This is a genomic window from Amycolatopsis sp. cmx-11-12 (assembly GCF_046269425.1).
In the GTDB taxonomy this organism is placed as follows: Bacteria; Actinomycetota; Actinomycetes; order Mycobacteriales; family Pseudonocardiaceae; genus Amycolatopsis.
This window is the reverse complement of the sequence record NZ_JADNQM010000008.1, coordinates 56,896-170,308: the sequence shown is the minus strand read 5'-3', so window position 1 is coordinate 170,308 and position 113,413 is coordinate 56,896. Positions and strand designations below refer to the sequence as shown.

Annotated in this window: 108 protein-coding genes, 1 tRNA gene and 2 pseudogenes (2 of these 111 running past the window's edge); 44 read left to right on the top strand and 67 right to left on the bottom strand. The window is 69.5% G+C overall.

The features are described 5' to 3' along the window. Both ACLARN_RS13740 and ACLARN_RS13735 read right to left on the bottom strand, forming a co-directional pair. Positions 1 to 351: the beginning of an ATP-binding protein gene (locus ACLARN_RS13740; protein WP_409491751.1), read on the bottom strand. It extends 1,059 nt beyond the left edge of the window; 351 of the gene's 1,410 nt are visible here — the first part of the coding sequence; the start codon lies at positions 349 to 351; its stop codon lies beyond the left edge, outside the window. A gap of 4 nt (positions 352 to 355) precedes the next feature. Next, positions 356 to 1,045: a response regulator transcription factor gene (locus ACLARN_RS13735; protein WP_409491891.1), complete on the bottom strand. Its 690-nt coding sequence runs from the start codon at positions 1,043 to 1,045 to the stop codon at positions 356 to 358. A gap of 383 nt (positions 1,046 to 1,428) precedes the next feature. Between ACLARN_RS13735 and ACLARN_RS13730 the strand changes: the two genes are divergently transcribed. The 5 genes from ACLARN_RS13730 to ACLARN_RS13710 all read left to right on the top strand — a co-directional run bounded on the left by ACLARN_RS13730 (position 1,429) and on the right by ACLARN_RS13710 (position 5,321). Further along, on the top strand, positions 1,429 to 2,157 hold the full coding sequence (locus ACLARN_RS13730; protein WP_409491890.1) for an amino acid ABC transporter ATP-binding protein: 729 nt from the start codon (positions 1,429 to 1,431) through the stop codon (positions 2,155 to 2,157). Positions 2,158 to 2,213: 56 nt separating this feature from the next. Continuing rightward, positions 2,214 to 3,071 carry a glutamate ABC transporter substrate-binding protein gene (locus ACLARN_RS13725; protein ID WP_409491750.1) on the top strand — a complete coding sequence of 286 codons (858 nt, stop codon included), beginning with the start codon at positions 2,214 to 2,216 and terminating at the stop codon, positions 3,069 to 3,071. Between the two features lie 84 nt (positions 3,072 to 3,155). Next, positions 3,156 to 3,851, top strand: coding sequence for an amino acid ABC transporter permease (locus tag ACLARN_RS13720; RefSeq protein WP_409491749.1), 696 nt, complete (start codon positions 3,156 to 3,158; stop codon positions 3,849 to 3,851). Continuing rightward, complete coding sequence (locus ACLARN_RS13715; protein WP_409491748.1) at positions 3,848 to 4,753, top strand: amino acid ABC transporter permease; 906 nt, start codon at positions 3,848 to 3,850, stop codon at positions 4,751 to 4,753. Before ACLARN_RS13720 ends, ACLARN_RS13715 begins: the two co-directional genes overlap by 4 nt. A 124-nt stretch (positions 4,754 to 4,877) precedes the next feature. After that, complete coding sequence (locus ACLARN_RS13710; RefSeq protein WP_409491747.1) at positions 4,878 to 5,321, top strand: class I SAM-dependent methyltransferase; 444 nt, start codon at positions 4,878 to 4,880, stop codon at positions 5,319 to 5,321. A gap of 203 nt (positions 5,322 to 5,524) precedes the next feature. On the opposite strand, the gene ACLARN_RS13705 is transcribed toward ACLARN_RS13710, so the two are convergent. From ACLARN_RS13705 to ACLARN_RS13685, 5 genes are all read right to left on the bottom strand, one after another. Further along, positions 5,525 to 5,596, bottom strand: a tRNA-Arg gene (locus ACLARN_RS13705). A 253-nt stretch (positions 5,597 to 5,849) separates the two neighbouring features. Then, positions 5,850 to 6,602 carry a succinate dehydrogenase/fumarate reductase iron-sulfur subunit gene (locus ACLARN_RS13700; RefSeq protein WP_409491746.1) on the bottom strand — a complete coding sequence of 251 codons (753 nt, stop codon included), beginning with the start codon at positions 6,600 to 6,602 and terminating at the stop codon, positions 5,850 to 5,852. Further along, on the bottom strand, positions 6,599 to 8,515 hold the full coding sequence (locus tag ACLARN_RS13695; RefSeq protein WP_409491745.1) for a fumarate reductase/succinate dehydrogenase flavoprotein subunit: 1,917 nt from the start codon (positions 8,513 to 8,515) through the stop codon (positions 6,599 to 6,601). The genes ACLARN_RS13700 and ACLARN_RS13695 overlap by 4 nt, the downstream gene beginning before the upstream one ends. Before the next feature lie 51 nt (positions 8,516 to 8,566). Next, positions 8,567 to 9,397: a hypothetical protein gene (locus ACLARN_RS13690; RefSeq protein WP_409491744.1), complete on the bottom strand. Its 831-nt coding sequence runs from the start codon at positions 9,395 to 9,397 to the stop codon at positions 8,567 to 8,569. After that, positions 9,394 to 9,681 carry a hypothetical protein gene (locus tag ACLARN_RS13685; protein WP_005164726.1) on the bottom strand — a complete coding sequence of 96 codons (288 nt, stop codon included), beginning with the start codon at positions 9,679 to 9,681 and terminating at the stop codon, positions 9,394 to 9,396. Before ACLARN_RS13685 ends, ACLARN_RS13690 begins: the two co-directional genes overlap by 4 nt. A gap of 263 nt (positions 9,682 to 9,944) precedes the next feature. Here ACLARN_RS13685 and edd point away from each other — a divergent pair, with 263 nt between their 5' ends. Next, entirely contained in the window at positions 9,945 to 11,834 is a 1,890-nt protein-coding gene (gene edd, locus ACLARN_RS13680; protein WP_409491743.1) for a phosphogluconate dehydratase, read from the top strand. Beyond that, on the top strand, positions 11,831 to 12,451 hold the full coding sequence (gene eda, locus ACLARN_RS13675; RefSeq protein WP_005164729.1) for a bifunctional 4-hydroxy-2-oxoglutarate aldolase/2-dehydro-3-deoxy-phosphogluconate aldolase: 621 nt from the start codon (positions 11,831 to 11,833) through the stop codon (positions 12,449 to 12,451). Before edd ends, eda begins: the two co-directional genes overlap by 4 nt. Before the next feature lie 45 nt (positions 12,452 to 12,496). Here eda and ACLARN_RS13670 read toward each other — a convergent pair whose 3' ends face one another. The 7 genes from ACLARN_RS13670 to ACLARN_RS13640 all read right to left on the bottom strand — a co-directional run bounded on the left by ACLARN_RS13670 (position 12,497) and on the right by ACLARN_RS13640 (position 18,609). Beyond that, positions 12,497 to 12,934, bottom strand: a complete 438-nt coding sequence (locus ACLARN_RS13670; RefSeq protein WP_409491742.1) for an N-acetyltransferase family protein — start codon at positions 12,932 to 12,934, stop codon at positions 12,497 to 12,499. Positions 12,935 to 13,150: 216 nt separating this feature from the next. Beyond that, positions 13,151 to 13,591 carry an iron chaperone gene (locus tag ACLARN_RS13665; RefSeq protein ID WP_409491741.1) on the bottom strand — a complete coding sequence of 147 codons (441 nt, stop codon included), beginning with the start codon at positions 13,589 to 13,591 and terminating at the stop codon, positions 13,151 to 13,153. Between the two features lie 50 nt (positions 13,592 to 13,641). After that, positions 13,642 to 14,265 carry a glyoxalase gene (locus ACLARN_RS13660; RefSeq protein WP_409491740.1) on the bottom strand — a complete coding sequence of 208 codons (624 nt, stop codon included), beginning with the start codon at positions 14,263 to 14,265 and terminating at the stop codon, positions 13,642 to 13,644. Between the two features lie 166 nt (positions 14,266 to 14,431). Next, entirely contained in the window at positions 14,432 to 14,959 is a 528-nt protein-coding gene (locus tag ACLARN_RS13655) for a regulatory protein RecX (protein ID WP_143252807.1), read from the bottom strand. A gap of 202 nt (positions 14,960 to 15,161) precedes the next feature. Further along, positions 15,162 to 16,202 (bottom strand): recombinase RecA, encoded by a 1,041-nt coding sequence (recA, locus tag ACLARN_RS13650; RefSeq protein ID WP_409491739.1) that lies wholly within the window; start codon positions 16,200 to 16,202, stop codon positions 15,162 to 15,164. Positions 16,203 to 16,408: 206 nt separating this feature from the next. Then, positions 16,409 to 16,603: a DUF3046 domain-containing protein gene (locus ACLARN_RS13645; protein ID WP_076154793.1), complete on the bottom strand. Its 195-nt coding sequence runs from the start codon at positions 16,601 to 16,603 to the stop codon at positions 16,409 to 16,411. Between the two features lie 98 nt (positions 16,604 to 16,701). Then, entirely contained in the window at positions 16,702 to 18,609 is a 1,908-nt protein-coding gene (locus tag ACLARN_RS13640; protein WP_409491738.1) for an Hsp70 family protein, read from the bottom strand. Between the two features lie 171 nt (positions 18,610 to 18,780). On the opposite strand from ACLARN_RS13640, the gene ACLARN_RS13635 reads away from it, so the two are divergent. Next, complete coding sequence (locus tag ACLARN_RS13635) at positions 18,781 to 23,442, top strand: ATP-dependent helicase (RefSeq protein WP_409491737.1); 4,662 nt, start codon at positions 18,781 to 18,783, stop codon at positions 23,440 to 23,442. Positions 23,443 to 23,479: 37 nt separating this feature from the next. Continuing rightward, a complete protein-coding gene (gene def / locus ACLARN_RS13630) occupies positions 23,480 to 23,983 on the top strand; it encodes a peptide deformylase (RefSeq protein ID WP_409491736.1) in 504 nt (167 codons plus the stop codon). 133 nt (positions 23,984 to 24,116) lie between these two features. Here def and ACLARN_RS13625 read toward each other — a convergent pair whose 3' ends face one another. The 4 genes from ACLARN_RS13625 to ACLARN_RS13610 form a co-directional block, all read right to left on the bottom strand. Continuing rightward, a complete protein-coding gene (locus ACLARN_RS13625; RefSeq protein ID WP_409491735.1) occupies positions 24,117 to 25,202 on the bottom strand; it encodes a GNAT family N-acetyltransferase in 1,086 nt (361 codons plus the stop codon). A gap of 95 nt (positions 25,203 to 25,297) precedes the next feature. Then, positions 25,298 to 25,981, bottom strand: a complete 684-nt coding sequence (locus ACLARN_RS13620; RefSeq protein WP_409491734.1) for a VOC family protein — start codon at positions 25,979 to 25,981, stop codon at positions 25,298 to 25,300. A 103-nt stretch (positions 25,982 to 26,084) separates the two neighbouring features. Then, on the bottom strand, positions 26,085 to 26,849 hold the full coding sequence (locus ACLARN_RS13615) for a maleylpyruvate isomerase family mycothiol-dependent enzyme (RefSeq protein ID WP_409491733.1): 765 nt from the start codon (positions 26,847 to 26,849) through the stop codon (positions 26,085 to 26,087). Between the two features lie 199 nt (positions 26,850 to 27,048). Then, the gene (locus ACLARN_RS13610) at positions 27,049 to 27,531 is read right to left on the bottom strand and encodes an SAV_6107 family HEPN domain-containing protein (protein ID WP_409491732.1); all 483 of its coding nucleotides are present in this window, start codon (positions 27,529 to 27,531) and stop codon (positions 27,049 to 27,051) included. Between the two features lie 236 nt (positions 27,532 to 27,767). On the opposite strand from ACLARN_RS13610, the gene ACLARN_RS13605 reads away from it, so the two are divergent. After that, the gene (locus tag ACLARN_RS13605; RefSeq protein WP_409491731.1) at positions 27,768 to 28,298 is read left to right on the top strand and encodes a YbaK/EbsC family protein; all 531 of its coding nucleotides are present in this window, start codon (positions 27,768 to 27,770) and stop codon (positions 28,296 to 28,298) included. After that, positions 28,295 to 28,858: a GNAT family N-acetyltransferase gene (locus ACLARN_RS13600; RefSeq protein ID WP_409491730.1), complete on the top strand. Its 564-nt coding sequence runs from the start codon at positions 28,295 to 28,297 to the stop codon at positions 28,856 to 28,858. The genes ACLARN_RS13605 and ACLARN_RS13600 overlap by 4 nt, the downstream gene beginning before the upstream one ends. Here ACLARN_RS13600 and ACLARN_RS13595 read toward each other — a convergent pair. From ACLARN_RS13595 to metF, 3 genes are all read right to left on the bottom strand, one after another. Continuing rightward, positions 28,855 to 29,736, bottom strand: coding sequence for a DMT family transporter (locus ACLARN_RS13595; protein ID WP_409491729.1), 882 nt, complete (start codon positions 29,734 to 29,736; stop codon positions 28,855 to 28,857). The genes ACLARN_RS13600 and ACLARN_RS13595 overlap by 4 nt on opposite strands. 482 nt (positions 29,737 to 30,218) lie before the next feature. Beyond that, positions 30,219 to 31,904, bottom strand: coding sequence for a DUF885 domain-containing protein (locus ACLARN_RS13590; protein WP_409491728.1), 1,686 nt, complete (start codon positions 31,902 to 31,904; stop codon positions 30,219 to 30,221). A 42-nt stretch (positions 31,905 to 31,946) separates the two neighbouring features. Beyond that, complete coding sequence (gene metF / locus ACLARN_RS13585) at positions 31,947 to 32,831, bottom strand: methylenetetrahydrofolate reductase [NAD(P)H] (protein WP_409491727.1); 885 nt, start codon at positions 32,829 to 32,831, stop codon at positions 31,947 to 31,949. A gap of 120 nt (positions 32,832 to 32,951) precedes the next feature. On the opposite strand from metF, the gene merB reads away from it, so the two are divergent. Beyond that, positions 32,952 to 33,629 carry an organomercurial lyase gene (gene merB, locus ACLARN_RS13580; RefSeq protein ID WP_409491726.1) on the top strand — a complete coding sequence of 226 codons (678 nt, stop codon included), beginning with the start codon at positions 32,952 to 32,954 and terminating at the stop codon, positions 33,627 to 33,629. On the opposite strand, the gene ACLARN_RS13575 is transcribed toward merB, so the two are convergent. After that, positions 33,626 to 33,931: an AzlD domain-containing protein gene (locus tag ACLARN_RS13575; RefSeq protein ID WP_409491725.1), complete on the bottom strand. Its 306-nt coding sequence runs from the start codon at positions 33,929 to 33,931 to the stop codon at positions 33,626 to 33,628. The two genes, merB and ACLARN_RS13575, sit on opposite strands and share 4 nt — an antisense overlap. Beyond that, positions 33,928 to 34,596 (bottom strand): AzlC family ABC transporter permease, encoded by a 669-nt coding sequence (locus tag ACLARN_RS13570; RefSeq protein WP_409491724.1) that lies wholly within the window; start codon positions 34,594 to 34,596, stop codon positions 33,928 to 33,930. The genes ACLARN_RS13575 and ACLARN_RS13570 overlap by 4 nt, the downstream gene beginning before the upstream one ends. Positions 34,597 to 34,645: 49 nt before the next feature. Between ACLARN_RS13570 and ACLARN_RS13565 the strand changes: the two genes are divergently transcribed. The 5 genes from ACLARN_RS13565 to ACLARN_RS13545 all read left to right on the top strand — a co-directional run bounded on the left by ACLARN_RS13565 (position 34,646) and on the right by ACLARN_RS13545 (position 39,552). Further along, complete coding sequence (locus tag ACLARN_RS13565; protein ID WP_409491723.1) at positions 34,646 to 35,209, top strand: CGNR zinc finger domain-containing protein; 564 nt, start codon at positions 34,646 to 34,648, stop codon at positions 35,207 to 35,209. 68 nt (positions 35,210 to 35,277) lie between these two features. After that, positions 35,278 to 36,369: a polyprenyl synthetase family protein gene (locus ACLARN_RS13560; protein WP_409491722.1), complete on the top strand. Its 1,092-nt coding sequence runs from the start codon at positions 35,278 to 35,280 to the stop codon at positions 36,367 to 36,369. Further along, a complete protein-coding gene (gene crtI / locus ACLARN_RS13555; RefSeq protein WP_409491721.1) occupies positions 36,369 to 37,844 on the top strand; it encodes a phytoene desaturase family protein in 1,476 nt (491 codons plus the stop codon). Before ACLARN_RS13560 ends, crtI begins: the two co-directional genes overlap by 1 nt. After that, complete coding sequence (locus tag ACLARN_RS13550) at positions 37,841 to 38,770, top strand: phytoene/squalene synthase family protein (RefSeq protein WP_409491720.1); 930 nt, start codon at positions 37,841 to 37,843, stop codon at positions 38,768 to 38,770. The genes crtI and ACLARN_RS13550 overlap by 4 nt, the downstream gene beginning before the upstream one ends. Next, the gene (locus ACLARN_RS13545) at positions 38,767 to 39,552 is read left to right on the top strand and encodes an LLM class F420-dependent oxidoreductase (protein WP_409491719.1); all 786 of its coding nucleotides are present in this window, start codon (positions 38,767 to 38,769) and stop codon (positions 39,550 to 39,552) included. Before ACLARN_RS13550 ends, ACLARN_RS13545 begins: the two co-directional genes overlap by 4 nt. Positions 39,553 to 39,777: 225 nt before the next feature. Here the strand turns inward: ACLARN_RS13545 and ACLARN_RS13540 are convergent, their stop codons facing one another. Continuing rightward, positions 39,778 to 40,146 carry an Rv2175c family DNA-binding protein gene (locus ACLARN_RS13540; RefSeq protein WP_409491718.1) on the bottom strand — a complete coding sequence of 123 codons (369 nt, stop codon included), beginning with the start codon at positions 40,144 to 40,146 and terminating at the stop codon, positions 39,778 to 39,780. A gap of 184 nt (positions 40,147 to 40,330) precedes the next feature. On the opposite strand from ACLARN_RS13540, the gene pknB reads away from it, so the two are divergent. Together pknB and ACLARN_RS13530 are read left to right on the top strand one after the other, a co-directional pair. Then, a complete protein-coding gene (gene pknB, locus ACLARN_RS13535; protein ID WP_409491717.1) occupies positions 40,331 to 42,385 on the top strand; it encodes a Stk1 family PASTA domain-containing Ser/Thr kinase in 2,055 nt (684 codons plus the stop codon). 118 nt (positions 42,386 to 42,503) lie between these two features. Beyond that, entirely contained in the window at positions 42,504 to 43,295 is a 792-nt protein-coding gene (locus tag ACLARN_RS13530; protein ID WP_409491716.1) for a hypothetical protein, read from the top strand. 40 nt (positions 43,296 to 43,335) lie between these two features. Here ACLARN_RS13530 and ACLARN_RS13525 read toward each other — a convergent pair whose 3' ends face one another. After that, the gene (locus ACLARN_RS13525) at positions 43,336 to 44,169 is read right to left on the bottom strand and encodes an NAD(P)H-binding protein (protein WP_409491715.1); all 834 of its coding nucleotides are present in this window, start codon (positions 44,167 to 44,169) and stop codon (positions 43,336 to 43,338) included. Between the two features lie 93 nt (positions 44,170 to 44,262). Here ACLARN_RS13525 and ACLARN_RS13520 point away from each other — a divergent pair, with 93 nt between their 5' ends. Then, positions 44,263 to 45,012 carry a TetR/AcrR family transcriptional regulator C-terminal domain-containing protein gene (locus tag ACLARN_RS13520; protein ID WP_409491714.1) on the top strand — a complete coding sequence of 250 codons (750 nt, stop codon included), beginning with the start codon at positions 44,263 to 44,265 and terminating at the stop codon, positions 45,010 to 45,012. Positions 45,013 to 45,273: 261 nt separating this feature from the next. On the opposite strand, the gene ACLARN_RS13515 is transcribed toward ACLARN_RS13520, so the two are convergent. From ACLARN_RS13515 to ACLARN_RS13440, 16 genes are all read right to left on the bottom strand, one after another. Next, a complete protein-coding gene (locus ACLARN_RS13515; protein WP_409491713.1) occupies positions 45,274 to 46,092 on the bottom strand; it encodes an FtsQ-type POTRA domain-containing protein in 819 nt (272 codons plus the stop codon). A gap of 25 nt (positions 46,093 to 46,117) precedes the next feature. Continuing rightward, positions 46,118 to 47,527: a UDP-N-acetylmuramate--L-alanine ligase gene (gene murC, locus ACLARN_RS13510; RefSeq protein WP_409491712.1), complete on the bottom strand. Its 1,410-nt coding sequence runs from the start codon at positions 47,525 to 47,527 to the stop codon at positions 46,118 to 46,120. Next, positions 47,520 to 48,644 (bottom strand): undecaprenyldiphospho-muramoylpentapeptide beta-N-acetylglucosaminyltransferase, encoded by a 1,125-nt coding sequence (gene murG, locus ACLARN_RS13505; RefSeq protein ID WP_409491711.1) that lies wholly within the window; start codon positions 48,642 to 48,644, stop codon positions 47,520 to 47,522. Before murG ends, murC begins: the two co-directional genes overlap by 8 nt. Beyond that, positions 48,641 to 50,134: a putative lipid II flippase FtsW gene (gene ftsW, locus ACLARN_RS13500; protein WP_409491710.1), complete on the bottom strand. Its 1,494-nt coding sequence runs from the start codon at positions 50,132 to 50,134 to the stop codon at positions 48,641 to 48,643. Before ftsW ends, murG begins: the two co-directional genes overlap by 4 nt. Beyond that, positions 50,121 to 51,524, bottom strand: coding sequence for a UDP-N-acetylmuramoyl-L-alanine--D-glutamate ligase (gene murD / locus ACLARN_RS13495; protein WP_409491709.1), 1,404 nt, complete (start codon positions 51,522 to 51,524; stop codon positions 50,121 to 50,123). Before murD ends, ftsW begins: the two co-directional genes overlap by 14 nt. Before the next feature lie 3 nt (positions 51,525 to 51,527). Next, positions 51,528 to 52,613, bottom strand: a complete 1,086-nt coding sequence (gene mraY / locus ACLARN_RS13490; RefSeq protein WP_409491708.1) for a phospho-N-acetylmuramoyl-pentapeptide-transferase — start codon at positions 52,611 to 52,613, stop codon at positions 51,528 to 51,530. Next, entirely contained in the window at positions 52,610 to 54,142 is a 1,533-nt protein-coding gene (murF, locus tag ACLARN_RS13485) for a UDP-N-acetylmuramoyl-tripeptide--D-alanyl-D-alanine ligase (RefSeq protein ID WP_409491707.1), read from the bottom strand. Before murF ends, mraY begins: the two co-directional genes overlap by 4 nt. Then, positions 54,139 to 55,644: a UDP-N-acetylmuramoyl-L-alanyl-D-glutamate--2,6-diaminopimelate ligase gene (locus ACLARN_RS13480; RefSeq protein ID WP_409491889.1), complete on the bottom strand. Its 1,506-nt coding sequence runs from the start codon at positions 55,642 to 55,644 to the stop codon at positions 54,139 to 54,141. The genes murF and ACLARN_RS13480 overlap by 4 nt, the downstream gene beginning before the upstream one ends. A gap of 566 nt (positions 55,645 to 56,210) precedes the next feature. Further along, entirely contained in the window at positions 56,211 to 58,127 is a 1,917-nt protein-coding gene (locus tag ACLARN_RS13475) for a peptidoglycan D,D-transpeptidase FtsI family protein (protein WP_409491706.1), read from the bottom strand. Continuing rightward, entirely contained in the window at positions 58,127 to 58,834 is a 708-nt protein-coding gene (locus ACLARN_RS13470) for a hypothetical protein (protein ID WP_409491705.1), read from the bottom strand. Before ACLARN_RS13470 ends, ACLARN_RS13475 begins: the two co-directional genes overlap by 1 nt. Then, a complete protein-coding gene (gene rsmH, locus ACLARN_RS13465; RefSeq protein WP_409491704.1) occupies positions 58,831 to 59,790 on the bottom strand; it encodes a 16S rRNA (cytosine(1402)-N(4))-methyltransferase RsmH in 960 nt (319 codons plus the stop codon). Before rsmH ends, ACLARN_RS13470 begins: the two co-directional genes overlap by 4 nt. Before the next feature lie 204 nt (positions 59,791 to 59,994). After that, on the bottom strand, positions 59,995 to 60,426 hold the full coding sequence (mraZ, locus tag ACLARN_RS13460) for a division/cell wall cluster transcriptional repressor MraZ (protein ID WP_076155107.1): 432 nt from the start codon (positions 60,424 to 60,426) through the stop codon (positions 59,995 to 59,997). Between the two features lie 676 nt (positions 60,427 to 61,102). Then, positions 61,103 to 61,852: an ESX secretion-associated protein EspG gene (locus ACLARN_RS13455; protein ID WP_409491703.1), complete on the bottom strand. Its 750-nt coding sequence runs from the start codon at positions 61,850 to 61,852 to the stop codon at positions 61,103 to 61,105. Continuing rightward, entirely contained in the window at positions 61,849 to 62,427 is a 579-nt protein-coding gene (locus ACLARN_RS13450) for a PPE domain-containing protein (protein WP_409491702.1), read from the bottom strand. Before ACLARN_RS13450 ends, ACLARN_RS13455 begins: the two co-directional genes overlap by 4 nt. Positions 62,428 to 62,438: 11 nt before the next feature. Then, complete coding sequence (locus tag ACLARN_RS13445) at positions 62,439 to 62,972, bottom strand: DUF3558 domain-containing protein (RefSeq protein WP_409491701.1); 534 nt, start codon at positions 62,970 to 62,972, stop codon at positions 62,439 to 62,441. Positions 62,973 to 62,976: 4 nt separating this feature from the next. Further along, positions 62,977 to 63,330, bottom strand: coding sequence for a hypothetical protein (locus tag ACLARN_RS13440; protein WP_409491700.1), 354 nt, complete (start codon positions 63,328 to 63,330; stop codon positions 62,977 to 62,979). 285 nt (positions 63,331 to 63,615) lie between these two features. On the opposite strand from ACLARN_RS13440, the gene ACLARN_RS13435 reads away from it, so the two are divergent. Genes ACLARN_RS13435 through ACLARN_RS13425 form a run of 3 tightly spaced genes read left to right on the top strand, consistent with a single transcriptional unit; the run spans position 63,616 to position 68,521 of the window. Then, positions 63,616 to 64,704, top strand: coding sequence for an AAA family ATPase (locus ACLARN_RS13435; protein WP_409491699.1), 1,089 nt, complete (start codon positions 63,616 to 63,618; stop codon positions 64,702 to 64,704). Between the two features lie 17 nt (positions 64,705 to 64,721). Further along, complete coding sequence (locus tag ACLARN_RS13430) at positions 64,722 to 65,996, top strand: DUF58 domain-containing protein (RefSeq protein WP_409491698.1); 1,275 nt, start codon at positions 64,722 to 64,724, stop codon at positions 65,994 to 65,996. Further along, entirely contained in the window at positions 65,993 to 68,521 is a 2,529-nt protein-coding gene (locus tag ACLARN_RS13425) for a transglutaminaseTgpA domain-containing protein (protein ID WP_409491697.1), read from the top strand. Before ACLARN_RS13430 ends, ACLARN_RS13425 begins: the two co-directional genes overlap by 4 nt. A 288-nt stretch (positions 68,522 to 68,809) precedes the next feature. On the opposite strand, the gene ACLARN_RS13420 is transcribed toward ACLARN_RS13425, so the two are convergent. The 3 genes from ACLARN_RS13420 to ACLARN_RS13410 form a co-directional block, all read right to left on the bottom strand. Continuing rightward, positions 68,810 to 69,226: a DUF3040 domain-containing protein gene (locus tag ACLARN_RS13420; RefSeq protein ID WP_409491696.1), complete on the bottom strand. Its 417-nt coding sequence runs from the start codon at positions 69,224 to 69,226 to the stop codon at positions 68,810 to 68,812. Between the two features lie 197 nt (positions 69,227 to 69,423). Continuing rightward, complete coding sequence (dinB, locus tag ACLARN_RS13415) at positions 69,424 to 70,641, bottom strand: DNA polymerase IV (RefSeq protein ID WP_409491888.1); 1,218 nt, start codon at positions 70,639 to 70,641, stop codon at positions 69,424 to 69,426. A 260-nt stretch (positions 70,642 to 70,901) separates the two neighbouring features. Then, entirely contained in the window at positions 70,902 to 71,636 is a 735-nt protein-coding gene (locus ACLARN_RS13410; protein WP_409491695.1) for a methyltransferase domain-containing protein, read from the bottom strand. Positions 71,637 to 71,745: 109 nt separating this feature from the next. On the opposite strand from ACLARN_RS13410, the gene ACLARN_RS13405 reads away from it, so the two are divergent. From ACLARN_RS13405 to ACLARN_RS13385, 5 genes are all read left to right on the top strand, one after another. Beyond that, on the top strand, positions 71,746 to 72,621 hold the full coding sequence (locus ACLARN_RS13405) for a ParA family protein (protein WP_409491694.1): 876 nt from the start codon (positions 71,746 to 71,748) through the stop codon (positions 72,619 to 72,621). Between the two features lie 5 nt (positions 72,622 to 72,626). After that, the gene (locus ACLARN_RS13400) at positions 72,627 to 73,430 is read left to right on the top strand and encodes a DNA-formamidopyrimidine glycosylase family protein (protein WP_409491693.1); all 804 of its coding nucleotides are present in this window, start codon (positions 72,627 to 72,629) and stop codon (positions 73,428 to 73,430) included. A gap of 125 nt (positions 73,431 to 73,555) precedes the next feature. Then, entirely contained in the window at positions 73,556 to 74,605 is a 1,050-nt protein-coding gene (add, locus tag ACLARN_RS13395) for an adenosine deaminase (protein WP_409491692.1), read from the top strand. 377 nt (positions 74,606 to 74,982) lie between these two features. Beyond that, positions 74,983 to 75,546 (top strand): GNAT family N-acetyltransferase, encoded by a 564-nt coding sequence (locus ACLARN_RS13390; protein WP_409491691.1) that lies wholly within the window; start codon positions 74,983 to 74,985, stop codon positions 75,544 to 75,546. 186 nt (positions 75,547 to 75,732) lie between these two features. Further along, entirely contained in the window at positions 75,733 to 76,782 is a 1,050-nt protein-coding gene (locus ACLARN_RS13385) for a quinone-dependent dihydroorotate dehydrogenase (protein ID WP_409491690.1), read from the top strand. On the opposite strand, the gene ACLARN_RS13380 is transcribed toward ACLARN_RS13385, so the two are convergent. The 4 genes from ACLARN_RS13380 to ACLARN_RS13365 all read right to left on the bottom strand — a co-directional run bounded on the left by ACLARN_RS13380 (position 76,742) and on the right by ACLARN_RS13365 (position 81,680). Further along, the gene (locus tag ACLARN_RS13380; RefSeq protein WP_409491689.1) at positions 76,742 to 78,376 is read right to left on the bottom strand and encodes an amidase family protein; all 1,635 of its coding nucleotides are present in this window, start codon (positions 78,374 to 78,376) and stop codon (positions 76,742 to 76,744) included. The two genes, ACLARN_RS13385 and ACLARN_RS13380, sit on opposite strands and share 41 nt — an antisense overlap. 274 nt (positions 78,377 to 78,650) lie before the next feature. Beyond that, positions 78,651 to 79,640 carry a phage shock envelope stress response protein PspM gene (gene pspM / locus ACLARN_RS13375; protein ID WP_409491688.1) on the bottom strand — a complete coding sequence of 330 codons (990 nt, stop codon included), beginning with the start codon at positions 79,638 to 79,640 and terminating at the stop codon, positions 78,651 to 78,653. Between the two features lie 72 nt (positions 79,641 to 79,712). Then, a complete protein-coding gene (locus ACLARN_RS13370) occupies positions 79,713 to 80,558 on the bottom strand; it encodes a PspA/IM30 family protein (protein WP_076154857.1) in 846 nt (281 codons plus the stop codon). 234 nt (positions 80,559 to 80,792) lie between these two features. Continuing rightward, complete coding sequence (locus ACLARN_RS13365) at positions 80,793 to 81,680, bottom strand: RNA polymerase sigma-70 factor (RefSeq protein WP_409491687.1); 888 nt, start codon at positions 81,678 to 81,680, stop codon at positions 80,793 to 80,795. A 173-nt stretch (positions 81,681 to 81,853) separates the two neighbouring features. On the opposite strand from ACLARN_RS13365, the gene ACLARN_RS13360 reads away from it, so the two are divergent. Next, on the top strand, positions 81,854 to 82,339 hold the full coding sequence (locus ACLARN_RS13360) for a carboxymuconolactone decarboxylase family protein (protein WP_409491686.1): 486 nt from the start codon (positions 81,854 to 81,856) through the stop codon (positions 82,337 to 82,339). A 60-nt stretch (positions 82,340 to 82,399) separates the two neighbouring features. Here the strand turns inward: ACLARN_RS13360 and ACLARN_RS13355 are convergent, their stop codons facing one another. From ACLARN_RS13355 to rimO, 4 genes are all read right to left on the bottom strand, one after another. Beyond that, the gene (locus ACLARN_RS13355; RefSeq protein ID WP_409491685.1) at positions 82,400 to 82,846 is read right to left on the bottom strand and encodes a helix-turn-helix domain-containing protein; all 447 of its coding nucleotides are present in this window, start codon (positions 82,844 to 82,846) and stop codon (positions 82,400 to 82,402) included. Positions 82,847 to 82,947: 101 nt separating this feature from the next. Then, positions 82,948 to 83,418, bottom strand: coding sequence for a CinA family protein (locus ACLARN_RS13350; protein ID WP_409491684.1), 471 nt, complete (start codon positions 83,416 to 83,418; stop codon positions 82,948 to 82,950). Beyond that, a complete protein-coding gene (pgsA, locus tag ACLARN_RS13345) occupies positions 83,415 to 84,056 on the bottom strand; it encodes a CDP-diacylglycerol--glycerol-3-phosphate 3-phosphatidyltransferase (protein ID WP_409491683.1) in 642 nt (213 codons plus the stop codon). Before pgsA ends, ACLARN_RS13350 begins: the two co-directional genes overlap by 4 nt. After that, entirely contained in the window at positions 84,053 to 85,501 is a 1,449-nt protein-coding gene (gene rimO, locus ACLARN_RS13340; RefSeq protein ID WP_409491682.1) for a 30S ribosomal protein S12 methylthiotransferase RimO, read from the bottom strand. Before rimO ends, pgsA begins: the two co-directional genes overlap by 4 nt. Positions 85,502 to 85,589: 88 nt before the next feature. On the opposite strand from rimO, the gene ACLARN_RS13335 reads away from it, so the two are divergent. Further along, positions 85,590 to 86,117 carry an amino-acid N-acetyltransferase gene (locus tag ACLARN_RS13335; RefSeq protein WP_409491681.1) on the top strand — a complete coding sequence of 176 codons (528 nt, stop codon included), beginning with the start codon at positions 85,590 to 85,592 and terminating at the stop codon, positions 86,115 to 86,117. 22 nt (positions 86,118 to 86,139) lie between these two features. On the opposite strand, the gene ACLARN_RS13330 is transcribed toward ACLARN_RS13335, so the two are convergent. After that, on the bottom strand, positions 86,140 to 86,673 hold the full coding sequence (locus tag ACLARN_RS13330; RefSeq protein ID WP_409491680.1) for a CGNR zinc finger domain-containing protein: 534 nt from the start codon (positions 86,671 to 86,673) through the stop codon (positions 86,140 to 86,142). Between the two features lie 58 nt (positions 86,674 to 86,731). Here ACLARN_RS13330 and ACLARN_RS13325 point away from each other — a divergent pair, with 58 nt between their 5' ends. The 4 genes and pseudogenes from ACLARN_RS13325 to ACLARN_RS13310 all read left to right on the top strand — a co-directional run bounded on the left by ACLARN_RS13325 (position 86,732) and on the right by ACLARN_RS13310 (position 89,008). Then, a complete protein-coding gene (locus ACLARN_RS13325) occupies positions 86,732 to 87,577 on the top strand; it encodes an alpha/beta fold hydrolase (protein ID WP_409491679.1) in 846 nt (281 codons plus the stop codon). A gap of 77 nt (positions 87,578 to 87,654) precedes the next feature. Continuing rightward, a complete protein-coding gene (locus ACLARN_RS13320; protein WP_409491678.1) occupies positions 87,655 to 87,900 on the top strand; it encodes a hypothetical protein in 246 nt (81 codons plus the stop codon). 160 nt (positions 87,901 to 88,060) lie between these two features. Next, a pseudogene (locus tag ACLARN_RS13315) lies at positions 88,061 to 88,258 on the top strand (cold-shock protein); the annotation flags it as partial. Between the two features lie 30 nt (positions 88,259 to 88,288). Next, complete coding sequence (locus ACLARN_RS13310; RefSeq protein ID WP_409491887.1) at positions 88,289 to 89,008, top strand: cold-shock protein; 720 nt, start codon at positions 88,289 to 88,291, stop codon at positions 89,006 to 89,008. Between the two features lie 235 nt (positions 89,009 to 89,243). Here the strand turns inward: ACLARN_RS13310 and ACLARN_RS13305 are convergent, their stop codons facing one another. The 4 genes and pseudogenes from ACLARN_RS13305 to ACLARN_RS13290 all read right to left on the bottom strand — a co-directional run bounded on the left by ACLARN_RS13305 (position 89,244) and on the right by ACLARN_RS13290 (position 93,983). Beyond that, a complete protein-coding gene (locus tag ACLARN_RS13305; RefSeq protein WP_409491677.1) occupies positions 89,244 to 89,732 on the bottom strand; it encodes a hypothetical protein in 489 nt (162 codons plus the stop codon). Positions 89,733 to 89,773: 41 nt separating this feature from the next. Then, a pseudogene (locus ACLARN_RS13300) lies at positions 89,774 to 90,348 on the bottom strand (RloB family protein). After that, positions 90,345 to 91,568, bottom strand: a complete 1,224-nt coding sequence (locus ACLARN_RS13295) for an AAA family ATPase (RefSeq protein ID WP_409491676.1) — start codon at positions 91,566 to 91,568, stop codon at positions 90,345 to 90,347. Before ACLARN_RS13295 ends, ACLARN_RS13300 begins: the two are co-directional and overlap by 4 nt. 84 nt (positions 91,569 to 91,652) lie before the next feature. Continuing rightward, a complete protein-coding gene (locus tag ACLARN_RS13290) occupies positions 91,653 to 93,983 on the bottom strand; it encodes a DNA translocase FtsK (RefSeq protein WP_409491675.1) in 2,331 nt (776 codons plus the stop codon). Between ACLARN_RS13290 and ACLARN_RS13285 the strand changes: the two genes are divergently transcribed. The 7 genes from ACLARN_RS13285 (at position 93,973) to ACLARN_RS13255 (ending at position 99,606) form a co-directional block, all read left to right on the top strand. Then, complete coding sequence (locus ACLARN_RS13285; protein WP_409491674.1) at positions 93,973 to 94,167, top strand: hypothetical protein; 195 nt, start codon at positions 93,973 to 93,975, stop codon at positions 94,165 to 94,167. The two genes, ACLARN_RS13290 and ACLARN_RS13285, sit on opposite strands and share 11 nt — an antisense overlap. A 112-nt stretch (positions 94,168 to 94,279) precedes the next feature. Next, on the top strand, positions 94,280 to 95,089 hold the full coding sequence (locus tag ACLARN_RS13280; RefSeq protein WP_409491673.1) for a lysophospholipid acyltransferase family protein: 810 nt from the start codon (positions 94,280 to 94,282) through the stop codon (positions 95,087 to 95,089). A gap of 48 nt (positions 95,090 to 95,137) precedes the next feature. Next, complete coding sequence (wrbA, locus tag ACLARN_RS13275; protein ID WP_409491672.1) at positions 95,138 to 95,752, top strand: NAD(P)H:quinone oxidoreductase; 615 nt, start codon at positions 95,138 to 95,140, stop codon at positions 95,750 to 95,752. 70 nt (positions 95,753 to 95,822) lie between these two features. Continuing rightward, positions 95,823 to 96,113, top strand: coding sequence for a hypothetical protein (locus tag ACLARN_RS13270; protein ID WP_409491671.1), 291 nt, complete (start codon positions 95,823 to 95,825; stop codon positions 96,111 to 96,113). Further along, entirely contained in the window at positions 96,113 to 97,642 is a 1,530-nt protein-coding gene (locus tag ACLARN_RS13265) for an alpha/beta hydrolase (RefSeq protein ID WP_409491670.1), read from the top strand. Before ACLARN_RS13270 ends, ACLARN_RS13265 begins: the two co-directional genes overlap by 1 nt. Positions 97,643 to 97,701: 59 nt before the next feature. After that, positions 97,702 to 98,238 carry a hypothetical protein gene (locus ACLARN_RS13260; protein ID WP_409491669.1) on the top strand — a complete coding sequence of 179 codons (537 nt, stop codon included), beginning with the start codon at positions 97,702 to 97,704 and terminating at the stop codon, positions 98,236 to 98,238. A 399-nt stretch (positions 98,239 to 98,637) separates the two neighbouring features. Further along, positions 98,638 to 99,606, top strand: coding sequence for an EamA family transporter (locus ACLARN_RS13255; protein ID WP_409491668.1), 969 nt, complete (start codon positions 98,638 to 98,640; stop codon positions 99,604 to 99,606). On the opposite strand, the gene ACLARN_RS13250 is transcribed toward ACLARN_RS13255, so the two are convergent. After that, positions 99,583 to 100,170 (bottom strand): DUF305 domain-containing protein, encoded by a 588-nt coding sequence (locus ACLARN_RS13250; RefSeq protein WP_409491667.1) that lies wholly within the window; start codon positions 100,168 to 100,170, stop codon positions 99,583 to 99,585. The two genes, ACLARN_RS13255 and ACLARN_RS13250, sit on opposite strands and share 24 nt — an antisense overlap. Before the next feature lie 152 nt (positions 100,171 to 100,322). Here ACLARN_RS13250 and ACLARN_RS13245 point away from each other — a divergent pair, with 152 nt between their 5' ends. Further along, positions 100,323 to 101,744 (top strand): amino acid permease, encoded by a 1,422-nt coding sequence (locus tag ACLARN_RS13245; protein WP_409491666.1) that lies wholly within the window; start codon positions 100,323 to 100,325, stop codon positions 101,742 to 101,744. Here the strand turns inward: ACLARN_RS13245 and ACLARN_RS13240 are convergent. The 7 genes from ACLARN_RS13240 to thyX form a co-directional block, all read right to left on the bottom strand. Next, positions 101,674 to 103,248, bottom strand: coding sequence for a substrate-binding domain-containing protein (locus tag ACLARN_RS13240; protein WP_409491665.1), 1,575 nt, complete (start codon positions 103,246 to 103,248; stop codon positions 101,674 to 101,676). The genes ACLARN_RS13245 and ACLARN_RS13240 overlap by 71 nt on opposite strands. Positions 103,249 to 103,521: 273 nt before the next feature. Further along, on the bottom strand, positions 103,522 to 104,313 hold the full coding sequence (locus tag ACLARN_RS13235; protein WP_409491664.1) for a pentapeptide repeat-containing protein: 792 nt from the start codon (positions 104,311 to 104,313) through the stop codon (positions 103,522 to 103,524). 96 nt (positions 104,314 to 104,409) lie between these two features. Continuing rightward, complete coding sequence (locus tag ACLARN_RS13230; protein WP_409491663.1) at positions 104,410 to 106,107, bottom strand: ribonuclease J; 1,698 nt, start codon at positions 106,105 to 106,107, stop codon at positions 104,410 to 104,412. Then, positions 106,104 to 107,117, bottom strand: coding sequence for a 4-hydroxy-tetrahydrodipicolinate synthase (gene dapA / locus ACLARN_RS13225; protein WP_409491662.1), 1,014 nt, complete (start codon positions 107,115 to 107,117; stop codon positions 106,104 to 106,106). Before dapA ends, ACLARN_RS13230 begins: the two co-directional genes overlap by 4 nt. Positions 107,118 to 107,227: 110 nt before the next feature. Further along, positions 107,228 to 108,733 (bottom strand): serine/threonine-protein kinase, encoded by a 1,506-nt coding sequence (locus ACLARN_RS13220; protein WP_409491661.1) that lies wholly within the window; start codon positions 108,731 to 108,733, stop codon positions 107,228 to 107,230. Between the two features lie 85 nt (positions 108,734 to 108,818). Beyond that, entirely contained in the window at positions 108,819 to 109,211 is a 393-nt protein-coding gene (locus tag ACLARN_RS13215) for an ACT domain-containing protein (protein ID WP_409491660.1), read from the bottom strand. Then, a complete protein-coding gene (gene thyX / locus ACLARN_RS13210; protein ID WP_005156312.1) occupies positions 109,211 to 109,963 on the bottom strand; it encodes an FAD-dependent thymidylate synthase in 753 nt (250 codons plus the stop codon). The genes ACLARN_RS13215 and thyX overlap by 1 nt, the downstream gene beginning before the upstream one ends. A gap of 133 nt (positions 109,964 to 110,096) precedes the next feature. Between thyX and ACLARN_RS13205 the strand changes: the two genes are divergently transcribed. Both ACLARN_RS13205 and ACLARN_RS13200 read left to right on the top strand, forming a co-directional pair. Beyond that, positions 110,097 to 110,621 (top strand): toxin-antitoxin system HicB family antitoxin, encoded by a 525-nt coding sequence (locus ACLARN_RS13205; RefSeq protein WP_409491659.1) that lies wholly within the window; start codon positions 110,097 to 110,099, stop codon positions 110,619 to 110,621. Between the two features lie 10 nt (positions 110,622 to 110,631). Then, entirely contained in the window at positions 110,632 to 111,540 is a 909-nt protein-coding gene (locus ACLARN_RS13200; RefSeq protein WP_409491658.1) for a DUF4097 family beta strand repeat-containing protein, read from the top strand. 75 nt (positions 111,541 to 111,615) lie between these two features. Here the strand turns inward: ACLARN_RS13200 and ACLARN_RS13195 are convergent, their stop codons facing one another. Together ACLARN_RS13195 and ACLARN_RS13190 are read right to left on the bottom strand one after the other, a co-directional pair. Continuing rightward, positions 111,616 to 112,104, bottom strand: coding sequence for an HAD domain-containing protein (locus ACLARN_RS13195; protein ID WP_409491657.1), 489 nt, complete (start codon positions 112,102 to 112,104; stop codon positions 111,616 to 111,618). A gap of 436 nt (positions 112,105 to 112,540) precedes the next feature. Beyond that, a protein-coding gene (locus ACLARN_RS13190) for a winged helix-turn-helix domain-containing protein (RefSeq protein ID WP_409491656.1) crosses the window boundary here: on the bottom strand, positions 112,541 to 113,413 show its 3' portion. Its footprint extends 348 nt past the window's final position; 873 of the gene's 1,221 nt are visible here — the last part of the coding sequence; its start codon lies beyond the right edge, outside the window; its stop codon occupies positions 112,541 to 112,543.

The following is a 113,413-nucleotide window of genomic DNA, read 5'->3' as shown; positions in this document are numbered from 1 at the left end:
CGCCAGCGCCTGCTGGAGATGCGAGGTGATGACGGCGTCCTTGAGGTCGATCCGGGCGGCTTGGCCCGGCCCGCCGAGCGCGCTGACCACGGCCCCACCGTCCTGGTCGGCGATCACCACCGGGACCTCGTAGACCTCGGTGTAGCGGCGGAGTTCGTCCTCGATCAGGTCCGGCCGGTTCTCCACCAGCGGACGCTGGGCCAGCGACGCGAACCGGGAGGTGTCGGTGAGGCGGTCGAGGAAGAGGTCGAGCTGCACACTGGCCGCCACGCTGAGCGCGAGCGGGATGCCGAGGCCGAAGACGAGCGCCGCGACCAGCGTCAGCACGATCGCCTGTAGCCGGACGCGCACCGGTTCAGCCCTCTTCGGCCGGGCCGTAGGCGCCGCCGAGGCGATACCCGACGCCGCGGACGGTCTCGATCAGCGCGGGCCTGCCCAGTTTGGTCCGCAGGGTGGCGACGTGGACGTCGAGCGAACGGCTCTCCGCCGGGCCGCGGTGCCCCCAGACCTCGCTCAGCACGTGGTCGCGGGCGCAGACCGCGCCGCGGGCGGTGACCACCAGCGCGAGTACCTGGAACTCCTTGCGGGACAACGAAACCGGCTGTCCGTCGACCTGCACCTCATGCCGCCCGATATCGACCGACACATCACCCGCCCGAATGACGCCCGCCGGTTCGGGCGCGGCCGGGCGTTCACCGCGGCGGCGGCGCACGGCCTCGACGCGGGCGACGAGTTCGTCGACGTCGTAGGGCTTCACCAGATAGTCGTCGGCGCCGGATCGCAGGCCCTGGATCCGGTCGTCGACCTCTCCCCGCGCCGAAACGACGATCACCGCGACGTCGCTGACCGCGCGGATCCGGCGGCACAGCACCATCCCGTCGATGTCGGGCAGTCCGAGGTCGAGCAGCACGACGTCGACCTCGTGCACCAGGTCGAGCACCCCGGCGCCGGAGGCCAGGCGTTTGATCGTCAGGCCACGCCGGGTCAGCGCGGGCGTCAAGGCGCCCGCGACCCGGTCGTCGTCCTCCACCAGCAGTACCCGCACCCGTGTTTTCCCTTTCACGCCGTCCCCGCACCGCGACGACTGAAGAACGACTCTATGGGGTGAGTCACCTCTCGCGCTGCCCGTACCGCTCGGCCATCCGGCCTAGTGAGCGTCCTGTCTGGTCACGATGCGTCACAGATGTCGTGTGACCCCGGTTACGGGGCACCCCTGTCTTGTCTAGGCTGATCAGCGCCGGACGGGCGTGGACCGGGCCGTCCGGCGGCTTGAGAACGATACGGACTTGAAACCCTAAGTATTGGTCAAGCCGCCTTTACAAGCGGTCCGACGGGAGTAGGTTTCCGCCATCGCGTGGTGCCTGACCCCGCAGTCCCCTGCAAACGAACGCTCCTGGAGGCCAGATGACCGCGGAGGTGGCGGCGCCGATGATCAAGGCGGCCGCCGTGAACAAGTACTTCGGCGACCTGCACGTGCTCAAGGAGATCAACCTCGAGGTGCCGCGTGGGCAGGTCGTGGTCGTGCTCGGGCCGTCCGGATCTGGCAAGTCGACGCTGTGCCGGGCGATCAACCGGCTGGAGCCCATCAACTCCGGTGAGATCGCGGTGGACGGCGTTCCGCTGCCCGCCGAAGGAAAGGCGCTGGCCGCGCTGCGCGCCGACGTCGGCATGGTGTTCCAGTCGTTCAACCTGTTCGCGCACAAGACGATCGTGGAGAACGTCATGCTCGCGCCGATGAAGGTCCGCAAGGTCAACTCGGGCGAGGCCCGCAAGACCGCGATGGAACTGCTCGAGCGCGTCGGCATCGCCAACCAGGCGGACAAGTACCCGGCGCAGCTGTCCGGTGGGCAGCAGCAGCGGGTGGCGATCGCCCGCGCGCTCGCCATGCGCCCCAAGGTGATGCTGTTCGACGAGCCGACCTCGGCACTGGACCCGGAGATGGTCCAGGAGGTCCTCGACGTGATGACCACGCTCGCGAAGGACGGGATGACGATGCTCGTCGTCACCCACGAGATGGGCTTCGCGCGACGTGCGGCGAACCGGGTGGTGTTCATGTCCGACGGCGAGATCGTCGAGGACTCCACGCCGGACGAGTTCTTCACCAAGCCGAAGACGGACCGCGCCAAGGACTTCCTCGGCAAGATCCTGACCCACTAAGGACTTCCCCGCCGGCCGGTAAGGCTGGAACAAGATTCGGAAGGAAACTGAGAAGAATGCGGTTGAACCGAGTTCTGCGAATGAGCGCGGCCGTCGTGGCGGCCGGTCTCGCCCTCTCCGCCTGTGGTGGCGGCGGGTCGGACGCCGGCAGTGGCTCCAGCGGCGCCAAGAACCTGGTGGCGAAGGCCAAGAACGACAAGAAGCTGACCGTCGGCATCAAGTTCGACCAGCCCGGCCTCGGCCAGAAGCAGGCCGACGGCACCTACGCCGGTTTCGACGTCGACGTGGCGAAGTACATCGCCAAGGAGCTCGGCGTCGAAGAGTCGGCGATCACCTGGAAGGAAGCGCAGTCCGCGCAGCGCGAGGACCTGATCAAGAAGGGTGAGGTCGACTTCATCGTCGCCACCTACTCGATCACCGACAAGCGCAAGAACGAGGTCGCCTTCGCGGGCCCGTACTTCATCGCCCACCAGGACCTGCTGGTCCAGGCGGACAACACCGACATCACCGGCCCGGAGTCGCTGACCGGCAACAAGAAGCTCTGCTCGGTCAAGGGTTCCACCCCGGCGCAGAACGTCAAGGAAAAGTACGCCAAGGAAGTTCAGCTGCAGGAAGTCGGCAAGTACACCGACTGCGTCACCGCGCTGCTCAACAAGACCGTCGACGCGATGACCACCGATGACGTGATCCTCGGCGGTTACGCCGCGCAGCAGCCCGGCAAGCTGAAGCTGGTCGGCAAGGGCTTCACAGACGAGAAGTACGGCGTCGGCCTGAAGAAGGATGACGCCGAGAGCGTCACCGCGATCAACAACGCCATCAAGAAGATGCAGCAGGACGGCGCGTGGAAGGCCGCTCTGGAGAAGAATGTCGGCCCGTCGGGCTACAAGATCCCCGAGCCCCCGGCCATCTCCTGACACCCGGCTCACTGAGCCGCTGAATCAAAGGAATCGAACGGTGCGCCGTGTACCGCGGCGCACCGTTCCCATACCGAGGCTGGGTTGAGCACCTTGTTCGATTTCCTCGACAATCCCAATTACGACTTGCTCGGCGCCTTCTGGATGACGATCAAGCTCACGTTCTTCTCCGCCATCGGCTCCCTGATCTGGGGGACGATCCTGGTGGGGATGCGGGTGAGCCCCGTTCCGATCATGAGGGCGTTCGGCACCGCCTACGTCAACATCTTCCGGAACACCCCGCTGACGGTGATCATCGTCTTCACGTCGCTGGGCTTGTCCTCCACTCTGGGGCTCAACCTGGCTTCGAAGGATTCGGCGACGTCGCTGGACGACAACTTCTTCCGGCTCGCGATCCTCGGCTTCATCGCCTACACGGCGACGTTCGTCTGTGAGTCGCTGAGGTCCGGTATCAACACCGTCCCGGTCGGGCAGGCCGAAGCCGCTCGCGCACTGGGCCTCGGCTTCATCCAGGTGCTGACGCTGATCGTGCTGCCGCAGGCGTTCCGGTCGGTGATCGCGCCGCTGACCAACGTCATGATCGCCCTGCTGAAGAACACCACGGTCGCCTCGATCATCGGTGTGGCCGAGGCATCGCTGCTGATGTCGGAGATGGTGGAGAACGAGTCCGACTCGCTGCTCCTGGTCTTCTTCCTCTTCGCCGCCGGGTTCGTCGTCCTGGTCCTCCCCCTCGGCCTCCTGCTGGGCTGGGTCGCCAAGAAGGTCGAGGTCAAGCGATGAGCACACAGACCGTTCTCTACGACATCCCCGGCCCCAAGGCGCGGGCGCGAAACTGGCTCTACAGCGTTCTTTTCGTGCTCGTCCTGGCGCTGGTCGTCTACTACGTCTACGTGGGCTTCGACGAGAAGGGCCAGTGGGCCGCCGCGCTCTGGAAGCCCTTCATCGACGGTTCGACGTGGACCCAGTTCCTGCTTCCCGGTCTGCTCAACACGCTGAAGGCGGCGGCGCTGTCGATCGTGATCGCGTTGCCGATCGGGGCGCTGCTGGGCATCGGCCGGATGTCGGAGCACAAGTGGATCCGGGTCCCGGTCGCCGCCATCGTCGAGTTCTTCCGGGCCATCCCGGTCCTGCTGCTGATGGTCTTCGCCGCGGCGTTCTTCGCGTTCTACACCGACATCGACTCGGAGATCCGCCCGCTGTTCGCGGCGGTTACCGGGCTGGTGCTCTACAACGGTTCGGTCATGGCCGAGGTGTTCCGCGCGGGCATCCTGTCGCTGCCTAAGGGCCAAGGCGAGGCCGCGTCCGCGCTGGGTCTGCGCAAGACCCAGATCATGATGACCGTCCTGCTGCCGCAGGCGGTCACCCTGATGCTGCCCGCGCTGGTCAGCCAGCTGGTGGTCATTCTCAAGGACACCGCGCTGGCCGGTCAGCTGACCATCGGTTTCGACGAGCTGATCCGCGCTTCCGGACCGCTCAACGGTCTCTACGGCAACACGATCCCGACGCTGATCGTCGTCGCGATCATCTTCATCGTGCTGAACCTGCTCCTGAGCTGGTTCGCGTCGTGGCTGGAGAACAAGCTGGCGCGGCGGAAGAAGGCGCCTCGCGGCGCCAAGCCGGTTCACTCGGCGCCGTCGAGCGTGGTCATGCAGCGCGACGACGCGAGCGGTGGCGCGCTCTAAGCTCCGTCAAGTACATGAAGGCCCCCTTCCTTGCGCTAGACGCAAGGAAGGGGGCCTTCATGTACTTCGGGATACGCCTCTTGGTCCTGTCGGGACGGTGACCTCGTCGGCTAGCGTCGGCGCTATGGCGGACCAGGCCACGACGCTGCTCGAAGCGCTGCCGGACCTGGCGGGCAGGTCGGTCCTGGTCGTCGGATGCGGCGATGGCCGCTATCCCAGGCTGTTCCGCGGCAAGGGTGCGCGCCGCGTTGTCGGGGTCGACGCGGACCAGGTTTTGATCGCGGCCGCGCAGCGCGAAGAGGAACGCGATCCGATCGGGATCTCCTACGAGGTCCATCAGGTCGCCCGTCTGCCGGTGATGGGCACCTTCGACATCGTCATCGCGTTCGTGGACTCCCCCGAGCCGCTCGGCCGGATCGCCGCGAGTCTCGTGCCAGGAGGACTGCTCGTGGTCGTCGCCACGAACGGCCTCACGATGGAAGAGGGCTTGCGGGACAACGGCTTCCAGGACCTCGTGCTGCATCGCCACGAACGCGGCGACGTGCACAGCGCCCGCAAGGCGTCCTGAGTCGCGCACCCTGGTGTCGAGCCAGGCTGGCCGGGGCTATGAATCCCGGCCGGTCACCGGACCGTGCGCGTTCTGGCGGTGCGGGGCACACGGACCCCACACCGCCGCACCGGACGACGGAACAGGTTTCCCCGCCGTGCCGGGGGTTTGGCCTGGAACGCGGGCCGGCGCACACTGCGCACCGGACCGCTTCGTTCCAGAAGTACCCCTGCCAGGAATCGAACCTGGACCCCGGCGTTCGTAGCGCCGTACTCTTTCCGTTGAGCTACAAGGGTTCATCATGAAAGAGCCGCCCAATTCGGTTTCCCGAAGGGCGGCTCCGTATATGCGACGTCGTGCTACGACGTCGGCGGGGAGCCGTGTTTCTCTTCCATACCAAGGAGAGGGCGAGCCATGCGGTACAGCGGCATGTGTCCTCCTCGGTCGGTGTGCGGTAAGTGTGCAACGGGCAGTCGAGTGGGGGCAAACGATTAAAGCTCGCGAGTGGTAATGACGGTTCTGACCGTCATTACCACTCGCGAGCCGGTGTTACTTGTCCCGCCGGAACAGTTTGTTCCCCAGCCACACGATGGGGTCGTACTTCCGGTCCGCGACGCGTTCCTTCATCGGGATCAGCGCGTTGTCGGTGATGTGGATGCCCTCCGGGCACACGTCCGAGCAGCACTTGGTGATGTTGCAGTAGCCGAGCCCGTGTTCCTCCTGCGCCTCGTCACGCCGGTCGGCGACGTCGAGGGGGTGCATTTCGAGTTCGGCGATCCGCATCAGGTATCGAGGCCCGGCGAAGGCCTCCTTGTTCTCCTCGTGGTCGCGCACGACGTGGCAGGTGTTCTGGCACAGGAAGCACTCGATGCACTTCCGGAACTCCTGCGAGCGCTCCACGTCGATCTGCTGCATCCGGTACTCCCCCGGCTTCAGCTCCGGGGGCGGTGTGAACGACGGGATCTCACGGGCCTTGGTGTAGTTGAACGACACGTCGGTCACCAGGTCGCGGATCACCGGGAACGTCCGCATCGGCGTCACGGTGATGACCTCGTCCTCGGTGAACGTCGACATCCGCGTCATGCACAGCAGTCGCGGCTTGCCGTTGATCTCCGCCGAGCACGAACCGCATTTGCCCGCCTTGCAGTTCCACCGCACCGCCAGATCCGAGGCCTGGGTGGCCTGCAACCGGTGGATGATGTCGAGGACGACCTCGCCCTCGTTGACCTCGACGGTGTAGTCCTTCAGTTCACCGGAGTCCGCGTCGCCGCGCCAGACCCGGAAACTCGCCTTGTAGCTCATACCTGGCTCCCGGGGTGCGACGTCAGTTCTTCGTCGGTGTAGTACTTCCCCAGCTCGGACAGTTCGAACAGCTCCAGCAGGTCCTGCCGCAGCGGGGTCTGCGCCTTGACCTCGATGCCGATCTCCGGCACCACCGGGTTGCCGCCCGGACTCGCCGAACAGACCAGGAGCTTGTTGCGCCACTGGGCGTCCATGCCCGGATGGTCGTCGCGCGTGTGCCCGCCCCGGCTTTCGGTCCGCAGCAACGCGGCCCGCGCCACGCATTCGCTGACCATCAGCATGTTCCGCAGGTCGACCGCGAGGTGCCAGCCCGGGTTGAACTGCCGGTGCCCTTCGACGGTCACCCGCAGGATCCGCTCCCGGAGTTCACCGAGCTTCACCAGCGCCCGCTCGATCTCCTCCGACTTGCGGATGATGCCGACCAGGTCGTTCATCGACTGCTGGAGTTCGGTGTGCAGGCTGTACGGATTCTCCTCGACGCCGTTCTCCGGCGGGTCGAACGGCGCGAGCGCCATTTTCGCGGCGTCGTCCACATCGGACTGACTGACCGACGGGCGGTCCTTCAATTCCGCGACGTAGGACGCGGCGCCGAGTCCCGCCCGGCGGCCGAAGACGAGCAGGTCCGACAGCGAGTTGCCGCCGAGCCGGTTCGATCCGTGCATCCCGCCCGAGCACTCACCGGCGGCGAACAGCCCCGGCACGCTCGACGACGCGGTGTCCGGGTCGACCTCGATGCCGCCCATCACGTAGTGACAGGTCGGGCCGACCTCCATCGGCTCCTTGGTGATGTCGACGTCGGCGAGTTCCTTGAACTGGTGGTACATCGACGGCAGCCGTTTGCGGATCTCCTCCGCGGGCAGCCTGCTGGCGATGTCGAGGAAGACCCCGCCGTGCGGCGATCCCCGGCCTGCCTTGACCTCGGAGTTGATCGCGCGCGCGACCTCGTCCCGCGGCAGCAGGTCCGGGGTGCGCCGGTTCTTCTCCTGGTCGGTGTACCAGCGGTCGGCCTCTTCCTCGCTGTCCGCGTACTGCCCCTTGAAGACCTCGGGGATGTACTCGAACATGAACCGCTTGTCCTCGGTGTTCTTGAGGACACCGCCGTCACCGCGGACGCCTTCGGTGACCAGGATCCCCTTCACACTCGGCGGCCAGACCATGCCCGTCGGGTGGAACTGGACGAACTCCATGTTGATGAGCTTCGCCCCGGCCCGCAGTGCCAGCGCGTGCCCGTCACCGGTGTACTCCCACGAGTTCGAGGTGACCTTGAACGACTTCCCGATACCGCCGGTGGCCAGCACCACCGCCGGCGTCTCGAACAGGATGAACCGGCCGCTCTCACGCCAGTACCCGAAGGCGCCCGAGATCCGGCCGTCTTCGGTCAGCAACTCGGTGATCGTGCATTCGGCGAAGACCTTGATCCGCGCCTCGTAGTCACCGATCTCCTTGAAGTCCTCTTGTTGCAGCGAAACGATTTTCTGCTGCATCGTGCGGATCAGTTCGAGCCCGGTGCGGTCGCCGACGTGCGCCAGCCGCGGGTACGTGTGCCCGCCGAAGTTGCGCTGGCTGATCCGGCCGTCGGCGGTGCGGTCGAACAACGCGCCGTAGGTCTCCAGTTCCCAGACCCGGTCCGGCGCCTCCCTGGCGTGGAGTTCGGCCATCCGCCAGTTGTTGAGGAACTTCCCGCCACGCATGGTGTCGCGGAAGTGCACCTGCCAGTTGTCGTTCGAGTTCGCGTTGCCCATCGACGCCGCGCAGCCGCCTTCGGCCATCACGGTGTGCGCCTTGCCGAACAGCGATTTGCACACCACCGCGACGCTGAAGCCGCGTTCACGGGCTTCGATGACCGCGCGGAGACCGGCGCCACCGGCACCGATCACCACCACGTCGTAGTTGAGCCGTTCGACCTCGGTCATAGAAAGAGCCACCTCAAAGCTTGTCGCCGGGGACGGGAGATTCCCTCGCCGCTAGTTGATGAACCGCAGATCCGAAATCGCACCGCTGGCCACGAGCATCACGTAGAGGTCGGTCAGCACGAGCGTGCCGAGCGTCGTCCACGCCAGCGCCATGTGCCGGGTGTTGAGCTTCGTGATCTGCGTCCAGATCCAGTAGCGGACCGGATGTTTCGAGAAGTGCTTGAGCCTGCCGCCGGTCACGTGACGGCACGAGTGGCACGACAACGTGTACGCCCACAACAGGACCACGTTGCCGGTCAGCACGATGTTGCCGAGCCCGAAACCGAACCCGCCGGTCTTGCCGTGGAACGCGGTGATCGCGTCGTAGGTGTTGATCAACGAGACGACCACAGCCACGTAGAAGAAGTAGCGGTGGACGTTCTGGATGATCAACGGCAACCGGGTCTCACCGGTGTACTTCGCGTGCGGTTCGGCGACCGCGCAGGCGGGCGGCGAGAACCAGACGGCCCGGTAATAGGCCTTGCGGTAGTAGTAGCAGGTCAGCCGGAAGCCCAGCAGGAACGGCAGGACCAGGAAGCCGAGCGGGATGAAGCCCGGCAGTTCGCCGAACCAGGCCCCGAAGTGCCGGGAGCCTTCGACGCAGGATTCCGAGACGCAGGGCGAATAGAACGGCGTCAGGTAGTGGTATTCGGGCACCCAGTAGGCGGTGCGGACGAAGGCCCTGATCGTCGCGTAGATGATGAAAGTGGAGAGGCCGAGGACGGTCAGCAGCGGGGAGAGCCACCACCGGTCGGTGCGCAGCGTTCGTTCGGCGATCCGGGCCCGCGACGGTGCGCGGACCCCCGTACCCCGTCCGGCCTCTTCGCCGGCGGGGGCGCTCACCGCTGGTCGCGCTTGTAGCCGCCGACGCCTTCGTCATCGGCGCCGTGCCAGAGCGCCGGGTCGTAGGGCGTATCGGGTACTTGGACACGGTCGGCTGCCTTCGCCTGCGCGGGCACCGCGTTCGGGGTCGTGTCGAGATCCGTCGCGTCGATGTCGAGTCGCTCCACGTCGTTCGCCAGGCGTCGTACCGCCGAAGCGTCGCCGTATCGGGACCGCAGCGCGCCGACGCACTGCCTCAGCTGACCGATGGCTCGCCGAAGCTCGGCGATCTCTGTGGTGGACATCGGTACCTCCCGATGGTCGGTTCGGTTGGCCGCTTGAGCCTGAGAGGGCAAGCGATCCTCGCCGTCTCGACTCTGCCGCGCGTTGTGCAATGTGACAAGTAGCACAGTAGAACCTAGGGGCGTGACGGAGGTCACGCGAGTCGATCTTCTGTATCGATTTTGATCCGCGCTTTCCGCCGAGGTACTGTGGCCACTGTCACGACCCAGCGGCGTCAGCGTTGCCGTCCCGCGGACCACCACGACCAGTGATCCGGAGCCGGACAATGAGCACCGCCCCGAACGTCCACCCCATCATCGCCGAAGTCACCGAACGCGTCATCGCCCGCAGCGCCGAGACCCGCGCCGCGCACCTCCAGCGTGCTGCGGCCGCCCACGAAGAGGGTCCGATGCGGCGCGGACTCGATTGCAGCAACCTCGCCCACGGATTCGCCGCGATGGAGGGTGTCGACAAAGCGGCACTGCGCGCCGTCCGGGCGCCGGGCGTCGCGATCGTCTCGTCCTACAACGACATGCTTTCGGCGCACCAGCCGATGCAGGAGTACCCCGCGATGCTGAAGGGGTCGGTCCGCCAGGCGGGCGGGGTGGCCCAGTTCGCCGGTGGCGTGCCCGCGATGTGCGACGGCGTCACCCAGGGCCGCCCGGGGATGGAGCTGTCGCTGTTCAGCCGCGAGGTGATCGCGATGTCGACCGCGATCGCGCTGTCCCACGACATGTTCGACGCGGCGCTGCTGCTCGGCGTCTGCGACAAGATCGTGCCGGGCCTGCTGATCGGCGCGCTGTCCTTCGGGCACCTCCCGGCGATCCTGGTACCGGCCGGGCCGATGAACTCGGGCCTGCCGAACAAGGAGAAGGCGCGTGTGCGCCAGCTCTACGCCGAGGGCAAGGCGACCCGCGAAGACCTCCTGGACGCCGAAGCGGCTTCGTACCACTCGGCGGGAACGTGCACCTTCTACGGCACCGCCAACTCGAACCAGATGGTCGTCGAGGTGATGGGCCTGCACCTGCCGGGCGCCAGCTTCGTGCAGCCGAACTCGCCGCTGAGGAAGGCGCTCACCGAAGAGGCCGGGCGTCGCGTGGTGAAGCTGTCCCGCGGCGAGGAGTACACGCCGGTCTCGCGCGTGATCGACGAGAAGGCCGTCGTCAACGGTGTCATCGCCCTGCTCGCCACGGGTGGTTCGACCAACCACACGATGCACCTCGTCGCCATCGCCGCGGCCGCGGGCATCCAGCTGACCTGGGACGACTTCTCCGACCTGTCGCCGGTGATCCCGCTGCTGGCGCGGGTGTACCCGAACGGCAGCGCGGACATCAACCACTTCCACGCCGCCGGGGGCATCCAGTTCCTGGTCGGCACGCTGCTCGACGCGGGCCTGCTGCACGAGGACGTCCAGACCGTCGCCGGACCGGGCCTGCACCGCTATCGGCAGGAGCCGATCCTGTCCGAGGGCGAACTGGTCTGGCGTGAGGTCCCGACGCGCAGCCTCGACGAGGACGTCCTGCGTCCCGTGTGGCGGCCGTTCGCCGCCGACGGCGGGCTGCGGATGGTCGCGGGCAACCTCGGCCGCGCGGTGATCAAGGTGTCCGCGGTGGCTCCGGAACACCGGGTCGTCCAGGCCCCGGCGCGGGTGTTCACCGACCAGAAGTCCTTCAAGGACGCTTTCGAGGCGGGCGAGCTGGACCGCGACGTCGTCGTGGTCATCCGGCAGCAGGGCCCGCAGGCCAACGGGATGCCGGAACTGCACGGCCTCACCCCTGCGCTGGGGGTGCTGATGGACCGCGGGCACCAGGTGGCGTTGCTCACCGACGGCCGGATGTCCGGTGCCTCCGGCAAGATCCCGGCGGCGATCCAGGTGACCCCGGAAGCCGCTGTGGGCGGCCCGATCGCGCGCATCGAAGACGGCGACACCATCCGCCTCGACGCCAAGGCCGGGACGCTGGACGTCTTCGTGGGTGACGAAGAACTCGCCCGTCGTGAACTGGTGGACTCCCCGCCTTCGGAGGCATCCTGGACCGGCACCGGCCGGGAGCTGTTCGCGGCGCTGCGCCGCGCGGTCGGCCCCGCCGATCAGGGCGCGAGCGTGTTCGGACCGCTCACGCCGGAACACTTCGGCGCTCCGGCGCACATGTTGACCCCTGTGGAGGTAACCCAGTGACCACCGGCGCCGACCTGCTCGGCCTGTCCCCCGTGATGCCCGTCGTCGTCCTCGACGACGCCGCCGACGCCGTGCCCACCGCGCGGGCGCTGCTCGCGGGCGGGATCGGCGTGATCGAGCTGACCCTGCGCACCCCGGCGGCACTCGCCTCCATCGAACGGATCGCCGCGGAGGTCCCGGAGATCGTGATCGGCGCCGGGACGGTCACCGCGCCGGAGCACGCCAAGCAGGCCGCCGACGCCGGCGCGAAGTTCCTGGTGACCCCGGGCTGCACGGACTCGGTCCTGGACGCCGCGTTCGACACCGGACTGCCGTTCCTGCCGGGCGCGAGCACGGTTTCGGAAGCGATGCGGCTGGCCGAACGCGGGCTGACCGCGCTGAAGTTCTTCCCCGCCGAGGCCAGCGGCGGCGTGGCGTACCTGAAATCGATCGGCGGGCCGCTGCCAGGACTGCGTTTCTGCCCGACCGGCGGGATCACCGTGAAGACCGCGCCGGACTACCTCGCACTGTCCAATGTGGGCTGCATCGGCGGTTCGTGGCTGACCCCGAAGGATGCCTTGGCGGCCAAGGACTTCGGGAAGATCGAGGCTTTCGCCGCGGAGGCGTCGAAGCTCTGACTCGTCCGGTGAAGGCCACCGTTTCGGCGGTGGCCTTCACCGCGTTCAGAGCGGTAGTTGGTACTGGATGAAGCCCCGGTTGACCGCGACCTGGTCGTACAGGCGGCGCGCGGTCGCGTTGGATTCCTTGGTGTGCCAGTAAACGCGCTCGCAACCCTGGCCACGCGCCCAGTCCGCGACCGCGTCGACCAGTGCCCGCGCGACGCCTTTGCCCCGGGCTTCCGGCGCGGTGAACAGGTCTTGCAGGTAACAGACGTCGGTGAGCGCGGAAGTGCTGGGGTGCACCAGGAAGTGCGTGATTCCGACGAGCTTTCCGTCGAGGCGGGCGACGAGCGCGTGCATCCGGCGCCCTTCGCGGAACTCTCGCCAAGCGCGGTCGTAGACCTCTTGGGGCGCAACACGTTCGTAGAAGGCGATGTAGGCGCGGAACAGGTCTTCCCAAGCTTCGCGGTCTTCGGGCGTCAGTGGAGCGATGGTGATCATGTGGTCCTCCCGGTGATCACCCGAGCCTAGGGATTCCTTGCCGCGCTGAGAGTGGCCAATCGCGCGGTAAAGCGACCTGCCACTCGCACTCGGCCTTCCCGGCACCGGCACCCTTGTCGCCTGAAGTACATGAAGGCCCCCTTGCTTGCGCCTAGGTACAGGAAGGGGTCCTTCATGTACTTGGGCAAGTCCCGACCCCGGTGCCTCACCTGCGGCTCAGCTCACGGCCTGCTTCACCAGGGCGGCGACGCGCTTCTCCACCGCGGCCGTCATCTTGACCAAGGCGAAACTGGTCGCCCACATCGCGCCGTCGTCCAGCTGGGCCTCTTCGTTGAAGCCGAGAGTCGCGTAGCGCGTCTTGAACTTGGCCGCCGCCTGGAAGAAGCAGACGATCTTGCCGTCCAGCGCGTAGGCGGGTTGGCCGTACCAGAGCTTCGGCGCGAGCATCGGGGCGTTGGCCTTCACGATGGCGTGGACCCGCTCGGCCAATGCCCGGTCCTCGTCGGGCATCTCGGCGATCTTCGCGACCACGTCCTGCTCCGCCGCCGCCGCTTTGTCGGCGGCGGAACCGCGACGCGCGGCCTTCTTCATGTCCTGGGCGTGTTCCTTCATCGCGGCCTTCTCTTCGGCCGTGAATCCTTCGTACGTGGTGCTCATGGCGTTTTCTCCCTGGTAGGCGGCGAGCGGAGGCATCCGGTAGTGGCACATCAGGACTGGGCGGCGAGAGCGGAGGTCTCCCAGGCGAACCCGTCCAGGTCGGTGAACGGGGCGGCGCCGCAGATCGCGATGCGGTGCGAGCCGGTGCCTTCCGGGGCGACGCCGGCGTCCTTGGCCAGTGCCTTGCGCCGGTACAGCGCCAGCTTGACCGGGCTCGAACCGGATTCGAACTCGACGTACACGCGGCCGAAGCTCTTCCCCACGGTGAGGCCGTGCTCGACGTAGAACTTCTTGCTCGCGGCCACGTCGGCGACGCCCAGCAGGAGCACGATGTCGTCGATCTCGCGAGTGGCCGGGCCGGTGTTCTTCTTCGCCGAGGTGGCGATCTTCCAGAGGGCGCCGTCCGGGGCCTGGACGACACCGCCGTAACCCCACATCGATTTCGCGGCGGGCTTGATCGCCGTCGCACCGGCGGCGAGCGCGGCTTCGATCAGGGCGTCGACGTTGGCGGGCTGGGACACCGTGAGGGAAAGGGTGTAGCCGCGGAAGCCGGTGGTCGGCTCTTGCGCTGTCCGCAGGCGAAGCTGGGTGTCGAGCCCGAAGGCGGTGGCGTAGAAGCGTTCGGCGGCCGCGGTGTCGGCAACTTCGAGGGTGATGGCGTCGATGAGGTTCATGCCGGTAACGCTATTTCCGAGCGGGCGTCCGGTGCTTCTTGATTCCTGATCGGTCGCATCGATGCTGGTCAGAGCCTTACCCGGACAGCAGAACACCGGCAGGCGGGCAAGTGGCCCGCTCAGCCGGTGAGCAGCTCAGGTATTGAGTGATCAGGTATTGAGTGAATCAGTCGAGGGCAGCGTCGTCCAAGAGAGCCGCTTCGGCGCCGAACTCGCGGAGTTCGTCGCGGATCACGGTGTAGGCCAGCCCCTGGGGATAGCCCTTGCGGGCGAGGAAGCCCAGCAGGCGACGGATCGCCGTCTGCTCGTCGACGTTGCCCAAGGAGCGCATGCGCTTCCGTACCAGCTCTCGGGCGCGCTGCTCCTCTGCCTCTCGGTCCACCTCGTCGGCGGCCTGGACGGCGATATCCCCATCGATTCCTTTGCGTTTGAGTTCGGCCACGAGTGCGTTCCGCGCCAAGCCAGTGTTGGCATGACGGGAACGAACCCACATCTCCGCGAACTCGGCGTCGTTGATGAGCCCTGCCTGGTCCAGCTTACCGAGCAGGGTCTCCGTCGTCTCCTCGTCGAAGCCCTTGCGTTTGAGAGCCTGACGCAGTTCCTCCGTGGAGCGCGGGCGCGCGGCCAGGAGATCGAAGCAGATCTCCTTGGCCTTCTTCCTCCGCTCGTCCGGCGGCAACTCCGCCGGATCCACCTTGGGCGCTCGCAAGCCTGATCTCCTAGTGTCTGTTGGTGAACCCGCGTCCGCGATCGCGTCGCCACGGCGCGACCTGGTCAGACCTCTCACGATGACGAACAAGGGCGCCCTGCCACCACGATAGCGGGGCCTTCGGCCGGGGCGGGTTCACGCGCGATGTCCCTTTCGCGAAGTACACCGCAGCTCCGCCAACAGGCTCTTAGAAGTCGACCGGCGCCGGGGTGGCTTCGGCGTCGACGACGGCGCCGATACCGAGCTTCTCCTTGATGCGCTTCTCGATCTCGTTGGCGATGTCCGGGTTCTCGAGCAGGAACTTGCGCGCGTTCTCCTTGCCCTGGCCCAGCTGGTCGCCCTCGTAGGTGTACCAGGCGCCGGACTTGCGCAGGATGCCCTGGTCGACACCCATGTCGATCAGCGAACCCTCGCGGGAGATGCCCTTCCCGTACAGGATGTCGAACTCGGCCTGCTTGAAGGGCGGCGCGACCTTGTTCTTCACGACCTTGACCCGGGTGCGGTTACCGACGGGCTCGCCGCCGTCCTTCAGCGTCTCGATCCGCCGGACGTCCAGGCGGACCGACGCGTAGAACTTCAGCGCCTTACCACCGGTCGTGGTCTCCGGGGAGCCGAACATGACGCCGATCTTCTCGCGCAGCTGGTTGATGAAGATCGCGGTGGTGCCGGAGTTGCTCATCGCACCGGTCATCTTCCGCAGCGCCTGGCTCATCAGCCGGGCCTGGAGACCGACGTGACTGTCACCCATCTCACCCTCGATCTCGGCGCGCGGCACGAGCGCGGCGACCGAGTCGATGACCAGGATGTCGAGCGCGCCGGAGCGGATCAGCATGTCCGCGATCTCGAGCGCCTGCTCACCGGTGTCCGGCTGGGAGACCAGCAGCGCGTCGGTGTCGACGCCGAGCTTCTGGGCGTAATCCGGGTCCAGCGCGTGCTCCGCGTCGATGAACGCGGCGATGCCGCCGTTCCGCTGCGCGTTGGCGACCGCGTGCAGCGCGACGGTGGTCTTACCGGAGGACTCCGGACCGTAGACCTCGATGACCCGACCACGGGGCAGGCCACCGATCCCGAGCGCGACGTCGAGCGCGATGGCACCGGTCGGGATGACCTCGATCGGCACACGGCCCTCTTCGCCGAGGCGCATGACCGAGCCCTTGCCGTACTGCTTGTCGATCTGGGCCAGGGCCAGTTCGAGCGCCTTGTCCTTGTCGGGTGCTGCTGGTGCCATGGAGTCCACCTCGTTGGTTGAGCCGGTAAGGCTTGTTTCAGTTCTGAGCTGTCGGGTCCGACGCTACGGGTGACCACCGACAATTCCAGGCCTCGCGCCCAAGCTGTGGATCGCTGACCCCGTTGTGGACAACACCCTAGACGAACGTGTGTTCGAGGCCGTGACCGACACGCCGTTGCGCTAGGATTCTTGCCCTTTCGTCGAGGTCAACGCCGCTCCGGCGGCACCTCGAAGGCGTCGCAGACCGCCCGCCAGACGTCCTTGGCCGAGGTTCCCGAGCCAAGGGCCTGCTCTACGGTCTGTCCCCCGAGTTCACCGAAGACGTGATCCCTGGAGAGGGTTTCCGCACGTCCGGGACCGAATTCGTCGGCCATGAGCCGCCGGAAGACCGTGATACGCATCGGGCGAAGTCTAGCCCGGCGGAGAGCCTGAGCCGCGTGAAGGCCCCCTTCCCTCGGCTGAGCCGAGGGAAGGGGGCCTTCACGCGCGAATCAGGGACTTACTCGCCCGGCTGGACGCTCTTTTCGAAGTAATCGGCCAGTTCGCCCGGTGTCGGGTTCTGTCCTTCGGCCGGGACTTGGTAGATGAAGCCGACCAGCGGCCGGTCGGTGACGGTGAACACGAGGACGGCCGCGTTCCGCCCGGCGGCCGAGGAGTACTGGCCTTCCAGGGCGTTGCCCGCCCACTTGGCCTCGGTGCGGTCCCCGCCCGCCGACTTGAGCAGTCCGTCGGTGTAGGCCTTGAGCTTCTCCGCGGAGTCGCTCTGCAAATAGGTCACCTGGGTCCCGGCGCGGCCCGGCGCGGAGCAGGTCGACGTCACGCCGAGCTCCTCGGCCGGTTTCGCCGGCCCGTTGCCCATCCCGGGTTTGCAGTCGCCGGTGTCGGCGATCTTCCCGGCGAGCTGGCGCAGGCAGCCGGTGAGGCCCTTGTCGTCGGCCGCACTGGGCGTCTTGCAGTCGCTCGCCGTGTAGGTGGTCACCGAAGAGGACGTCAGGAAGTACACGAGCCCGGCGGCGATCAGCACGACGACGGCCGCGATGGCGCCGATGACGAGCGGTTTCTTCTTGCTCGCGGGGGCCTTGTCACCGGCGGTCTGCCCGGCCAAGGAGTACGTCGGGAAGTTCGTCGGCGCGGGCTGCTGCTGCACCTGCTGCGGGCCGCTGTTCGGGTAGCCCGACTGCGGGAAGCCGCCGGACTGGCCGGGTCCGCCGGACTGGTAGCCGGGGATCGACGCCACCTGCTGCTGCGGCGGCGCGTACGGACCCGAAACGCCGGGGTGCGCGCCGGATCCGGCCGCGACCTGCCCTTCGACGCCCTGCGTACGACCGCTGATGCCGTCGGAGGCGACGTGCTGCGCGCCGAGCGCGACCGCGGTCTCCGGCTGGTCGAGGCTGCCGGGGACGACGCCGAGCTTCTCCGCGATCAGGCTGCCGACCAGCGGAAGCCTGCTCGAACCGCCGACGAGGTAGATACCGGCGAGCCGGTCAGGGGTCATCCCCGCCGAGCGGACCACCCGCGACATCAGCTCGACACTGCGCAGCATCGACGGCCGCACCAGCGCCTCGAGTTCGCCGCGGGTGACGAGCACGTCCTCGAACGGCTCCGGCATCGGAACCTCGGTCTGCGGGTGCCGCGAAAGGGCCTCCTTCGCCGCCTTCACGTCCTCCTGCAACGCGCGCCGCGTACGACGGTCCGGAGTGGACTCCGGCCGCAGAACCCGCTGCCAGCGCTGGGGATCCTTGTGCGAGACCTCACGGCCGACGTGCACCAGCAGCGCCTGGTCGACGTCGAGGCCGCCGAGGTCGGGAAGGCCGTCTTCGGCGACGACGGTGAAGCCGCCGTTCGGGGTCGCGCCGACGATGGCGACGTCGAAGGTGCCGGCGCCGAGGTCGTACACGGCGAGCGCCTGCCCCGGCGCGAGCGTCTTGCCGGGGAACGACGCGAAGTGCGCGGCCGCGGCGACGGGCTCGGGGACGAGCACCAGGTTGCCGCCCATCCCGGCGAGCCGGGCCGCGGACAGGAGCACGTTGCGGCGGGTCTGGCCCCACTGCGCGGGGTGGGTGAGCCGGACCTCGTCGGGTAGTTCGCCGCCGAGCTGGCGGGTGGTCTCGTCGAGGACGCGGCGCAGGATCGCGGCCAGCACCTCGGTGACCGGGATGACGTCGGTGCCCAGCAGGAGCGTCTGCTCGTCGATGCGGCGCTTGGGGTTGGGCTCGAAGCGGGTCGGGTCGAGGCGGGCACGGCGTTCGGCGTCGCGGCCGACCATGATCGTGCCGTCCTCGGTGGCGAACACCGCGGAAGGCATGTTGGCCGAACCGTCGACCTCGACCACCCGTGGCGGCCTTCCGTGCGCCGAAAGCACGGCCACGGTGTTGGACGTACCGAGGTCCACCGACAGGATCCGCACAGCTCTTTCCCCTTCACAGACGAACGGCGGCCGCCCCAGTACCGATCCGGCCGCGATGGCCGTGATGCTCCCACGAGCGAGGTCACCGTACGTGCGGAACCCGCCGAACTCGTCCCCGACGGGTGCCGTGTCACAGCCCTCGGAGCGAAACTGTCGGTGGTCCGGCGCACTATGGAGGGCGTGGCAGACGTACTCGACCTCTTCTCCCCCGCGACCAGGGACTGGTTCACCGGGGCCTTCGCCGCGCCCACCCGCGCACAGGAGGGGGCGTGGCGTGCCGCGCACGCGAGGGAACACGCGCTGGTCGTGGCCCCCACAGGGTCCGGTAAGACACTGTCGGCGTTCCTCTGGGCGCTGGACAGGCTGTCCGTGGAACCGCCGCCTGCCGAGCCGCGGAAACGCTGCCGCGTCCTCTACGTCTCACCGCTGAAGGCGCTGGCGGTCGACGTCCAGCGCAACCTGCGGGCCCCGCTGGCGGGCATCTCGCAGGCTTCGCGGCGGCTGGGGCTGCCGGTGCCGGACATCGGCGTCGGCATGCGCACCGGCGACACCACGGCCGCCGAGCGGCGGTCCTTCGGCAAAACGCCGCCGGACGTGCTGGTCACGACACCGGAGTCGCTGTTCCTCATCCTCACCTCCTCCGCGCGCGATTCGCTTCGCGGCGTCGAGACAGTGATCATCGACGAGGTGCACGCGGTCGCGGGCGGTAAACGCGGCGCGCATCTGGCCTTGTCGCTGGAGCGGCTCGACGCGCTCTTGGAGAAACCCGCCCAGCGGATCGGGCTGTCGGCGACGGTCCGGCCGATCGACGAGGTCGCCTCGTTCCTCGCCGGTGGCAGGCCGGTCACCATCGTCCAGCCGAAGCTCGCGAAGACGATCGAGGTCCGCGTCGAGGTCCCGGTCGAGGACATGTCCAATCTCGACAGTCCACAGGGGCCGAAGCAGAACGAAGACCTCGACGCGGGCCTCGCCCGGCTGCCCGGCTCACTGGACGAGGTCGACGGCACGCCGCGAAGGCCGTCCATCTGGCCCGCCGTGGAGGAGCGGGTCCTCGAACTGATCCAGGCGCATCGGTCGACGATCGTGTTCGCCAACTCGCGGCGGCTCACCGAGCGGATGACGGCGCGGCTCAACGAACTCGTCGCGGAACAATCCGAGCTGGAGCCGGACCAGCGGTACCCGGCCGAGGCGATCGGCCAGTCCGGGCTCACCACGGGCGCGGCGCCGGTGATCGCGCGGGCGCACCACGGGTCGATGTCGCGTGAGCAGCGCACTCACGTCGAAGAGGAACTCAAGACCGGTCGCCTCGCCTGCGTGGTGGCGACGTCCTCGCTGGAACTGGGCATCGACATGGGCGCGGTCGATCTCGTCGTGCAGATCGAGGCGCCGCCGACGGTCGCTTCGGGACTGCAACGGGTCGGCCGGGCCGGGCACCAGGTCGGCGCCGTGTCGAGCGGGGTGATGTTCCCGAAGTTCCGGGGCGACCTCGTCTCGTGCGCGGTGGTCGCGGAACGGATGGCGTCCGGGGCGATCGAAGCGGTGCGGTACCCGCGAAATCCGCTGGACGTGCTCGCGCAGCAGATCGTGGCCATGGTGGCGCTCGAATCGTGGACGGTCGACGAACTGGCCACCCTCACCCGCCGCGCGGCGCCGTTCGCCTCCCTGCCGGACGACGCGCTCCTCGCGGTGCTCGACATGCTCTCCGGCCGGTATCCGAGCGAGGAGTTCGGCGAACTGCGCGCCCGGATCACCTGGGACAGGGTCAGCGGCGAACTGCACGGCCGTCCCGGTTCGCAGCGGCTGGCGGTGACCTCCGGCGGCACGATCCCCGACCGCGGCCTGTTCACCGTGATGACGCCGGGCGCCGACGACAAACCCGACTCTGCTGATGGCCCCTCAGCGGGAAAGCGTACTTCGGGGAGCCGCGTGGGCGAACTCGACGAGGAGATGGTCTACGAATCCCGCGTCGGGGACACGATCCTGCTCGGTACCTCCTCCTGGCGGGTCACCGACATCACCCACGACCGCGTGATCGTGGTCCCCGCGCCGGGTGAGCCCGCGCGGATGCCGTTCTGGAAGGGCGACGCTCCCGGCCGTCCGCTGGAACTGGGGCGGGCGCTGGGCGCGTTCGTCCGCGAACTGTCCACTTCGGACCCGGTCGCGGCCAGGGAACGCGCGGCCGTCGCCGGGCTGGACGAGTACGCGTGCGACAACCTGCTGGGGTATCTGGAAGAGCAGAAGTCGGCCACGCGGCACGTCCCGAACGACAAGACCGTGCTGCTGGAACGGTTCCGCGACGAACTGGGCGACTGGCGGATCATCCTGCACTCCCCGTTCGGCGCACAGGTGAACGCGCCGTGGGCGCTCGCGATCGCGGCCCGGCTGCGGGAGAACCGCGGGGTCGACGCGCAGGTGGCGCATTCCGACGACGGCATCGTGCTGCGGCTGCCGGAAGCCTTGGACTCGGAAGGCTCGGAAATCACCATCGGCGTCGACGACGTGTTGCTCGATCCGGAAGAGGTCGAGCAGCTGATCGTCGCCGAGGTCGGCGGCTCGGCGTTGTTCGCCGCGCGATTCCGGGAATGCGCGGCGCGGTCGCTGCTGCTCCCCCGCCGGGATCCGCGCCGCCGCACCCCGCTGTGGCAGCAACGGCAGCGCGCGTCGCAACTGCTGTCGGTGGCGGCCAAGTACGAGCGGTTCCCCGTGGTGCTGGAAGCGATGCGGGAAGTCTTGCAGGACGTGTACGACGTCGGCGGGCTGCGCGAACTGATGGCCGACGTCCGGTCGCGGAAGGTCAAGCTGGTCGAGGTCGAGACGCCGTCGGCGTCGCCGTTCGCGCGCAGCCTGCTCTTCGGCTACGTCGGGATGTTCCTGTACGAGACGGACGCCCCGCTCGCGGAACGGCGCGCGGCGGCGCTGGCGCTCGATTCGACGCTGCTGGCCGAACTGCTCGGCACCGAGGCGATCCGGGAACTGCTGGACGCCGAGGTCGTCGCCGAAGTCGAGCGCTCGTTGCAGCGGCTCGATCCCGACAGGCACGCCCGCAACGCCGAGGAGGCCGCGGATCTGTTGCGGTTCCTCGGAGATCTCTCGATCGAGGAGGCCGCCGCGCGTGGCATCCAACGGGAATGGCTGGAGGAACTGGAGTCGGCGCGACGGGTGATCCGGGTCCGCATCGGCGGCGGCGAACGGTTCATCGCCATCGAGGACGCGGGCCGGGTGCGGGACGCACTGGGCACCGCGTTGCCGGTCGGCGTGCCGGAGGCGTTCACCGAACCCGTCGAGGATCCTGTCGGCGACCTGCTCTCCCGCTACTCCCGCAGCCGTGGGCCGTTCAGTGCCCGTCAGGCCGCCGAACGCTTCGGGCTGGGGACGGCCGTGGTCACTGGCGTGCTGGACAGGCTGACCGCGCAGGGCAGGCTGGTCCGGGGTGAATTGAGCCCGGTCGGACATCCGGAGACCCATGGTGTCGGCATGGAGTTTTGCGACGCGTCGGTGCTGCGCAGGCTCCGGCGGGCGTCGCTTGCCCGGCTGCGGGCCGAGGTCGAGCCGGTCGAACCGGCTGCGCTGGGCCGGTTCCTGCCGTCGTGGCACGGCATCGGCGCGCGAGTGCGGTCCGCGCCGACGGCCGACGACGTGCTGTCCGTGGTCGAGCAACTGGCGGGCGCCCCGCTCCCGGCGAGCGCGGTCGAGTCGTTGATCCTGCCGAGCAGGCTGCCCGGCTACACGCCGTCGCTGCTCGACGAACTGACCACGGCGGGCGAGGTCACCTGGTGCGGTTGCGGTTCCCTGTCCGGCGGCGACGGCTGGCTGGCGCTCGCGCCCACGGACGTCGCCGATCTGCTGCTGCCGGACCTCGACGACGATCTGCCCTCCGGCCCGCTCCACGAAGCCATCCTGTCCACTTTGGAGGGTGGTGCGCAGTTCTTCCGCCAGCTCGTGGACCGGGCGTCACCGTTGGTCGAAACCCCGCCCAACGACGGTGAAGTCGTTGCCGCGCTATGGGATCTGGTGTGGGCCGGACTGGTCACCGGCGACACGCTCGGCCCGCTGCGGGCACAGGTCTCCGGTTCTGGCGCGGCGCACAAACCCCGTCGGCAAGCTCCCCGAGGCCGGTACGCGCGGCTCCGGGCCGGACGACCGGCGATGCCGTCGCGCACCGGGCCGCCGACAGTGGCCGGCCGCTGGGCGCTGACCCCGGGACGTGAAGCGGATCCGACCAGGCGCGCGCTCGCGCGGACCGAGGCGTTCCTGGAACGGCACGGCGTCCTCACCAGGGGTGCGCTCGACACCGAGCGGGTGACGGGCGGGTTTTCCGGGATCTACAAGGTTTTGCGCGGCATGGAGGACTCCGGTCAGGTCGTCCGGGGTTACGTGGTCGAGGGGCTCGGCGCCGCGCAGTTCGCGGCGAAGGGCGCCGTCGACAGGCTGCGCGCGCAGTCCGGGAACCAGCGCACCACCCGGGAAGGAGCGGTCGTGCTCGCCGCCGCCGACCCGGCGCAGCCCTACGGTGCCGCGTTGCCGTGGCCTGCCGCGACGGGTGACACGAAGCACCGTCCGGCGAGGAAAGCGGGCGCGCTGGCAGTGCTCGTGGACGGTGTCCCGGCGATGTACGTCGAACGCGGTGGCCGGTCGCTGCTGAGTTTCACCGAGGACCAGGAGACCTTGCGTTCGGCCGCGCGGGCGCTGTCCACAGCGGTGCGGGAAGGCTGGCTGGGGCAGCTGGCGGTGCAGAAGGCCGACGGTGAGGTGGCGCTCACCTCGGAGCTTTCGTCGGTGCTCCAGGAGGCGGGATTCCGGGCGACCCCGAAGGGCCTGCGCCTGCGGGCCTAGAATTGCCGCTCAAGCCTGCGGAGAAGGACGTTCGAACATGGTGATGCGCGACCTGCGCTACTTCGGGGATCCCGTGCTCAAGACCGTATGCGACCCGGTCACGACCTTCGACAAGAAGATCGAGTCGCTGGTCACCGACCTGATAGACGGGGTGAAACCGGCTGGGCGCGCGGGTCTCGCGGCGCCGCAGATCGGGGTCGGCCTGCGGGTGTTCAGTTACGACGTCGGCGGGCTGACCGGATACGTGATCAACCCGGAGATCGTCGAGCTGTCCGAGGAGACACACGAGATCGGCGAGGGCTGCCTTTCCGTGCCGGAACTCTGGTTCCCGGTCGTTCGCGCGAAGCATGCCGTGGTGCGCGGTGTCAACCTGCGCAACGAACCGATCGAGGTCGAAGGCGTCGACGTGCTCGCGCAATGCTTGCAGCACGAGACCGACCACCTCGACGGCAGGCTCTACCTGGACAGGCTCACCGCCGAGCGCAAGAAGCGCGCACTGGGCGAGGCGCGCGGCAAAGACTGGTTCTGGAACCGCAAGTAGTCACCTAGTTGCGGCACTTGCCGTTCCGAACGACCGCAAGTAGCCCTCTAGTTGCGGTCGTTGGCGTTGCGAACGACCGCAAGTAGTCACCTAGTTGCGGTCGTTCGGGGAGCGAACTACCGCAAGTAGAGGACTAAACGCGGGGGGTGGCGAGGGCGAGGCGGAGGGTGCCGGAGTCGCCGGGGACGCGTTCGGGGCGGAGCCCCACGCGGGCGGCGGTGCGATAGAGGGAGTCGTCGCCGGGCAGACAGACGGCGGCGAGTTCGCGCTCCCCCTTGGCCGTGGCGAGAACGGCGAGCCGGGCCAGCAAGGCCGTGCCGATGCCCTGGCGCTGCCAGGAATCCTCGACCAGGAGCGAGACTTCGGCCGCGCCGCCGTTGGCCGACGGGATCAGCTGGCCGAGCCCGATCACGTCACGGCCGCAGACCGCGAGCAGGCTCACGCCGCGCGGCGGCATCAGCAGCCGGTGCAGCCAGCGACGCGGTACGGCACGCATCCCGGTGTGGTAGCGGTGGAAGAGCGTCGTCATCGAGCATCTCTGGTGCAGCGCGGACACCGCCTCCGCGTCACCGGGGAGGCCCTTCCGCAGGACGATCGCGACACCGTCGGGCCGGTCGAGCACGATCGGCCCGGTCACGTTGTCCTGGACGGCGGTCATCAGGCCGATCAGCGCGACGGCCCGGCTCAGTTCCAGTTCGACGAACGGCGACCACCGGCGACGCGCGACGAACGCGGTGCCGTCGCCTGCTGGGAACACCGCCCGGTGCCCGCCCTCGGTGCGGGCCGGGTTCGCCTCGATCGACGGGACCCTCGTGACGACGTCGGCCGCGAGAACCCCGCGGAGCACCTCCGCGAGGCCACCCGGCTCCTCGACGGCTCTTTTGGCCGAGGTGAGCGTCGCGGTGGCCGGATCGACCAGTTCGGCCAGATCCGCGTCGATGACGGCGGAGCATTCGCACCCTTCGTCGCGGAGGGTGTCGATGAGCAGTTGCCGCGGCAGGCCGGTGGCCGGGCGCAGGACGATCTCGTCGAGCACGCCGCCGGGGACCGGGAGCACCGACAGCCCCAGGATGTTGCACTCGAGGTCGGCCAGCCGGATCGCGATCCTGGCCAGGGTGCCCGGCCGGTCGTCCACGCGGACCCGGACCCGCCAGGCGGACGCGACCGCCGTCTCTTCACCGGGATGAACCTGGATGGGCCGGACTCGATAGGTCTCCATGACCTCAACGGTCCCGGCCGGTTGTTGCCTGCCCACGGCGCCGATGTTTCGCTCAGGTCAGCGTTCGGCGCCCCAGGCAACTCAGACGAAACAACTCAGCGAGGCGTGAGCACGCTGAATTCGTTGCCCTCCGGGTCCACCATCGCCTCACCGCCCTGCCCTGTCGAACCCAGCCCTGTCGCGCCGAGTTCCCGCAGGCGCCGGACTTCGGCCACCCGGCTGCCGCCTCGCCGTGGCGCGATCTCGAACCGCAGCCGGTTCTTCTGCCGTTTCTCGTCTTCGGATGCCAGGAACTCGACCCACGGGCCACGGCCGTCCGGCGGCCGCAGGCCCACGATCGCCTTCTCCCGGACACCGATCTCCCAGCCCAGCGCGGCCGACCAGAATCGCGCGAGCCGCTCCGGGTCCAGGGCGTCGGTGACGACCGAGGCGATCGCGCCGGTGCCCGCGTACTGCTCGCGGGGCTCGAGGACGCAGAACTCGTTTCCCTCGGGATCCGCCAGCACCACCCACGGCACCCGTTTCTCCTCCGGCGGGCCTTGGCCGATGTCGACGTGCCGTGCGCCGAGGGACAGCGCACGGTCCACCAGTTCGGTCTGGTGTTCCGGCGAACGGCTCGCCAGATCCAGGTGCAGCCGGTTCTTTCCCTGTTTGGGCCCCGCCTCGGAGCGAAAGGCGGGTTCGAACGGGGCATCCCAGCTGAACAGCCCTTCCCAGAAACCCGCCAGATCTCTGGGAAGGGCCGAGTCGAAGACCAGGTTCACCAGGCGCGCTGTCACACCGGTGAATCTAGACGGAACCACCGACACTTTCTGTGTCGTAGGTGAACCCGCTTCAGCTCCGCCGACTGGCTCTGACCGGTTTGGCTTCCCCACCGACCGGTCATCGGGTCGCGAGCCGCAAGAGGGCCCAGAGTTGTCCCGCCATGTCCTGGTCTCCGCTGACCGTCACCGCCGTCGGACCCGCCCGGCCCCAGAGCCAGCGGTAGATCTTGTCCGGACTGCCGGTGACCAGATCGTCCGCGCGCTGGGCGTCCTCTGCCGAGCATCGCCAGGCGACCGTTTCCGCGGGCCCGGCTCTGGCGATCCAGTTGTGGCCGGCGGTGCGGACGCCGACCGAGCCGGTTTTGGTGCCGGACAGTCCCAGCAGCGGCAGCCGCTGGCCGAACCAGAGCGCCAGCGCCTCGTCGATCCCGTCGACTGCCACGTCTTCGGGGATCTCCGACACGTCCCGTCCGGCCGCGCTCTCCGCGTCGATCCGGTGGATCGTCGCCTCGTGCGCCATACGCCGCCGCCAGAACCCGTAACTGCGGTCCGCCGGCCACCAGGTCGGGGCCAGTTCGTCCGCGTCGTGCGCGGACAGTTCGGCGACGAGTTCGTCCCGGCCCTCACGGAAGTACTCCTCCAGCGTCTGTCCCGGCCCCGGCTTGCGCTGCCAGTGCTCGGGACGCCGTCCGTCGATGAGCCACCGCCGGGAGACCCGGTAGACACTGCCCACGTGCCTGAGCACCTCGCCGAGGGTCCAGCCGGGGCAGGTCGGGACCGGCGCGTCGGCGGACGCGGTGTGCGCCACCTGAGCCATCAGCTCGGTCTCGGCGCCGATCACCTCCAGGAACCTGCCCTGGTCGATCATGGCCTGCCCGGCCATCGGGCACCCCCTCTCTGTGGCTGGAACGTGTCTCTCAAAACCGAAGTCGGCTGGTCAGGCGAGGACACGCGCGCGGTTGTTTTCGGCCGGAGGCCTCGGTTTTGCGGAGGCGGGCCGCTGACACGGCTGAGTGAGTGACCAGCCGATGCCGCGGCCCGGCTGCGGAAATCCGAAAACGCGCTTTGAAAGAGGCTGTGAGTCAGGCCACATAAGCTCCGTCACCCATCGACAGCCCGTGCACCACCCGGCGCACCAGTTCCAGGAACACCGAGGCCGCCTGCGCCAGCTCGTCCGCCATTTCGACGGTGACCTTGCCGGTGATCCCGGCCTGCGCGGCCGCCCGCGTCGCGGAGTTGGCCGCGAAGAACACCGCCCAGTCCTTCAGCTCGGGTGCGACCGATTCGAGCAGCACCCAGCCGCTCGCCGGCCGGGCACGGCCCCGGTGCGGACGCCCGCGGGCCTCCAGCACCGCCGCGGCGCCCCGCAGCGCGGCGAGATACGCCCCGATGAACCGCTCCGCGGGATCGGTCTCCCGCTCTGCTTCGCCAAGGCCACGCCTTGCCTGTGCGTACAAGGAGACCGCCGCGGGTGGTGCCGGCGGGCGCAACGACATCGGCAGGGCGGGCTGCGCGGCGCCCCCCGGCCTCTTGGCTTCGTCGGGGGACACGACCGAAACGGACATGACGACCCTCCTCCTGTACGTGAGCGCCGGCCGGTGCCCGGTGCCGAGGCGCTTCCCCCGCCCCCGCTCCGGGCACCTACCGGTGCGCGCTCACCGAATGTCGAACGTCTGTTCGAACAAGACCAATGTAACCCTGAAGTGCCCCTTTCTTCAACCCCGGCAGCCTCGACCCCGTAGCCGGGTGATCGCCGCATGTGGTGCGGGACACCGGATCGGCCACGTGATCTCATAGGCTCATGAGCACCATCGACCAGTCCGGCCATCCCTCGGTGGCCAAGGTCGCGGCCGCACTCGCGGAAGCGGGTCAGCAGGCCGCCGCCGACGGCATCCGGATCCTCCCCGCCGAAGTCCGCACGGCCGCGCAAGCAGCCGAAGCGCTCGGTGTCGAGGTCGGCGCGATCGCGAACAGCCTCGTGTTCCGCAGCCGTACCGGCGGATCCGAGACCGCTCTACTCGCCTTGACCTCCGGCGCGCATCGCGCCGACACCGCGTTCCTCGCCTCGCTGACCGGCGCCGACGAGGTCGGCAAGGCCGACGCGGATTTCGTCCGCGAGCACACCGGGCAGCCGATCGGCGGGGTCGCGCCGGTCGGGCACCCGGCGGCGCTGACCACCGTCGTCGACACCGCGCTGCGCGCCTACGACGTCGTCTGGGCCGCCGCCGGGCACCCGAAGTCGGTGTATCCCACGACGTTCGACGGGCTCGTCGCACTGACCGGGGGCACCCCCGCGGCCGTCGCGGGCGGCGGGCAGGATGGGCGCCCGTGACCGCGATGTCCTCGGAATGCACCCGTTACGTCCAGCTGTCCGCGGACGAGTTCCGCGCCCGGCTCCCCGAGGCGCTGACCATCTACGTCAACGCCATGCGCTACCCCGAAGGCACGGCGGAACAACGCGCACCGATGTGGCTCACCCACGCGCTCCGCGAAGGCTGGCGCTGTATGGCCGCGCTCGACGCGGACGGCGTCCTGCTCGGGCTCGCCTACGGCTACAAGGGCCGCGGCGGCCAGTGGTGGCATGAGCAGGTCCGCCACGGCCTGACCCGCCGCGAGGGCCAGGCCGCCGCCGAGCACTGGATGTCCGACTACTTCGAACTCACCGAGATCCACGTCAGCCCCGCGAGCCAGGGGAAGCGGATCGGTGAGGACCTCCTGCGACGACTACTCGACGGCGTGCCCAGCGCCCACGTCCTCCTTTCCACGCCGGAAGGCACCAGCCGGGCCTGGAACCTGTACCGGCGCGTCGGCTTCGTCGATGTGCTGCGGGACTACCACTTCGCCGGGGATCCGCGGGCGTTCGCGATCCTCGGCCGGACGCTGCCCCTCTAAGGCTTCGTATAGGCGACGGCGAGCGCGGCGATCAGCACCGCCGCACCGCACCAGCCGACGGCGCCGAGCCGTTCCCCGAGCACGGCCATGGACAGCAGCGCGGCGGTCAGCGGTTCGAGCAAAGCGGACAACGCGGCCAGTACGGGATGCGCGCCTTCGAGACCGCGGAAGTACGCGGCGTACGCCAGCGCCGTGGGCACGATGCCGAAGTAGAGGACGAGCGCGAACACGTCGGCTTGCGGCGGCACGGCCATCCCGAACCACAGCGCGGCCGGCATGAGCGCCGCGCCGCCGATCAGGCAACCGAAAGCGGTGGTGGGCAAGGGATCCAGGCCCTCGACGCGGGTCGCGGTGACCAGCGTCAGCGCGGCGAACCCGGCCGCGGCGAGAAGCGTGAAGAGCACTCCGGCGACGTTGGCCTTCTCGCCTGGCGTCCACTGCAACAGCGCGAGTCCCACGAGGGAACCGGCCAGGGACACCAGCGTCCACGTTCCGGGCAGGCGCCGGGTTCTGACGACCGTCGCGACGGTGAGCAGCACGGGGGCGCTGCCGATGGTGGTCATGGTCGCGACGCTCACGGAACTCAGCGAGACCGCGGCGAAGTAGCTGGTCTGGAAGAGGGCCAACAGGCCACCGACCGTCAGAAGGCGACGGCGCGCCTGGGGTGTGCGGGGAAGGCCGCGGAGTCCTCCAGTGAGCCAGAGGTAGCCGGTGGCGATCAGGCCGCCGATGAGCAGCCGGTACGCGGCGACGCTCAGCGGATGGAGTCCCGCACGGGAGGCGAGCAGGGAACCGGCGAGACCGCCGGTCCCCCAGAGGACGCCGGCGAGGACCAGCGCGGCCGACGATCGGGCGCGCGTGGGTACGGCAAGGGACATGGGAAAACGCTCCTGCGTCTGTGTCTGTCGGAAGGGACGTCGACGACGCGGGGTGCTTTCAGCGCATCACGGATCGGCCGGGCGGCTGGAACGCCGCGCGGCCGCGCACACCCCGCTCAGGAGGCGGGGGGTGGGGTGACGAGAAAGATCCGGTGCACGGAGGGAACGTAGCAAGGGAATGGCGACGTGCGCACGTGAATTGCGGTCCGTGGGTGCGTCGCGGGCTGAAGGGGACTTTCGCCGCGTGCGATGCGGGGAAAGTCCCCTTCAGCCCGTCGGGCCGCGGTCCGGCGCCCGTGAGGGGAACTTTGAGGGACTCTGGGTCCCTCAAGGGGTCCTTCACGGCCCAGCGGGCGCTGACCGCCCTGCCGACATCCGAAGGTGCAATGAAGGACGCTTTCATAGCAAATTTTGCTATGAAAGCGTCCTTCATTGCGGCTTTCGCCGCGGCGTGATCACCCGCACGGGGAACGAGAGCGGGCTCAGTCCAGCGCGGCCAGCATCTCCCGCAGCGTGTCCAGCCCCATCCCGCCCAGCGCGAGCGCCCGCGTGTGGAACTGCTTGATGTCGAAGGCGTCGCCCTGCCGGGCACGGGCCTCGTCGCGCGCGGTGAGCCAGAGGCGTTCGCCGAGTTTGTACGACGGCGCCTGTCCCGGCCAGCCCAGGTAGCGGTCGATCTCGTCGTGCACGTGGGCCGCGTCGGTGACGGTCCGGGTGAGCATGAACTCCAGGCCGAGGTCGGGCGTCCACCGCTCGCCCTCGTGGAAGCCGGTGCCCGCCGGGATCTCCGGTTCCAGGTGCATGCCGATGTCGACGATCACGCGCGCGGCGCGGAACAGCTGCTCGGACAGCATGCCGAACAGTTCGCCGTCGTCGGCGAGGAACCCGAGGTCCTCCATCAGCCGCTCGGAGTACAGCGCCCAGCCCTCGGCGTGCCCGGACGTGAACGCCAGCAACCGCTGGTACTTGTTCAGCGAGGCGGACTGGTCGACCGCGGTCGCGATCTGCAGGTGGTGACCCGGCGCGCCCTCGTGATAGACGGTGCTGACCTCACGCCAGGTGGTGAACTCGTCCTTGCCCTGCGGCAGCGACCACCACATCCGGCCCGGGCGGGAGAAGTCCTCGCTGGGAGCGGTGTAGTACGCGCCGACCGTGCCGCCGGGCGGGGCGATCTTGCACTCCAGCTCCATGACCTGGTCGGAGATGTCGAAGTGCTTGCCACGCAACGACTTCAGCGCGTTGTCGGACAGGTTCTGCATCCAGGCCTGGAACTCCGCCCGGCCGCGCACGACGTACTTCGGGTCGGCGTCGAGGACGGCGGCCGCCTCGGCGAGGGTGGCGCCGGGCTTGATCCGGCCCGCGACCTCGCGCATTTCCGTTTCGATGCGGGTGAACTCGACCCAGCCCCAGGCGTAGGCCTCGTCCAGGTCGAGGGTGGCTCCGGTGAACACCCGGGACCACAGTTGGTAGACCTCGGCGCCGACGGCGTCCTTGACCGGCGCCAGCGGGGCGAGCTCGGCGCGGAGGAAACCGGCGAACTCCGCGTACGCCTCCTGCGCGGCGTGGGCGGAGCGCTCGAGTTCAGCGCGCAGCTTGTCGGACACGCCCTTCGCACCCGAGATCAGCGTGCTGAAGAACCCGGGCTCGTCCTTGAGACCCGCCCAGGTCTCCGCCTGCTCGGCGACCTTGCCGACCTGGCGGAGCGCGGCGACGTGGCCCGCGTCGGCACCGGCGAGCAGCGACGCGCGATACTGGCCGAGCGCCTCGGAAACCTTGGCCATGCGGGCGGCGATGTTCGCCCAGTCCGCCTCGGTCTCGGTGGGCATGAGGTCGAAGACCATCCGCAGGTTCTGCGCGGGGCTCTCGATCACGTTCAGCTCGGCGATGTCGAGACCCGCCTCGTGGATCTCCAGGATCAGCCCGATCCGCTCGGTGAAGACCGCTTTGGCCGCGCGTTCGCCGTCGTCGCGTGGCTCGGCCGCTTCGACGTCGGCCAGTGCGCGGGAGGCGATCGTCGCCCGCGCCGCGTACCCGGCGGGCGAGTAGTCGGTCAGCTGGTCGTCGTATCCGGAGATGCCGTACGTCGTCGCGGTGACCGGATCGGCCGCCGCGTACTCGTCGACGTACCGGTCACAGATCTGGTGCACACTTTGCGCGGTCGAAGCCATGACCAGCACGCTACCGGGATGACGGGCGACTTCGGTACGGAGTTACGCGCGGGCCGGGACCAGGCCGAGCCTGCTGACCACCTCGCGCGTGGCCTTGGACCGGTTGAACGTGTAGAAGTGCAGGTCGGGGACGCCTTCGGCGATGAGCCGCTCGCACAGTTCGGTCACCGCGTCGATCCCCTCCGAGCGGAAGGCCTTCGGGTCGTCGGCCAGCGGTTCGAGCCGGTCCAGCAGCCGCCGCGGCGCGGGCGCGCCGGAGAGCTTGATCGACGTGTGCAGCGTCCGCAGCGTGGTCAGCGGCATGATGCCGGGGATGACCAGCGCCTCGCAGCCGGTGGCCGCCACCCGGTCCCGCAGGCGGAGGAAGTCCTCGGGTTCGAAGAACAGCTGCGCGATCGCGAAATCCGCGCCCGCGCGGAGCTTGCGCACGAGGTACTCGGTGTCGGCTTCGAGGTTCGCCGACCTCGGGTGGCCGTACGGGAACGCCGAGACGCCGACGCAGAAGTCGCCGAGGGACCGCACCAGTTCGACGAGTTCCTCGGCGTAGTTGAGCCCGTCCGGATGCGGGACCCAGTCGCCGTAGACGTCGCCCGGCGGGTCGCCCCGCAGCGCGAGGATGTTCCGCACGCCGACCGCGGCGTACCAGCCGATGACGTTGCGCAGTTCCGCGACCGAGTGGTTCACGGCGGTGAGGTGCGCCATCGGCACCAGCGTGGTCTCGGTGGCGACGCGGGCGATGCTGCGGATCGTGCCGTCGCGGCTGGAGCCGCCGGCGCCGTAGGTGATCGACATGTACGCCGGGTCCAGCGGCTCGAGTTCCCGGATCGACTTCCACAGCACGGCCTCGTCCGCCGTGTCCCTTGGCGGGAAGAACTCGATGGAGAACACGGGTCCATCACCCTGCAACCGCTCGACCACCGACGTCATACCGCCATGTTAAGGGGGAAAGTCCGCTGGCTGGGAGCCCCCTCTCAGGCAATGGACATGCGACTTCAGCCACTCGCGAGCGGTTGCCGAGCAGCGTCCACCTGGGGAGACTCTGAAACCATGAGCGCCGAAGCCGACACCAGCTGGGACGAAGACGTCCGCGTCGCGGTCTACCGCGCGTTCGCCGAGCACGGGAGGCGGCCGACGGCGCCGGAACTGGCCGACGCCGCCCACGGGTCGCTCGCGGTGGCGAAACAGGCGCTGCACCGGCTCGCGGAGCAGCGGCATCTGGTGCTCGACGACCGCGAGCACGTCGTGATGGCGCATCCGTTCGCGGCGATCCCGCTCGGGTTCTCCGTGATGGGTGAACGGACGCTCTGGTGGGGCGGCTGCGCGTGGGACGCGTTCGCGATCCCGCATCTGGTCAAGACCGAACCCGAGGTGCTGGTGTCCACGCGCTGCCGTGGTTGCGGCGAGCCGCAGGCACTGATGGTGAACGACCAGACCCCACCGACGGGTGACCTGGTCGCGCACTTCCTGGTCCCGGCGGCGCGGATGTGGGACGACGTCGTGCACACCTGCGGCAACCAGCGGCTGTTCTGTGGTGAGTCCTGTGTGGACGGATGGCTGACGGAAACGGGACAGGATAAGGGATATGTCCTGGATCTCGCGACGTTGTGGCGGCTCGCGGCCGGCTGGTACGAGGGCAGGCTCGAGCACGGTTACCAGCGTCGCGATCCTGCCGCGGCGGCCGCGTACTTCAAGCAGGCCGGGTTGAGCGGCCCGTTCTGGAGCTAGATCAGGAAGCGCAGTGCGGCGGTGACGACTACCCCGCAGAGGATCGCGGCGAGCACCGGTACGCGCAGCACGTAGGTCACCGCGATCGCGGCCAGCCCGGCGCAGAGCGTCCAGTCGACCCCGGTCCAGGCCGGGCCGCTGATGTCGGTGAGCACCAGACCGGCCAGCAGGGCGGGCGCGAGCAGCACGATCACCCCGGCCAGCCGGGGCGGCAGTTCCCGGTCGCCGAGCAGGGCCGGGCCCGCCGCCTTGAACCCGATGCTGATCAGCGCGACGACGACGATGGCGATCCAGAGTGTCATCGCCGGGCCCCCAATCCGACGAGGGCGGCGGCCGAAGCGCCGATCAGCGCGAGCCCGACCGGGACGAACAGCACCAGGATCCCGGCGAGGCAGGCGGCGAGCGCCGCCGTCCAGACCGCCTCGCGGGAACGGCGCAGTTCGCCGATGAGCAGGATCAGGAAGAAGCCGGGGAACACGACGTCGAGCCCGAAGCGCGCGACGATGTCGGGTGACGGGGCGGCGAGGACACCGAGCACCGTGCCCAGCACCCATGCGGGTAACTGGACGAGCGTGCAGCCGATGAGCTTCTCGCGGTCGAAGCGTCCTCCGCCGAGATGGGCGGCCACCCAGGAACCGTCGACGACGGCCTGCCCCTCCCACGCACGGCGCAGTCGCCCGCCGCGCAGGTCCTTGGCGACGGCGACACCCATCGGCAGGAACCGGGCGTTGATCAGGGCGGCGGCGCCGACCGCGACGGCGAGGTTGCCGCCGCCCGCGAGCGCGGTGGCCATCGCGAACTGGGCCGAGCCGGAGAACACGATGATCGACGCGACGATCGGGGCCGCGATCCCCCAGTTCAGGGTCTGGCTGTAGGCGCCGAAGGTGACACCGAGAACGAAGGACGCGACACCCAACCCGAGGCCGACGCGAGCGCCGGCCAGATAGGACCCCCGGAGCGTTGTCATAGCTCAGACCCTAACAAGCTAAACTGAGTTTGACCATTAGGAGGATTCGGTGGACGGCCACTGGGACGGGTACGACAGCATCGGCGGAAGCGTGCCGCTGGACCTGGTCAACACCGTGTCCTGGCGGCGTGATCCGGCCAGGCGGGACGACCGGCTTTCCGCTCCGACGCGACTGTCCGAATGGGTCGTCCTGGTCGGCGCGGGTGACAAGCGACTGGAGATCTCCGAGGCCGTCCTGGAGACGGTGAAGGCGTTCCGCGAAACGCTCTATCAGGTGCTCGTGTCGGACCCGCCGGACGTCGGGCCACTGCGGAAGTCGCTGGTCTCCGCGTATCGGCACGCCGAACTCGCGCCGTCCTTGCCGCTGCGCTGGACGGTTCCGCTGGTGAACGACACCGCGCTGCCGCACTTTCTCGCGCTGGCGACCGAGGACCTACTGCGGTCCGGGGACCTCGATCGGATCCGGGAATGCGAGGGGCCGGGATGCGGCTGGATCTTCACCGACCACACGCGCAACCGGTCGCGGCGCTGGTGCAGTTCGTCGGACTGCGGGAACCGGGCGCGGGCGAAGCGGCACTACGACAAGGGGGCGCGCGACAAGGGCCGCGGCTGACGTCTGTTTCGCCACATTCCACGCCACCCGACTGGGTCACGACGGCGCCCTTCCCGGAGGATGTGCTCATGGACACGTCCGCCTACGACGCCGATCTGCCCGCCAACGTCGAGCGGGCGCTGGCCGGGTTCCTCGAGCGCGCCGGTGCCGAGATCCGCCGCACCGAACCGAGCGTGGGAGCCGGGATCGACGCCCTGGCCGGGTTCGTACTGGGCGGCGGCAAACGCCTGCGTCCCACTTTCGCGTGGTGGGGCTGGCGCGGCGCGGGCGGCGATCCGGCGGGGCCGGACGTCGAAGGCGTGCTGCAGGCGGTGGCCAGCCTGGAGCTGATCCAGGCGTGCGCGCTGATCCACGACGACCTCATCGACTCCTCCGATTCGCGCCGCGGTTCGCCGACGGTGCACATCGCGGGCGCCAAGCTCCACGCCGACAGCGGCTGGCTGGGTTCGCCGAGCACGTTCGGGCTCGCGACCGCCGTCCTGGTCGGCGACCTCGCGCTGGCCTGGGCCGACGACATGTTCGGCGAGGCCCCGCTCCCGCCCGCGGCCCTCGCGGCGGCGCGGCCCGCGTGGCGCGCGATGCGCACCGAGGTGCTCGCCGGGCAGTACCTCGACGTCCGCACCCAGGCCACCGGCGACGCCTCCCCCGAGGCGGCGCTGCACATCTGCAAGCTCAAGACGGCCGCGTACACCGTCATGCGCCCGCTTCACCTCGGTGCCGCGCTCGGTGGCGCCGACGACGCCCTGATCGCGACGCTGCGCGAGTTCGGCGACGAGGTCGGCGTGGCGTTCCAGCTGCGGGACGACCTGCTCGGCGTGTTCGGCGACCCGTCGGTCACCGGGAAACCCGCCGGCGACGACCTGCGCGAAGGCAAGCGGACACTGCTGGTCGCACTGGGTCTCCAGCGAGCGGCCGAGCAGGGCAAGGACGCCGCGGCGCGGGTCATCTCCGACGCCATCGGCGACGCGCACCTCTCCGAAGACGCCGTCGAGACCGTGCGCGAAGCACTACAGGACGTCGGCGCTGTCGACGCCGTGGAACGCCGCATCGACGAGCTCACCGAGTCCGCGATGGCGGCGCTGGACCGCGCCCACCTGGCCGAGCCCGCTCCCGCCGCGCTGACCGGACTGGTCGTCAAGGCGACCCAGCGGACGTACTGATGCGCACCGTCACCGGTCCGAGTGACCACGTGGTGGTGATCGGTGGCGGGCTCGCCGGGCTGTCGGCGACGCTGCACCTGCTCGGCGCCGGACGCCGGGTGACCTTGCTGGAGCAGGACAAGACCCCCGGCGGCCGGGCCGGTCAGTCGGATTTCGGCGGCAACACCGTCGACACCGGTGCCAGCGTGCTGACCATGCCGGAACTGCTCGACGAGGCCTTCGCGGCGGTCGGCGAATCCCTGGCGGACAACCTGACCCTGACCCGGCTCGACCCGGCCTATCGCGCGCGGTTCGCCGACGGCAGCACGATCGCCGTGCACACCGAGGCGGCGGCGATGGAGGCCGAGATCCGCGCGGCCGCCGGCCCGGCCGAGGCCGAGGGCTACCGTCGTCTGCGGCGCTGGCTCACCGAGTTGTACGCGGTGCAGAAGGACCACTTCATCGGCGCGAACTTCGACTCCCCGTTCGACCTCGTTCGCCCGGAACTGGCGAAACTGGTCGCACTGGGCGGTTTCGGACGGCTCGGCCCGAAGATCGGCGGCTTCCTGCGCGACGACCGGGTGCGCCGCCTGTTCTCCTTCCAGGCGCTCTACGCGGGACTCGACCCGGCGCGCGCGATCGGCGCGTACGGCGTCATCTCCTTCATGGACACCGTCGGCGGGGTCTACTACCCGGCGGGCGGGATGGGCGCGATCGCGCGGGCGATGACGAGCGCGGCCGAACGCGCCGGTGCGGAACTGCGGTTCGGCACCGAAGCCGCTTGGCTGGAAAGGGTTTCCTCGCGGGTGCGTGCGGTGCGGACCCGCTCGGGTGAGCGGATCCCTTGCGACACCGTGGTTCTCGCGACCGAACTCGGCACCGCGTACCGGCTGCTCGGCGCCCGCCCCCGGCGTCCGCTGCCGCTGCGGTACTCGCCGTCGGCCGTCGTGCTGCACGGGCACGCGCCGAAATCATGGCCGGAACTGAGCCACCACACCATCTTCTTCGGCCACGCCTGGGAAAAGACGTTCTCGGAGATCATCCGCGAGGGCAGGCTGATGAGCGATCCGTCGCTGCTGGTGACCCGGCCGACCGCGACCGAACCGGGGCTCGCCCCCGGCGGCGACCAGGTGATCTCGGTGCTGGCCCCGGCGCCGAACCTGCGCCGTGGCAAGATCGACTGGGGCCGGGTCGGGCCCGCCTATCGCGAAGAACTCCTGCGGACACTGGAAAAGCGCGGCCTCACCGGGTTCGCGGACGATTTCGCCGTCGACGAGACGATCACCCCGGCGGGCTGGGCGGAGCGCGGCCTCACCGCGGGCACCCCGTTCTCGCTCGCGCACACCTTCGCCCAGACCGGCCCGTTCCGGCCGGGAAACCTGGTGCGGGCGGCGGAAAACGTCGTGCTGGCGGGCTGCGGGACCACGCCGGGCGTCGGTATCCCGCCGGTGGTGATCTCCGGCAGGCTCGCGGCGGGAAGGGTCACCGGCCGATGAACGAACTCGACGCCGCGGGCATCACCGAACCGGCGTTGCGGGCGGCGTACACCGAATGCCGCCGCATCAACGCCCACTACGGCCGCACCTTCTTCCTCGCGACCCGGCTGCTGCCGTCGCGAACGCGCCCGTTCGCGCACGCGCTATACGGCTTCGCGCGGATGGCGGACGAACTGGTCGACAATCCCGCGCCCGGCACCGATCCTGCGTTCGCGCTCGACGAGGTCGCCGGACGGGTCGGGCAGGTCTTCGACGGCGGCACACCGTCCGATCCGGTGCTGGCCGCGCTCGCCGACACCGTGCGGCGCCACGACCTGGACCGCGACCTGTTCGACGCGTTCCTGCGGTCCATGGCGATGGACCTCAAGATCACCGAGTACGCGACCTACGCCGACCTCAAGGACTACATCCACGGTTCGGCCGAGGTGATCGGCCTCCAGATGCTGCCGGTCTTCGGCACCGTCGTCCCGACCCCCGACGCCGAACCCGGTGCCGCCGCGCTGGGCGAGGCGTTCCAGCTGACCAACTTCCTGCGCGACATCGGCGAGGACCTCGACCGGGGGCGGCTGTACCTGCCCACCGAGGAACTCGCGGCGTTCGGCGTCGACCGCGAACTGCTCGAATGGTCGCGCGCCCGCGGTCTGCCGGACCGGCGGGTGCGGCGCGCGCTCGCCGTGGCGGTGGCGCGCAACCGGGCGGTGTACCGCCGGGCCGAAGCGGGAATCCCGTTGCTGCGCGAGGAATCCCGGGACTGCGTGCGGACCGCGCTCGTACTCTACGAAGGCATTCTCGACGAGATCGTCGCCCTCGGTTATGACGTGCTGAACACCCGCGCCGTCGTCCCCCGCCGTCGTCGCGCGGCCGTCGCCCTGCCGAAATTACTGACGAGCGCGTGGAGCAACTCCAGGCTTAGGCTTCCAATATGACCACTGCTTCGAACAGGAAGATCCGGATCGGCGTCCAGTTGCAGCCGCAGCACGCCGAATACAAGACCATCCGCCGGGCGGCTTCGGAGGCCGAAGACCTCGGTGTGGACATCGTGTTCAACTGGGACCACTTCTACCCGCTCTTCGGCGAGCCCGAGGGCCTGCACTACGAGTGCTGGACCATGCTGGGCGCCTGGGCGGAGTCCACGTCACGGGTCGAGATCGGCGCGCTGGTGACGTGCAACAGCTACCGCAATCCCGAACTGCTGGCCGACATGGCCCGCACCGTCGACAACATCTCCGACGGACGGCTGATCCTCGGCATCGGCTCCGGCTGGTTCGAGAAGGACTACGTCGAGTACGGCTACGAGTTCGGCACCGCGGGCGGGCGGCTCGACAACCTCGCCGAGGCGCTCCCCCGGATCGAGAGCAGGCTCGGGAAGCTGAACCCGCAGCCGGTCCGGGACATCCCGGTGCTGATCGGTGGCGGCGGCGAGAAGAAGACACTGCGCCTGGTCGCGAAGCACGCCGACATCTGGCACGGCTTCGGCGACCCGGAGGTCGTCGAGCGCAAGGTCAAGATCCTCGACCAGCACTGCGCCGACGTCGGCCGGGACCCGAAGGAGATCGAGCGTTCGGTCGCCGTCGAGGGCGAGCCCGAGGAGCTGGGTCCGAAGCTGCTGGAGCAGGGCGTCTCGCTGTTCACCGTGGCGACCGGCGGGCCGGACTACAACCTCGACAAACTGCGCTCGTGGATCCAGTGGCGGGACAAACAGGGCTGAGTCCCGCTTCCCGCGTGCTATGAACGGGCCGTTCCTTGCAAATTTTGCAAGGAACGGCCCGTTCATAGCGTTCAGGACCGGCCTGCTGTGCCGCGAGCTTCCTGCTCGCGGCCGCCGGACACGCGGCGGGTGCCGCGGCCGCGGGACCGTTGAGCGCACTCTCCGTAACCGTCGCGGCGGGCTGCCAGCTGCTCGCGGCCGCGACGTATGCCCTGGTCAGGACGGCTAGAACGCCATCGCCTGCGCGCGCCGCTTGACCTCGGTGCCGTGGCTGGTGCGGAGCGCGTTGACCGGGGTGGCCCCCGGCAGGGTGTCGTCCTCGGCGAAGAGCCAGCGCAGCATCTCCGTCCGGCTGAAGCCGGAGTCCGCGAGCACGGTGATGGTGCCCGCCAGGCCCTTGACCACGCCGTCCTTCACCAGGAACGCGGCCGGGACGTACAGCTCGCCCTTGCGCCGGACGGCGATCAGGTGACCGTCACGCAGCATCTGGCGGACCTTGTTGGCCGAAATGTTCAGCGCGGTCGCGACCTCCGGAAGCGGGAGAACAGCCACATCTGCACCGAGAACGTCGTCGGCGACGGGAATACCACTCACAGGTGACACTGTGCCACATTCCGTCTCCCGCTCCGCTAGTACGCACGGGTGACGACTTGGGCATGACGGAGAGTGCCTACACGGTCACCCATACCGCCGATTCGAGGAGATGACGGAAATCGTGATCCTCGGCGAGCCAGGTCACGTGCATCAGAACATGGGCACTTCCGTACGATCCATAGCCGTGACACGCACGGACCCCACTCTGGTGGGCACTCTGCTCGAGGGCCGCTACCGGGTGGACAAGCTGCTCGCGCGCGGCGGGATGTCGTCGGTGTACCGCGGCGTCGACACCCGCCTGGACCGCCAGGTCGCCATCAAGATCATGGACCCGCGCTTCGCCGACGACAGGTCGTTCGTCGAGCGCTTCGAACGGGAGGCCCGCTCGGCGGCCCGGCTGCACCATCCGCACGTGGTGGCGGTGCACGACCAGGGCTTCGACACCCCAGGCGGCGAGGAGTCCGGCCGCGCGTTCCTGGTCATGGAACTCGTCGACGGCGGCACCCTGCGCGAACTGCTCTCCGAACGCGGCCCGCTGGACGTCGCACTCGCGCTGAGCATCACCGAGCCGGTGCTGTCCGCGCTGGCCGCGGCGCACGCCGCCGGACTGGTGCACCGCGACGTCAAACCGGAGAACGTGCTCATCGGCCGCGGCGGCACCGCGCTTTCGGGTGGCGTGGTCAAGGTGGGCGACTTCGGCCTGGTCCGCGCGATCGCGAGCGCGGGCACCACGAGTTCGAGCGTCATCCTCGGCACGGTCGCCTACGTCTCGCCCGAACAGGTCGCCACCGGCGCGACCACCTCGAGGGGCGACGTCTACTCGACCGGGATCCTGCTCTACGAAATGCTCACCGGGCGAGCGCCTTACACCGGCGACACCGCCATCTCGGTGGCGTACCGGCACGTCAACGACGACGTCCCGCGCCCGAGCGAACTGCGGCAGGGGATCCCGCCGCTACTGGACGAGCTGATCCTGCGCGCCACCCGCCGCGACCCCGGGCAGCGCCCGGCCGACGCCGCGGTGTTCCTCGCCGAGCTGAACCATCTGCGCACCGTCCTCGGCATCCCGGCGGTCCCGGTACCCGTGCCGCTGCCGCCGGACGCCGACCGGGAGACCGACGCGGAGCGCACCACCCCCGGCATCCCCGCCGTCCCGGCGGTGAACCCCGCCATGGCGACCACGGTGCTGACCCCGGTCGCCGAAGCGACCATGCCGGTCACCGGACCGCGCGGAACGCAGGCGCTGCACCGGGAGCCGCAGCCGCCCGCCGCCCAGCCGCCCCGGACGCCGCCCCCGCGGCCCAAACCGCTCGCGGACGACGACCAGCCCCAGTCGCGCAAACGCCTCTACCTGATGATCGCGGCCGCCGTGGTGATCCTCGGCGGCCTGATCGGCGCGTTCGCGTTCATCCTCAACGACACCGGCCCGAACTCGTCCTCCGTGCCGAAACTGGCCGGGATGAACCAGGCCGCCGCCGGGGACGCGCTCCGGTCGGCGAAGCTGACCCCCGCCTACACCGAGGAGTACAGCGACACCGCCGCGCAGCACACGGTGATCCGGTCCGACCCGGCGGCGGGCACCTCGCTCGCGCCGGGCGCCACGGTCAACGTCGTGCTGTCCAAGGGCCGTCCGATCGTGCCGGACATCCAGGCCGGGACGAGCCAGCAGGACGCCGAGACGGCGATCAAGGCCGCGCAGCTGACCCCGGTCCAGGGTGAGCAGGAGTTCAGCGACGTCGCCAAGAACAAGGTGATCCGCGTCGACCCGAGCCCCGGTTCGCAGCTGAACATCGGCGGACAGGTGACGATCGTCCTGTCCAAGGGCCCCGAACCGCTGCCGCCGGTCCCGGACGTCACGGGCCAGGCCAAGGACGCCGCGTTCGCGATCCTGCAGCAGGCGGGCTTCCAGCCGTTCCAGGCGGGCGAGGAGTTCTCCGACCAGTTCGCCGCCGGCCAGGTGGTCCGCACCGACCCGAAGGGCGGCGGCAAGGCGAGCAATCGCCGGATCGGGGTGTTCGTTTCGAACGCCGTCGAAGTACCGAACGTGACGTTCAAGCGGATGGAAGAGGCGATCCAGATCCTGAAACAGGCGGGTCTGGAACCCGACCGTGAGGGTCGCGGAAACGGCAATGGCCACGGCGGTGGAAACGGTGGTTTCGACTTCGTCCTGCAACAGGATCCGCAGCCGGGCACCAAGGTGCCGAAGGGCTCGAAAGTGAAGCTCAGGGGCTTCGGGTGACGCGAAAGGTGCGCTGAAACCGTTCAGTACCGGCCCGGTCATCGGATACCGTGAACCGCATGGTGGTCTTCGACGGCGTGAGCGGCGTGTCGGCCAGGTTCGCCCCACCCGGTCCGCGATGAGCTTCTTCACGGACGGTCCGCGCGGTCGCCCCCTGTTCCCGGTGCCGGAACAGGAACTGTTCGGCTACAACGGCCGCCCTTGGGTGGACTCGCCGCACGAGTACATCGTCCCGGCGATCCTGCCCTGGTCGATGCCGCTCGGCCGCGCCGAACGGACCATCGTGGCGCTGCGCGGCATCGAGGTGTGGCCGGAGGCGGTGTCCTTCCAGCTGTCGGTGTACTCGCGGGATCTCCTGCTGGACGAGCCCGGCGAAGGCCTGATCGACCACCGCCGGGTCCCGGACTACAACGCGCTGCTCGTCGGGGTGCTCTTCCCTGACGGCAGCCGGGCCAGTTCGGAGACCATCTCCGTGCCGTCCGCGTCGAAACCGGATCAGCCGGTGCTGCGCGCGCGGGGGCTGGGCGGCACGTCGTTCCACGTCGACCACGAGATCTTCCTGTGGCCGCTGCCGCCAGCCGGACCGCTGGAGTTCGTCGTCCAGTGGCTCGACCGGGACATCGAAGAGACGCACACCTCGCTCGACGGCACCGCGATCCGCGACGCCGCGAAGGAGGCGGGCGAGATCTGGCCCGGCCTGCCCGCACGTGAGGCGCACGGGCTGCCGGTCCGCCGGGTCGGGGCGCAGGCGATGATCACCCCCGCGTGGCCCCGTGAGTCGCAGGCGCCGCCTCCACTGCCCCAGCCCCAGCGGTCGTCCCCGCCACCCCAGCCGCCCGCTCCGGCGACGGCGGACCGGCCGCCGCGTGGTGCGCCGCTGCCGACCCGCCTCCCCCGCCGGGCGCGCTAACTCGTATCTCGCGTGCTCCTAGCCGGAACTCGCGTGCGGCTCAGCGGAACGCTTCGACGTTCGCCGCCGCCCACTCCGCGTAGGTGACACCGGGCCGTCCGGTGAGTTCCTGGACGACGCCCGTCGGCGTGTCCGGGTTCTCGGTGAAGTACGCGAAGCCGTTGAGCAGCCACTCGGCGATCTCCGTCGGGATCCCGGCGTCGGTCCACTGCTTGTTCGCCTCTTCCCGGGTGAGTTCCTGGAAGACGACCTCTTCGCCGAGCGCGGCCGAGATGGCGGCGACCTGTTCGCGCTGGCTGATCGCCGCCGGCCCGCTCAGGACGTGCTTCTTGCCGACGTGCCCCTCGGTCAGGATGACGTGCGCCGCGACGGCGGCGATGTCCCCGAGGTCGATCGGCGTCATCCGCGCTTCGGCGTAGGCCTCGCGGACCACGCGCTCGGCCTTGATCGTCTCCGCCCAGCCGAGGGTGTTCATCATGAACGCACCCGGCCGCAGGAACGTCCAGTCGAAGCCTGCCTCCTGGACCGCCTTCTCGATGATCGCGAACTCCACGCCGCTCGAGTTCTCCTCCGGGTCATCGGCGTTGCTGCCCGACAGCGCCACCACCCGGCGCACTCCGGCCTCCTTCGCCAGCTTCACGAAGTCGTCCACCGTGTCCGCCCGCGGCGCCAGGTACACGGTGTCGATGCCCTTCAGGGCTTCCGGCAGCGTCTCCGGCTTGCCCAGGAAACCCTTGGCGACCTCCACCTGCTCCGGCAGGGCCGCCTTCACCGGGTTGACGGTCAGAGCCCGCACCGGCGCTCCGGCCTTCACCAGTTCGTCGACCAGCAGCCTGCCGACGTTTCCGGTCGCACCGGTCACCAGGATCGTCACGATTCCCCACTCCTTTTCGTACGTCCTACGGGAATGGTTAACCGTACCCCATACGAGAATGTAGAATCCAGTTCTCGGCCGAGTGGAGTGTGGATGGACCTCGAGCGCAGCCTCGATCTGTTGTGGCGTGACCGCGGCGAAGCCCGGCAGCCGTCCAGGGGGCGGAAGCCGAAACTGACCCTCGACCAGGTGATCTCCACCGCCGTCGCGCTCGCCGACAGCGCGGGCGAGGCGACCGTGTCGATGAGCCAGATCGCCAAGGAACTCGACGTCGGCACGATGACGCTCTACACCTACGTCCCCGGCAAGACGGAACTGCTGGACCTCATGGTGGACTCGGTACTCGCCGCGCGTGACCTCCCCGGCCCCGGCGATCCCCGGCCGGACGGCTGGCGCGAGCAGGTGCGGCTCTACGCCGAGCGCACCCTGGCCGTGTTCCGGGCGCATCCGTGGCTGCGCTCGACGTCGATGGTGCGGCCGGTGCTCGGACCAGGGCTGATGGCGGGCCAGGAGTACCTGATCGCGGCGGTGTCGGACATCGGGCTGGCGCCGCGCGAGGCGGCCGCGGCCGCGAACAGCATCGAGATCTACGTCCAGGCGAACGCGGCGCTTTCGGCCGAGACGACCCAGGTCGAGCAGCAGACCGGGCAGTCGACCGACGCCTGGTGGGGGCAGCGGTCGGTGTTCTGGGAGAAGTACTTCGACGTGGAGCGGCATCCGGCGATGACCCGGATCTGGGAAAGCGGGGGTTACGACGCGGAGACCTGCGAAGCCGCCGACGAGACCTTCACGTTCGGCCTGGAGCGCCTGCTGGACGGCATCGAAGCCCTCGTCACCCCCTGACGCCCTCCCCACCACCGCGTTTCGGCACCTACTTGCGGTAGTTGGCAGCACGAACCACCGCAAGTAGGTGCCGAGTTGCGGGGGCCTGGGGCACCGTCGGGAGGGTTCGGAGGTCCCCAATGTGGCATTGGAGGCGCTCAGTGACCCCAATGTGGCATTGGGGTCATCCGCACCCGGCCGGTCGCGCGCCAGAGACCGCGTTTCGGCACCTACTTGCGGTAGTTGGCGACGCGAACCACCGCAAGTAGGTGCCGAAACGCGTCAGGAGACGGTGGGTAAGTCGGGGGCGGAGACGTCGAAGACCTTGCCCTCGCGGGTGAGAAGCGCGGCGAGGACCTTCGCCTTGCGTTCAGTGTCGGCCGAGGTCCCCCAGCGCACCGTCTTCCCGTCGGCCAGCACGAACTCGACACTGCCGGGCGTCTTCGCCGTCGCGGTCGTGACCTGCTTCAGCAACTGCTGCGGGATCACGCCGAGGACGCCGGTCACCGCGCGGGTCACCGGGTCGTCGGCCGACACCAGCGGCAGCTTCAGCTCGGGCAGCCCCGAAGGCCGCTCCTTGACGGTCTTGAACACCACGCCCCCGCCGTCGACGAGGTGCATGCCGTCGCCGCCGGGCCCGCTGTCGAAGAACGCGATCGCGGCGCGTTCGGTCACGGTGATCTCGAGCGTGCTCGGCCAGGACCGGGAGACGTCGACGGTGGCGATGCCGGGCATCTCCGCCACCCGGTCGCGGATCTCGTCGGTGTCCAGGCGCAGCATCGGTTTCTGGTCCGGCACCGCCGCCGCGGTCCGGATCTGGTCCGCCGGCACGGAATTCGCCCCGACGACGTCCACCTGCTGCACGCCCAGCATCGAGCTGAACCACAGCAGGTAGACGAGGGCGACGACGGTCAGCACCGAAAGCACCGCGACCCAGCGCCGCCGCATCTCCTTGCGCTTGACCGGCCGGGTGATGCGACGACGGTCCTGGGCGGACCGCCTGCCGCGCCGGGCCTTCGCCCGTTGAGCCCGTTCGGCCCGGTCCCTGCTCGGACGCCGACCGGGTTCGGCCGGGCGGCGGCGTTCCCCGGTCTGTGTCATGGCTGCCCGCCGGCCGATGTCATGGCTAGCCTGCCCGCCGGTCCAGCTCGGCCAGGATCTCCGGGCCGAGCTGCGTGACGTCGCCGGCGCCCATGGTCACCAGCAGGTCGCCGGGTTTGACCAGATCCGCCGCGAGCTTCGCCGCGACGTCGAACGCGGGCTGGTAGTGCACGGTGGCACCGGAGATCTGATCGGCGATGAGCGCGCCGCTCACGCCGGGTTCCGGTTTCTCGCGGGCACCGAAGACGTCCAGCACGACGACCTCGTCGGCCAGCGACAGCGCGGCCGCGAACTCCGTCGAGAACGTCTTCGTGCGCGAGTACAGATGCGGCTGGAAGACCACGATGACCCGCCCCGACCCGGCGGCCGTCCGCACCGCGCGCAGCTGCGCGTCGACCTCGGTCGGGTGGTGCGCGTAGTCGTCGTACACCCGGACGTCGCCCGAGCGGCCCTTGAACTCGAACCGCCGCCGGACGCCGCCGAACGCGGCGAGCCCTTCGGCCAGTCCTTCGGCGGGCGCGCCCAGCTCGATCCCGGCCAGCAGCGCGGCGAGCGCGTTCAGCGCCATATGTTCGCCCGGCACCGCGACGCGGAGGTCGATTTCCTTGCCCTGCAAGGAGATCCGGACGATGCCACCGTCGGGAGCAGGTGCGAAGTCCATGATCTTGGCGTCGTCCGTGCCGGTGACCGAACGCCCGTAGCGGCGAACGCGGATGCCGCGTTCCTCCGCCTGCGTGCCCAGCCTGTCGGCGCCCTCGTCGTCGCCGCAGACGATGAGCAGCCCGCCCGGCTCGATCCGGCCGAGGAAGTCGGTGAACACCGAGACGTACGCCTCGGCCGTGCCGTGGTGGTCCAGGTGGTCCGGCTCGACGTTGGTGACCACGGCGACCGACGGCGAGTAGGCCAGGAACGACCCGTCGCTCTCGTCAGCCTCGGCGACGAAGACGCCGCCCTCGCCGTGGTGCGCGTTCGCGCCCGACTCGTTGAGGTCGCCGCCGATGGCGAACGACGGATCGAGGTGGCAGTGCATCAGCGCGACGGTCAGCATCGACGTCGTCGACGTCTTGCCGTGTGTCCCGGCGATGCACGCGACGCGGTGGCCCTCCATCAGCCCGGCCAGCGCCTGCGCGCGGTGCAGCACGGTGATCCCGCGTTCCCGCGCGGCCGCCAGTTCCGGGTTGTCCTCCTTGATCGCGGTCGACACGATCACCGAGGACGGACCCTCGGGGAACGCGTCGAGGTTCTCGGCGCGCTGGCCGACGGCGATCTCGGCGCCCTGGGCACGCAGCGACAGGAAAGCGCGCGACTCCTTGGCGTCGGAACCGGAGACCTGGACCCCGCGGGCCAGCAGGATGCGGGCGATACCGCTCATCCCGGCGCCGCCGATCCCGATCAGATGGGCACGCCTGAGCGTGTCGGGGAGTTGATCAGGCACCAGCGGCCTCCAGCACGATCTTGGCAAGGGTCTCGTCGGCCTCGCGGTGGCCGAGACCGACCGCGGCGGCACTCATCTTCGCGATCCGGTCGGCGTCGGAGACCAGCGGGATCACCAGTTCCGCGACCTTGGCGGCGGTGAGGTCGGCGTCGTCCACCATCAGCCCGGCACCCGCGTCGACCGCGGGCCGGGCGTTGACCGCCTGTTCGCCGTTGCCGTACGGCAGCGGGACGAACACCGCGGGCAGGCCGACGGCGGAGACCTCGGCGACGGTCATCGCGCCGGAGCGGCACAGCACCGCGTCGGCGGCGGCGTAGGCCAGGTCCATGCGCTCCAGGTACGGCACCGGCACATAGGCGGGCTTCCCGGGGAACTCCTGGACGACCAGCGTGTTCTTCGGTCCGTGTGCGTGCAGGACACCGACACCGGCGTCCGCGAACTCCTTGGCCGCGCCGGAGACGGCGCCGTTGATCGACACCGCGCCCTGCGAGCCACCAAAGACCAGCAACGTCGGGGCGTCGGGGTCGAGCCCGAAGAACTCGCGGGCTTCGGCGCGCAGCGCGGCCCTGTCGAGCGAAGTGATGGAGCGGCGCAGCGGGATGCCGATGACCTCGGCCTTCGCCAGCGGTGTCCCCGGGACTGCGACGGCGACGCGAACGGCGAACCGCGCGCCGACCTTGTTCGCCAGTCCCGGCTTCTCGTTGGCCTCGTGCACCACGATCGGCGTGCGCCCGCGCGCGGCGAGGTACGCCGGGAGCGCGACGTAACCACCGAAGCCGACGACGACGTCCGCGCCGACGCGCTCCAGGATTTCCCGGGTGCGCTTGACCGAGTCGCGGACCTTCATCGGCATCTTCAGCAGCTCAGGCGTCGGCTTGCGCGGCATCGGCACCGGCGGGATCAGCTCCAGCGGGTAGCCGCGCGCCGGGACGAGCTTGTTCTCCAGTCCGCGCTCGGTCCCCAGCGCGATCACCGTCGCGTCGGGACGCAGGCGCATCACCGCGTCGGCGAGCGCGAGTGCGGGCTCGATGTGTCCTGCGGTGCCACCGCCGGCGACCACGACCACCGGCGCCTTGCCCGCGGCGGATCTCTCGGCACCCTTGACGGGGTTGTTCACCTATGACCTCTCCGGTTTGCGGTACCCCGTTTCGCGGTACCGCGGTTCACTGCCGTTCGCGCGGCCGTCCTCCTGCCGGGTTCCCGCACCGAGCGGCGCCGCTCCTGAGCGGGCGACGGCCTCGCCGTCCTCGGCGCTGGCCTCGCCGCCTTGGCGGCGACGCTCCTGGCCGCGGTGCCCTTGCGCTTGGCGGGCGGGCGGTACGGCTCGGGCGCGGGAAGCCTCAGCAGGCGTCCGAATTTACCCGGCCCCTGCGAACGCAGTGCGGCCACCGCCTCCGGTTCGTGCCGGGCGGCGTTGGCGAGGATCCCCATGATGAGCATGGTGATCACCAGCGACGTCCCGCCGTAGGAGATCAACGGCAGCGTGACCCCGGTGACCGGCAGCAGGCCGACGACGTACCCGATGTTGATACCCGCCTGCGCGACCAGGAAAACGGTCAGCGTGCCGGCGACGATCCGGATCCACGGGTCGAGGTTGCGGGTGGCGATCCGCAGGCCCACGATGGCGACCCCGGCGAACAGCCCGAGCACCACCGCGCAGCCGATGAAGCCGAGTTCCTCGCCGATCAGGGCGAAGATGAAGTCGTTCTGCACGTTCGGCAGGTAGCCCCAGTTGGATTGGCCCTGGCCGAGGCCCTTGCCGAACAGCCCGCCGTCGGCGAGCGCGAGTTTGGCCTGGTTGGCCTGGAAGCCGTCCGCGCTGGTGTCCGGGTCACCGGAGACGAACGACAAGACCCGTGCGAGCCGGTACGGCTCGATGATGGCCAGCACCAGCACCCCGACGAGACCACCCGCGAGGAGGACACCGAACAACCGTTTCGGCGCGCCCGCGAACCACAGCAGGGCCAGCAGCACCACCGCGAGGGTGATCGTGCCACCGAGGTCGGGTTGCATCATGACCAGCGCGAACATCAGGAGCGCGATCGGCACGAGCGGGACGAGCAGATGCCGCCACTGGTTGATGATGTTGTATTTGATCACCAGGATGTGCGCGCCCCAGAAGGCCAGCGCGACCTTGGCGGCCTCGACCGGCTGGAACGCCAACCCGCCGAGCCTGAACCAGCCCTGGGAGCCGTTGACCGTCGACCCGAGCGGGGTCAGCACCAGCACGAGCAGCCCGAGGCAGACCACGGTCGCCGTCGCCGACAGCCGCCGGACGCGTTCCAGCGGTATCCGCAGCCCGACCCAGAACACCGCGGCGCCGATCCCGACGAACATGATGTGCTTGCTGAACTGCGCGTACACGCCGGTGCCGGTCTTCGGGTCGTACGAGGCGACCGAGGACGCGGACAGCACCATCACGATGCCGATCACGGTGAGCACGCCGGTGAGCGCCAGCACCAGGTGGAACGAGGCGAGCGGCCGCGAAAGCCACGCCGTCAGCGCGGTGCGGAAGGCGACGAACGGGCTTTCCTTGCGTTCACGCCCCTCACGAGGCTTGCGCTGCCGTGGGGCGGGCTCTCCCTTTCTTTCCTCAACCGCCGTCACTGGTCTCCCCCGCACCGTCGCGCAGGACACGGACCGCGCTCGCGAACGCGTCGCCGCGCGCGCCGTAGCTCGAGAACATGTCCAACGACGCCGCGGCGGGGGCCAGCAGCACCACATCTCCGGGGCGCGCCAGGGCGCGGGCCGCCTTCACCGCCGCAGTCATGAGGTCATCGTCACCCGGAAGGAGGCTGTTGACCGGGACATCCGGCGCGTGTCGCGCAACAGCGGCGGCGATCACGGGTGAATCGACGCCGAACAGCACGACTCCGCGCAGCCTGCCGGCGATCGAGGCGACCAGTTCGTCCACGGAAGTGCCCTTGAGCTGGCCACCGGCGATCCAGACGACGTTCAGATGCGCGCGCAGCGAGCCACTCGCCGCGTGCGGATTGGTCGCCTTGGAGTCGTTGATGTACCGGACGCCGTCGATCTCACCGATCTCCTCGGCCCGGTGCGGGGCGGGCCGGTACTCGCGCAGGCCCTTGGCGACGTCCTCGCCGCTGACGCCGTACGCGCGGGCCAGCGCGGCCGCGGCGAGCGCGTTGGAGACGTTGTGCGGACCGGCGGGGCGGACGTCGGCCAGCGTGCCTAGTTCGTCGGCGCTGGTCGCCGGGTCGGCGACGAAGGCGCGGTCGACCAGCAGGTCCTCCACGATCCCGAGTTCGCCGGGGCGTGGGGTGTCCATGCCGAAGGCGACCCGGCGGGCGTCCGCGGGCGCGTGCTCGTCGGCGAGCCGGGCGGACCATTCCACCTGGAGGTTGTGCACCACGTTCCGTGAGTGGGCGTGGACGCGGCCCTTCGCGGCCGCGTACTCCTCCATCGAGCCGTGCCAGTCGAGGTGGTCCTCGGCCAGGTTCAGCACCACCGAGGCGTGCGGGGCCAGCGTGGACGACCAATGCAGCTGGTAGCTCGACAACTCCACGGCGAGCACCTCGTGCCCGGCGCGGACCGCGTCCAGCACCGCGAACCCGACGTTCCCGCAGGCCACGGCGTCGACCCCGGCGGCACGCAGGATCGACTCCAGCATCCCGACCGTGGTGGTCTTGCCATTGGTCCCGGTGATCGCGAGCCAGACCGGCGGCTTGTCACGCAGCTGCCCGACGCGCCAGGCCAGCTCGACGTCGCCGATCACCTCGATCCCCGCCTCGGCCGCCGCCACCAGCAACGGCGACGTCGGCCGCCAGCCGGGGCTGGTCACGACCAGCTCGACACCTTCGGGTGGCTCCGAAAGGCCCGGCACCAGTTCGGCACCGAGGCCTTCGAGCTCCGCCAGTCGTCCGGCGTCGCCGTCGGTGACGGTGACCCGCGCGCCCTGGTCCAGCAGGACGGGGACGATCGACTTGCCGGTGACCCCGGCACCGGCGACGAGGACGTGACGACCGGCGAGATCCACCGCTTAACCTCCGAGACCGAGCTGTTCGCTGTAGAACAGGCCGAGACCGAACATGCAGCAGATGGCCGAGAGCAGCCAGAACCGGATGATGACCGTGGTCTCCGCCCAGCCCGCGAGTTCGAAGTGGTGATGGAACGGGGCCATCCGGAACAGCCGTCGCCGGGTCGTGCGGAACACCGCGATCTGCGCGACCACCGAGATCATCTCGACCATGAACAGACCGCCGATGACGATGGCGAGCAGTTCGGTGCGGGTGGTCATCGACAGACCGGCGACGAGGCCACCGAGGGCCAGCGATCCGGTGTCACCCATGAAGATCTTCGCCGGGGCCGCGTTCCACCAGAGGAACCCGACACAGGCGCCGGTCGCCGCGGCGGCCACCACGGCCAGGTCGAGCGGGTCACGGACGTCGTAGCAGGCGGCCTGCGGGGTGACCGCGCACGAAAGGCGGGTCTGCCAGAAGGCGATGACGACGTAGGTCGCCAGCACCATCGCCGCGGTGCCGCCGGCGAGACCGTCGAGGCCGTCGGTGAAGTTCACCGCGTTCGACCAGCCCGAGATGACGATGTAGCAGAAGATCACGAAGAACACCGACGGGAAGGTGATCAGCGCGAGGTCCCGCACGTAGGACAGGCTCTCCGACGCCGGGGTCAGCCCGCGCTCGTCGGCGAACTGCAACGCCAGGATCGCGAAGCCGATCGTGACCACCAGCTGGCCGACCAGTTTCGCGGTCTTGTTCAGCCCGAGGTTGCGCTGCTTGCGGATCTTGATGAAGTCGTCGAGGAACCCGACGATCCCGAGACCCACCGCCAGCGCGAGGACCAGCAGCCCCGACGCGGACGGGCCGCCGGTGCCGTTGCTACCACTGAGCGAACTGATCAGATGAGCCACGAAATACCCGACGACCATCGCGACGATGATCGCGACACCGCCCATCGTCGGGGTACCGCGTTTGGATTTGTGTCCCTGCGGTCCTTCCTCCCGGATCTCCTGGCCGAAGCCCTGCCGGGAGAAGACCCGGATCAGATAGGGAGTGAGGAGGATGGAGACCAGCAGGCCCGCCGCGGCCGCGATCAGGATGCTGATCACGCGTCACCACCGTTCGAGCGTTCTTGAGAGGGGGAAGGGGGTACTACAGGGGAATCTGCGATCGTTGCAGGGGAGGCGAGGACGGCGTCCGCCACCCGCCACAACGCGGCGGCCTTGGACGCCTTCACCAGCACCACGTCGCCCGCGCGGAGCTGATCATGCAGCAGGGCGATGGCGGCCTCGACGTCGGGTACCAGTACCGACTCCTCACCCCAGGAGCCCTCCTGCTGGGCGCCCTGATGCGTGGCCGCGGCGGCCTGACCGATGACCACGAGCTTGTCGATGTTGAGCCGGACGACAAGCCTTCCGATGCCGTCGTGCGCCGTCACCGAGTCTTCGCCGAGGTCGCCCATTACGCCGAGCACGGCCCAGGACCGGCGCTGCGTGCTCATCGACGCGAGTGCCTTGAGCGCGGCCCGCATCGACTCGGGGCTGGCGTTGAACGAGTCGTTGAGCACCGTGACGCCGTCGGCGCGGGTGGTGACCTCCATACGGCGGTCCGAGCGCCGCTCGAGGTTCGACAGGCGGGCGGCGACCTCTTCGGTCGTGGAGCCCATTTCCAGTGCCACGGCGGCGGCGCTGAGCGCGTTGCCGACATGGTGCTCGCCGTAGAGCGGCAGCTTCACCGGCGCCTCGCCGTCCGGGGTGATCAGGCGGAACGACGCGCGTGCCTCGTCGTCGAGGGTGATGTCCGCGGCGCGGACCTGCGCGGACGCGCTCTCGCCGACGAACACCACCCGCGCGGTCGTGCGGCTCGCCATGGCCGCGACGTACGGGTCATCGAGGTTCAGGACGGCGACACCGCCGTCTTCCGCGCTCGGCAGTGCCTCGACGAGCTCGCCCTTGCCTTTGGCGATGCCCTCGCGCGAGCCGAACTCGCCGACGTGTGCGGTGCCGACGTTGAGCACGACCCCGATCCGCGGCGGCGCGATGGCGGCCAGCTCGGCGATGTGGCCGGGCCCGCGCGCGGACAGCTCCAGCACCAGTTGCCGGGTGGAGGCGTCCGCCCGCAACGCCGTCCAGGGGTGGCCCAGCTCGTTGTTGAACGACCCCGGCGGCGCGACCGTCGGGCCGAGCGGCTCCAGCAGCTGGGCGATGATGTCCTTGGTGGAGGTCTTGCCCGACGAGCCGGTGACGCCGACGACCGTCAGGTTGTCTCCGGACAGCTTCTCGATCACGTACCGGGCGAGCTTGGCCAGCGCGGCCAGTACCGCGGCACCGGCCCCGTCCTTGTCCGAGACCAGTGCGAACGCCCGCTCGTGGGTGGCGCCGGCGGCCGGCGGCGGCACGATCACGGCCGGGGCGTCGACCTCGCGGGCCGCGAGCACCGCGACAGCGCCGGACTCAACGGCCTTCGCGGCGAAGTCGTGGCCGTCGACCTTCGCACCGGGCAGCGCGACGAACAATCCGCCGGGCGTGACCTGGCGGGTGTCGAATTCGACGCTTCCGGTGACCTCGGCGGTGCCGTCGGTCCGATGCAGCCTGCCGCCGACGATGGCGGCGATCTCGGCCAGGCTGAGCACGATCACTCTGTCTCCAGACGTCTGCGGATGGCGGAAGCCAGCTCGTCCCGGTCGGAGAACGGGTGCACGACACCCTGGACCTCCTGGCCGGTCTCGTGGCCTTTACCCGCGATGAGCACGATGTCGCCGGGCCGGGCCAGCTCGACCGCGTGGACGATGGCCTCACGACGGTCGGCGATCTCGAGGATCTCGCCGCCCAGCGCCGGACCGGCGTTGCGGGCACCGGCCAGCATCGCCGCCCGGATCGCGGCCGGGTCCTCCGAACGCGGGTTGTCGTCGGTCACGATCAGCACCTCGCTGCGCCGGACCGCCGCCTCACCCATCACCGGGCGCTTCGCGGTGTCACGGTCGCCGCCGCAGCCGAGGACGGTGATGATCCGGCCCTCGGTGCGGGCGCGCAGCGCGTCGAGCCCCTGCGCGACCGCGGCGGGCTTGTGCGCGTAGTCGACCACCGCGGTGAACGGCTGGCCGAGGTAGACCCGCTCCATCCGGCCCGGCACCTCGACCGCGGCGAGCCCGGCGACGATGGCTTCGAGCGGGACACCGGCGGTGCTGAGGATGGCGGCCGCGAGCACGGCGTTCGCCACGTTGAACTCACCCGGCAGCGGGATCTTCGCCGAGGCGGCGAGACCGTCGGGGCCGTGGAGGGTGAACGTCTGCTCCCCCGCCGGAGTGGGCGTCAGGTCGGTGGCGCGCCACAGCGCGTCCGTTCCCGGCTCGGTGGAGACGGTCACCGTGTGCGGGGTGAGGAGTGCGTGGCCCCAGGCGCTGTCGACGACGACCACCTCGGCGGTGGAACGCCCGTCGAACAGCAGCGACTTGGCGGCGAAGTACTCCTCCATGTCCTTGTGGAAGTCGAGGTGGTCCTGGGAGAGGTTGGTGAAGGCCCCGACCGCGAAGCGCGTGCCATTGACCCGGCCCAGCGACAGCGCGTGGCTGGAGACCTCCATCGGGACGTGCGTGACCCCGCGCTCCACCATCACCGCCAGGAGCGCTTGGAGATCCGGCGCCTCGGGGGTGGTGAACCCGCTGGCGAGCCGCTCGCCCGCGATCCGGGTCTCGACCGTGCCGATCAGCCCGGTGGTGAGCCCGGCCGCCTTGAGCCCGGCGTCGACCAGGTACGACGTCGTGGTCTTGCCGGACGTCCCGGTGATACCGAGGACGGACAGCTCCAGCGACGGCTCGCCGTAGATCCAGGCCGCGATCTCGCCGAGAGCGGCCCGCGGGTCCGGGTGCACCAGGATCGGCACGCCTGCGTCGCGGAGCACCGGGCGCTCGGCTCCGGCCTCGTCGGTGAGCACGGCGGCCGCGCCGGCGGCGATGGCCTGGTCGCTGAAGTCCGCGCCGTGGGCGCGGGCACCGGGAAGCGCGGCGAAGAGGTCGCCGGGGAGGACGTGCTGCGCGCGCAGCGTGCTGCCCGTGACCGTCAGCTCGGCCGCGGCCGGATAGTCGTCGCCCCCCACCACGAGCCGCGCGCCCGCCCTGGCGAGCAGCGTGCCCAGCGGCATCGGCTCGATCCTGGCCGGACGAGGGGGTGCGGCGACGGCCTTGACCGGGCTGTCCGGGACCTGGGCAGCCGTCGCGCCGGACCCGCTTTCGACGGCGGGACCGCTGCGGGGATCTGAAGTAGGCACCGACACAGCCAAGGAGGTTACCGGCGCGGCATTCGGGTGACTGAAGCGGTGCAGGGTGTGAGCGCGGCGATCACGCTCGTGGTAATGGGTTTCGCGAGCTCTCCTTGGCACGCAAGGGCTTCCGACTGTCGCTTGAGGACTTCGGCGGTGAGCGTGTCCGAGGTTTCGGGCGGTGCTCGGTGCGGGGAACCGTGCACGGACAGCGACGAGCACTTTCGGGCCCGGGTCGGGAGTCCGTGAAGGCCTCCTTCCCTACTCTCAAGGTAGGCAAGGAGGCCTTCACTACCTCCGCGAGCTTGGTGCCCCGAGATCACCTGCGCCCGGCCGCACTGCGGCTCCGCGATGTCCGGTGCCAGCAGGGCCGTGAAGTACATGAAGGCCCCCTTACTTGCGCCAGGCGCAAGTAAGGGGGCCTTCATGTACTCAAAGCGACCAACACCTCAGGACAGCACCAGCGGGACCTGAGGCGTCGGACCGTCCGAAAGCGGGATCTGGAACCGCTGCGCCAGGTAGGCGGCCACCGAGTGGAACAGCGGCGCGGCCGAGGCCGTGTTCGCCGGCGCGTCGAGCCGGATGCCGACGACGAACCGGGGGTGGTCGGCGGGCAGGATCCCGGCGAAGGTGATGTTGTACAGCGAGTTGCTGTACGTCTTCGTCTGCGGGTCGACCTGCTGGCCGGTGCCCGTCTTGCCCGAGATCTGGTAGCCCTCCAGCGCCGCCTTCGGCCCGGTGCCGCTCTGCTGCCCGCGGCCGGTCTGCGTCACGGCGCGCATCATGTCGCGCACGGTCTTCGCCGCCTGCGGGCTGATCACCTGCACGGTCTTCGGCGCCGGTTCGGGGACGACGGTCCCGTCCGGGTTGACCTTCGCCTTGACCACCCGGGGTTCCACGCGCAGCCCGTCGTTGGCGATGGCCTGGTACATCGCGGCCATCTGCACGACGGTCATCGAAAGCCCCTGCCCGATCGGCAGGTTTCCGAAAGTCGTGGCGTACCACTGGTTGCGCGGTGGCACGACGCCCGGGCTCTCACCGGGCAGGCCGAGACCGGTACGCTGGCCGAGACCGAACTTCTTGAGCAGGTCCGCGTAGCGGTCCTCGCCGATCTTCTGCGCCAGCAACAGGGTCCCGACGTTCGACGACTTCGCGAAGATCCCGGTGGTGGTGAACTGCTGCGCCCCGTGATGCCAGGCGTCCTTGACGACCTTGTCCGCGACCTGGAGCGAACCCGGCACCGACATCGACGCCTCGGGGGTGGTGATGCCCTGGTCGATCGCGCCCGCGGCGGTGACGATCTTGTTCACCGAACCGGGTTCGAACGGCGTCGTCACCGCGCGGTTGTTCAGGTTCTCCGTCTCGCTGCGCGAAGCCGGGTCGTTGAGGTTGACCGTCTTGTCGTTGGCCAGCGCGTAGACCTCGCCGGTCTTCGAGTCCATGATGACCGCCTGGCCGCCCTTGGCCTGCGACTTGGTGACGTAATCGCTCAACTGCCGTTGCAACTCGTACTGCAGGTCGGTGTCGATCGTCAGTTGCAGGTCCGAACCGGGGACGGCGTTCTGGATGTCCCGTTCGGTACCGGGGATGACGAGGTTGTCGTTGCCGTTCCGGGTGTTGACGATCTTGCGGCCCGGCGTTCCGGCGAGGTCGTTGTCCCGTGAGGCCTCGAGACCGTAGCCGCCGTGCAGGTTGTGCTTGGAGACGTCCTTGTCGTCGGTACGCCAGTTCGCGTAGCCGATGATGTTCGCGCCCACCGAATCACCGGGGTATTCCCGCTTCGAGCGCTTCTCGACGCTGATCCACGGGAATTGCTTGACGATCGCGTCGGCGACCGACGGTTCGATGTCGTGGACCAGGTAGGTGAACCCGTCCGGCTTGTGGAACTTGTCCAGCAGTTCCTTCTCGGTGATCACCCCCGGCAGCTTGGCCGCGATCGCCTTCGCCGCGGCCGCCACGTCGGCCTCGAAGGTATTGCCCTTGGTCGGGTTCTTCGCGGCGAAGTCTTCCCTGGTCTTGTGGAGCCAGTTCAGGCTCACCGCGAGGGTCCGTACCTCGATGCTGAACGCGATCTTCGTCCCGTTGCGGTCCATGATGGACCCGCGCTGCGCGGGACTTTCGATCACCGACGCCCGCTGCCGTTCGGCGGCTTCGGACAGCGCACCGGCCTCGAACCACTGCACCTGCACCAGTTTGAGGCCGGCGAGCACCATCACGATGATCAGCAGGATCCGGACGCCGGTGAACCGGCTCGGATGTCCCCCGTTACCCCGCCGGGCGGTGGCGCGGCGGGTCCCGGCGGCGTAGGTCCGCCGCGCGCTCCCCGCCGACCGGGCCCGGTTCTGTGCCGGACGGCCGGGTGACATCACTGACCTCCCTGCGCCGGGGGTGCCGCGTCCTCCTGCGGGATCGCGGGCTGGTCGCCCTCGATCACCCCGTTCTGCGTACCCTCGGCGGGCGGCGCCGCCGCGATCGAGGTGGCGGGGGGCGCGTCGGCTTCGGCCTTCTTCGGCTCACCGACCACAGTGGACTGTCCATCCGGGCCGACCACGATATGCGCGGGGTCGCCGCCGGGCACCATGCCCTGTTCCCTCGCCTTGGGCGCCAGGGAAGCGGGCGACTCGGCCTTGGCGACCTCGCGCTGGAGCCGTTCCTTCGCCTCGGCGAGCCCGGCGTTGGTGGTGCGGAGTTGTTCGAGCCGGTACGAGTCGGCGATGGCCTGCGTGGTCAGCCACAGCGTGCAGGCCACACCGACGGCCAGCATGCCCATCATCATCAGCACGAAGGACGCGCGCGAACGCGGCCAGCGAAGCTTGAGCATCTTCCGCGGCGCTTCCTTGCCCGCGCCGCCCTCGGCGTCGGGACGGTTGCGCTGCTGGTCGCGCTGCAACAGGTCGGCGCGCTGCGCACGGCGCGCGTAGGCGCGTTCGGCCGCCGACGTCCGGCCGCGGGAGGCGCGGGTGGACGTCGTGGTCTCGGTGGTGTCCGGCGTCTCGTCGACCGTGCTGGTCGCGCGGGCACGCCGTCCGGGCGCCGGTGTCCGGCGGCCGCGGGACTTCGCGGGAGCGGTCATCGTGCTCGGTCTCCGATCCGTTCGGCGGCTCGCAGCCGCACGGAGGCGGCCCGTGTGTTCTGTTCGGTCTCCGCCTCGCCGGCCTTCTCGGCCCCTCTGGTGAGCAGTTTCAGTTCCGGGCCGTGACCCGGTAGTTCCACCGGAAGCCCTTCCGGCGTCCGGGATTTCGCCAGTTCCGCGAAGGCCTGCTTGACCAGCCTGTCCTCGAGGGACTGATAGGACTCCACGACGATGCGGCCGCCGACGGCGAGCGAGGACAGCGCCCGCGGCATCGCCCGCCGCAGCACCTCCAGTTCGCCGTTGACCTCGATCCGCAACGCCTGGAAGGTGCGCTTCGCCGGATGCCCGCCGGTGCGCCTGCTCGCCGCGGGGACCGCGTCGTACAGCAGTTCCACCAGCCGCCCGCTGCGGGTGAAGGGTTCCTTCTCTCGTTCCGCCACAACGGCTTTGACGATCCGCTTGCCGAATCGTTCCTCGCCGTAGTCACGCAGGATCCGGATCAGCTCGCCCGGCGGGTAGGTGTTGAGCACGTCGGCCGCGGTGATCCCGGTGGTCGGGTCCATCCGCATGTCGAGCGGGGAATCCTTGGAGTAGGCGAAACCACGCTCGGCGCGGTCCAGCTGCATCGACGAGACACCGAGGTCGAACAGGATCCCGTCCACTCTGGACAGTCCGAGACCTTGCAGCGCGGACGGCATCTCGTCGTAGACGGCGTGCACGAAGTCGACGCGATCACCGTGCGGCGCAAGCCGTTCCGCGGAGAGTTCCAATGCGTTGGGGTCACGATCGAGCGCGACGAGGCGCAACGCGGGAAACGCGGTGAGCAGCGCGTCGGAGTGACCGCCGAGTCCGACGGTCGCGTCGACCAGCACGGCTTCGCGGTCGGAGAAGACCGGCTCGAACAGTTCGACGATACGGTCGAGCAGCACCGGAACGTGCTCGTGTTCGCCTGCCATGTCTTCCCCCCTTTCCTGTAGTGCCGGGGAAGATGCCGGATGCCGTCAGGTCCCTGTCCGCCCGCCTGCTGACCTGGTACCGGGGAAGGTGTACCAGGGCCACTGAGCGGACAGAGGCCTCACGGCATCCGTGTGGGCGGTTCCCGGCGTGTCCGAAGCATGAACCCGCGCCCCCCGACGGCGTGGGTGCTTCCTCGGTCACGTCTAGAAGACGCCCGGCAGAACTTCCTCTCGAGCCTTCGCGTAGCTGTCCTCGTGTTCGTCCAGGTAGCCCTGCCACGCTTGGGCATCCCAGATCTCCAACCTGGTGATCGCCCCGATCACCACGCACTCCTTGTTCAACCCGGCGTAGCGTCGGAGCTCGGACGCGATCGCGACACGTCCTTGCCCGTCCGGGCGTTGTTCGTCCGTCCCGGCGAAGAGATAACGCTGGTAGGCCCGGACCGCCTCGTTCGTGAACGGGGCGTCGGCGACCTTCCTCGCCATCTGCTCGAACTCGGCCCGGGGAAAGACGAAGAGACAGTGATCCTGTCCCTTGGTGACCATCAGCCCACCGGCGAGCGCGTCGCGGAACTTCGCGGGCAGCGTGAGCCGCCCTTTGTCGTCCAGTTTCGGGGTGTGGGTGCCGAGGAACATCGGCTCCACCTCCCTACCGACTTCGGCTGTGAACAACCAAGGCCGGTCACGGGGCTCCCTACTGCCCCACTGCGCACCACCGTACCCCACTTTTCACCACAGTCAACGCGACAAAAGCCGCGACCACTCCGTCGTGTCAGACGTTTTCGCTGGTCAGCCAGGTGGGGCCAGGTGGGGGCGTGGTGGGGGACGGTGGCCAAGATCCCCCTGGGCGGGTATCGAAGCAACCTCATCTATGCCTGATGCGTCCGGATATCGGCAGCCGGAACCCTGCTGTGGGGCGAAGTGGGGGTGAAAGTGGGGAATCCGGTGTGGAGCGGTGGGGGACGTTGGGGACACCGTTTGAGGACACAGTGGAGCGTGGGCGAACGGTCACCGGCGCCCAGGTCACCCCAAGTACATGAAGGCCCCCTTCCTTGCACTAGGCGCAAGGAAGGGGGCCTTCATGTACTTGGGGAAGGTGTGAAGGTCGAGTTTCTCCGGCTGAGCCGAGGGAAGGGGACCTTCACGCGCCATCGCTGCGACTGGCGGGACGGCGGACGTTCCAGGTCCGTGAAGGACTCCTTGAGGGACTCTGGGTCCCTCAAGGAGTCCTTCACGGACCCCGGTAGCACTCACGAGACTGGACGTCATCGGTTCATCCCAGGAATCCGGCCGTCCTAACCGGACTCGCGACTCAGCGGTCAGGATCGAGAAGCCCGGCCAGCCGCGCGGCCAGCCGGGGACCGTCCACCGGCGACACGTTCACCCACGCCTGCCCGCCGCGGCCCTCGGACCGCGCCGCGCAGTACGCGCCGACGTCGGTGTCGAACCAGGTCAGCCCACCGGCCCGATGGGCCCGGCCGTCACGGTCGCGGGTCCGCACGGTGAACTGGCCGGCGCTGTAGACCGGCCGAGCCTGGATCGCGAGTACTTCACGTAACTGACTGTCCGAAGCGGACGACCGGCCTTCGCCGAACACGGGATCTTCGAGGTCGCCGTCGAACCGTGTGGCGGGCAGGCTGATCCCGTAGCCAGGTCCGGGACGCAGTTCCGGCAGGACGCCGACGATCGCGGCGAACACCTCGCCGTCGCCGATCCCGGAAAGCGCGATGGTCTGCTCGGGCTGGGTGGCCAGCACGCCGTGCCGCCCGCGTGCGGCCGCGACGGCGCGGAACGGCGCTTCGGCCGTCATGTCGGCCAGCGCCTCGCATTCGACGTAGACCTCGCCGTGCGCGAGCAGGTCGAGCCGCGCTTCGAGGGCGGCATCGAGCCGGTCTCCGTCATAGAGGCCTCGTTCGGCGAGGTTTTCGTAGACCGCGCCGCGGATCTCGGCACGTTCCGCTTCGGTGCCGCCGACGCTGCGGACGGACAGCGGCCATGGCGGGGCCGCGTGGCCGAGGTCGGACCAGAGGACGTCGAACGCCGAAGCGGAAACGCGGATCAAGACCGCCCCAGCTCGGGCGGCTTCCCGAAGGAGACCTGCGGAGTCAGCGAATGCAGTGAAGCGTCGCGGGTGTTCATCACGTCGACGGCCTTGCGCCTGGCCTCTTCGGCCTCGGCGCGGCGGGCCTCCATCTCGTCGGCGAGCGCCGCGAGGGCCAGCAGGTTCCCGCCCGCGGCGGCACCGCGGATCATCGCGCCCGGATCGAAGTCCACCGGCGGCGGCATGTCCGCGCGGGCCCGCGCGGCCGCCTCGGCCTGTCCGGAGACCGCCTGCCCGAGCGCCGACGAGAGGTCCGCGGACCAGGTCAGCCAGCCGGACGCGGTGGCGAGCACGCCGCGGAGCGCGTCGCCCGCTTCCCCGCGCCAGTTCTCTTCACTGCTGTCGACGAGTCCGGCCAGCTCGGACGTCGCGTCGTGCATACGCCGCGCGAGCGCGTCCCACGCGGCACCGATACCGCCCGCCGCTTCGGGGTCATTGCCCGCTTCGACCTCGGCGGCCAGCGCCTCATGGCTGTAGGCCTCGTACCGCGTGGCCGCGACCGGGGCCTCACGCCCCGGCGTCTCTCCTTCAGGCACGGCAACTTCTCCTAGGGCAGTTTGGGTTCGGCCAATCCCGCCACCGTCACCGCGCGCTCGCAGGCGAGCGTGGTGTCGGTGAAGTTCGTGTTGCTCACGTCGATCTGGACGCTCGCCTTCTCCCCCATGCCGAGCAGGACCGCGCAGGTCCCGTCGGCGGCCTTCTTGTCGGCGACCTTGAGCGCCTGCCGATCGCCGACCTTGATCTTGGTGGCGGTCTTGCGCGCGATTTCGAGGTCGGCCAGCCCGTTCTTCTCGTCAACGGTGACGGTGACGCCGAAGGTCGCGGGCACCGTCCAGTCGCAGGCGCGGGCGCCGTTGATCTCCTTCGGGACGCCGAGCACGTTCAGCCCGGCGCTCGACCGGTCCTGCGGTGACAGCAGCGCGCACGGATCGAGGACGGCGGGTGGCACCGTGCCCGCGGCCGAACCGCCGACAACGACCTTCTCGGTCGTCGGAAGTGGCGCTTGGCCCGCGGCCCCTTGCCCGCAGGCGGACACTGTGAGGACGACGAGGACGCCGAGTGCGAAAAGGCGGGACTTCATGGGTTCAGCCGCCGACACAGTCCACATCCGCCGCCGCTTGTTCATCCTGACGGGTGTACTTGGCCAACGCCTTCTCGATCCGGTTCTTGAGCGCCTCGAGTTCCTTGCCGAACGCGGTGAGAGCCTCGACCGCGGAGCCTTCGGCGCCGATCCCGTACTGCGCCATGAACCGGCCGACCTCGTCCGCGTATCCCCCGCCGAGGGGAACCGTGCGACCGAGCACCTTGGCCTCGCGGACCATCTGGCCGACCACGTCTTGCAGGGCGGAGATCTTCACGTGGGCGTCGGCAGCCAGCTCTGGGGCGACCGCGAACCCACTCAGATCGAACCGGGGTTTGGCGGTTCTCACCTCGCTCATATGCGATTACGCCTCTCCGTAGTCGAGCGACCTCGCACCGGAGCATACGACAAAACCCCGCGTCAGCGGGAGCACCCGAAAACGCGCTCACCTCACTCGATCGAGGTAAGGTCTCTGGTTGCACAGAGTCATCGACTGGGGTTGACGGGGTTCCCCCCAAGAGTTCGCCCGAGTTTGACACACTTCGTGGGAGGCTGACCGCTGCTCGGGGGACCACTCGAGTGAAGAAAAGCTGGCCTTCAGCGGACCTAGCGGACATCCAGCCACGTGGCATCAGGAGGTCGAGTGACGTCGAGAATCCAGTCTGCGACGCCCGGCGAACAGCAGGGTGAGCAGGCAACCGGGCAAGCGCCGTATCCCACGGCCGCAGGCTCGGTCAGCGGCCGGCAGAACGGCCGTGAGGGCAGAGCGTCGCTCGACGAACTGCACGAGACGGCGCGGCGGATCGCCGCCAACGTGGAGCGGGTACTGGTCGGCAAACCCGACGTCATCCGCATCGCGCTCGTCACCTTGCTCGCCGAAGGCCACCTCCTGGTCGAGGACGTCCCCGGGGTCGGCAAGACCTCGCTGGCGAAGGCGCTGGCCCGCTCGATCGACTGCACCGTGAGCCGGATCCAATTCACCCCCGACCTGCTGCCCAGCGACGTCACCGGGGTGTCCATCTACAACCGGCAGACCGGCGGGTTCGAGTTCCGGCCCGGCCCGGTATTCGCGAACATCGTGGTCGGCGACGAGATCAACCGCGCCTCGCCGAAGACGCAGTCCGCGCTGCTCGAATGCATGGAAGAGCACCAGGTCACCGTCGACACCTCGACGTACCACCTCGAAGAGCCGTTCATGGTGATCGCCACCCAGAACCCGATCGAGATGGAGGGCACCTACGCGCTGCCCGAGGCCCAGCGGGACCGGTTCACCGCGCGGGTGTCCATCGGCTACCCCGACCAGCAGGCCGAACTGGCCATGGTCGACGAGCACGCCGGGCACAACCCGCTGGCCGATCTCGAGCCCGTCTCCGACCGCGAGTCGGTGCAGCGGCTGATCGAGACGGTCCGGTCGGTGCACATGTCGCAGGAGGTCCGCCGGTACGCCGTCGAGCTGGTGTCCGCGACCCGGCAGGTGCCGGAGATCCGCCTCGGCGCCTCGCCGCGGGCGACCCTGCAGCTGGTCCGCTCCGCCCGTGCGCAGGCCGCGCTTTCGGGCCGCGAGTTCGTCGTCCCGGACGACCTGCATTCGGTCGCGGTCCCGGTGCTGGCGCACCGCATGGTGCTCACCACCGAGGCACACGCCGCCCGCCGCTCGGCCACCGACGTGGTCCGCGCGATCCTGAACCGCGTTCCCGTTCCGCAGGGCTCCGCAGGTACGAACCACCGCTGATCAAGGGATAACGGCGCATGCTGCGTGCTCTGTCCGGCCTGACCACACGCGGCCGCTGCCTCCTCGCCGCCGGCGTCGCCGCGGCGGTGTGCTCGTTCGTGCTCAACGAACGGGACCTGCTGCGGGTCGCGGTGTTCGTCGTCGCCCTGCCGTTGCTGGTCGCCTTCTTCATCTCGGCGACCCGGTTGCGGCTGGGTGCGGCGCGCGCGCTGCGCCCGGAGCGGGTTTCGGTCGGCTCGCCCGGCGAGGTCCAGCTCGAACTCTGGCGCAACGGCAGGCTTCCCGCCGGTGAGGTGCTGCTCGAAGACGGCGTGCCGTACGCGCTGGGTTCGCGGCCGCGCTTCGTCGTCGAACGGCTGCCCCACGACCGGCGGGTCGCGCTGCGGTACCCCTTGCAGCCGGTGCTGCGCGGGATCCAGCAGGTCGGCCCGCTGCGGGCGACGATCACCGACCCGTTCGGGCTGTGCGAGTTCGAACGCGAGCTGATCGGGCATTCGCGGCTGGTCGTCGTGCCGAAGGTGGTCGGCCTGTGGGGTCTGCCCAGCGGCGCCGGGATCGGCGCCGGTGACGACGGCAGCATCCGCCTGCACGCCGGGCAGGGCGAGGCGGACGTGATCGTCCGGCAGTACCGCCAGGGCGACGACCTCCGGAAGGTCCACTGGCGGTCGACCGCCCGCCGCGACGAGATCATGGTCCGCGTCGAGGAGCGGCCGTGGCGTGGCGGCACCACGGTGCTGCTGGACCACCGCGCGGCCGCGCACCACGGCACCGGTCCCGCCGCGAGCCTCGAATGGGCCGTCTCGTTCGCCGCTTCGGTGGGGCTGCACCTGCGCCGGTCCGGGCACCGCGTCCGGCTGATCACCGAACACGGCCAGACCCTGGCCGACACCCCCGGTGAAGGTGGCGAGCACTACGACAACATCGTGCTCGACGTCCTCGCCGCGCTCCAGCCCGCGCACCAGCGCGACATCACCCTCGGCCACGATCCGGCCGAAGGACAGGAACTCATCGCCGTGCTCGGCACCGTCAGCAACGAATCCGTGCACGAACTGTCCCGGTACCGCCCGCGCGGGATCCGGAGCCTCGCCGTGCTGCTCGACACCCCCGGCTGGTCCTCGGGCGTCAACCGGCCCGAAACCCGGGCCGCCGCCACCGAAGAATCGGTGGCGCTGCTGCGCGCCGCGGGCTGGGGCGTCGTCGTCGCTGGCCCCGGATCGCCCATGCAACAGGTCTGGGCCGACCTGTGCCAGACGGCCACCCGCCGGGGCACGCTGATCGGAGGCGGCCTGTGACCGCGACAGCGCCACCCCGCCCGCACATCCCCAAACCGCGCCCCGAGGCACCGACGCCGGTCTGGACGAGCAGTGTGCTCGCGCCGGTCGCCGCCGGGCTCGCCACGCTGTTCGCCTCGACCTCGCTGACCGGCGTCGTCTCCGGCTGGGCGTGGTTCGGCTACCTGCTGGTCGCCGTGGTGCTGATCGCCTCCACCGGGCTCGCCCTGCGTTCGCTGCGCGCGCCGACCATCGTCGTCGGCCTCGCCCAGCTGCTGGTGCTGTTGTTCCTGATCACCGGGGCGTTCACCACCAGCGGGATCCTGAAGATCATCCCCGGCCCGGACGCGCTCGAGGAACTGCGTGGCGTGCTCGCCGCGGCGGCCGAGCAGATCCGCGTCGGGCTGCCGCCCATCGAGGGCACGCCGCCGATCCTCTGCCTGGTGACCATCGCGATCGGCCTGGTCGCGGTACTGGTCGACACCCTGGCCGTGGCCGCCGCCGCGCCCGCCGCGACCGGTCTGGTGCTGCTGTGCGTGTACGCCGTGCCCGCCGCGCTGGCCGAAGACATGCTGCCGTGGTGGACGTTCCTGCTCGGCGCGGCCGCGTTCGCCGCGCTGCTCGCCGTCGACGGCAACCACCGGCATCGCCGCTGGCGCAACCGGGACGCGCCCGGACTGGGCAACTCGGCGGGCACGCTGTCCGCTCCCGTCGGCGTGGTGAGCGCCGCGATCGCGCTGGGCCTGGTCATCGGCACGGCCGCCACCGGCGTCGGCACGGTCGGCAGTCTCCCCGGCGGAACCGGGTCGGGCCGGGGCGGGGCGGGCGGCTTCGGCGTCGAACCGTTCACGCAGCTGCGAGGCCTGCTTGACCAGGGCGAGAACGTGGAACTGTTCAAGGTCTACGGGATGGGCGCGGACAAGCGGCTGCTGCGCGCGTTCACCCTCGACACCTACACGCCGAACAAGGGCTGGGGACTGGCGCAGAACGGCCGCGCCCAGCAGGGTGTGCAGGCCAACCAGCCGCTCCCGTCCGTGAAGGGCGACGACCGCACCGGCCCCGGCCGCGAGATCCGGATCGAACCGACGAACTGGGTCGACAACTGGCTGCCGATCTACGGCGTGCCGCGGACGTTCGCCGGGCTGGCCGACAACTGGCTGTACGACCCGGTCGGCGGTGCCGTGTTCACCACCACCAAGCAGAACGCGCCCGCGTACACGGAGATCGCGTCGATCAAGGAACCCTCGAAGGAGGAACTCCGCCTCGACGACGCTCGCCTTGCCGAAGTCCCGCCGCAGTTCACCCAGGTCGACCAAGTCGATCCCCGCGTGGTCGCGAAGGCCAAGCAGCTGACGGAGAACGAGTCCAACAACTTCGACAAGGCACAGGCGCTCTGGTCGTTCTTCACCGCGCAGAACGGTTTCGTCTACGACACCAAGACCGCCGACGCCACCGACTCCGACGCGCTCGCCGACTTCATCCTCAACGGCAAACGCGGGTTCTGTGAACAGTTCGCGTCCGCGATGGCCGTGATGCTGCGCGCGGTCGGCATCCCGTCGCGGGTCGCCATCGGCTTCGCCTCCGGTACCCCGAAGGGCGACCACGTCTCGATCAGCTCCGAAGACGCGCACGCGTGGGTCGAGGTCTACTTCCAGACGAAGGGCTGGGTCAGCTTCGACCCGACCCCGCTGCTCGACGGCCGCGCGGTCGTCCCGCCGTACCTGCAACCCGACACCAGTGCCTCCAAGCCCAACGACACCCAGGAGGTGCCGACCGCGGCGGCGTCGAGCGCCCCCGCGACCGGCACGCCCCGTGATCCGGGCGCGGGCCCCGGCGCGGACGGCACCGGGAACCAGCAGGAAGAGGAGCCGCTGTGGCCCGCCATCCTCGCCGGCCTTCTCGGCGGACTGGCGGCCGCGGTGAGCGTGATCGTGATCGTGCGCACCCGCTTGAGATACCGGGCGCTCCTGCGGTCGTCGCCCGCCCCGTCCCGCTCCCCGGACTCGCCCGTTCCCGTCCGTGAGGAGGGCGGGTTCCTGGACAACCCGAACCTGACGAACTGGCTCCCGCTGATCGCCATCGGACTGTGGGTGGGGGCGTTCGCTTTCCTCGCGGCGTGGGTGTCGTGGTGGTTCGCCCTGGTCTTGGTGGTCGTCCTCGGCGGGATCGGCACGCCGACGGCGATCCGGGAGATCAAACGACGACTACGGTTGCAGAAGATCGCGTCCCACTCCCCCGCCGCGGCCGACGCGGCGTGGCGCGAACTGATAGACGAGTGCGCGGACCGCGGCCTGCCGCTCTCCGACGGCGACACAGTGCGCGTGGCGGGCCGGAAGGTCGTCGAGAAGCACCGTCTGGACGAAGAAGGCCGCTCCGGCCTGCGCACGGTCATCGGCGTCGTTGAGAAGTCCTGGTACTCGGACGAGCCGCTGGACGACCAGGCGCTGGGCCCGGCCTTCGACGAAGTTCGCAAGAGCCTGAAGCGGAACGCGCCCATGTCGTGGAAGGGCCGCCTGTTCCCGCGGTCACTTCGGCGAGGGAAGTAGGGCCTGGCTCCTGCGGCGTGCTTTGCGCGTGAAGGCCCCCTTCCCTCGGCTCAGCCGAGGGAAGGGGGCCTTCACGCGGCTACCGGGTCGCCGACGTCACGGCCGCCCCAACGTCACCAGGAATCACATCCGCAGGTAGCGAAGGCCTCCTTCACTACCCTCAGGGTAGGCAAGGAGGCCTTCACGGCCAGGTGAACGCACTGGCCGCAAGTAGGCGACTAAACGCTCAGGACAACGCGAACATGCCGGCAGGGCATCGCCCTGCCGGCATGTTCGCGTGTGTGAGAGCTACTGCTCCTCGAAGCGCTGGCGGAAGCGCTCTTCCATGCGCTGGGTGAAGGAACTCCGGCGCGGGGACGACTTGCCGCCGCCACCTCCGCCTGCCCCTTGGCCACCGCTGTCCTTTCCGCCTTCCGCCTCGGCGCCATGCCGAATCGACGTGACGGCCAACATGACTCCGAAGAACATCACGAGGAACCCGAGCACGCTGATCACCGGGATATCGACGACCCGGATGTTGACCACCACGCCGAGCACCAAAAGTGCGACGCCCACTACGAACAGGGCGATGCCCTGCAAACGCCGTCGGCGGGCGGGGCGGCGCAACCGGGTGCCTCGCACCGTGGATGCGAACTTGGGGTCCTCGGCATAGAGCTCGCGCTCGATCTGATCGAGCAGCCGCTGCTCATGCTCGGAGAGTGGCATCTTTCCTCCTCCGGCACAGCTGTCGCGGGCGCCGGGCCGCGCAACGTCATGGACCCAAAAGACAACCCCAGGCGGGGTGTCTCTGTCCAGGATACGAGCCCCGCGCTCGTCCGACTACCCGATCCCGTATCCAGAAGGGATCGAATTGGCCGAAACCACCCGACTCGGCTCTCTCGAAGACGGCCGAACAGGCGATATCACTGGTCACGAGGGGTCAGCAGAGACGCGGGCCGCACCGCGGCTGCGCCGAACTTCGACCTCGCGACGTCGGCGGCGACTTCCGCATCCCGCCAACGGGGTTCGGGAGAGTCGAAAAGTAGCTGTTCTCCGTCACTCTCCGTGTCCAAACCCTCGACTCTTACGCCGATCAGGCGGACTGCGCCCGTCGGCGCGTGCTCGGTGAGGAGTTCGACAGCGATGCGGTGGATGTCGCGGGCCACATCCACCGGGACGGCGGTCGTCCTGGCGCGGGTGATGGTCTTGAAATCCGCGAACCGGACCTTGATCGACACCGTCCGCCCGCGCAACCCGCGGCGGCGCAGGGTGGCGGCGACGCGTTCGGACAGCCGGAGCAGTTCCAGCCCGAGCGCCGAACGGTCGTGGAGGTCGACGTCGAAGGTCACTTCGGCACCGAGCGACTTGTCCGGCGTCTCCGGGACCACCTCGCGCTCGTCGTGCCCGTTCGCGAGCGCCCACAGGTGCTCCCCCAGCGCCCGCCCGAGCGAGCGCCTCAGCCGGGGCAGCGGCGCGGCGGCGACGTCGGCGATCGTGTCGAGGCCCTGCTGCCGCAGGTGCTCCTCGGTGCGCTTGCCGACACCCCACAGCGCCGACACCGGCAGTGGACGCAGGAACGCGAGCGTCTCGGCCGCCGGGACGACGACCATGCCGTCCGGTTTCGCCATCCCGGACGCCAGCTTCGCGACGAATTTGACCTTCGCGACGCCGACCGAGCAGCTGATCCCGAAGTCGGCGGCGACCCGTTCCCGGATCCAGGCGCCGAGCCGCGCGGGCGAGGAGTCCAGCCGCTTGAGGGCCCCGCTGACGTCCAGGAAGGCCTCATCCAGGCTCAGCGGCTCCACCAAGGGCGTCAGCTCGCGGAAGATCCCCATGACGCCCTTCGACACCTCGCCGTAGAGCCCCGGCGTCGGGGTGATGCAGATCAAGTGCGGGCAGAGCCGCTTGGCGGTCGAGAACGGCATGGCCGACCGGACACCGAACTCCCGCGCCGCGTAACTCGCGGCCGCCACGACCGATCGGGGCCCACCACCGGAGACGACCACCGGTTTGCCTTCCAGCTCCGGACGCGTACGTAGCTCACAGGACACGAAGAAGGCGTCCATGTCGACGTGCAGCAGACCGCAGCCAGTGTCGTCCGGCCAGGTGGTGGCTCCGGTGGTCACTCGATAGCGGGCCATCCCACCGGGCAGTTCAGTGTTCATTGTTCATTTGTCGCGCGCTGTGTTTGTTTGTCGCGCGCTGCCGGAAACGTTTTGCCAGGGCGCACGTGGTCGATGTCAGTTGCGGTGGTCATGGAGGCGCCCTGCCAAAACGTTTCCGGGGGCCTTCGGCCCGAAAGAGGGCGCGCGACGGTGAAGTCGCCGTCGGGCGCGGGGCGCCCTCCGGCGACCCTGGAGGAACGTTAGCCGGAGGTACCGACAGTTCCCGGGTGCCAGGGTCAGGTGGGGCGGCGCGCCAGGACGTGCAGCCTGCTGGAGATGTCCCGCAGCGGCGAGACCGACGCGGCCGCCAGCTCGAACTCCGCCAGGTCCTCTTCCCGCACGCCGCCGGGCACGAAGTCCGCCACCACACCGTCACCCTGCAACGAGACCACTTCGAGCCCCACCGCGGTCAGCTGCGCCTGGAGGGCCTCAGCGTCGAAGCGCCGCAGCACGGTCTCCCGGCCGCCGCCCAGCACGCCGCTCTCGGCCGCGAGCAGCTCCCGTGCCTCGCCGAGCCGTCCGGCCAGCGCGCGCTGCAGGATCGCGGCGTGGCGGTTCGCCACCAGCACCGAGACCGCGCCGCCGGGTTTGACCGCAGCGGCCAGCGCGGCGAGCACAAGTGCTGGGTCGTCGACGACTTCGAGCAGGCCGTGCGCGAGCACCAGGTCGGCCGATCCGGCCGCGACGTGGGCGCCGAGCGCGTCGGAGTCGTCGGCGATCACCGTGATGCTGCCGGAGACGCCCTCCTCCTCGGCGCGGCGGCGCAGGGTCGCCAGTGCGTTGGGGTTCGGCTCGACGACGGTCACCAGGCAGCCCGCGGATGCCAGTGGCACCGCCCAGCCGCCGCTCCCGCCGCCGACGTCGACGACGTCCGGCTGTTGTGCGCCTCGCGCCCGGGCGGCCCGGAGTTCTGCTTCGAGAACCCGGCGGACCGCCCCCGATCCCCGCGTGGCCACGGTGTCCGTCTTCATAAACGCACAGGGTAATGCCCGCCCTCGAGTGACCTGCGGGTGTAGTCCGATGCGGTGTTCGACACCTTGCCAAGGAGCCACCCCGCCGACTGCCCGTAGGCTGTATCGAGTGCACACGGTCGCTGTTCTCAGCCTGAAGGGTGGCGTCGGTAAAACGACGGTCGCCCTCGGTGTCGCGTCCGCCGCCCTGCGCAGGGGCACCCGGACTCTGGTGGCCGACCTCGACCCGCAAGGCAACGCCACCACCTCGCTGGACCCGCCCCTCACCGATCGCACGCTGGCCGACGTCCTGGAGACGCCGGTGCGGTCGGTGCTCGAACGCGCGATCGCGCCCAGTGTGTGGAGCGACCAGATCGACGTCCTCGTCGGCGCCGAAGAGCTGGAGATGCTCAACGAGCCCGACGCCGACAACCGCCGCCTGGAGAACCTCTCCCGCGCGCTCGACGAACTGCACACCAACCCGCTGCGCGAGGAACCCTACGAACTGGTGATCCTCGACTGCCCGCCGTCGCTGGGCAGGCTGACCCGTTCGGCGCTGGTGGCCGCGGACAGCGCCCTGATCGTCACCGAGCCGACGATGTACGCCGTCTCCGGCGCCCGCCGCGCGCTCGAGGCGATCGAGAAGATCCGCGAGGAGCAGAACCCGGGGCTGCGGCCGATCGGCGTCGTGGTCAACAAGCTCCGTGTGCGCTCCTACGAGCACCAGTTCCGCGTCGCCGAACTGCGGGAGAACTTCGGCCCGCTGGTGATGCCGACGGCGATCCCGGACAGGCTCGCGGTGCAGCAGGCGCAGGGCGCGTGCAGCCCGATCCACGAGTGGCACTCCCCCGGTGCGCAGGAGATCGCGCTCACCTTCAACATGGTGCTGGCGAAGGTCCTCCGTTCGAGCCGGGCCGGACGGCATCGCGTCCGCGGTGACGAAGACGCTCCAGAGCCCGAGACCACCGAAGCGCCCGCCAAGCTGAGCGACACCGGCACGGGTTAGCGCCGATGCCCGAAGGCGACACCGTCTTCCTCACCGGCAAGGTCCTCGACAAGGCGCTGGCCGGGAAGACCCTCGTGCGCGGCGAGTTCAGGGTGCCCAAGCTGGCCACGGCGGACCTCTCCGGGCGGGACGTGCTCGGCGTCGGGACGGTCGGCAAGCATCTGCTCACCCGCTTCTCCGGCGACCTCACCCTGCACAGCCACCTCCGGATGGACGGCAAATGGGCGGTCTATCCGTCGGGCGCGCGCTGGCGCCATCCGGCCCATCACGCGCGCGTCGTTCTGGCGGCCGAAGGCGTGCAGGCGGTCGGTTTCCGGGTCCACGACCTCGAACTCGTGCCCACGGACGAAGAACACCGCCTGGTCGGGCATCTCGGCCCGGATCTGCTCGATCCACAGTGGACGGACGAACTCGCGGAACGGGCGGCGGCCGCGCTGGCCGCGGACCCGGATCGCGAACTGGGCGACGCCTTGCTGGATCAGCGGATCATGGCCGGGATCGGGAACATGTACAAGGTCGAGATGTGCTTCCTGCTCGGTGTCACGCCGTGGACGCCGGTGTCCGCGGTCGACCCGGCGAAGGCCGTCGCGCTCGGCCGCAAACTGTTGAAGGCCAACGCCTGGCGCACCTCGCAGACCACCACCGGTGAGCTGCGCCGCGGTCGCGAACACTGGGTCTACGAGCGGACCAAACCGGGCTGTTTCCGCTGCGGCGGACGGCTCCGGGTCGCCCCGCAGGGCGCCGGGTACCAGGCGAGGCCGACCTGGTTCTGCCCGAAATGCCAGACCGGACCCGCTCCGGGCGGCTAAGCTGGACCCGTGACGCTGTTCAAGCTCCCGCTCTACGGGACTGACACCGAACGCGGCGACCTCGCTCCCTGAGCCGCCCGCTCCCTTCGCACGTCACCCTTCACCTCTTTCCAGGGAGCTTTGTCATGCCCGGATTCCTCACGGGCGAGGCGCTGCGCGCGTTCGTGCACGCCCTGCCCAAGGTCGAACTCCACGTCCATCTCGTCGGTTCGGCGAGCCTGCCCACGGTGCTGGAACTGGCCCGGCGGCGCCCCTCGGCGGGGGTGCCGACCGAGGCCGAAGCACTCGCCGGCTTCTTCACCTTCCGCGATTTCCCGCATTTCCTCCGCAACTACCTGGCGGTGACGTCGCTGGTACGCGACGCCCGCGACATCCACACCCTCGTCACCGGACTGGCGGCCGACCTGGCCGCACAGAACGCTCGTTACGCCGAAGTGACCGTGACGCCGTACAACCACGTCCTCGACGGGATGTCGACGGATGATCTCCTCACCGGTCTCGCCACCGGCCGGGCCGCGGCGCGGGCGGAGCACGAAGTGGAACTGGCCTGGTGCTTCGACATTCCTGGCGAGAAGGGCGTCGTCGCCGGCCGCGAGACGGTCGTGTTCGCGCTCCGCGAACGCCCCGAAGGCCTGGTGTCCTTCGGGCTCGGCGGCCCCGAGGTCGGCGTCGGCCGCGCGCAGTTCGCCCCGTTCTTCACCACGGCACGGGAGGCGGGGCTGCACAGCGTCCCGCACGCCGGTGAGACGACCGGTCCGGCCACCGTCTGGTCGGCGGTGCACGACCTCGGCGCCGAGCGGATCGGCCACGGCGTCGGCGCGCACACCGATCCGGCGCTCCTGGAATACCTTGCCGTACAAGGGATACCGCTGGAGGTCTGCCCCACCTCGAATGTCCGAACAGGACAGTTCCCGTCGATCGAAGCGCATCCCGTGCGGCGGCTGCTCGACCACGGCGTGGTGGTCACGCTCAACACCGACGACCCGCCGATGTTCGGCGCCACACTCGACGGCGAGTACCTGGCCGTCGCCGAAACGCTGGGCCTGACCGCGACCGAAATCGCCCGGTTCGCGCAGAACGCGGTGAACGCGTCGTTCCTGGAACCGGCGGCCAAAACCGTCCTGCTGACGGAGATCGAAGAAATCTTGTTGCAGGACCCCGAAGTCCTCGCATAGCGTGGCAGTACACGAGAGAGGAGGTGGTCCAAAGTTGTATTCCAACAGGACTCGTGAGGTGACTGTCCGCTAGCGGACGGCACGCGTAGGACTTTTGAGCAGCGATACAACGCAAGTTGGAGCCACCTTCGGCTCGTCGTCTCTGCTTCGCGTGGTGCCTGATAGCGAATACCAGGCAGTCACCGGGCCCCCGAGGTTCCCGAGCACCGGTCCGGCTCGGGCCCGGCCGCCGATTCCGGCGTCCGGGAGCCACCTCGGGGTTCCCCTATTTCCGGGGTTATGGCCCTTTTGCGTCGCTTGGGGGGCCGCCCACCGCCCTGGAGAACCGTCCGCCGCCGGCCCGCCCCAGAACCCCGAAGAGTGGATAGCCTGACGCCATGTTGAGGCCCGATTTCCCGATCACCACGCCGCGACTTACCCTCCGCGCTTTCCGCCAGGACGATCTCGACGAACTCAACTCCTTCCAGTCCCGCGCCGACGTCGCCCGCTACCTGTACTGGGGCCCGCGCAGCCGCGCCGAATCCGCCGCCGCGCTCGCGAAACGGGTGCACAGCGACACCCTCTCCCAGGAAGGCCAGTTCCTGGCCGTGGCCGTGGAGCTGACCGAGACCGGGCAGCTGATCGGCGACCTGAACCTCGAGTACGTCAGCAGCGAGCACCGCCAGGGCGAGATCGGTTTCGTGTTCCATCCCGATCACCACGGCAAGGGGTTCGCCGCGGAGGCCGCCGTCGAACTGCTCCGGCTCGGCTTCGAAGACCTCGGGCTGCACCGGATCATCGGCCGTTGTGACGGCCGCAACACCGCGTCGGCCACGCTGATGGAACGTCTCGGCATGCGCAAGGAAGCGCACTTGCGCGAGAACGAGGTCGTCAAGGGTGATTGGACCGACGAACTCGTCTTCGCGATGCTCGAGGGCGAATGGAAGACGCGCCACGCGTGATCAGAGGGAGATCACGCGTGATTAGGCGGAGAGCACGCGTGACCGGGCGGAGAGCACGCGTGATCTCCCTCTAATCACGTGTGATCTCCGTTCAAACACGGGTGATGTCCGTCTCAGCACGGGCGAGCGTCGCTACGTAGGCGAGCACGATCGAGCGGCACGGCGGTCACCAGGCATGATGGGGCCGTGTTCTTCGACAAGATCGTCCGCCCCGCTCTCTACCGGGTCTCCGGCAGTGACCCCGAAACCGTGCACGAACGCACCATCGGCACGCTCGCCAGGCTGAGCCGGGTCTCCCCCGCGCTCGGCGCGCTCGGCCGCGTCTACCGGACGGACGATCCGGTCACCTTCCTCGGGCTCCGCTTCCCGAACCGGGTCGGCCTCGCCGCCGGGATGGACAAGAACGGCCGGGCGCTGCACGCCTGGCCCGCGCTCGGCTTCGGTTTCGTCGAGGTCGGCACGGTGACCCGGCATCCGCAGCCGGGCAACGACAAGCCGCGGCTGTTCACCCTCGCCGAGACCGACGCGGTGATCAACCGCATGGGCTTCAACAACGAAGGCGCGGAAGCACTCGCCGCCCGGCTCGCCGCGGGCGGGAAGCCGGGCGTGCCGCTCGGTGTCAGCATCGGCAAGTCCAAGGTGACCCCGCTCGACGAGGCCGTCGAGGACTACCGGTTCTCGCTGCGGGCGCTGTACCCGTACGCCGACTACTTCGCGATCAATGTCAGTTCGCCCAACACGCCGGGATTGCGGGCGTTGCAGGACAAGTCCGCGCTGGCCGAACTGCTCGGCGAGCTCCGTAAGACTTCCACCGAACTCGCGGGCGACACCAAGCCCACGCCGGTGCTGGTGAAGGTCGCCCCCGACCTCACCGACGAAGCCCTCGCGGAACTGCTGGAGGTCTGCCTCGAACACGGTGTCGCCGGGCTGATCGCGACCAACACGACGCTGTCCCGCGAAGGGATCGCGCCCACCGAAGCCGCCGTCGGCGAGCAGGCGGGCGGACTCTCCGGCCGCCCGCTCACCGCCCGTTCGGTCGAGGTGGTGCGGTTCGTGCACGACGAGACCGGCGGCAAGCTGCCGATCATCGGCGTCGGCGGGATCTTCGACGCCGGCGCCGCCGCCCGGATGCTCGACGCCGGCGCCGGTCTCGTCCAGCTCTACTCCGGTTTCGCCCTGCACGGTCCCGGTCTGGTCAAGCGGGTCGCCCGAGGTCTCGCGGCCCGGCCGTACTGACGAACCTGAGATAGGCGCGCCAGCACCGATACCGCGTCAACTCGGTGGCCGTCGCCGTGGCCGACTGGTCGCAGAGGACGGCCAACGGGGTTTCCCCGTCGTCCAGCCGGATCCGGCCGAGCACGAACGGTTCGGGCAGCGTGGCGGCGAACGCGCCGAGGGCGGCGGGTGACAGGCGCCAGCGTTCCCCCGACAGCATCGTGTGCTCGCCCGCGGCACTCACCGGCACCACACCCGGCTGGGGTGGATCGGTCGGCAGCAACACCATCCGGTAGCCCTCGCCGGTCTGGACCAGGCCGGTGAACCGCGCGCCCGCTGCGACCAGCCGTCCGTTCAACGGCTGTCCGCGGAGGTGCGCGCCGAACACCACCAGATCCGCGCCCGGTGCGGGATAAGGGAAATCAGCCTGTTCGTCGGTGAGCACGGCGGCGAGGTCGATGGCGATCTGGTCGTCGAACGGCCGCACCACCACCGACACCCCGTACGGCCCGAGATCCGACGGCGACGACGGCACCGTGACCGCGGCGAGGTCGAGCAGGTTGACGAACGCCGTGAACCGCTCCAGCCGTTTCGCGACGCCGTCCGGATCGGACAGCGCCTCGGCGACTTCGGGATGGTCCGCGACGGTCGGGAGGACTAGGGCGTCGTACTCGGACAGCGTCCGGAGCGCGAGCATCCCGGCCTCGGCGACCCGCTGCCGATCGGCGGTGAAGCCGTCGTCGTGGATCAGCCCGCCGACCGACAGCAGCGCCGACACCTCCACCGTCTCCACGAGGGCGCCGGACGCCCGCAGCGCCGACACCGCGCCGAGGAACGCGGACCTGGATTGCAGCGAGAGACCAGTGAGTGTTTCGGAGCCCGGGATCGCCACCCTCGGCCGATCCCCCGCGGAAAGCCGGACGTCGGGCGGCCAGTCCCGCACGAGCGGGTCGATCCCGTCGGGGCCGGTCATCAGCCCCAGCGCGCGCTGGCCCAACGTGAGGCTGCGCGCGAACAGGGCGATTCCGCCGCAGGGCGTGGCACCGGTCTTGGGCACGAGGCCCAGTGTCGGCTTCAGCCCGACGATCCCGTTGAGAGAGGCGGGCACCCGGCCCGCCCCCGCCGTATCCGTGCCGACCGCCAGATCGACAAGGCCGAGCGCGACGGCGACGGCCGCGCCGCTGCTCGCGCTCCCGGAGACCTTGGCGGTGTTCAGCGCGGCGCTCACGGCGCCGTACGGGCTGTGGGTGTGTTCGAGGTCGCTGCCGAACCGGTCGCAGTTGGTCTTGCCGACCACCACCGCTCCGGCGGCGGCCAGCCGGGACACCGCGGGGGCGCCGACGCAGCAGACGTCCTCCCCCGCCGTGGGAAGACCGGCGACGTCGATGACGTCGGCGACCGCCACCAGGGTTCCGGCGAGCGGGAGGTCTGTCCCGGCGCGGACGCGTTCATCGACCGCCTTCGCGTCCACGAGGGCGTCTTCCAGTGGGCGGAGCATGATCCAGACGTCGGGGCGGTCGACCTCGGCGATCCGGTCGTAGGCCGCGATGACGCGCTGGTAGGAGCTGGGCGGCGGGGTCGGGATCGACTCTGGTTCCGGGGGGAGCGTCGTCACTGGGCGTCCTTTCCTCGGTGGGGACGAGAAAGACCACTGCGCGAGATCCACTGTGTCCGGTCCGCCACCCTGGGACGCCCGCTCACGCGGGCTGGGTTCAGGCCCGAGCTGGGAGGAGCACTGCGTGCATGAAAGAAACGTTAGGCACCGCGGGTTGCCGTCACCAGCGGTTTCGGGTTACGCGAGCGTTTCGGTATCACACAGTGAGCAAGTCGTTACGCAGTGGAGTATTAGCGACGACGAATGGGACGATTGTCCAGGTACACGAGCCGTCTCAGGAAAGTTCGCGCAGCGCCATGGCCAGTCCGGCGAGCTTGTCGGTCGCGTCGGACAGCGACTCCTTGGACGACGTCATGCCATCCGAGCTCGCGGCGACGGTGTGCCCGGCAGCGGCGACGAGACCGCCGTAGCCGTCGAGGCCGTCGTCGAGCTGCACGCGCAGTTGCTTGACGGCGGCGTCGAGAGCGCCCCGTTCACGCTCGGGGGCGGCGTCACGACCGCGTTCGATGGCCTGGATCCGGCCCGCGAGACTGCGCAGGGCCTGTGCCGCCTCGGCGGCGGTGGTCCGGGCGTCCGCCACGGCGATCTCCGACACCGGCATGGTGCCGAGCGACGTCGGCTGTGAAAGCTGGCGAAGCAGCTCCGTCAGCGAAGCCTCGCTCTCGACGAGGCGCTCCATCGGCTCCCGCGCGACGGACCGCGCCGGGGGCAGCGGCGGCGGAGCGGCGGGCGCGGCGGGCAGCACGGTGCGCTTGAGCGTCCGCAGCCGCAGTCCGGACCGGACGCCGAAAGTGCCGAAGACGATGGTGAACGCGCTGGCCGCGATGGTCCGGAGGACGTCGATCTGGCCGTCCTGCAACAGACCGGTGCCGACGACGACAGCGTACAGTCCACAAAGGATGGTGAGGAGAATCCAGAAGGTCAGGACACGCGAGGTCCGGCGTTTCTGTCTCTCCAGTTTGGCGGCGGGCTCGTTCCAGCGGGCCCACTTCGCCTTCGCCTCGGCGACGACCGGGATCTGCCCCGCGGCCATCGACGTCAGCTGCTGCGGCATCTTCGGCATCGGGGGCATCTTCGGCATGACCGGCCGCGGGCGCGGCTGCGTGGGCTGTGCAGGCGTCGACGGCCGGGAACCCTGCTCGGAGGGCGGGATGTAGCGCTGGAGCTTCTCCTGCGCGCGCTGGGCGTAGTCGGGCAGCTTCTCGATGTGCTTCTCAAGCTTGGCGGTGAACTCCCCGAAGTCCTTGCGCCTGCCCTGACCCATTGCCCTCGCCCCTCTGATAAGTGAGACCGGCCCCGCACCCCGCGGGATGCGGGACCGGCTCTAGGTGGTGTGTCAGGCGGGGTTCTTGCCCTGTTCGGCCTGAACCCGTGCCTGGATCTCACGCTGGATGTCCGCACCGCTCGACGCCTTCGGCGCGGCGGCGGCGGTCTTGCCGTCGGTCACCTGCGCGACGGAGTCACCCTTCATGGAGGCGCGGATCTGCTCCAGACGCGAGTGTCCGGCGAGCTGCGTCGTCGAGGCCTGGACCTCCATCATCCGACCCTGGACGGAGTTCTGTGCGAGTTCGGCCGAGCCGAGCGCGGTGGTGTAGCGCTTCTCGATCTTGTCGCGAACGTCTTCCAGTGACGGAGTGTTGCCCGGCGCGGCCAGCTCGCTCATCTGGTTCAGCGAAGCGGAGACCTGCTCCTGCATCTTCGCCTGCTCCAGCTGCGAGAGCAGCTTGGTGCGCTCAGCCAGCTTCTGCTGCAACATGGTCGCGTTGCGCTCGACGGCCTTCTTCGCCTGCGCCGCAGCCTGGAGCGACTGGTCGTGCAGGGTCTTCAGGTCCTCGATGCTCTGCTCGGCGGTGACGAGCTGCGCGGCGAAACTCTCCGCCGCGTTCTCGAACTCGGTCGCCTTCTGCTCATCGCCCTTGGCGCGCGCCTCGTCGGCGAGCACCAATGCCTGGCGGGTCGAGGCCTGGAGCTTCTCGACGTCACCGAGCTGGCGGTTCAGCTTCATCTCCAGCTGACGCTGGTTACCGATCACCGAGGCGGCCTGCTGGGTCAGCGACTGGTGATTGCGCTGCGCCTCCTCGATGGCCTGCTGGATCTGTACCTTCGGGTCAGCGTGCTCGTCGATCTTCGACGAGAACGCCGCCATCATGTACTTCCAGAACTTCACGAACGGGTTGGCCATCTCCTCCGCCTGCCTTCTCGCATCCCACGGGCTGTTACCTCGAGGTGGGGCGTCCCCTCTTGTGATGTTGCAACGTCCCGACCCCGGCGTTGAGTTCCATCGTGTCAGGTCGGCGTCCCACGTTCCAGGCGACCCCGACGGAATTCAGGGATCCCCCTGACTGTGATGTTCACGACCTTTCGGGTTCACCGGGCGGTGACCCTGGGTGAAAGCGGCTGGATCAGGGGCCCGGACTCAGCGGCGCAGAGTGGTAGCCCGATCGATCCGCGACAGCTTCTCGGGGTTGCGCACGGCGTAGAGGCCGGTGATCAGGCCGTCGTCGACGCGCACCGCGACGACGGTGTCGACCTCGCCGCCGAGCCGGAGGACCAGCGCCGGATGGCCGTTGACCTGCGCCGTCCGCATGGTGGCCGCCTCGTCCATGACCGGGCGGCTCGTGGCCAGCAGCGGTGCGACGCGGGCGGCCCCGACCACGGGTTCCAGCACGGCCTGCACCACTCCGCCGCCGTCGCCGAGGAAGACGACGTCCGGTGCGAGGACGTCGAGCAGGCCTTGCAGGTCCCCTGTCCGGACCGCCCGGTGGAACGCGTCGAGCACGCCCCGGGTCTCGGCCGGGGACGCGGCGCCGCGCGGCCGCCGGGCGGCGACGTGCGCCCGGGCCCGGTGGGCGATCTGGTGGACCGCGGCCGGGGTCTTGCCGACGGCTTCGGCGATCTCGTCGTAGGCCACGTCGAACACCTCGCGCAGCACGAACACCGCGCGTTCGGTCGGCGCGAGGGTCTCCAGCACCAGCAGCATCGCCATCGAGACGCTGTCGGCCAGCTCGACGTCCTCGGCGACATCGGGCGTGGTCAGCAGCGGTTCGGGCAGCCAAGGGCCGACGTAGGACTCCTTGCGGCGGCCGAGGGTGCGCAGCCTGCCGAGCGCCTGCCGGGTGGTGACGCGGACCAGGTAGGCCCGCGGGTTCTCCACGGTGCCGAGGTCGACACCCGACCAGCGCAGCCAGGTCTCCTGGAGGACGTCCTCCGCGTCGGCGGCCGAGCCGAGCATTTCGTAGGCGACGGTGAACAGCAGGTTCCGGTGGGCGACGAACGCCTCGGTGGCCGGGTCCGGGGCGGGCATGGGTGGCTCCTGTTCCCTCTCGACGGTGGTCGCGCACAAGACACCGGAGCTCGCCGGTTTCTGACACCTGGCGGGCGTGTTTCACGTCACGTGACCGTGCTGTCAGGCAGCGCGGGTCAGCGGCATCTGGTGGTCGTTCGCTTCACCACCCGATCATGAATGAGGACGAAGTCATGGACAGCCGTTTCGATCTGAACAGCAACGAGCTCGGCGCCAAGCTCGGCAAGCGCTTCGCCGCCGTCAGTGTGGCCATCAAGGGGTCGACGCTGCCGAAGGTCACCCAGGAACTGGTGTCGCTGCGGGCCAGCCAGCTCAACGGCTGCGGGTTCTGCGTCGACGCGCACGCCACGGATCTGGCGGCGGCCGGTGAACCCGCGGTCCGCGTCAACCTGGTCGCCGCCTGGCGCGAGTCGACCGTGTTCACCGAGGCCGAGCGGGCCGCGCTGGCCTTCGCGGAAGAAGGCAGCCGCGTCGCCGACGCTCACCAGGGCGTCTCGGACGAGACCTGGTCCCAGGTGCGCGAGCACTACGACGACGACCAGACCGCCGCGCTGGTCTACCTGGTCGCGATGATCAACGCCGCCAACCGGCTGCTCGTGATCACGCACACCAAGGGTGGTTCCTACCAGGCGGGCACGTTCGACAGCGCCGCGAGCTGATCCGGGGAAACGGGAGAGGCCCCAGGCGGACTGCCTGGGGCCTCTCTCACGTCACAGCTGCTAGGCGGCGACCATCTTCGGTGCGGAGATCGTCGTCCGCAGGGCGGGGCTCATCCGCGGCGGCGGCGAGATCCGCAGGTCGGCCAGGTCGTTGCCGATCAGCTCGGAGACCAGACGGCCGCCTTCCAGACCCGCCTCGGCGCTCTCGCGCTCCGGGGCCCGGCGCTTGCCAGCCTCGACCTTCTCGTCGACCGGGGCGACCTCGACGTTGTCGATCGCCGAGACGTCCGCCGCGACCTTGTGCAGGAGTTCGCCGAGCGGAAGCTCCAGAGCTTCGCAAATGGACGCCAGCAGCTCGCTGGACGCCTCCTTCTGCCCGCGCTCGACCTCGGAAAGGTAACCGAGGCTCACCCTGGCGGCGCGGGAGATGTCCCGCAGCGTTCGACGCTGGTTCGTGCGGGCGTGTCGGAGCCGGTCGCCGATCGCCTCGCGCAACAGCACGGTCATCACGCGCCTCCCTTCCAGGACTGACTGTCCCCTACGTTACCCAGTGCGGTGCCCCGGGCGCAGGTGTTGACACGGCAATACGCCAAGGGCGAACGCGGCGATCATGCGAGATGTTCCCTCAGCAGGGCGAACGCGCCGCGGACGGCCCCGGCCCTGACCGAAGCTCGATCACCGCTCAAGCCCAGCGTACGGACGGTGAGCACGCCCGGCCCGGCGAGACCGACATGGACGGTGCCGGGTGCGACGCCGTCCTGCCCCGCCGGACCCGCGACACCGGTCAAGCCGAGACCCCAGGTGGCGCCGCAGCGGTCCCTCGCACCGGCGGCCAACTGAGCCGCGACCTCGGGATGAACGGCGCCGTGGGCGGCGAGGAGGTCTTCGTCGACTCCGGCGAGCGAAGCCTTGAGGTCGGTGGCGTAGACGATCAGCCCGCCCCGGACGGCGGCACTCGATCCGGGGACCTCGGTCAACGTCGCGCAGACCAGTCCGGCGGTCAGCGACTCGGCCGTCGCCACCGTCTCCCCACGCTCGATCAGGTGAGTGATCAAGGTCTCAGCAGTGGTGGCGGTCATGCGCCCGCGGCACGCCGTCCGGCGGCGCGCAGCCGCACCGCGCGCACGACGTAGTCGAGCCCGGTCACGACGGTCAGCACGAGCGCGAGCCCCATCAGCACCCACCGCACCGGCTCGGCCGCCACGGGCAGGGGCAGCAGGTACGCGGTGATCGCCGCGACCTGCGCGAGTGTCTTGGCCTTGCCGCCCCGGCTGGCCGGGATGACGCCGTGCCGGATCACCCAGAACCGCAGCAGCGTCACGCCGATCTCGCGGATCGCGATGACGATGGTGACCCACCAGCCCAGTTCACCGAGCACGCTCAACCCGATCAGCGCGGCGCCGATCAGCGCCTTGTCCGCGATCGGGTCGGCGATCTTGCCGAAGTCGGTGATCAGCCCGTACTTGCGCGCGACCCAGCCGTCGACCTGGTCGGTGAACGACGCGATCGCGAACAACGCGGTGGCGATCGCGCGCCAGAACGTGTCCGTCCCGTCGCCGGTGAACAACGCCATCACGAACAGCGGCACCAGCACCAGCCGCGACATCGTGAGCAGGTTCGCCAGATTCAGCGTCGGGACCGGGGTGGCCTCGGGGACCCTGGCGTGTTCACCGCCGGTCCCCTCGCCCGCCCCGGCGTCGCTCGGGGCGGCATTCACCGGTCGGCCTCGGGCGGCGCGGGCCGCACGATCAGGTCGACACCCTCGGAGTCGACGACCTCGCAGCGCACGAAGTCACCGACCGCCAGCGAAGGCAGGTCGTCGGTCTCGATCAGGACGCATTCGCCGTCGACCTCGGGCGCCTGGTGCGCGGCGCGGCCGATCGGGTCCTCGCCGTCCTCGGCCTGCTCGATCAGGACGTCGACGAAGTCGCCGATGCGGTCCTCGGCCCGCTGGGACGTCAGCTCCTCGACCAGCGCGGAGATCCGCGAGACCCGCTCGGCCACCACGGTCTCGTCGAGTTTGCCGTCGAACGTCTCGGCCTCGGTGCCGTCCTCGTCCGAGTAACCGAAGACGCCCACCGCGTCGAGCCGCGCACCGTTCAGGAAGCGCTCCAGCTCGGCGACGTCCTCTTCGGTCTCGCCGGGGAACCCGACGATGACGTTGGTGCGGATGCCCGCGTTGGGCGAGTACTCGCGGATCTGGTCGCACAGCGCGAGGAACGAGTCCGTGAAACCGAAACGGCGCATACGGCGCAGCACGGTCTCGCTGGAGTGCTGGAAGGACAGGTCGAAGTAGTCGGCGACGCCGGGCGTGGTCGCGATGGCCTTGACCAGGCCGGGGCGAGTCTCGGCGGGCTGCAGGTAGGAGACGCGGACACGCTCGATACCGGGCACCGCGGCCAGGCGCGGGACCAGCAGTTCCAGCGCGCGGGCGCCGTCACGGCCGAAGTCCTTGCCGTAGGAGGTGGAGTTCTCCGAGACGAGGAAGACCTCCTTGACGCCATTCTCCGCGAGCCACATCGCCTCGGCGACGATCTCGTCCGGCTGCCGGGACACGAAGGAGCCCCGGAACGACGGGATCGCGCAGAACGAGCAGCGGCGGTCGCAGCCGGAGGCGATCTTCAGCGCGGCCACCGGGGAGGTGTCGAGCCGGGTCCGCAACACCCGCGGCCCCCAGCCGTGCTGCGCGTGCCCCGGCACCTCGACCGTCTCGGCGGCCGTCGGGCGCTGGACCGGGCTGATCGGCAGCAGCTTGCGGCGGTCGGACGGGGTGTGGGACTCGACCTTGCGGCCGGCCACGACGTCGTCGAGACGATCGGCCAGATCGGCGTAGTGGTCGAAACCCAGGACCGCGTCGGCCTCGGGCAGGTTCTCGGCCAGCTCGTTGCCGTAGCGCTCGGCCATGCAGCCGACCGCGACGACCTTCTTGCCGGTGTCGGCCGCGGCGAGCAGCGTGTCGACCGAATCCTTCTTGGCGGACTCGACGAAGCCGCAGGTGTTGACCACCACGACGTCGGAGTCCTCGGGCTCGGCGGCGAGCTCCCAGCCGCCCGCCGCCAGCCGTCCGGCGAGTTCCTCGGAATCGACCTCGTTGCGGGCGCAACCGAGGGTCAGCAAGGACACGCGGCGGGTGGCGACAGGATCAGTGGTGGGAGAAGGCACGTGCCTTAGGGTAGCTGGCCTGCTCTCGGGGTCGGCGATCGCTCGCTCGGGCGAGCCCTCGGCCGGGCAAGGCCTCGGTGATGGCTTAATGGTGGACGTGCCCTCAGACCCCCTCCTTCGCCGCCCCCCAACCGTCCGCCGGGCTCGGATCGCGGACGTCCGCAAGATCAAGGCGCTGGTCGACTCCGACGCGGGGACGGTGCTGCTGGAGAAGGAGCTCGTCACCCTCTACGAGAGCGTCCAAGAGTTCTGGGTGGTCGAAGACGGTGACGACGTACTCGGCTGCGGTGCACTCCACGTGCTGTGGGAGGACATCGGCGAACTGCGCACCATCGCGGTCGACAAGACCACCCGGGGTCGCGGCATCGGGCGCGCGCTGGTGCGGCAGCTGATCGACTTCGCCCGCGAGATCGGGCTGAAACGGCTGTTCGTGCTGACTTTCGAGACCCATTTCTTCGCCGGTCACGGGTTCGTCGAGATCGACGGGACGCCGGTGACGCAGGAGGTCTACGAGGAGATGCGGCGCTCGGCGGATCCGGGTGTCGCGGAGTTCCTCGACCTGCCGTACGTGAAGCCCAACACCTTGGGCAACAGCCGGATGCTGCTGGAGCTGTAGCTCCTGGTGCTGAAGGGGACTTTCAGCCCTTCTTCGCGTGGCGGGCGACCCGGACCCGGTTGCCGCACAGCGACGGCGTGCACCACACCCGCCTGCTGTTGGCCGCCACGAACAGCATCGAGCAGTCGTGCGCGCCGCAGCGTTTGAGCAGGTTCGCGCGCGGCCCCGAAACGAGGTCGATCGTGGCCACCGCGACGGCGGCGAGAGCGATCTCGCCACCGTCCTCGCCGTGCCAGATCGTCTCGGCGCCCCGAGCGGTGAGCCGCGGGCTCGCCGGGACCGCCGCCGCGGCCGCGTTGACCCGCTCGACCGCCCACGCCTCGGGCTCCCGCGCGGCTACGGCCGCTTCCAGCAGCTCACGCACCGCTGACCGCAGCCGCCTCGTCTGCTCGGCCGACGGCGCCCGCGCGCCTTCGGGCAGCCGGGAAGCCTGCATCGACCAGAACCGGTCGTGGCCGTCGTCGAGCAGATCGATCGACGGCGAGGCGGCCAGCAGGACGGTGTCGGCGAGGTTCGCCGCGAGATCGTCACCGGGAAGCGAGTCGAGATCGAGCATGCCTTGACACTATCAGGTACTAATGGTTCAAGACAGTTCTAAGCATTAGGGAGTGCTCATGGTGGCCATCCGGCACCGTTCGGTCCAGCTCGGCGACGTCGAGGTCTTCTACCGCGAGGCGGGCGATCCCGACGCGCCCGTCTTGCTCCTGCTGCACGGCTTCCCGACGTCGTCGCACCAGTTCGTCCGGCTGATGCGGCGGCTCGCCGGGAAATGGCGGCTCATCGCGCCGGATCTGCCCGGCTTCGGCCGGACCGTGACCCCCGAAGGGTTCACGTTCACCTTCGACAGGCTCGCGGAGGTGCTCGGCGACTTCGTCGACGCGCTGGAGCTGCCCCGGTACGCGCTCTACGTCTTCGATTTCGGTGCTCCGGCGGGCCTGCGGCTGGCCGTCTCACGGCCGTCCGCGGTCACGGCGCTGATCACGCAGAACGGCAACGCCTACGTCGAAGGGCTCGGGCCCGCTATGCCGGACTTCGCGACCCTTACCGACGAAACCGAGGCGAAGCGCGAATTCGCGAAGAACCTCGAACCGGCGCAGATCGAGTACCAGTACACCGGCGCCCGCGATCCGGAGACCATCGATCCCGCGAACTACCTGCTGGACCAGTACTTCCTCGAGCGTCCTGGCCGCGTGGAAGCGATGCTCGACCTGTTCTGGGACTACCGGAACAACCCTCCCGCGTACCCGAAGTTCCAGGCGTGGCTGCGGGAAGCCCAGCCACCCGTGCTCGCCGTGTGGGGCCGTAACGACCCGTTCTTCGTCCCGGCGGGAGCCGAAGCCTTCCGGAGTGATGTTCCCTCGGCGGAGGTTCATTTCTTCGACACCGGGCATTTCGCGCTGGAGGAGGACGTCGAACCGATCAGCGAGCTGATCGACCGCTTCCTGACGGCGCATCACTGAAAGGCGGCACAGGGACACCTCGGTCACCGGCCACCTGCTCAGCACGACACGGTCGGTCCGCCTCAAACCTGATCGACGTGATCGACCGGGTGCCGGTGTACGTCATCCCCTGCCTGACCGGCAGGCCGAGCGGCGACAACGCGACCGACGCCGCCTTCTACGGCGGGATCTTCCCGGCGGTGTGGAACTTCCAGCTGGCGCTGCGCTCGCGCGGCCTCGGGCTGCTGCCGGTCGCCTACACGACGGTGCCGGACTTCAAGCCCGCGTCGCGCGTGCCGCTGTCGGACGTCGCGTATCTCGACGGCTGGGGCAACGCGCTCTAGGTGGTCACTAAGACCTGGTCTCAAAACTCGGCGTGTCGCTAGGTGAACCAACGGCCCGCCCCTGGCTTCGCACCGCCCGCCTGTGGGCCCGGCCCGACGGACCGGAGGTCTGTCAGAGAGACTGGGGGCCAGTGCCCGCCCTCTCGACCTGGAGCCTTTTATGCCGCAAGGGACTGTCCGTTGGTTCGACGCCGAACGGGGTTTCGGCTTCCTCGCGCCCGAGGACGGCTCGCCGGACGTGTTCGTGCACGCCTCCGAGATCGTCGGGGACGACGGCGCGAAAATGCTCCGCGAGGGTCAGGCCGTCGTGTTCGAGGTCGGCGAGAACGACCGCGGGCCCCAGGCACTGCGCGTTCGCGTCACCGCCGATGCGGCCACCGGCAGCGCCGTGGGCCTGCTCGGCACCGTCAACTGGTACGAGCCAGGCAAGGGGTACGGCTTCGCGTCGCCGGACGGCGGCGGCGCCGACATCTTCGTGCACAGCTCCGCCATCGTGACCGGCGGCGTGGTCACCGAGGGGCAGCGGGTGGCCTTCCTGATCGTCGAAGGCGAGCGCGGCCCGCAGGCCGGGCACGTGATCCCGCTGGGAGCAGGGGCCGGCTCACCCGCTGCGGCTGGTATCGCCGACGGTGCCGACGGCACGGTGGCCTGGTACGACGAGGACAAGGGCTTCGGCTTCATCAACCCCGACTCCGGCGCCGGGGACGTCTTCGTTCACGCCCGGGCCCTGGCCGAGGGGCTGACGTGGCTCGCGGAGGGCGACCGCGTCGCCTACGAGGTGGCTAGTGGAGACAAGGGCCCGCAGGCCCGCGACGTGCACCTGGTCCGGGGCACCGAGCCCCAGACGGCGCCGCAGCGGCTGGCACCTGCCGCGGCCGCAGGGCCGGCGGCGCGGGACGTGCCCGCACGAGGCGGCGAGGGCGTCGTCGCGCGCTACGACGAGGACAAGGGCTTCGGCTTCATCACCCCGGACGCAGGCGGCGACGATCTCTTCGCCCACGTGTCCGTGATCGTGGGGTCGGAGCCGCTGCAAAAGGGTGACCGGGTCCGGTACGCGGTGCGTCAGAGCGACCGGGGCCCGCAGGCCGACCGCATCGAACGCCTCTGACGAGGCGGCCCCACCGATGGCTGATCACTTCCCGACGAGAGTGCTCGTTCATCCCCGTCGATGGTGCCGTCAGCAACGCGGCTGCAGCCTCCTCCAGGAGATCGATTGCCCTCGTGGTGACGGGGGCCCCGTGCCGACCCGCCGCTGCTGCGTCGTCTTCGCCACGACTGCCCACGATCGACGACCAGGACCGGCAGGTTACGCAGTGACACACCCTTAAGTTTTGAGACCAGGTCTAAGCCTTGGACACCCGCAGGGTGACCTGGTCGCCCCCCGAGCTCACGGCGACCAGGTCCACCCGGCAGGCGGCGAACTCGACGGACTGCCTGCCACCGCGCGCGGTGGAGGCGACTTCCGCCGTCGTCCGCTCACCGCGTCCGGGTTCGGCGAGGGTCAGTTCGACCACGGCCTCCCCTTCCCAGACGCAGACCATGCCCTCGGCGCAGCGGGAATCGGACACCAGCCGCGCGAAGCGGATGCTGACGTCCTTCGACGCGACTTCGGTCGTGTCACCGGCCTTGAGGACGACGGTTTCTCCCAGCTCCACGGTGCCCTGGGGCTTCTCTTGAGGCTTGGGAGCGGGTTGAGGCTGCTGGTGCGCCGGCGCGGGCTGGACCAGCGTGGGCTGGACGGCCGGGGGTTGTTCGCGCGCGGCGGAGCTGCCGGCCCCGCACGCGAGGCCGACCAAGGCGCAGAGCACGACGAGCAGCTTCTTGGGGTCCACGGGCTAGGGACGTAGCGGAGCCGCCGGTCCGTTGCATCGGGTCAGGTGATCTTTTCGACCAAGGCCCAGACACCGGTGGACGGGTTGCTGCCGTGCTCCGCGCCCGGCTCGCCGTTCTGCTTTCGCGCACGCGTGACCGCGGATTCGACCCCGCTCTCGTAGTCGGCGAAGCGCAGAGCGGTTTTGCTGACTCCCGGAACATGCTTGACCAGGCGTTTCGCGACGTCGCCGTAACACGTCAGAGGCGCCGAGCATGCCTCGAAATGCAGCAACAACCAGAACTCGAAACAAGGGTTCGAGATCGCCAGGTTGATCCGGAGCCTGCGAGCGGTCGTGACCGCCTTGTCGAGGTCGAAATCGTCGACGTCGACCACACACCACACCTCGTCGTGGGTGCCTTCGGCGCGGTCGCGCATCCCGCCGCGTACTTGACCACATTGTCCGGGTCGCCGCGTTTTGCCTTGATCTTGATCGTGACGGCCGGATTCCGGCGAACCCGCTTGAGTCCCTCGAAATACGCGGGCTCCGTGGCCTCCGCACCGCAGACGACGAGGATCGACGTTCGCTGCTCCCGGAATGCCGGTCGCCTCCGGCCGCTGTTCTCCCTGCGGGTCATCTGCCCAGCACTGCCTCGGCGAAATCGTCCAGCACCGGTACGGCTCCGTAACTACCGGCGAGGTAGCGCCGCTCGGTGTTCTGATCCTTGCGCGGCTTGAAGTCCGTGAGCGGGTACAGCTCGCTGGCCCCCTCGGCGTTCTTGTCGACGAACCAGACCTGGTCCCGTTCCAGGACGCTGTCGCCGAGCATGGTGCCCAAGAGGCTCGTGTCGTGCGTGGTGAAGATGAGCTGGGCGCCGTTCGGATTGGTCTCCTCGGCCTGGAAGAGACCGACGAGCCTCGCGGTCAGCATCGGGTGCAGGCTGGAATCGATCTCGTCGACGATGAGAACCTGCCCTTCGTCGAGCGCGTCCAGGACGGTCGGAATGAGCCTGAGCCAATTCCTGGTTCCGGCGGATTCCTCGTGCAACTCGAAAGGCGCGTCGGCTTTCCTGTGCAGGAAGGCCAGCCTCCATCGCGGCCCGGAGACGGGACCCGGTCGCGGCAAGAGCCGCGTCTCTTGGTGCCCCGCCGGCTCGTCGATCCGCTCCGCGATGACGTCCTCGATTCCCACGTCAGCAGCCGCGAGAAGGGACAACAGGCGACGACTATTCCGTGTGTCGCGTTGCAGGAAGTTCCCGACCCGGCTCCCCACCTCATCGGAAGCCCACGGCCCCTCGACCGAAGTGATCCTGAGAATGCGCTCGAACCAGCGATAGACCGGCATCAAGGGGCCGAGTTCGAGTCCGGAGCAGAAACTCAGTACCAGCACGTCCCCCCGGATCAATTCCTCCAGAGCAGTGAACTTGCTCCTCAAACCCGACGAAGTGGACCCGAATCGGAGCTCGTCCCCGGTCCGCTCGAACACGACTCGCCGACGCTTCTCCGGGTAGGCGTATAGCCATTCTTCGACGACCGCGTCGTCGCTGGCACGGAAGCCGTAGGTGTATCGAGTTCCTTCAGCGAGGATCTCGATCACGAAGGTCGACGGGAGCCCTGGCGCTTGGGCGTCCAGGCGAAAGATGCCGCGTGGCCAGGCTCCGAGGACCTTCGATGTCAGCACTCCGACCGCCATATAGGTCAGCCCGTCGAGAAGGTTCGACTTGCCGGAGGCATTCGCGCCGTAGATCGCGGCCACCGGGACCGCCGGGCGACTGTCCCCCGGCATGGCGGGCACCAGGAGCAGTTCCTGCTCGTCGTGGAACGAGCGATGATTGCCCAGCCGGAAGCTTCGGAGCACCCTGGACACCTCCCCGGCAAAGTTTCAGGCCGTTCTGTACCAGTAAACCGCACAGAAGGGCCTGAAGCATCATCCAGGTCCGGCTCAGTCGTCGTCGGAGACGTCTCCGCCTCCTCCGTCCCCGCCGCCGCGGATCATGAACAGCACCGACTCCAGCTCCTCCGGCTTGATCAGCACGTCTCGCGCCTTCGAGCCCTCCGAAGGCCCGACGACGCCCCGGCTTTCCAGCAGGTCCATCAGGCGCCCGGCCTTGGCGAACCCGACGCGCAGCTTCCGCTGCAGCATCGACGTCGAGCCGAACTGCGAGGTGACGATCAGCTCGGCGGCCTGCAGCAGCACGTCGAGGTCGTCGCCGATGTCGGCGTCGATTTCCTTCTTCTCGCCGGCCTTCGCCGCGGTGACGCCGTCCTGGTAGTCCGGCTGCGCCTGCTCCTTGGCGAAGTTCACCACCGCGGAGATCTCTTCGTCGCCGACGAAGGCGCCCTGGATGCGGACCGGCTTCCCGGCACCCATCGGCAGGTACAGCGCGTCACCCATACCGATGAGTTTCTCCGCGCCCGGCTGGTCGAGGATGACCCGCGAGTCGGTGAGCGACGAGGTCGCGAACGCCAGCCGCGAGGGCACGTTGGTCTTGATCAGGCCGGTCACGACGTCGACCGACGGGCGCTGCGTCGCCAGGACCAGGTGGATACCGGCGGCACGCGCCTTCTGGGTGATCCGGACGATCGCGTCCTCGACGTCACGTGGCGCGGTCATCATCAGGTCGGCGAGCTCGTCGACGATCGCCATGATGTACGGGTACGGCGCGTACACGCGCTCGCTGCCGGGCGGCGCGGTGATCTCGCCCGAGCGCACCTTCTTGTTGTAGTCGTCGATGTGCCGGACCTTGTTGACCTGCATGTCCTGATACCGCTGCTCCATCTCCTCCACCAGCCAGGCCAGCGCCGCGGCGGCCTTCTTCGGCTGGGTGATGATGGGCGTGATCAGGTGCGGGATGCCCTCGTACGGGGTCAGTTCGACCATCTTCGGGTCGATCAGGATCATCCGGCACTCGTCCGGCGTCGCCCGCGCGAGCAGCGACACCAGCATCGAGTTCACGAAGCTCGACTTACCGGAACCGGTGGATCCCGCCACCAGCAGGTGCGGCATCTTCGTCAGGTTCGCGGTGACGAAGTGGCCCTCGATGTCCTTGCCGAGGCCGATGACCATCGGGTGGTTGTCCTTGACCGTCGACGGCGCGCGCAGCACGTCGCCGAGGCGCACCATCTCGCGATCGGAGTTCGGGACCTCGATGCCGACCGCGGATTTGCCGGGGATCGGTGCCAGCAGCCGGACGTTGTCGGTCGCCACCGCGTAGGCGATGTTCTTGGTCAGCGCGGTGATCTTCTCGACCTTCACGCCGGGTCCGAGTTCGACCTCGTACCGGGTGACCGTCGGGCCCCGCGTGAAGCCGGTGACCTGCGCGTCGACGTTGAACTGGTCCAGTACGCCGGTGATCGCCTCGATCATGGCGTCGTTGGCCTTGCTGCGGGACTTCGGCGCGTCGCCGAGCTTCAGCAGGTCCGGCGGCGGGAGCTTGTAGTCGCCTTCGACGGTCCTGGTGACCGCCATCGGCGGCTCGGCCTTCTTCGGCTTCTTCTCCTCGACAGGCTTGGGTGGGGCCTTCGGCGGGCGAAGCGGCGTCGGGGCTTCGGCCAGTGCGGCTTCGATGTCGAGCTGTTCCCCCGCGTTGTCGCCGGCGCCCTGGCGGCGCCGCGACGGTTTCCGCAGGCGGACCGACTTCGGGTCGGCCTCGGTGACGGCGTCGCGTTCGTCGTGGATGGCCTTGCGCTCGGCCTCGGCCTCTTCGATCTCTTCGGGGTCGAGGCCCCAGTTGCGCAGCCGGTGCGGAATCTCGCGGACCGGGGTCCCGGTGAACACGAGCGTGCCGAACAGCAGCACCAGTACCAGCAGCGGTACGGCGACCCAGGTGGTGACGCCCATGGTCAGCAGGCCGCCGGAGAACGCGCCGATCGCCCCACCGGCGTACATCCGCGCGTCGTTGGTCTCGGGCAGCGCGGTGAAGATGTGCAGCAGGCCGAGCACGGACAGGATGACGAGGATGGTGCCGATGACCATCCTCGGCCGGGCTTCCGGCATCGGTTCCGACCGCATCAGCGCGACGGCCGCCACGACCAGGACCAGCGGCAGCGTCACCGCCCCTGCCCCCAGCAACGAGCGGGTGCCGACCTCCACCCAGCCGCCGATGGGGCCCGCGGCCCGCCACCAGACGCCGAACGCGATCACCAGCGCCAGCGCGATCAGGCCGAGGGCGAGACCGTCGCGGCGGTGTTCGGGTTCGAGCTCGCGGCTGCGGCCGACCGTCCTCGCGAGGGTGCCGAGCCCCTTCGCGAGCAGGTTCCAGGTGCCGCGCACGCCCTTGGCGAACGTGCCGGAAGACTTCTTCCTCGGCGCCGGGCGCCGTGGAGCGGGCTTCCTCGCCGCCGTTGACCTGGGCTTCGCCGGGGTACGCGGCTTCCGCGCCGGCCCCTTGCTGCCGCCGCTTCGCGCCGTACTCCGTTTCCTGGTCGTCGACCCGCTAGCCATGTCTCCACGGTAACCCCTCGACCCTCCAGCCCCGGGTGCCACTCGGAGCACATTCGGAACTTTCGTCTCAGGTCACAGCTTGAGCGGCCATCCGGGTGAAAAGCGGTTCATGACATGCTCTGCCCATGTTCGCGCTGCATCAGGATGAGAATTCGGCTCGCCGCGCCCCAGCGATCTGGCGCACGATGCTGAACATCGACCGGGGGCTGGTCAATTTCGTCGGCAAACTCACCGTGACCGGCGGTGTCCCGGCGGAGCTGCGCCGGAAGCCCTTGCTCATGACGGCCAACCACATCGGTGTGTTCGACGCGTTCGTGCTGATGGCGGCCTGCAAACGGATCGGCATCAACCCGCGGTTCATGCTGGCGGGCGGCATCCTCGACGCGCCGGTCATCGGCCCGGCGCTGCGGGCCAGCGGCCACCTGCGGGTCGACCGCAAGCAGGCTTCGACGGCCATCGGCCAGTTCGCCGAGGCGACCGCGGCCCTGCGCACCACCCGTGACCCACTCATCGTCTACCCGGAAGGCCGGATCAGCCACGATCCCGGCCTGTGGCCCGAACGCGGCAAGACCGGCGCCGCCCGGCTCGCGCTGGCGGCCGGGGTGCCGGTGATCCCGATCAGCCAGTGGGGCGCGCACGAAGCCGTCTATTGGGGGACGGAGACCGTCAACGGTCCCGCCGACCTGGTGCCGCTCGCGAAGTCCGGACTGAGCGCGCCGATGCGCCGTCCCCGCTTCCAGGTGCACTTCGGCGACCCGGTGGACCTGTCGGAGGTCGAGCCGGAGCGGCCGGGCGCCGGTGTCCGCGCGCACGCCAAGATCATGCAGGCCATCACCGACGGCTTGGTGCCGTTGCGCCGCGGTGAACTGGACAAGCCGCGGTTCCACGACCCGACGCGGCCGACCGACACCGTCAGCCCCTGGAAGAAGTACTGAGTTCCGGATCCTGAGACGGGTGCTCACCCTCACCTAGGGTCGGCGGACGTGAGCACCCGCATCCTCGTCGTCTACTACAGCGCGACCGGCAACACCGCGAAACTGGCGTCGGCGCTGGCCGACGGCGCCCGCGGAACCGGCGCCGAAGTCCGTGTCCGCACGGTTCCCGAAACGGCCCCGCCCGGTGCGGTGGCGAGCAATCCGCGCTGGCAGGCCTGGGTGGACGCGGGGCCCCACCATGAGCACGCGACGCTGGAAGACCTGGAGTGGGCCGACGGTTTCGCGGCCGGGAGCCCGACCCGGTTCGGTGGGCCCGCCGCCCAGTTGAAGTCCTTTTTGGACAGTACCGGCGGCTTGTGGGCCAAGGGAAAGCTGGCGAACAAGGTCGCGACGTCGTTCACCACCGCGTCCACCGCGCACGGCGGGCTCGAATCGACGGTGCTGGCGACGAACAACATCTTCTACCACTGGGGCGCCATCGTCCTGCCGCTCGGCTACACCGACCCGCAGCTGCTCGAATCGGGCAATCCGTACGGCGGCTCGTTCGTCTCGCGCAAATCAGCCGAACCCGACGACCTCGCCCTGGACGCCCTTCGCCTCCAGGGGCGGCGGCTCGCCACCGTCTCGCGCTATGTCGCCGACGGCCTCTTCAAGGACGGGTGAAGGGAACCGCTCTCCCGCCTCCCGCGTCGTAAGGTGGTCACACAGCGTCACGCTACGGGGAGGAAGCGGGATGACCGGCGGGTTCGAGGTGGTTCTGGAAGCGATCGGCGCCGCGTCAAACGCGGCGGAACGGGCTTCGGGCGACGTCGGGCAGGTGAACCTCGCGGCCACACTCGCCGGTGTGGCGGCAGGCCTGCCGGGCGGTGTGTCCGGTGAAGCGGCGCGACTGCTCGCGGACGCCTGGGGCCGCGCGGTGCCCGGCTGGGCGGCGAACGCCTCGGAGTACGCCGCGCAACTCGGCGAAGCCGCCGTCCGCTACCGCTCGAACGAGCTGGCGGCATCCCGGGAACTCCCCGTCTGATGCTCACCTGGGGCGACGTACGCCGATGGGATCCGGCCGCGATCGGCGCTGTCGCCGACGCGCTCAACGACGGCTGCACCCGGATCATCGCCGCGAACGACGACGTCGAATCCATGGCGCGGTTCCCCGGCTGGACCGGTGAGGCCGCCACCGCCGCGTCGACGCGGGGCGAATCGCTCACATCCACCTTGGAGCAACTGGTGGCCGAAGCGGCCGCGGTCCGGCGGGGCGCGCACGAGGTGCAGATCGCGCTGGACCGGATCGTCGCGTTCGTCCGGGAGACCGACGAACTCGCTTCCCGGAACGGCCTGACCATCGGCTCCGGCGGGGAGATCGCTTCTTCCGGTGGGCCTTCCGAGCCGCGCGTGATGGCGGAACTGGCCGACCGGGTCGAGCAGATCCTGCGCCGCGCCACCGACGTCGACGCCGATTTCGCCGCCATCATGCAACGGGCGCTTCGCGGTGAGATCACCGAACAGGGTGTCGGCACCCTCGCCCAAGCCGTGGACGTCGGCGCCGCGCAAAGCGGCCTGTCGATCATCGGGCCACCGGAGAACGGCTCCCCCGGTGACAACAAGGCCTGGTGGGACAGCCTGTCGGATACGGCGAAAGTCGCTCTGCTGCACGGAAATCCGGGTCTCATCGGGAATCTCGACGGTATCCCGGCCACCGACCGCGACGCCGCCAACCGCGCCGTCCTCGCCACTGAAATCACGCGGCTCCAAGGCGATCCGAAGGTGAAAGGCCTGGAAGCCATCGCGCGGCGGCTGGACCAGCCGGAACCGCGTGCGTTCCTGCTGGGGCTGGACACTGGCGGCGACGGGAAGGCGATCGTGTCCGCGGGGAACCCGGACACGGCGACGAATGTGGCGACGTACGTGCCGGGGACCGGGTCGGAACTGGCGAAGATCGGCGGCGACCTGAACCGCTCCGACAAGATGTGGGCCGTCGCGACGACCGCGGGCTCCCCGTCGACCGCGGTGATCACCTGGCTCGGCTACGACGCCCCGAACGGGCTCACCGACGCCGCGAGCGAAAAGTACGCCGACGGCGGTAAAGCCGCGCTCGCCGGATTCCAGGACGGCCTGCGGGAAACGCATCAAGGACCGCCGTCGCACAACACGGTGCTGGGCCACAGCTACGGCACGACGGTCGTCGGTCACGCCGCCCGCGACGGCGGCCTCGCCGCGGACGAACTCGTCTTCGTGGCGAGCCCGGGTGTCGGCGCGCACGATGTGAGCGAACTGCACCTCGATGGGGTGGATCAGGGCGAAGTCGGCAAACATGTGCACGCGACGGTGGCCGAACACGACATGATCAATCTGGCGAACCTCGAGGTCGCCGGGTATGACGTGGTGCTCGGGCAGGACCCGACCGACGCGGACTTCGGCGGGCAGGTGTTCACCTCGGCGCCGGGGACGGACGGGTTCGGCGGGTACAGCCAGGAAGCGCACAGCGAATACTGGGAAGACAACAACCCTTCACTGCGGAATATCGGCCTGATCATCGCCGGGAAGCCTGCCTCGTGAAACTCCTGACCGCTCTTCTCGTGCTCTTGTCGGCCTGCTCCCCCGGAGGTGGAGACGCCATGAAACCGACCATCACCGAACACCAGGCGAAAGACAGGGTCGAGCTGTACATCCAGACCGTGCTCTCGACACTGCCCGCCACGGCGCGGCGAAAACTGTTCACCCAGAACCGATCCGAGTGCACCGACCCGACCGACAAGGGCCCCCGAGGCCGCTTCGAAATCTCCGCGACCTACGAAGTGACCGGTCTCGACGTGGCGAAGTTCGCCGAATACTTCGATGCCATCGTCGAATGGTGGTCGGCTCACGATTTCAAGGTCCTGACCGATTCCCGGCCGAAAGACCAGTACGTCTTCGCCCGCAACAATGCGGATGCTTTCGACATGTCCGTCCAGGCGAACGATCTCGGCAAGTTCTATGTCGGCGCGACCTCCCCCTGCGTCTGGCCGAACGGCACCCCCGAACCGCAAGCCCTAGAAGAGCCTGCCGCCGCACCGGAACCGGAACCCGCTCCAGCCCGAAAGCCTCGCCGCGCTCCCGTCGATGACGACGACTTCGACCAGACCAACTGGACCGACGGCGGCCCCTCCTACTGAGCTCAGTGCCTGTGTGGCTTTTGGGACGTCAGATGTCCCAAAAGCCACACAGCCCGGCGAGACCGTCCCTGTCACGACCGGTTCCGGAAGGGGGTATGCGTCCTCGACCGGAGCCAGTGAACACAAGCGCCCGACATCGGCACGTCAGGCGGCGAGGCGTCCGTGAAGGACCCCTTCCCTCGGCTCAGCCGCAAACTCGACTTCGACCAGACCTTCTCAAGTACATGAAGGCCCCCTTCCTTGCGCCTAGCGCAAGGAAGGGGGCCTTCATGTACTTGAGACGACCAGACCAACTGGACCGACGGCGGCACCTCCTACTGAGCTCGCTACTCGGCCCGCACAACCCAGTCGCTGGGAAAACGGCTGGCCCCGTCGTCACCCGGCCTCTACCCTCCGGCCGTGACCGCCGAACTCGCCGCCCCCTCCCAGCACGTCGCGCATCGCGGCCGGGGCATCGTGCTCATCCTGCTCGCCGCGCTCTTCTTCGGGACGTCGGGCGTGCTGGGCAAACCGGCGATGCAGGCGGGGCTGTCGCCGGAGCAGGTCGCGGCGATCCGCATCGGGTTGTCGGCGATCGTGTTGCTCGCGCTGGTCGCCGCGTTCCGGCCGCGACTGCTCAAGGTGGCGAAACACGAGTGGCCGCTGCTGCTGGCGTACGGCTCGCTCGGTGTGGCGGGCGTCCAGCTCATGTACTTTCTCGCGGCGGGCCGGATCCCGGTGGGGATCGCGATTCTGCTCGAGTTCACCTCGCCGGTGCTGATCGCGCTGTGGGTGCGGTTCGTGCGGCGGGTGCGGTTGCCGAGGGCGATGTGGGCGGGGATCGCGCTGGCGATGACCGGGCTCGTGCTGGTCGCGCAGGTCTGGGAGGGACTCACCCTGGACGTCCTCGGGTTGCTCGCCGGGCTCGGCGCGGCGTTCTGCTCCGCCGGGTACTTCCTGCTCGGGGAGCGCGGCGTCGCGAACCGGGATCCGCTCGGCATGGTGACCTGGGGGATGACGATCGGCGCGGTCCTCGTCTGCGCGGTCGCGCCACCGTGGACGATTCCGTGGGACGTCCTCGATGCCCCGACCGCGTTCGGGCCGTGGCAGCCGCCGGTGTGGTCGCTGCTGATCGCGCTGGTGCTGATCGCGACCGTTCTGGCCTACGCGACAGGGATGACGGCGCTGCGCCATCTTCCGGCGTCGGTGGCGAGCGTCGTGGGGCTGGTGGAGCCGCTGATCGCTGCCACGGCGGCCTGGCTACTGCTCGGTGAAGCGCTCAACTGGATTCAAGCCGCGGGCGCGGTGGTGCTGCTGACCGGCGCGTACATCGTCCAGCTGAATTCCAACGTCGTCCAGACGGACTCAACCCTGCTGGAAGCCCCGTAGGTCGCTGATCTCCTGCTGCTGCGAACGCGACGTCGTCGCGGCGAGGTCGCGGGCGTCGGGGTTGCGGCCGTGCTGGGTTTCGGCGTCGGCGATGCGGACGCCCGCCTCGCGCTGCTTCTGCAACCGCGAGACGAACTTGCGGTCGAAGTCCTTTCCGGACAGTCCGGCCAGTTCCGCCATGTCGCCCGGGCCGATGTACCCGTCGCGCTGGATGTGTTCGAGGTTCGGGTCGTCCGGCGCCGCCTGGCCCCAGGACTCGATGAGCGCGGACAGCCGGGCGATCTCCGGTTCGTGCGTGTCGATGACCCGCTTGGCGAGTGCCTTCAGCTGGGCGTTCTCGGCGCGGGTTTCCGCCAGGGAAGCCAGATCCACGCCCTGCTGGTGATGCGCGAGGGCCTGCCGCGCGAACGCGACATCGGCGTCGTTGAACGGAACGGCGGCCTGCTGCGCCAGCGGTGACGACCCGGGAGGCGCCGTCTGTGACTGGGGCGCCCCGTCCGAGCAGCCGGCCAGCACGGCGGCCAGGGCGACGGCAGGCAGTAACCGGAGGACGGCGTGCGGCATCGAAGTGCTCCTCGGAACGCGCGGTGGAGGTGCCTAGGTTCGCAGAGCCCGCATCGGCCTGTTCACCGGGGGTTGCGCAAACACTTTTCCTCCGACTCTTGCGGTGCGACAATCCCGCGATTCACCGCCACGGCGTCAGGAGGTAACCGCGAATGGGCGCAGAAACCACCCCGGACCGGACCACCGAGCGGACGGGCCTGCGCCCGGACCTGCGGCAACGCCACGTCCGGATGATCGCGCTCGGCGGCATCATCGGCGCGAGCCTGTTCATCGGCAGCGGCGCGGTCATCCACACCGTCGGCCCGGCGGCCGTCCTCTCCTACGCCATCGGCGGCCTGATCGTCGTGCTGGTGATGCGGATGCTCGGCGAAATGGCGACGGCCGCGCCGTCACAGGGTTCCTTCATGGAATACGCGCGGACCTCGCTCGGCGGCTGGGCTGGCTTCACCGTCGGCTGGCTGTACTGGTACTTCTGGGTCGGCGTGGTCGCGTTCGAGGCCGTCGCCGGAGCGAAGATCCTCCAGACCTGGATTCCCGTTGTACCGCAATGGATCTTCTCGCTCGTGCTGATGCTGCTGCTGACCGCGACCAACCTCGCCTCGGCCCGTTCGTTCGGGGAGACGGAGTTCTGGCTCGCGTCGGTCAAGATCGCCACGATCGTGGTGTTCCTCGTGGTGGGTGTCCTATTCGTGCTCGGGGCCTGGCCCGGCGGATCGTTCTCGGTCGGCAACATCGCGCAGGACGGCTTCCTCGCCAACGGCCCGTTCTCGGTGGTGCACGGCGTGGTGATCGTGATCTTCTCCTACTTCGGCGCGGAGATCGTCACCATCGCCGCCGCCGAAGCGCGGGAGCCCGAAGCCGCCGTGCGCAAGGCGACCTCGTCGATCGTCTGGCGGGTCATCTTGTTCTACGTCGGATCGGTGACGCTGCTGGTGATGATCACCGGCTGGCGCGACATCCCGACCACGACGAGCCCGTTCGCCGCCGCGTTCGGCCGGTTCGGCATCCCCGCCGCCGAAACCGTGGTCAGCGCGGTGGTGCTGACGGCCGTGCTGTCGGTGCTGAATTCCGGGCTGTACACCGCTTCGCGCATGCTGTTCGCGTTGCACGGCAACGGCTGGGCGCCGAGGTGGATCGCGGACACGAACCGACGCGGCGTGCCGTGGAAGGCGATCCTGGTGTCCACTTCGGTCGGTTACGTCGCCGTGGTGATGAACTTCGTTTCTCCGGACAAGATCTTCTACTTCATCATCAACTCGGCCGGCGCTGTCGCGTTGTTCGTCTACGCGATCATCGCCGGCTCGCAGCTGCGGATGCGGCGCCGTCTGGAGGCAGAGGCGCCGGAACGGCTGAAGCTGCGCATGTGGGGCTACCCGGGGCTGAGCTGGCTCACCCTCGCCGGGACGCTGGCCGTGGTCGCGTCGATGCTGTTCGTCGACGCCGACACCCGCGCCCAGTTGTCCCTGAGCCTGATCAGCCTGGCGGTGATCCTCGGCGTCTACTTCATCCAGCGCCGGCGATCCGGCCGAGAGCCCCGTAAAACACCTCTCCGATCTTCGCGGGATCGCGGCTGAGGAAAGCCTGGCCGTCGACCGGCGCGACGAGCTGCCCGAGTTCGGCACCGTCGGCGTCCGGGCCGATCCCGATGCCGATCAACGGCATCGGGCGGCCCGGGTCTCGCAGCTTTCCCAGCTCCGCCACCAGGTTCTCCCGGCTGATGCCGCCGGGGTCGGTGTTGCGGCCATCGGTCATCACGATGACGAGGTTCAGTTTCCCGGGCGCCCATTCCTCGCGCGCGTGTCGATAGACGTCGAGGACACTGTCGTAGAGCCCGGTCTGCCCGTCCGGAACGGCGCGGACCGCGCGCAACCGGTCCACCGCGGCCAGCTGCTGCCCGACCGGCGCCATCGGGAGGATCTCCCGGTAATCACGCTCACCGTCCACTTTGGTCGCGAAAGCCAGGAAACGGACCTGTGAGGCGGGTTTGAACAAGTGCAGGGCGTTCTCCGCCGCCTCCAGCGTGATCCGCAGGCGGGATTTGCCGGTGCCGGGGACCGGTGCGCTCATCGAACCGGAGACGTCGATGAGCACCTGGACCCGGGCGCTCGCGTTCACCCCGGCCCACTGGCTGAGCGCTTTGTCGACCTCGGCGGCGGCCGGGATTTCGGCGCTGCGCTGCCCTTGCGCCGAAACGCGCTGATCGGTTTCGGTCAGCCGCAACGCCTGCCCGCCCGGGGCGCGGAGTCCCGGCCGCGTGCTGGTCGCGGCGCCGTTCAGCAAGGCCCGCTTCAGTTCCGCGACCGCCTCACCCTCTTCCTGGGTCGCGCCCGCGATCTCGACGAACGGGTAGTCGAGCGACGGGGACGCGGGTGAGTACGCGGCCACCAGCGCGGCCTCGCCCCCGGAAAGCTCGGAATTGTGCCGTAGCACCGCGTTTTCCGACGCGGGGAGCACCGTCACCGTCGTGTCGGCTGGGTCGGCGGAAAACTTCCGGAGCAGGGCCACGTACGCGCCGGCGGGATCCGGGGCGCTCTTCGCGACATCGCGGAGAGCCTGCAACGCGGAGACACCGACGGGGTCACGCGCGGGATCCGGCATTCCGGCGACGATTCCGTCGATTCCGGCGCTGCCGAGGACGTCCAGCCAGGTCAGTGGCTTGTGCGGCCAGCCGAGCCGTCTCGCGACCGGTTCCGCGACCGCGAGCACCACCGGCGAGCTGGCCACCGACGGCCCGGATTCGGGGACTCCTTTGGCACGGCGCAGGAACAGCGTCGAGGACGGGATCCAGGCCTGAGGCCGGGGCGCGGTTCCGGACAGTTCCTCCGCCATCTGGAGGGATTCCCTGGGCTGGACGTCGAAAGCGACACAGGCGAGTCGGAGGTCGCGAGCAGTCGCGGTGACGGCGGGAGCGATGTCGGGCGACGCGGCGACGACCACCCGCGTCGGCTCGCATTCGGGCTCGGAACGCGCCATGGCCAGGGCCACCCAGGTGGCCGCGCCGAGCACGGCCACCAGCGCGAGGGCCAGCAGGGGGAGCAGCATCCGTCTTCGGGTCCGAGCGGTGGCATGACGTCCCATCGGCTCTCCCGGTATGGGGGCTGGGTGGCGTCCGAGGGTACGCCGCCCCCACCCCTAGGGGAAGGCTGCGACCTGCGGCGTATTCGAACCCTCCTGAGGCGGGAGGTGCCCGGGAGCGGATCGCGGAACACTTGCCCCGTAAGGAAAACACTCGAAACCGGGGGAATCCGTGATGAACCGGCCCACTCGCGCCGAACAGCGCAAAGCCCGCAACGCCCTCTTCGGTCAACTGATCACGGTCGCCTTCGCCCTGCTGATGGCGGCGACGGCCCGCTAGCGCTTGTCCTTGCGCGGCACGAGCCGCCCGTGCGCGACCGGCGAAGCCGCCCAGACGTACCAGGGGGACGGCCACGAATGTGCCGCGTCCGGCTCCTCCACCCGCGCGTCGGCGAAGTCCACGCGGCCTTCGAACTCGGCCTCGGCGAAGATTGCTGTCCCGGTGAACATCGCGCCGCTGAAGCTGACGTGCGCCGGGAAGACCGCCGCGCGGAAGTCGGCGACGCCGGTGAACCACGTCCTGTCGAAGTTCGCGTAGCGCCAGAACCGGGCACGCCGGAAGTTCCCGCCGACGATCACGCCGTCGCGGAAGTCGGCTCCGGTGAGGTCACAGTCCGCGAAGTCCGGCTCGACGAGGACCGCGTCCCGAAGGTCCAGCTCCTCGACTTCCCTGGATTCGAGGCCCCCGGACCGCCGGAGACGCCGGGTGAGGAGGCCCTGCGCGGCGAGGCGGATCGCGAACTCTTCCTCGTCTTCGACCGGGAATCGGAACGGCCTGCGCAGGTAAGTGCAGGTCAGCTCGATGATGTCTTCGTGAGCGTCGGCGTCTTCTCGCCCGTACTGCTCCAGTTCCGCGAAGCCTTCGAGACGCACCGCGGCGTCCTCGCTCTCCAGCTTTCCGGCAGCACGTTCCCAGCGCTCCTGCCAGAGACCGACGGCGATCTGTGCGGGCCGTTCCCGCCGGTCGCGGCGAACGCCTTCGATGACCATCCGGGCGACGTAGACCGCACCGACCCCCAGTGCGACGCCTGCCAGCGCCGCCACGACATGCACCCCCACCATCATCATGCGGTGATTATGCGCGTGGTCCCAAGTACATGAAGGCCCCCTTCCTTGCGCCTGGCGCAAGGAAGGGGGCCTTCATGTACTTGGACTGCGTCGGGGCTAGACCGGGATGACCGTCGGCACGATCATCGGACGGCGCCGGTAGGTGTCGGCGACCCAGCGGCCGACGACGCGGCGCACGGCCTGCGCGATGCGGTGCGTGTCGGTGATGCCCTCGGCCTCGGTCCTGGCGAGTTCCATCTCCACCATCGGCAGCACGGCGTCGAGCGCCTTCGGATCGTCGGAGAACCCGCGCCCGGACACCGTCGGCTTGGTGACCGGGCGACCGGTGCTGGTGTCCACGGCGACCGTGATGGCGATGAACCCGCCTTCGCCGAGCACGAGCCTGTCGGACAAGGTCGACTCACCGACGTCGCCGACCGAGAGGCCGTCGACGTACACGTGCCCGACCTCGACCCGGCCGGTCCGCGTGGCCTTGCCGTCGACGAGGTCGACCACGACACCGTCCTCGGCGATGACCACGTTCTCCGGGGCGACGCCGGTGCGCACGGCCAGTTCGCCGTTGGCACGCAGGTGCTTCCACTCGCCGTGCACCGGCATGACGTTGCTGGGGCGGACCGCGTTGTACAGGTACAGCAGCTCGCCCGCCGACGCGTGCCCGGACACGTGCACCTTGGCGTTGCCCTGGTGGACGACGTTCGCGCCGAGCCGGGTGAGGCCGTTGACGACGCCGAAGACCGCGGTCTCGTTGCCCGGGATCATCGAACTGGCGAGCACGACGGTGTCGCCGGCGCGGATCGAGATCTGCCGGTGCTCGCCGCGCGCCATCCGCGACAGCGCCGACAGCGGCTCGCCCTGCGAACCGGTCGACACGAACAGCACCTTGCTCTCGGGCAGGTCGCTGGCCTGGTCCAGGTTGACCAGCAGGCCGTCGGGCACGTTCAGCAGGCCGAGGTCGGCGGCGATGCCCATGTTCCGGACCATCGACCGGCCGACGAAGGCGACCCGGCGGCCGTGCCGCACGGCGGCGTCGAGCACCTGCTGGACGCGGTGCACGTGGCTCGCGAAGCAGGCGACGATGACGCGCTGGCCGACCTTGCGGACGACGTCGTCGAGCACCGGGCCGATGTCGCGTTCCGGCATGACGAATCCGGGCACCTCGGCGTTGGTCGAGTCGACGCAGAACAGGTCCACGCCCTCGTCGCCGAGCCGGGAGAACCCGGCGAGGTCGGTCAGCCTGCCGTCGAGCGGGAGCTGGTCGAGCTTGATGTCACCGGTGTGCAGTACGACCCCCGCGGGCGTGCGGATGGCCACCGCGAGCGCGTCCGGGATCGAGTGGTTGACCGCGAAGAACTCGAGGTCGAAGGCGCCGACCGTGCGGCGCTCCCCCTCGCGGACCTCGATCAGGTTCGGCCGCTGGCGGTGTTCCTTGGCCTTGGCCGCGAGCAGCGCGTTCGTGAACCGCGAACCGTAGATCTTCAGGTCCGGGAAGAGCCGCAGCAGGAACGGGACGGCACCGATGTGGTCCTCGTGCCCGTGGGTGAGGACGAGGCCGTCGATGTCCTCGAGGCGGTCTTCGATCGCACGGAAGTCGGGCAGGATCAGGTCGACGCCGGGCTGGTCGTCTTCGGGGAAGAGAACACCGCAGTCGACGATCAGCAGACGGCCGCCGAACTCGAAGACGGTCATGTTGCGGCCGACTTCGCCGATCCCGCCGAGCGCCACGACGCGCAAGGCGCCTTCGGGCAGCGCGGGCGGCGGGGTGGTCGGTCCGGGTCCGGTTGGCAATGAAGTCACCGAGGCATGGTCCCAACGCTGGTATGTGAGGTCGGCGCCGTATAGGCCGCCGCTGAATCTGCTTGTGCCACCCGAGCACCATGCCAGTCACTGGCGGCGCTTTCACCGAGCGGCACGCCACCCTGGGCGAGATCGGCGGAAATCGCCTGGAGCTGCTCTTCGTTCGGGGGGACGATCGGAAGTCGCGGGTCACCGATGTCGAACCCGCGAAGCCGCAGGGCCGCCTTCGAGAACGCGACGCCGCCGACGCGGGACATCGCCCGCAGGACGGGCAGCATGCCGCGGTGGTTGGTGCGCGCGGTGGAGGTGTCGCCGGATTCGTAGGCGTCCATCATGCCGCGGATGCGGCCCGCCGCGACGTGCCCGATCACGCTGACCACGCCCGCGCCGCCGACGGAGATCCACGGCAGGTTGAGGCCGTCGTCACCGGAGTAGTAGGCGAGCGGCGAGTTCGCGATGACCTCGGAGCCGGCGATCAGGTCACCCTTGGCGTCCTTGACCGCGAGGATGCGCGGGTGCTCCGACAGCCGCAGCAGCGTGTCGACCTCGATCGGGACGATCGACCGCGGCGGGATGTCGTAGAGCATCACCGGCAGGCCGGTCGCGTCGGCGACCATGGTGAAGTGCGCGTAGAGCCCGGCTTGGCTGGGGCGGGAGTAGTACGGCGTGACGACGAGGATGCCGTGCGCGCCTGCCGCTTCGGCCTGCTTCGCCTGCTCGATGCTGTGCGCGGTGTTGTTCGTGCCCGCGCCCGCGACGATGGTCGCGCGATCACCCACGGCCTCGACGACCGCGCGGATCAGCTCGACCTTTTCGGCGTCGGTCGTGGTGGGGCTCTCCCCGGTCGTACCGTTGACGACGAGACCGTCGTTGCCCAGTTCCACGAGGTGTTCGGCCAGCTCCTGCGCCCGCTTCAGGTCCAGCGCGCCGTCGGCGTCGAAGGGGGTGGCCATCGCGGTGAGCACGCGCCCGAACGGTCTTCCCGGGGTTGCGGTAGGTGGAGTGGACATGGTGTGAAGGTACCTCCTGAGGCCGTCGAACCCCTTGCCGACGTGGTCGTTCCCGGAAATACGGTAGATTTTCCGTGGCGAAGGCGAACTCGGCGCAAACTCTCTGTGACCTATTTGACCTTGGTCGTGATCTGCTTCGGGATCTGGCTGCCGTCGACCTTGGCGAGCAGGCAGAGGAACCCGCGGGAGTAGTTCCGGTCCTCCTCGTTGAGCGGCCGCTTCCACTCGGCTTCGGTCGGGACGACCGGACGCCAGGTCAAGGTCGACCGCTGCTCCGCCGGGACGACGTTCGAATTGAACGTCACCGAGCACAGCGTCTCGGCGATCCGGTTGACCGCTTCGGCGCCCGGATATACGGCTTCCTGGGCGTCTTCATCGGACGAGGACTCGACGTCGAGCAGGCTTCCCTTGGCGAAGACCTCGAGCAGGTGGTCGTCCCCGCAGCTGGTTCCGTTGCTCAGGTTGATGCTCTCTTTGAGCGGCACGTTGTAGCAGTCGCTGAGCGAGCGTTCGATCTTGACCTGGCCGTTGATGCCGTAGGTCAGGGTGGGCTGCGCCTGGTTGTTCCCTTCCGGCGTGGCCATCCAGCGGCCGAGGAAGATCCCGCCGACCAGGGCGCCGATCACGGCGACCGCGGCCAGGCTGAGCCAGAGTGGACGCAGGTTGCGTTTGGCTGGCGCGGGCGCGAGCCGGGTCATCGGCTGGCCGGGCTGCATCATCGCGGTGCCGCCGGAGGGCGGCGTCGGCTGGGCCTGCACTCCCTGCGCGGCCGCGAACAGGCTGCGCACCTGGTCGTACGACATCCGCGCTTCGGGCTTGGTGACCAGCAGGCCGAGGATCGCGGCGGCCAGCGGGCCCTGGACCCGGGTCAGGTAGGGCGCCTCGGTCATGATCGCGTGCAGCGTGGCCGCCGTGGTCGACCGTTCGAACGCGACGATGCCTTCAGCGGCGAAGAACAGCGTCGTGCCCAGCGACCAGAGGTCGGATTCGGGCATCGCGTCGCGGCCTTCGACCCGCTCCGGCGCCATGAACGCGGGCGAGCCGACGATCATGCCGCTGGTGGTCAGGCGCGGGTCGTCGGTGGCATGCGCGATGCCGAAGTCGGTCAGCTTCACCCGGCCGTCCGGCGCGACCATGATGTTCGCGGGTTTGACGTCACGGTGCACGATGCCGGCGGCGTGCGCCGCCCGGAGCGCGGACAGCACCCGCTCCCCCACCTGGGCGACCTGCTGTGCCGGCATGGGTCCGCGCTCACGCACGAGATCGGCCAGTGTCGGCGCCTCGACCAGCTCCATCACGATGTACGTGGCGCCGCCCTCGTTGACGACGTCGTACACGGTGACCACGGCCGGATCATTGAGCCGCCCGGCGGCGCGGACCTCACGCAGCATCCGCTCGGACAGCACCGAGGCGTCCTCGGGGGCGTCCGGGAACTTCAGCTCCTTGATCGCCACCTGACGGCCGATCACCTGGTCCTGGGCACGCCAGACGATCCCCATCCCGCCGCGGCCGAGCTCGCCCAGCAGGGCGTAACGGCCGGCGACGATCCGCGCGCCGGTGGCCTGGTACGTCTGCTGGGGCGGCGGCCCGTACGGACGGGTCTTTTCGTCGGTCAAGGTTTCGGCGCTCCTTCGGTTCGCGCAGGATGCTAACTCGGACCCGTTCGCGCTCCGAAAGGTTCCTTCTTCCTACCGCGGAGAATCAGACCGTGACCTCGTGCCCGGACTCCCGGAGCGCCTTCACCGCGCGCTCCAGCTCGGGAGCCCGGACCAGCACGTGGTCGGTGTCGAAAGTGGACATCGAGAACAGCGCCACCCCGGCGGCGGCCAGCTCGCTCGACAGCGCCGCGATGATGCCGGTCAGCGTGAAGGCCAGCGGCCCGCGGACCGACAGCCATCGCCAGCCGTCCTCGACGGTGGCCCCGGCCGGTGCGAGACCGGCCGGGCAGATCACCGACAGCTCCTCCGGCGTCCGAGTGATGGAGATCAGCATGGGCTCGCCGGGGTCGAGCAGGTTCGCCGGAACCGGCGCGTCCGGGGCGAGGCGGGCGACCGCGTACTCGCCGGGCCGGACGTCGATCGCGAGACGTCGCATCAGCCCTCGAGAACCTTCGGGCTGGACGCGACCTCGGTGCCGTCGGGCAGCGCGGAGATGGTGAAGTCCGCGAACACGTTGCCCGAGGCCTTCTGCAGCTCGCGCAGGCAGTCGATGGCCAGGGCACGGATCTCGACGTCGGCGTGCTCGGTGGCGCGCATCGCGATGAAGTGGCGCCAGGCGCGGTAGTTGCCGGTGACCACGATGCGGGTCTCGGTCGCGTTCGGCAGCACGGCGCGGGCGGCCTGGCGGGCCTGCTTGCGGCGCAGGGTCGCGCTCGGCACGTCGGCGAACTTCTCTTCGAGCCCGGCGAGCAGCTCGGTGTAGGCGTCGACGGCGGCCTGCGAGGCGGCGAGGAACTTCGCGTGCAGCTCCGGGTCCTGCGCGATGACGTCGGGCTCGACGAACGCGGCGTCGCGCTCCGGGACGTAGCGCTGCGAAAGCTGCGAGTAGGAGAAGTGCCGGTGACGGATCAGCTCGTGCGTCAGCGACCGGGAGATCCCGGTGATGTAGAAGCTGACGGACCCGTGCTCCAGCACCGACAGGTGGCCGACGTCGATGATGTGCTCGAGGTAGCCGGCGTTGGTGGCCGTCTTCGGGTTCGGCTTCTTCCAGGACTGGTAGCAGGCCCGGCCCGCGAATTCGGCCAGCGCCTCACCACCGTCGGCATCGGTCGACCACGGTACGTCCGACGGCGGGAAGAACTCCGTCTTCGCGATCAGTTGAACCTTGGGTGACACGGTCTCGGCCACGTTCGCACTCCCTTTCGACCCCTGCTCCACGACTCCGGGCAGCGTAACCGCAGCCGTCTCCGACACCCCGGCGACATCACGGTGACGTCATCGGCTCCTTGACTGACATCACAAGTGACGTCATAGTGGTGTCATGGATCTGACGCCGTACATCACAAGCCTTCGCGAAGACCTCGCGAACACGGCTTCGGCCGGCGACGAGCAGACGCGGCGCGCTGCCGCGCTGTTGTCGTCGGCACTGGAGCCCGCCGCCCGACTGACCATCATGAACGCCCTCGCGGACCTGGCCGCCGAAGTGACCTCGGCGCTGCCGGGGCACGTCGTCGACGTCCGGCTCGATGGCCGCGACGTGCGTGTCGTCGTCACCGGCTCCGGCGAGAGCACCGAGCAGTCCGCACCCCGCCACGAGACGCCGCGAGAGGCTCCGCGCGCCCCCAAGGTGGACACGGGCGACATCACACGAATCACGCTACGCCTGTTCGAGCAGGTCAAGGGCCAGGCCGAAGCCGCGGCCGCCTCTCAGGGCGTTTCGCTGAACACGTTCGTCTCGCAGGCCGTCCAGGGCGCGCTGGGCAAGAGCGGCAGCGAGCACTGGCAGTACAAGCAGAAGCCGGGCGGCGGTGCCGGTTCGCACCTGCACGGCTGGGTCCAGGGCTGAGGGGGACGAAATGACCGAGGAAAACATTCCCACCGGTGAAGAGGCCGTGCGCGTCGAGGACTTCGACGCCGACGGCCCCATCGAGATCGACGTGAGCGTGGCCATCGGCCGGGTGACCATCGACCTGACCGGCGAGAGCGGTATCCACGCCGAGGTCCGCCGCGACGGCGGTGAACAGCAGCCGTGGGTCGACGGGATGACGAGCCTGCTCAGCTGGGTCGGGGAACGCTTCGGCGACCAGCTCGGCGGCCCGCAGGGAGCGTCGGCGGGCGACGCCGTGGCGCAGACGCGGATCGAGAAGGTCGGCAACCGGCTGGTCGTCCACGCACCGAAGGCCTGGCAGCTGAAGAACGTCCCGCTCGCCGTGACCGTCAGGGCACCCGCCGGTTCGCACCTGGAGGTGCGGGCCGGGGCGGCCGCCGTCACCGTGACCGGCTCCGCGGGGCGGGCCGACATCCTGACCGGCTCCGGCGATGTCGGGCTGGAGCGGGCGGACGGTTCGGCGATCGTGCGCACCGGCACCGGCGACATCAAACTCGGACCGACCCTGTCCGGTCTGCAACTGCGCACCGGCAGCGGCCACGTCGAGGCGTCCTCGGTGAGCGGTTCGGCCACGGTCGCGACCGGCACCGGCAACGTCTGGCTCGGCGAGGTCGAAGGCGAAGTCCTGGCGCGCACCGGCAGCGGCGACCTCTCGGTGGCCGACGCCGCCTCCGGATCGCTGGAGCTGACCACCGGATCGGGCGAGGTCCGGGTCGGGATCCGCGGCGGTGTCGCCGCCGAGATCGACCTGTCCTCGACGACCGGCTCGGTGTCGAGCGAGCTGGATGTCGCGGAGAGCGCCCTTTCCGAGGTCTCACTGAAGGTGCGGGCGCGGACCGGGACCGGCGACGCGGTGGTGACCAGCGCGGCCAGGTGAGGCCGCGGACCGCGGGGGGGATCAAGGGACCTTTGCTCTCACTTTTCCACGGGGGTGGGAGCAAAGGTCCCTTGCTCATTTCTTCAGGTACTCGCGCACTGCCGACAGATGGGTGTCGGTGATCCCGGTGTGCGGATCGACCCGCACCAGGTCGGTGACCTTGCCCGCTCGGCGGGCCAGGAACGTGTCCCGGGCGGCGGGGTACAGATCGAAGTCATCGTCGAGCCAGATGAGGGGCCGCTGCCCGGCGTACCGGGCGACGGCGTCGAACTTCCAGCTGCTGTCGACGTTCGAGCAATCGACGGCGGGCAGCATCGGCAGGCCGATGGCCGGTCCCACCAAGGTATTGGCCTGATGCCCCCAGGTCGTCGCCCAGACCAGCTCCGCGTCTCCGGCCGCTTCGAGCAGGGCCGGGCCATGACCGGGGTTGAGCCACATCCGCAGCGGATGCCGTCGGCTCCAGCCCCGGAGCTTGAACTTGTGCTCAACGAATCCCTGTGGCTTCGGCTTGGCGGCGAAAGGGTTCAGTGGCCCATCGACGTCGAGGAACAGGATCGGCCGCATCCGACCATCATGCCTTCGCTACTTAGTTTCGTGAGCTGTAGGTGCCGGGTCTGAGGCTCGCGTTGATGAAGGAACTGGACCTTCAGTGATGCTGTTGGCGAATTCGTGGCCAAGCGAAAGGGCCCTCCGGGTCGTCGCGTGTTCTTAGGGAGATCACGCGGCCCAGTCCGATCGCGGCCGAGTTCTCCATCCAGTCACACGTGACCGCCGTCCAATCACGCGTGTGCTCCCCAGCAGCACGCCAGGAGAGCTTCGCGTGGCCACGAATTCGCCAACGGCATCCTTCGGTGTCCCAATTCCTTCATCAACGGACCTGGCAGCCGCCGCATCGCCACCCACGACCAACGAGACCTTTGCCGTTTCGCGGCGACGGCGTTGTGAAAGAAGCTTTCGCAGTCAGGGGCCGGATCCCGAGACCATGAGGTAGCGAAGCCCGTCAGCGCACCAGTTGCGCCAGCACCGGAGCGAGGTCACCTCGCTCCCCCACGACGACCCCGTCCAACCCCTGCCATTCCGCCATCAGCCGCAGCTCCCCGGCCAGCTCACTCGCGACCCGCGCGACGTCCACCCCGGGCTCGGCGAAGGCGCCCTGGACGCGAAGCACCCCGGCGGCCCGATCGCATTTGAGGTCGACGCGGCCGACGAGTTCGCCGTCCAGCAGGAACGGGAAGACGTAGTAACCGTAGATCCGCTTCGGCTCGGGGACGTAGATCTCGATGCGGTAGAAGAAGTCGAAGATGCGCTCGGTACGGGCGCGTTCCCAGATCAGCGGGTCGAACGGCGACAGCAGCGCGCGGCCGGTGACCGTACGAGGCGCCTTCGCCATGAAGTGCCGATACGCCGGTGCGGGCCAGCCGTCCACGGTCACCGGTTCCAGCACGCCCGCCTCGACCAGTTCGGCCACCGCCCGCTTGCTGACGTCGGGGCCGAGGCGGTAGTAGTCCCGCAGGTCCGGTTCGGTGCCGATGCCCAGCGCGACGGCCGCCCGGGTGATCAGCTCGCGGGCGCCCTCGTCCGGGCTCACCCGGCGCGACAGGATCTCCGGCGGCACGACGCGTTCGGTCAGGTCGTACAGCCGCTCGAACGACCGGCGCGTGCCGGTGGTCAGCTGCCCCATGCCGAAGAGCCACTCGCAGGCCTTCTTGACCTCCGAGCGTTCCCACCACGAGCCGGGTTTGTAGCCACCCGAGTCGCTTTCCAGGGCGCGCTCGATGCCGCCCGCGCCGATCGGCCCCTGCTCCTTCACCACGGCGAGGATGTCGTCCACCAGCTGCGGTGTCTGCTCCAGCACGCGCGCGTAGTTCGTCCA

Coding starts and splice junctions, on each gene's coding strand:
- ACLARN_RS13730 (WP_409491890.1), top strand. CDS start 1,429: ATGATCAAGGCGGCCGCCGTGAACAAGTACTTCGGCGACCTGCACGTG.
- ACLARN_RS13725 (WP_409491750.1), top strand. CDS start 2,214: ATGCGGTTGAACCGAGTTCTGCGAATGAGCGCGGCCGTCGTGGCGGCC.
- ACLARN_RS13715 (WP_409491748.1), top strand. CDS start 3,848: ATGAGCACACAGACCGTTCTCTACGACATCCCCGGCCCCAAGGCGCGG.
- ACLARN_RS13710 (WP_409491747.1), top strand. CDS start 4,878: ATGGCGGACCAGGCCACGACGCTGCTCGAAGCGCTGCCGGACCTGGCG.
- ACLARN_RS13700 (WP_409491746.1), bottom strand. CDS start 6,602: ATGAGCTACAAGGCGAGTTTCCGGGTCTGGCGCGGCGACGCGGACTCC.
- ACLARN_RS13695 (WP_409491745.1), bottom strand. CDS start 8,515: ATGACCGAGGTCGAACGGCTCAACTACGACGTGGTGGTGATCGGTGCC.
- ACLARN_RS13685 (WP_005164726.1), bottom strand. CDS start 9,681: ATGTCCACCACAGAGATCGCCGAGCTTCGGCGAGCCATCGGTCAGCTG.
- edd (WP_409491743.1), top strand. CDS start 9,945: ATGAGCACCGCCCCGAACGTCCACCCCATCATCGCCGAAGTCACCGAA.
- ACLARN_RS13670 (WP_409491742.1), bottom strand. CDS start 12,934: ATGATCACCATCGCTCCACTGACGCCCGAAGACCGCGAAGCTTGGGAA.
- ACLARN_RS13665 (WP_409491741.1), bottom strand. CDS start 13,591: ATGAGCACCACGTACGAAGGATTCACGGCCGAAGAGAAGGCCGCGATG.
- ACLARN_RS13660 (WP_409491740.1), bottom strand. CDS start 14,265: ATGAACCTCATCGACGCCATCACCCTCGAAGTTGCCGACACCGCGGCC.
- recA (WP_409491739.1), bottom strand. CDS start 16,202: ATGGCACCAGCAGCACCCGACAAGGACAAGGCGCTCGAACTGGCCCTG.
- ACLARN_RS13645 (WP_076154793.1), bottom strand. CDS start 16,603: ATGCGTATCACGGTCTTCCGGCGGCTCATGGCCGACGAATTCGGTCCC.
- ACLARN_RS13635 (WP_409491737.1), top strand. CDS start 18,781: ATGGAGGGCGTGGCAGACGTACTCGACCTCTTCTCCCCCGCGACCAGG.
- def (WP_409491736.1), top strand. CDS start 23,480: ATGGTGATGCGCGACCTGCGCTACTTCGGGGATCCCGTGCTCAAGACC.
- ACLARN_RS13625 (WP_409491735.1), bottom strand. CDS start 25,202: ATGGAGACCTATCGAGTCCGGCCCATCCAGGTTCATCCCGGTGAAGAG.
- ACLARN_RS13615 (WP_409491733.1), bottom strand. CDS start 26,849: ATGGCCGGGCAGGCCATGATCGACCAGGGCAGGTTCCTGGAGGTGATC.
- ACLARN_RS13610 (WP_409491732.1), bottom strand. CDS start 27,531: ATGTCCGTTTCGGTCGTGTCCCCCGACGAAGCCAAGAGGCCGGGGGGC.
- ACLARN_RS13605 (WP_409491731.1), top strand. CDS start 27,768: ATGAGCACCATCGACCAGTCCGGCCATCCCTCGGTGGCCAAGGTCGCG.
- ACLARN_RS13595 (WP_409491729.1), bottom strand. CDS start 29,736: ATGTCCCTTGCCGTACCCACGCGCGCCCGATCGTCGGCCGCGCTGGTC.
- ACLARN_RS13590 (WP_409491728.1), bottom strand. CDS start 31,904: ATGGCTTCGACCGCGCAAAGTGTGCACCAGATCTGTGACCGGTACGTC.
- metF (WP_409491727.1), bottom strand. CDS start 32,831: ATGACGTCGGTGGTCGAGCGGTTGCAGGGTGATGGACCCGTGTTCTCC.
- merB (WP_409491726.1), top strand. CDS start 32,952: ATGAGCGCCGAAGCCGACACCAGCTGGGACGAAGACGTCCGCGTCGCG.
- ACLARN_RS13575 (WP_409491725.1), bottom strand. CDS start 33,931: ATGACACTCTGGATCGCCATCGTCGTCGTCGCGCTGATCAGCATCGGG.
- ACLARN_RS13570 (WP_409491724.1), bottom strand. CDS start 34,596: ATGACAACGCTCCGGGGGTCCTATCTGGCCGGCGCTCGCGTCGGCCTC.
- ACLARN_RS13560 (WP_409491722.1), top strand. CDS start 35,278: ATGGACACGTCCGCCTACGACGCCGATCTGCCCGCCAACGTCGAGCGG.
- crtI (WP_409491721.1), top strand. CDS start 36,369: ATGCGCACCGTCACCGGTCCGAGTGACCACGTGGTGGTGATCGGTGGC.
- ACLARN_RS13550 (WP_409491720.1), top strand. CDS start 37,841: ATGAACGAACTCGACGCCGCGGGCATCACCGAACCGGCGTTGCGGGCG.
- ACLARN_RS13545 (WP_409491719.1), top strand. CDS start 38,767: ATGACCACTGCTTCGAACAGGAAGATCCGGATCGGCGTCCAGTTGCAG.
- ACLARN_RS13530 (WP_409491716.1), top strand. CDS start 42,504: ATGAGCTTCTTCACGGACGGTCCGCGCGGTCGCCCCCTGTTCCCGGTG.
- ACLARN_RS13520 (WP_409491714.1), top strand. CDS start 44,263: ATGGACCTCGAGCGCAGCCTCGATCTGTTGTGGCGTGACCGCGGCGAA.
- ACLARN_RS13515 (WP_409491713.1), bottom strand. CDS start 46,092: ATGACACAGACCGGGGAACGCCGCCGCCCGGCCGAACCCGGTCGGCGT.
- ACLARN_RS13480 (WP_409491889.1), bottom strand. CDS start 55,644: ATGCCGCTGGGCACGCTGCTCGCCAGGGCGGGCGCGCGGCTCGTGGTG.
- ACLARN_RS13475 (WP_409491706.1), bottom strand. CDS start 58,127: ATGTCACCCGGCCGTCCGGCACAGAACCGGGCCCGGTCGGCGGGGAGC.
- ACLARN_RS13470 (WP_409491705.1), bottom strand. CDS start 58,834: ATGACCGCTCCCGCGAAGTCCCGCGGCCGCCGGACACCGGCGCCCGGA.
- rsmH (WP_409491704.1), bottom strand. CDS start 59,790: ATGGCAGGCGAACACGAGCACGTTCCGGTGCTGCTCGACCGTATCGTC.
- mraZ (WP_076155107.1), bottom strand. CDS start 60,426: ATGTTCCTCGGCACCCACACCCCGAAACTGGACGACAAAGGGCGGCTC.
- ACLARN_RS13445 (WP_409491701.1), bottom strand. CDS start 62,972: ATGAAGTCCCGCCTTTTCGCACTCGGCGTCCTCGTCGTCCTCACAGTG.
- ACLARN_RS13440 (WP_409491700.1), bottom strand. CDS start 63,330: ATGAGCGAGGTGAGAACCGCCAAACCCCGGTTCGATCTGAGTGGGTTC.
- ACLARN_RS13430 (WP_409491698.1), top strand. CDS start 64,722: ATGCTGCGTGCTCTGTCCGGCCTGACCACACGCGGCCGCTGCCTCCTC.
- ACLARN_RS13420 (WP_409491696.1), bottom strand. CDS start 69,226: ATGCCACTCTCCGAGCATGAGCAGCGGCTGCTCGATCAGATCGAGCGC.
- dinB (WP_409491888.1), bottom strand. CDS start 70,641: ATGGCCCGCTATCGAGTGACCACCGGAGCCACCACCTGGCCGGACGAC.
- ACLARN_RS13410 (WP_409491695.1), bottom strand. CDS start 71,636: ATGAAGACGGACACCGTGGCCACGCGGGGATCGGGGGCGGTCCGCCGG.
- ACLARN_RS13400 (WP_409491693.1), top strand. CDS start 72,627: ATGCCCGAAGGCGACACCGTCTTCCTCACCGGCAAGGTCCTCGACAAG.
- add (WP_409491692.1), top strand. CDS start 73,556: ATGCCCGGATTCCTCACGGGCGAGGCGCTGCGCGCGTTCGTGCACGCC.
- ACLARN_RS13390 (WP_409491691.1), top strand. CDS start 74,983: ATGTTGAGGCCCGATTTCCCGATCACCACGCCGCGACTTACCCTCCGC.
- pspM (WP_409491688.1), bottom strand. CDS start 79,640: ATGGGTCAGGGCAGGCGCAAGGACTTCGGGGAGTTCACCGCCAAGCTT.
- ACLARN_RS13370 (WP_076154857.1), bottom strand. CDS start 80,558: ATGGCCAACCCGTTCGTGAAGTTCTGGAAGTACATGATGGCGGCGTTC.
- ACLARN_RS13365 (WP_409491687.1), bottom strand. CDS start 81,680: ATGCCCGCCCCGGACCCGGCCACCGAGGCGTTCGTCGCCCACCGGAAC.
- ACLARN_RS13360 (WP_409491686.1), top strand. CDS start 81,854: ATGGACAGCCGTTTCGATCTGAACAGCAACGAGCTCGGCGCCAAGCTC.
- ACLARN_RS13355 (WP_409491685.1), bottom strand. CDS start 82,846: ATGACCGTGCTGTTGCGCGAGGCGATCGGCGACCGGCTCCGACACGCC.
- ACLARN_RS13350 (WP_409491684.1), bottom strand. CDS start 83,418: ATGACCGCCACCACTGCTGAGACCTTGATCACTCACCTGATCGAGCGT.
- ACLARN_RS13335 (WP_409491681.1), top strand. CDS start 85,590: ATGGTGGACGTGCCCTCAGACCCCCTCCTTCGCCGCCCCCCAACCGTC.
- ACLARN_RS13330 (WP_409491680.1), bottom strand. CDS start 86,673: ATGCTCGATCTCGACTCGCTTCCCGGTGACGATCTCGCGGCGAACCTC.
- ACLARN_RS13325 (WP_409491679.1), top strand. CDS start 86,732: ATGGTGGCCATCCGGCACCGTTCGGTCCAGCTCGGCGACGTCGAGGTC.
- ACLARN_RS13280 (WP_409491673.1), top strand. CDS start 94,280: ATGTTCGCGCTGCATCAGGATGAGAATTCGGCTCGCCGCGCCCCAGCG.
- ACLARN_RS13270 (WP_409491671.1), top strand. CDS start 95,823: ATGACCGGCGGGTTCGAGGTGGTTCTGGAAGCGATCGGCGCCGCGTCA.
- ACLARN_RS13265 (WP_409491670.1), top strand. CDS start 96,113: ATGCTCACCTGGGGCGACGTACGCCGATGGGATCCGGCCGCGATCGGC.
- ACLARN_RS13260 (WP_409491669.1), top strand. CDS start 97,702: ATGAAACCGACCATCACCGAACACCAGGCGAAAGACAGGGTCGAGCTG.
- ACLARN_RS13250 (WP_409491667.1), bottom strand. CDS start 100,170: ATGCCGCACGCCGTCCTCCGGTTACTGCCTGCCGTCGCCCTGGCCGCC.
- ACLARN_RS13245 (WP_409491666.1), top strand. CDS start 100,323: ATGGGCGCAGAAACCACCCCGGACCGGACCACCGAGCGGACGGGCCTG.
- ACLARN_RS13240 (WP_409491665.1), bottom strand. CDS start 103,248: ATGGGACGTCATGCCACCGCTCGGACCCGAAGACGGATGCTGCTCCCC.
- ACLARN_RS13235 (WP_409491664.1), bottom strand. CDS start 104,313: ATGATGATGGTGGGGGTGCATGTCGTGGCGGCGCTGGCAGGCGTCGCA.
- dapA (WP_409491662.1), bottom strand. CDS start 107,117: ATGTCCACTCCACCTACCGCAACCCCGGGAAGACCGTTCGGGCGCGTG.
- ACLARN_RS13215 (WP_409491660.1), bottom strand. CDS start 109,211: ATGCGACGTCTCGCGATCGACGTCCGGCCCGGCGAGTACGCGGTCGCC.
- ACLARN_RS13205 (WP_409491659.1), top strand. CDS start 110,097: ATGGATCTGACGCCGTACATCACAAGCCTTCGCGAAGACCTCGCGAAC.
- ACLARN_RS13200 (WP_409491658.1), top strand. CDS start 110,632: ATGACCGAGGAAAACATTCCCACCGGTGAAGAGGCCGTGCGCGTCGAG.
- ACLARN_RS13195 (WP_409491657.1), bottom strand. CDS start 112,104: ATGCGGCCGATCCTGTTCCTCGACGTCGATGGGCCACTGAACCCTTTC.